95 protein-coding genes and 2 tRNA genes (1 of these 97 only partly in view) are annotated in these 92,914 nt (G+C 65.5%); 53 read left to right on the top strand and 44 right to left on the bottom strand.

Translation table 11 applies throughout. The features are described 5' to 3' along the window. On the top strand, nucleotides 1-284 hold a 284-nt coding region (locus L284_RS47385), incomplete at its 5' end, for an Arm DNA-binding domain-containing protein (RefSeq protein WP_235054358.1). A gap of 658 nt (nucleotides 285-942) precedes the next feature. Here the strand turns inward: L284_RS47385 and glf are convergent. Further along, a complete protein-coding gene (glf, locus tag L284_RS35340; protein WP_235054357.1) occupies nucleotides 943-3,333 on the bottom strand; it encodes a UDP-galactopyranose mutase in 2,391 nt (796 codons plus the stop codon). A gap of 148 nt (nucleotides 3,334-3,481) precedes the next feature. Here glf and L284_RS35335 point away from each other — a divergent pair, with 148 nt between their 5' ends. Then, nucleotides 3,482-5,650, top strand: coding sequence for a family 1 glycosylhydrolase (locus tag L284_RS35335; protein ID WP_021234037.1), 2,169 nt, complete (start codon nucleotides 3,482-3,484; stop codon nucleotides 5,648-5,650). Nucleotides 5,651-5,837: 187 nt separating this feature from the next. On the opposite strand, the gene L284_RS35330 is transcribed toward L284_RS35335, so the two are convergent. The 4 genes from L284_RS35330 to L284_RS46865 form a co-directional block, all read right to left on the bottom strand. Continuing rightward, complete coding sequence (locus L284_RS35330; protein ID WP_021234036.1) at nucleotides 5,838-6,710, bottom strand: DUF3618 domain-containing protein; 873 nt, start codon at nucleotides 6,708-6,710, stop codon at nucleotides 5,838-5,840. A gap of 3 nt (nucleotides 6,711-6,713) precedes the next feature. Further along, complete coding sequence (locus L284_RS35325) at nucleotides 6,714-7,160, bottom strand: phage holin family protein (RefSeq protein ID WP_021234035.1); 447 nt, start codon at nucleotides 7,158-7,160, stop codon at nucleotides 6,714-6,716. Further along, on the bottom strand, nucleotides 7,157-7,711 hold the full coding sequence (locus tag L284_RS35320; protein ID WP_021234034.1) for a hypothetical protein: 555 nt from the start codon (nucleotides 7,709-7,711) through the stop codon (nucleotides 7,157-7,159). The genes L284_RS35325 and L284_RS35320 overlap by 4 nt, the downstream gene beginning before the upstream one ends. Before the next feature lie 357 nt (nucleotides 7,712-8,068). Next, complete coding sequence (locus L284_RS46865) at nucleotides 8,069-8,263, bottom strand: type 2 periplasmic-binding domain-containing protein (protein ID WP_021234033.1); 195 nt, start codon at nucleotides 8,261-8,263, stop codon at nucleotides 8,069-8,071. 11 nt (nucleotides 8,264-8,274) lie between these two features. Here L284_RS46865 and L284_RS0124145 point away from each other — a divergent pair, with 11 nt between their 5' ends. Both L284_RS0124145 and L284_RS35315 read left to right on the top strand, forming a co-directional pair. Further along, the gene (locus L284_RS0124145; RefSeq protein ID WP_200861647.1) at nucleotides 8,275-8,598 is read left to right on the top strand and encodes an MFS transporter; all 324 of its coding nucleotides are present in this window, start codon (nucleotides 8,275-8,277) and stop codon (nucleotides 8,596-8,598) included. 30 nt (nucleotides 8,599-8,628) lie between these two features. After that, a complete protein-coding gene (locus L284_RS35315; RefSeq protein ID WP_235054356.1) occupies nucleotides 8,629-9,747 on the top strand; it encodes a nitrogen regulation protein NR(II) in 1,119 nt (372 codons plus the stop codon). Between the two features lie 70 nt (nucleotides 9,748-9,817). On the opposite strand, the gene L284_RS35310 is transcribed toward L284_RS35315, so the two are convergent. Continuing rightward, complete coding sequence (locus tag L284_RS35310; protein WP_021234030.1) at nucleotides 9,818-10,276, bottom strand: Lrp/AsnC family transcriptional regulator; 459 nt, start codon at nucleotides 10,274-10,276, stop codon at nucleotides 9,818-9,820. Nucleotides 10,277-10,400: 124 nt separating this feature from the next. On the opposite strand from L284_RS35310, the gene L284_RS35305 reads away from it, so the two are divergent. Further along, complete coding sequence (locus L284_RS35305; protein ID WP_021234029.1) at nucleotides 10,401-11,144, top strand: AzlC family ABC transporter permease; 744 nt, start codon at nucleotides 10,401-10,403, stop codon at nucleotides 11,142-11,144. Next, on the top strand, nucleotides 11,141-11,452 hold the full coding sequence (locus L284_RS35300) for an AzlD family protein (protein ID WP_021234028.1): 312 nt from the start codon (nucleotides 11,141-11,143) through the stop codon (nucleotides 11,450-11,452). Before L284_RS35305 ends, L284_RS35300 begins: the two co-directional genes overlap by 4 nt. Before the next feature lie 9 nt (nucleotides 11,453-11,461). Here L284_RS35300 and L284_RS35295 read toward each other — a convergent pair whose 3' ends face one another. The 3 genes from L284_RS35295 to L284_RS35285 form a co-directional block, all read right to left on the bottom strand. Next, nucleotides 11,462-12,070 (bottom strand): protein-methionine-sulfoxide reductase heme-binding subunit MsrQ, encoded by a 609-nt coding sequence (locus L284_RS35295; RefSeq protein ID WP_200861646.1) that lies wholly within the window; start codon nucleotides 12,068-12,070, stop codon nucleotides 11,462-11,464. Between the two features lie 8 nt (nucleotides 12,071-12,078). Continuing rightward, complete coding sequence (gene msrP / locus L284_RS35290) at nucleotides 12,079-13,008, bottom strand: protein-methionine-sulfoxide reductase catalytic subunit MsrP (protein ID WP_021234026.1); 930 nt, start codon at nucleotides 13,006-13,008, stop codon at nucleotides 12,079-12,081. Between the two features lie 76 nt (nucleotides 13,009-13,084). Continuing rightward, nucleotides 13,085-14,383, bottom strand: a complete 1,299-nt coding sequence (locus L284_RS35285; RefSeq protein ID WP_031342105.1) for a chloride channel protein — start codon at nucleotides 14,381-14,383, stop codon at nucleotides 13,085-13,087. 441 nt (nucleotides 14,384-14,824) lie between these two features. Between L284_RS35285 and L284_RS47940 the strand changes: the two genes are divergently transcribed. Beyond that, entirely contained in the window at nucleotides 14,825-15,100 is a 276-nt protein-coding gene (locus L284_RS47940; protein WP_152524654.1) for a hypothetical protein, read from the top strand. Between the two features lie 158 nt (nucleotides 15,101-15,258). On the opposite strand, the gene L284_RS35275 is transcribed toward L284_RS47940, so the two are convergent. Both L284_RS35275 and L284_RS35270 read right to left on the bottom strand, forming a co-directional pair. After that, entirely contained in the window at nucleotides 15,259-16,044 is a 786-nt protein-coding gene (locus tag L284_RS35275; RefSeq protein ID WP_031342104.1) for an aspartyl/asparaginyl beta-hydroxylase domain-containing protein, read from the bottom strand. 91 nt (nucleotides 16,045-16,135) lie between these two features. After that, nucleotides 16,136-16,711 carry a sterol desaturase family protein gene (locus L284_RS35270; protein WP_021234021.1) on the bottom strand — a complete coding sequence of 192 codons (576 nt, stop codon included), beginning with the start codon at nucleotides 16,709-16,711 and terminating at the stop codon, nucleotides 16,136-16,138. A gap of 137 nt (nucleotides 16,712-16,848) precedes the next feature. Here L284_RS35270 and L284_RS0124140 point away from each other — a divergent pair, with 137 nt between their 5' ends. Continuing rightward, nucleotides 16,849-17,625 (top strand): SDR family NAD(P)-dependent oxidoreductase, encoded by a 777-nt coding sequence (locus L284_RS0124140; protein WP_031342101.1) that lies wholly within the window; start codon nucleotides 16,849-16,851, stop codon nucleotides 17,623-17,625. Here L284_RS0124140 and L284_RS35265 read toward each other — a convergent pair. The 3 genes from L284_RS35265 to L284_RS35255 all read right to left on the bottom strand — a co-directional run bounded on the left by L284_RS35265 (nucleotide 17,582) and on the right by L284_RS35255 (nucleotide 22,334). Next, nucleotides 17,582-19,135: an LTA synthase family protein gene (locus L284_RS35265; RefSeq protein ID WP_235054355.1), complete on the bottom strand. Its 1,554-nt coding sequence runs from the start codon at nucleotides 19,133-19,135 to the stop codon at nucleotides 17,582-17,584. The genes L284_RS0124140 and L284_RS35265 overlap by 44 nt on opposite strands. 92 nt (nucleotides 19,136-19,227) lie before the next feature. Then, entirely contained in the window at nucleotides 19,228-20,904 is a 1,677-nt protein-coding gene (locus L284_RS35260; protein WP_021234018.1) for an amino acid ABC transporter ATP-binding/permease protein, read from the bottom strand. Then, nucleotides 20,901-22,334, bottom strand: coding sequence for an ATP-binding cassette domain-containing protein (locus L284_RS35255; protein ID WP_327194210.1), 1,434 nt, complete (start codon nucleotides 22,332-22,334; stop codon nucleotides 20,901-20,903). Before L284_RS35255 ends, L284_RS35260 begins: the two co-directional genes overlap by 4 nt. Nucleotides 22,335-22,591: 257 nt before the next feature. On the opposite strand from L284_RS35255, the gene L284_RS35250 reads away from it, so the two are divergent. The 3 genes from L284_RS35250 to cydX are packed head-to-tail and all read left to right on the top strand — an operon-like array spanning nucleotide 22,592 to nucleotide 25,464. After that, nucleotides 22,592-24,175: a cytochrome ubiquinol oxidase subunit I gene (locus L284_RS35250; RefSeq protein ID WP_200861648.1), complete on the top strand. Its 1,584-nt coding sequence runs from the start codon at nucleotides 22,592-22,594 to the stop codon at nucleotides 24,173-24,175. A gap of 13 nt (nucleotides 24,176-24,188) precedes the next feature. Beyond that, the gene (gene cydB, locus L284_RS35245) at nucleotides 24,189-25,337 is read left to right on the top strand and encodes a cytochrome d ubiquinol oxidase subunit II (protein WP_021234015.1); all 1,149 of its coding nucleotides are present in this window, start codon (nucleotides 24,189-24,191) and stop codon (nucleotides 25,335-25,337) included. A 10-nt stretch (nucleotides 25,338-25,347) separates the two neighbouring features. Further along, entirely contained in the window at nucleotides 25,348-25,464 is a 117-nt protein-coding gene (cydX, locus tag L284_RS47380; RefSeq protein WP_021234014.1) for a cytochrome bd-I oxidase subunit CydX, read from the top strand. Nucleotides 25,465-25,536: 72 nt separating this feature from the next. On the opposite strand, the gene L284_RS35235 is transcribed toward cydX, so the two are convergent. The 4 genes from L284_RS35235 to L284_RS35220 form a co-directional block, all read right to left on the bottom strand. Continuing rightward, a complete protein-coding gene (locus L284_RS35235) occupies nucleotides 25,537-26,988 on the bottom strand; it encodes an NAD-dependent succinate-semialdehyde dehydrogenase (RefSeq protein ID WP_021234013.1) in 1,452 nt (483 codons plus the stop codon). A 137-nt stretch (nucleotides 26,989-27,125) separates the two neighbouring features. Then, nucleotides 27,126-27,578, bottom strand: a complete 453-nt coding sequence (locus L284_RS35230; protein ID WP_021234012.1) for a MaoC family dehydratase — start codon at nucleotides 27,576-27,578, stop codon at nucleotides 27,126-27,128. Further along, a complete protein-coding gene (locus L284_RS35225; protein ID WP_021234011.1) occupies nucleotides 27,578-29,419 on the bottom strand; it encodes an acetyl/propionyl/methylcrotonyl-CoA carboxylase subunit alpha in 1,842 nt (613 codons plus the stop codon). Before L284_RS35225 ends, L284_RS35230 begins: the two co-directional genes overlap by 1 nt. 22 nt (nucleotides 29,420-29,441) lie before the next feature. After that, complete coding sequence (locus L284_RS35220) at nucleotides 29,442-31,043, bottom strand: carboxyl transferase domain-containing protein (protein WP_021234010.1); 1,602 nt, start codon at nucleotides 31,041-31,043, stop codon at nucleotides 29,442-29,444. Between the two features lie 125 nt (nucleotides 31,044-31,168). Between L284_RS35220 and L284_RS35215 the strand changes: the two genes are divergently transcribed. Next, nucleotides 31,169-32,038, top strand: coding sequence for a LysR family transcriptional regulator (locus L284_RS35215; protein ID WP_021234009.1), 870 nt, complete (start codon nucleotides 31,169-31,171; stop codon nucleotides 32,036-32,038). 128 nt (nucleotides 32,039-32,166) lie between these two features. Here L284_RS35215 and L284_RS35210 read toward each other — a convergent pair whose 3' ends face one another. The 4 genes from L284_RS35210 to dcd form a co-directional block, all read right to left on the bottom strand. Then, nucleotides 32,167-35,088 carry a TonB-dependent receptor domain-containing protein gene (locus L284_RS35210; protein WP_021234008.1) on the bottom strand — a complete coding sequence of 974 codons (2,922 nt, stop codon included), beginning with the start codon at nucleotides 35,086-35,088 and terminating at the stop codon, nucleotides 32,167-32,169. A gap of 273 nt (nucleotides 35,089-35,361) precedes the next feature. After that, nucleotides 35,362-35,437, bottom strand: a tRNA-Val gene (locus tag L284_RS35205). Between the two features lie 189 nt (nucleotides 35,438-35,626). Further along, on the bottom strand, nucleotides 35,627-36,214 hold the full coding sequence (locus L284_RS35200) for a DoxX family protein (protein ID WP_021234007.1): 588 nt from the start codon (nucleotides 36,212-36,214) through the stop codon (nucleotides 35,627-35,629). A 71-nt stretch (nucleotides 36,215-36,285) separates the two neighbouring features. Next, a complete protein-coding gene (gene dcd / locus L284_RS35195; RefSeq protein WP_021234006.1) occupies nucleotides 36,286-36,840 on the bottom strand; it encodes a dCTP deaminase in 555 nt (184 codons plus the stop codon). Nucleotides 36,841-37,013: 173 nt separating this feature from the next. Here dcd and wecB point away from each other — a divergent pair, with 173 nt between their 5' ends. Then, the gene (gene wecB, locus L284_RS35190; protein ID WP_031342096.1) at nucleotides 37,014-38,168 is read left to right on the top strand and encodes a non-hydrolyzing UDP-N-acetylglucosamine 2-epimerase; all 1,155 of its coding nucleotides are present in this window, start codon (nucleotides 37,014-37,016) and stop codon (nucleotides 38,166-38,168) included. Then, the gene (gene wecC, locus L284_RS35185) at nucleotides 38,146-39,447 is read left to right on the top strand and encodes a UDP-N-acetyl-D-mannosamine dehydrogenase (RefSeq protein ID WP_021234004.1); all 1,302 of its coding nucleotides are present in this window, start codon (nucleotides 38,146-38,148) and stop codon (nucleotides 39,445-39,447) included. The genes wecB and wecC overlap by 23 nt, the downstream gene beginning before the upstream one ends. 63 nt (nucleotides 39,448-39,510) lie before the next feature. On the opposite strand, the gene L284_RS0124135 is transcribed toward wecC, so the two are convergent. The 3 genes from L284_RS0124135 to L284_RS35175 all read right to left on the bottom strand — a co-directional run bounded on the left by L284_RS0124135 (nucleotide 39,511) and on the right by L284_RS35175 (nucleotide 41,918). Then, entirely contained in the window at nucleotides 39,511-39,846 is a 336-nt protein-coding gene (locus L284_RS0124135) for a hypothetical protein (protein WP_021234003.1), read from the bottom strand. A 119-nt stretch (nucleotides 39,847-39,965) separates the two neighbouring features. Next, the gene (locus L284_RS35180) at nucleotides 39,966-41,345 is read right to left on the bottom strand and encodes an L-serine ammonia-lyase (RefSeq protein ID WP_021234002.1); all 1,380 of its coding nucleotides are present in this window, start codon (nucleotides 41,343-41,345) and stop codon (nucleotides 39,966-39,968) included. Between the two features lie 156 nt (nucleotides 41,346-41,501). Next, complete coding sequence (locus tag L284_RS35175) at nucleotides 41,502-41,918, bottom strand: secondary thiamine-phosphate synthase enzyme YjbQ (RefSeq protein ID WP_021234001.1); 417 nt, start codon at nucleotides 41,916-41,918, stop codon at nucleotides 41,502-41,504. A gap of 441 nt (nucleotides 41,919-42,359) precedes the next feature. Here L284_RS35175 and accD point away from each other — a divergent pair, with 441 nt between their 5' ends. From accD to L284_RS35145, 6 genes are all read left to right on the top strand, one after another. After that, entirely contained in the window at nucleotides 42,360-43,208 is an 849-nt protein-coding gene (accD, locus tag L284_RS35170; RefSeq protein WP_021234000.1) for an acetyl-CoA carboxylase, carboxyltransferase subunit beta, read from the top strand. After that, nucleotides 43,205-43,657, top strand: a complete 453-nt coding sequence (gene accB / locus L284_RS35165; RefSeq protein WP_021233999.1) for an acetyl-CoA carboxylase biotin carboxyl carrier protein — start codon at nucleotides 43,205-43,207, stop codon at nucleotides 43,655-43,657. The genes accD and accB overlap by 4 nt, the downstream gene beginning before the upstream one ends. A gap of 13 nt (nucleotides 43,658-43,670) precedes the next feature. Then, on the top strand, nucleotides 43,671-45,020 hold the full coding sequence (gene accC / locus L284_RS35160) for an acetyl-CoA carboxylase biotin carboxylase subunit (protein ID WP_021233998.1): 1,350 nt from the start codon (nucleotides 43,671-43,673) through the stop codon (nucleotides 45,018-45,020). A 34-nt stretch (nucleotides 45,021-45,054) separates the two neighbouring features. Continuing rightward, nucleotides 45,055-46,002, top strand: a complete 948-nt coding sequence (locus tag L284_RS35155; protein WP_021233997.1) for an acetyl-CoA carboxylase carboxyltransferase subunit alpha — start codon at nucleotides 45,055-45,057, stop codon at nucleotides 46,000-46,002. 139 nt (nucleotides 46,003-46,141) lie between these two features. Further along, a tRNA-Gly gene (locus L284_RS35150) sits at nucleotides 46,142-46,215 on the top strand. Between the two features lie 97 nt (nucleotides 46,216-46,312). Further along, the gene (locus L284_RS35145; protein WP_021233996.1) at nucleotides 46,313-46,579 is read left to right on the top strand and encodes a hypothetical protein; all 267 of its coding nucleotides are present in this window, start codon (nucleotides 46,313-46,315) and stop codon (nucleotides 46,577-46,579) included. A gap of 65 nt (nucleotides 46,580-46,644) precedes the next feature. Here the strand turns inward: L284_RS35145 and L284_RS35140 are convergent, their stop codons facing one another. Further along, nucleotides 46,645-49,605, bottom strand: a complete 2,961-nt coding sequence (locus L284_RS35140) for a TonB-dependent receptor plug domain-containing protein (protein ID WP_021233995.1) — start codon at nucleotides 49,603-49,605, stop codon at nucleotides 46,645-46,647. A 292-nt stretch (nucleotides 49,606-49,897) separates the two neighbouring features. Between L284_RS35140 and L284_RS35135 the strand changes: the two genes are divergently transcribed. Continuing rightward, on the top strand, nucleotides 49,898-50,803 hold the full coding sequence (locus tag L284_RS35135) for an HpcH/HpaI aldolase/citrate lyase family protein (RefSeq protein WP_268745344.1): 906 nt from the start codon (nucleotides 49,898-49,900) through the stop codon (nucleotides 50,801-50,803). 46 nt (nucleotides 50,804-50,849) lie between these two features. On the opposite strand, the gene L284_RS35130 is transcribed toward L284_RS35135, so the two are convergent. Further along, complete coding sequence (locus L284_RS35130) at nucleotides 50,850-51,440, bottom strand: TlpA family protein disulfide reductase (RefSeq protein ID WP_031342092.1); 591 nt, start codon at nucleotides 51,438-51,440, stop codon at nucleotides 50,850-50,852. Between the two features lie 19 nt (nucleotides 51,441-51,459). Here L284_RS35130 and argH point away from each other — a divergent pair, with 19 nt between their 5' ends. Genes argH through L284_RS35110 form a run of 4 tightly spaced genes read left to right on the top strand, consistent with a single transcriptional unit; the run spans nucleotide 51,460 to nucleotide 55,192 of the window. Further along, nucleotides 51,460-52,833, top strand: a complete 1,374-nt coding sequence (gene argH, locus L284_RS35125) for an argininosuccinate lyase (protein WP_031342091.1) — start codon at nucleotides 51,460-51,462, stop codon at nucleotides 52,831-52,833. A 5-nt stretch (nucleotides 52,834-52,838) separates the two neighbouring features. Next, entirely contained in the window at nucleotides 52,839-53,078 is a 240-nt protein-coding gene (locus L284_RS35120) for a hypothetical protein (protein WP_021233991.1), read from the top strand. A 40-nt stretch (nucleotides 53,079-53,118) separates the two neighbouring features. Continuing rightward, nucleotides 53,119-54,378 (top strand): diaminopimelate decarboxylase, encoded by a 1,260-nt coding sequence (gene lysA / locus L284_RS35115; protein ID WP_021233990.1) that lies wholly within the window; start codon nucleotides 53,119-53,121, stop codon nucleotides 54,376-54,378. A gap of 19 nt (nucleotides 54,379-54,397) precedes the next feature. Further along, the gene (locus L284_RS35110) at nucleotides 54,398-55,192 is read left to right on the top strand and encodes a precorrin-2 dehydrogenase/sirohydrochlorin ferrochelatase family protein (RefSeq protein ID WP_021233989.1); all 795 of its coding nucleotides are present in this window, start codon (nucleotides 54,398-54,400) and stop codon (nucleotides 55,190-55,192) included. A gap of 24 nt (nucleotides 55,193-55,216) precedes the next feature. On the opposite strand, the gene L284_RS35105 is transcribed toward L284_RS35110, so the two are convergent. The 10 genes from L284_RS35105 to pyrE form a co-directional block, all read right to left on the bottom strand. Then, nucleotides 55,217-55,387 carry a DUF1289 domain-containing protein gene (locus L284_RS35105; protein WP_021233988.1) on the bottom strand — a complete coding sequence of 57 codons (171 nt, stop codon included), beginning with the start codon at nucleotides 55,385-55,387 and terminating at the stop codon, nucleotides 55,217-55,219. After that, nucleotides 55,384-56,349: a CDF family Co(II)/Ni(II) efflux transporter DmeF gene (gene dmeF, locus L284_RS35100; RefSeq protein ID WP_031342089.1), complete on the bottom strand. Its 966-nt coding sequence runs from the start codon at nucleotides 56,347-56,349 to the stop codon at nucleotides 55,384-55,386. Before dmeF ends, L284_RS35105 begins: the two co-directional genes overlap by 4 nt. Nucleotides 56,350-56,356: 7 nt before the next feature. Then, complete coding sequence (locus L284_RS35095; protein ID WP_021233986.1) at nucleotides 56,357-56,629, bottom strand: metal/formaldehyde-sensitive transcriptional repressor; 273 nt, start codon at nucleotides 56,627-56,629, stop codon at nucleotides 56,357-56,359. 95 nt (nucleotides 56,630-56,724) lie between these two features. Next, nucleotides 56,725-57,207 carry a Holliday junction resolvase RuvX gene (gene ruvX, locus L284_RS35090; protein ID WP_021233985.1) on the bottom strand — a complete coding sequence of 161 codons (483 nt, stop codon included), beginning with the start codon at nucleotides 57,205-57,207 and terminating at the stop codon, nucleotides 56,725-56,727. After that, complete coding sequence (locus tag L284_RS35085; protein ID WP_021233984.1) at nucleotides 57,189-58,316, bottom strand: DUF3089 domain-containing protein; 1,128 nt, start codon at nucleotides 58,314-58,316, stop codon at nucleotides 57,189-57,191. The genes ruvX and L284_RS35085 overlap by 19 nt, the downstream gene beginning before the upstream one ends. 33 nt (nucleotides 58,317-58,349) lie before the next feature. Further along, complete coding sequence (locus L284_RS35080; protein WP_021233983.1) at nucleotides 58,350-59,465, bottom strand: AI-2E family transporter; 1,116 nt, start codon at nucleotides 59,463-59,465, stop codon at nucleotides 58,350-58,352. After that, nucleotides 59,465-60,391 (bottom strand): signal peptidase I, encoded by a 927-nt coding sequence (lepB, locus tag L284_RS35075; protein WP_021233982.1) that lies wholly within the window; start codon nucleotides 60,389-60,391, stop codon nucleotides 59,465-59,467. Before lepB ends, L284_RS35080 begins: the two co-directional genes overlap by 1 nt. A gap of 19 nt (nucleotides 60,392-60,410) precedes the next feature. Then, entirely contained in the window at nucleotides 60,411-60,821 is a 411-nt protein-coding gene (gene acpS / locus L284_RS35070; RefSeq protein WP_021233981.1) for a holo-ACP synthase, read from the bottom strand. Between the two features lie 163 nt (nucleotides 60,822-60,984). Next, nucleotides 60,985-61,728, bottom strand: a complete 744-nt coding sequence (locus tag L284_RS35065; RefSeq protein ID WP_021233980.1) for a pyridoxine 5'-phosphate synthase — start codon at nucleotides 61,726-61,728, stop codon at nucleotides 60,985-60,987. Nucleotides 61,729-61,756: 28 nt separating this feature from the next. Further along, nucleotides 61,757-62,341: an orotate phosphoribosyltransferase gene (pyrE, locus tag L284_RS35060; RefSeq protein WP_021233979.1), complete on the bottom strand. Its 585-nt coding sequence runs from the start codon at nucleotides 62,339-62,341 to the stop codon at nucleotides 61,757-61,759. A 206-nt stretch (nucleotides 62,342-62,547) separates the two neighbouring features. Between pyrE and coxB the strand changes: the two genes are divergently transcribed. The 14 genes from coxB to L284_RS34995 all read left to right on the top strand — a co-directional run bounded on the left by coxB (nucleotide 62,548) and on the right by L284_RS34995 (nucleotide 73,497). Beyond that, a complete protein-coding gene (gene coxB / locus L284_RS35055; RefSeq protein WP_040713183.1) occupies nucleotides 62,548-63,627 on the top strand; it encodes a cytochrome c oxidase subunit II in 1,080 nt (359 codons plus the stop codon). 27 nt (nucleotides 63,628-63,654) lie between these two features. After that, nucleotides 63,655-65,343, top strand: a complete 1,689-nt coding sequence (gene ctaD, locus L284_RS35050) for a cytochrome c oxidase subunit I (RefSeq protein ID WP_021233977.1) — start codon at nucleotides 63,655-63,657, stop codon at nucleotides 65,341-65,343. 103 nt (nucleotides 65,344-65,446) lie between these two features. After that, nucleotides 65,447-66,361, top strand: coding sequence for a heme o synthase (locus tag L284_RS35045; protein ID WP_021233976.1), 915 nt, complete (start codon nucleotides 65,447-65,449; stop codon nucleotides 66,359-66,361). 11 nt (nucleotides 66,362-66,372) lie between these two features. After that, nucleotides 66,373-66,504: a hypothetical protein gene (locus tag L284_RS48930; RefSeq protein WP_268745343.1), complete on the top strand. Its 132-nt coding sequence runs from the start codon at nucleotides 66,373-66,375 to the stop codon at nucleotides 66,502-66,504. Further along, the gene (locus L284_RS35040; RefSeq protein ID WP_021233974.1) at nucleotides 66,504-67,103 is read left to right on the top strand and encodes a cytochrome c oxidase assembly protein; all 600 of its coding nucleotides are present in this window, start codon (nucleotides 66,504-66,506) and stop codon (nucleotides 67,101-67,103) included. Before L284_RS48930 ends, L284_RS35040 begins: the two co-directional genes overlap by 1 nt. Nucleotides 67,104-67,190: 87 nt before the next feature. Next, a complete protein-coding gene (locus L284_RS35035; protein WP_021233973.1) occupies nucleotides 67,191-68,012 on the top strand; it encodes a cytochrome c oxidase subunit 3 in 822 nt (273 codons plus the stop codon). A gap of 94 nt (nucleotides 68,013-68,106) precedes the next feature. Next, nucleotides 68,107-68,673, top strand: a complete 567-nt coding sequence (locus L284_RS35030; RefSeq protein WP_021233972.1) for an SURF1 family protein — start codon at nucleotides 68,107-68,109, stop codon at nucleotides 68,671-68,673. 103 nt (nucleotides 68,674-68,776) lie between these two features. Beyond that, the gene (gene thrC, locus L284_RS35025; RefSeq protein WP_021233971.1) at nucleotides 68,777-70,177 is read left to right on the top strand and encodes a threonine synthase; all 1,401 of its coding nucleotides are present in this window, start codon (nucleotides 68,777-68,779) and stop codon (nucleotides 70,175-70,177) included. After that, nucleotides 70,177-71,064 carry a class I SAM-dependent methyltransferase gene (locus L284_RS35020; protein ID WP_021233970.1) on the top strand — a complete coding sequence of 296 codons (888 nt, stop codon included), beginning with the start codon at nucleotides 70,177-70,179 and terminating at the stop codon, nucleotides 71,062-71,064. The genes thrC and L284_RS35020 overlap by 1 nt, the downstream gene beginning before the upstream one ends. A gap of 10 nt (nucleotides 71,065-71,074) precedes the next feature. After that, nucleotides 71,075-71,455, top strand: coding sequence for a dihydroneopterin aldolase (locus L284_RS35015; protein WP_021233969.1), 381 nt, complete (start codon nucleotides 71,075-71,077; stop codon nucleotides 71,453-71,455). A 3-nt stretch (nucleotides 71,456-71,458) separates the two neighbouring features. Continuing rightward, entirely contained in the window at nucleotides 71,459-71,797 is a 339-nt protein-coding gene (locus tag L284_RS35010; protein ID WP_021233968.1) for a Rossmann fold domain-containing protein, read from the top strand. Beyond that, complete coding sequence (gene moaA / locus L284_RS35005; RefSeq protein WP_021233967.1) at nucleotides 71,794-72,798, top strand: GTP 3',8-cyclase MoaA; 1,005 nt, start codon at nucleotides 71,794-71,796, stop codon at nucleotides 72,796-72,798. The genes L284_RS35010 and moaA overlap by 4 nt, the downstream gene beginning before the upstream one ends. Before the next feature lie 2 nt (nucleotides 72,799-72,800). Next, nucleotides 72,801-73,037 (top strand): MoaD/ThiS family protein, encoded by a 237-nt coding sequence (locus L284_RS35000; protein WP_031342085.1) that lies wholly within the window; start codon nucleotides 72,801-72,803, stop codon nucleotides 73,035-73,037. A gap of 4 nt (nucleotides 73,038-73,041) precedes the next feature. After that, the gene (locus tag L284_RS34995) at nucleotides 73,042-73,497 is read left to right on the top strand and encodes a molybdenum cofactor biosynthesis protein MoaE (RefSeq protein ID WP_031342084.1); all 456 of its coding nucleotides are present in this window, start codon (nucleotides 73,042-73,044) and stop codon (nucleotides 73,495-73,497) included. A 357-nt stretch (nucleotides 73,498-73,854) separates the two neighbouring features. On the opposite strand, the gene L284_RS34990 is transcribed toward L284_RS34995, so the two are convergent. Further along, nucleotides 73,855-74,421 carry a hypothetical protein gene (locus tag L284_RS34990; protein ID WP_021233964.1) on the bottom strand — a complete coding sequence of 189 codons (567 nt, stop codon included), beginning with the start codon at nucleotides 74,419-74,421 and terminating at the stop codon, nucleotides 73,855-73,857. 268 nt (nucleotides 74,422-74,689) lie between these two features. On the opposite strand from L284_RS34990, the gene rplU reads away from it, so the two are divergent. The 4 genes from rplU to L284_RS34970 all read left to right on the top strand — a co-directional run bounded on the left by rplU (nucleotide 74,690) and on the right by L284_RS34970 (nucleotide 76,896). Beyond that, entirely contained in the window at nucleotides 74,690-74,986 is a 297-nt protein-coding gene (rplU, locus tag L284_RS34985; RefSeq protein WP_021233963.1) for a 50S ribosomal protein L21, read from the top strand. A gap of 24 nt (nucleotides 74,987-75,010) precedes the next feature. Further along, a complete protein-coding gene (gene rpmA, locus L284_RS34980; RefSeq protein WP_021233962.1) occupies nucleotides 75,011-75,280 on the top strand; it encodes a 50S ribosomal protein L27 in 270 nt (89 codons plus the stop codon). Between the two features lie 262 nt (nucleotides 75,281-75,542). Further along, complete coding sequence (locus L284_RS34975) at nucleotides 75,543-76,121, top strand: GNAT family N-acetyltransferase (RefSeq protein ID WP_021233961.1); 579 nt, start codon at nucleotides 75,543-75,545, stop codon at nucleotides 76,119-76,121. Nucleotides 76,122-76,341: 220 nt separating this feature from the next. Beyond that, a complete protein-coding gene (locus L284_RS34970) occupies nucleotides 76,342-76,896 on the top strand; it encodes a GNAT family N-acetyltransferase (protein WP_021233960.1) in 555 nt (184 codons plus the stop codon). Between the two features lie 7 nt (nucleotides 76,897-76,903). On the opposite strand, the gene ygfZ is transcribed toward L284_RS34970, so the two are convergent. Both ygfZ and L284_RS34960 read right to left on the bottom strand, forming a co-directional pair. Next, a complete protein-coding gene (ygfZ, locus tag L284_RS34965; protein ID WP_021233959.1) occupies nucleotides 76,904-77,662 on the bottom strand; it encodes a CAF17-like 4Fe-4S cluster assembly/insertion protein YgfZ in 759 nt (252 codons plus the stop codon). Between the two features lie 58 nt (nucleotides 77,663-77,720). Further along, on the bottom strand, nucleotides 77,721-78,626 hold the full coding sequence (locus L284_RS34960) for a LysR family transcriptional regulator (protein ID WP_021233958.1): 906 nt from the start codon (nucleotides 78,624-78,626) through the stop codon (nucleotides 77,721-77,723). A 127-nt stretch (nucleotides 78,627-78,753) separates the two neighbouring features. Here L284_RS34960 and L284_RS34955 point away from each other — a divergent pair, with 127 nt between their 5' ends. Both L284_RS34955 and L284_RS34950 read left to right on the top strand, forming a co-directional pair. Next, the gene (locus tag L284_RS34955) at nucleotides 78,754-79,452 is read left to right on the top strand and encodes a pirin family protein (protein ID WP_021233957.1); all 699 of its coding nucleotides are present in this window, start codon (nucleotides 78,754-78,756) and stop codon (nucleotides 79,450-79,452) included. A 37-nt stretch (nucleotides 79,453-79,489) separates the two neighbouring features. After that, the gene (locus L284_RS34950; protein WP_021233956.1) at nucleotides 79,490-80,068 is read left to right on the top strand and encodes a nitroreductase family protein; all 579 of its coding nucleotides are present in this window, start codon (nucleotides 79,490-79,492) and stop codon (nucleotides 80,066-80,068) included. Between the two features lie 98 nt (nucleotides 80,069-80,166). On the opposite strand, the gene L284_RS34945 is transcribed toward L284_RS34950, so the two are convergent. Beyond that, nucleotides 80,167-80,508, bottom strand: a complete 342-nt coding sequence (locus L284_RS34945) for a hypothetical protein (RefSeq protein ID WP_021233955.1) — start codon at nucleotides 80,506-80,508, stop codon at nucleotides 80,167-80,169. A gap of 196 nt (nucleotides 80,509-80,704) precedes the next feature. Here L284_RS34945 and L284_RS34940 point away from each other — a divergent pair, with 196 nt between their 5' ends. After that, nucleotides 80,705-81,388: an HPP family protein gene (locus L284_RS34940; RefSeq protein ID WP_052018379.1), complete on the top strand. Its 684-nt coding sequence runs from the start codon at nucleotides 80,705-80,707 to the stop codon at nucleotides 81,386-81,388. A 28-nt stretch (nucleotides 81,389-81,416) separates the two neighbouring features. Here the strand turns inward: L284_RS34940 and rarD are convergent, their stop codons facing one another. Further along, on the bottom strand, nucleotides 81,417-82,310 hold the full coding sequence (rarD, locus tag L284_RS34935) for an EamA family transporter RarD (RefSeq protein ID WP_031342081.1): 894 nt from the start codon (nucleotides 82,308-82,310) through the stop codon (nucleotides 81,417-81,419). Nucleotides 82,311-82,517: 207 nt separating this feature from the next. Between rarD and L284_RS34930 the strand changes: the two genes are divergently transcribed. Both L284_RS34930 and L284_RS34925 read left to right on the top strand, forming a co-directional pair. Further along, complete coding sequence (locus L284_RS34930; RefSeq protein ID WP_021233952.1) at nucleotides 82,518-82,928, top strand: glycine zipper 2TM domain-containing protein; 411 nt, start codon at nucleotides 82,518-82,520, stop codon at nucleotides 82,926-82,928. A gap of 346 nt (nucleotides 82,929-83,274) precedes the next feature. After that, nucleotides 83,275-84,018, top strand: coding sequence for a hypothetical protein (locus tag L284_RS34925; RefSeq protein ID WP_052018378.1), 744 nt, complete (start codon nucleotides 83,275-83,277; stop codon nucleotides 84,016-84,018). A gap of 84 nt (nucleotides 84,019-84,102) precedes the next feature. On the opposite strand, the gene L284_RS34920 is transcribed toward L284_RS34925, so the two are convergent. Both L284_RS34920 and L284_RS34915 read right to left on the bottom strand, forming a co-directional pair. Next, nucleotides 84,103-85,575, bottom strand: coding sequence for a succinylglutamate-semialdehyde dehydrogenase (locus L284_RS34920; RefSeq protein WP_021233950.1), 1,473 nt, complete (start codon nucleotides 85,573-85,575; stop codon nucleotides 84,103-84,105). 114 nt (nucleotides 85,576-85,689) lie between these two features. Continuing rightward, complete coding sequence (locus tag L284_RS34915) at nucleotides 85,690-87,105, bottom strand: protein adenylyltransferase SelO family protein (protein WP_021233949.1); 1,416 nt, start codon at nucleotides 87,103-87,105, stop codon at nucleotides 85,690-85,692. Between the two features lie 68 nt (nucleotides 87,106-87,173). On the opposite strand from L284_RS34915, the gene L284_RS34910 reads away from it, so the two are divergent. The 5 genes from L284_RS34910 to L284_RS34890 all read left to right on the top strand — a co-directional run. Continuing rightward, nucleotides 87,174-88,046 (top strand): alpha/beta fold hydrolase, encoded by an 873-nt coding sequence (locus L284_RS34910; RefSeq protein WP_031342078.1) that lies wholly within the window; start codon nucleotides 87,174-87,176, stop codon nucleotides 88,044-88,046. Between the two features lie 11 nt (nucleotides 88,047-88,057). Next, nucleotides 88,058-89,185: a glycosyltransferase family 4 protein gene (locus tag L284_RS34905; RefSeq protein WP_021233947.1), complete on the top strand. Its 1,128-nt coding sequence runs from the start codon at nucleotides 88,058-88,060 to the stop codon at nucleotides 89,183-89,185. Nucleotides 89,186-89,311: 126 nt separating this feature from the next. Further along, complete coding sequence (locus L284_RS34900) at nucleotides 89,312-90,112, top strand: tetratricopeptide repeat protein (protein WP_021233946.1); 801 nt, start codon at nucleotides 89,312-89,314, stop codon at nucleotides 90,110-90,112. Nucleotides 90,113-90,114: 2 nt separating this feature from the next. Then, the gene (locus L284_RS34895; RefSeq protein WP_031342077.1) at nucleotides 90,115-91,461 is read left to right on the top strand and encodes an outer membrane protein assembly factor BamB family protein; all 1,347 of its coding nucleotides are present in this window, start codon (nucleotides 90,115-90,117) and stop codon (nucleotides 91,459-91,461) included. A gap of 165 nt (nucleotides 91,462-91,626) precedes the next feature. Beyond that, nucleotides 91,627-92,914 carry the 5' portion of a methyltransferase family protein gene (locus L284_RS34890; protein ID WP_021233944.1) on the top strand. 65 nt of this gene lie beyond the right edge of the window, so the window shows 1,288 of its 1,353 coding nt (coding positions 1-1,288); its start codon is at nucleotides 91,627-91,629; its stop codon lies beyond the right edge, outside the window.

The following is a 92,914-nucleotide window of genomic DNA, read 5'->3' as shown; positions in this document are numbered from 1 at the left end:
AATCCGGTCTCTCCGCAACGGCGGTCGATCGGGCCCGGCCACGCGAAAACGCGTACAAGCTGTCTGATCGCGATGGGCTCTATCTGCTCGTGAAGCCGTCCGGCGCTCGTTACTGGCGCATGAATTTCAAATTGCACCAGCTGCAGCGCACTGCCTCCTTTGGTCTTTATCCCGAAGTCATCCTCGCAGAAGCCCGGCAGCGCCTGCTTGAAGCGAGGCGCCTGCCAAGCAGGGCATCGACCCGGTCCATCAGGCTAAGCTGGACAAGGTCACCGCGTCTATAGTGGCAGAAAATACCTTTTAGTGAATTGCGGAAGAGTGGCTGGAAGCTACGCTCGAAAAGCCACCAGCCAAGTCGATGCGTAAATGCAGTTAGCAATTCAGCCTGGCCATGCCCGGCACCGGTAGACGTTGGCGGCGGCCCGTCCGGCTGCGGCCCGATGATTGTCGCGGTTGTAGCGGTGAGCGGCTGGTGCGAGCCCGGCGATGGAGCCTCCTGTCGCACCCTTGACGTTGGGCGCGTCCGATGGACGGACGCTTGAGTGGGCCGATACAAGCATGATCAAGGTGGACGATGCGAGATATTGATCCGCGACTTTGCGTATCTTGTCCCCGCCGTCGTTCACTAACTCACATCGCGACGACGGGCTTCGCTCTCGGTGGGCATGGATCGCCTACAAGCATCGGGCTGTTTTCGTGCCTAGCTGGCGCAAGAGCGACTACGTTCGGTTCTGGGTTGATCACCAGCCCTCTGTCGACGATTGGCGAAGATGCTCGAAGCCGGCCGCCCGCGTTGTCAACCCCCGCCGAACTCCGCCAGACCCAAGGTGCAGTAAACCCGTCTCAGCCCTTTGCAGTCACTGCGGATCGCGAGAAGGGTCTTTGGAAAACTGCAGGCGGCCTTCAAGATCGGATCTTCGCGGCACCTTGTACGGCTTCGCTTCAAGCGACAGAAGCGACGTTGCCGCTCGTCGTGCCCTCTTTCTGCGAGCTGGAGGCTATCGCCCTGTCGGCCGGTGCCCTTTCCGCGTGAAGGAAGGTGCGCCGGAAGCTGGCAAGCGCCTGACCGACGATCTGGTCCATGTTGTAGTACCGATACGTTGCCAGCCGACCGACGAAGGTGACGTTCTCCTCTGACCTTGCCAGCGCTTCGTACCGCTTGAACAGCGCCTGGTTCTCTTCGCGCGGAATGGGATAGTAGGCATCTCCCTCTGCCTGCGGATACTCGCGCGTGATGCTGGTCCTGTCGTTTTCCTGACCTGTAAGATGCTTGTATTCCGTGATCCGCGTGTAAGGCGTCTCGAGATCCGGATAGTTGACCACGGCGACCGGCTGGAACCACGGGGTGTCGATCGTCTCGTGCTCGAAGCGCAGCGAGCGGTATGGGAGCTTGCCGAAACGGTACCCGAAATATTCGTCGATCGGCCCGGTAAAAACGAGCTGCGTATGCAGGTAGGCACTTCGTACTTGCGCGTAGTCGGTGCCGAGCAGCAGATCTATGTTCGGGTGGTCGAGCATGCGCTCGAACATTTTCGTGTAGCCCTCAGCGGGCATCGCCTGGAACCGATCATTGAAATAGCGGTCGTCGGTGTTGGTGCGGGTGGGCACGCGTGACGTAACCGTTCGGTCGAGCTGCGAAGGATCCAGACCCCATTGTTTTCGGGTGTAATCGCGAAAGAACTTATCATAAAGCTCGCGTCCGACAGCGGCGATCACGACATCTTCCGACGTCTCGATCAGGGGAACCGGCTCCGCCCGCGAGGCCAGGAACGCTTCCGCTTCGGCTTCGCTCCTCAGGTCGAGGCCATAGAGGATGTTGATGGTCGTCCGATTGATCGGGATCGGCACCAGCAAGCCGTCCACCTTGGCGAGCACCCGATGTTCATAGGCTCGCCATTCGGTGAACTGCGACAGGTACTCGAAGATTTCGGTGCTGTTGGTATGGAAGATGTGTGGTCCGTACTGGTGGATCAGCAGCCCGGCATCGTCGAGCCTGTCGTAGGCGTTGCCCGCGATATGTGGACGGCGATCGACGACCAGCACTGTCTTGCCAATGGAGGCGAGCCGTTCGGCCATGACCGAACCGGCAAAACCCGCACCCACTACCATGACGTCGTATTTGGGCGCGGCAGGAGGCCAGATGGTGGGTGAGACGATGGGATGCAGCGCCTGGCCGGCCATCAACACCGTATCGATCAACCCACGCATCCGCGTGACGGTATCGTCCCAGTTGGTCTGGAGCAGAAGCGCGTCGGCTTCCTCCAGCCATTTGCCGTCCCCCCGTGCCAGCGCGAGCGCTTCGTCGCAGGCCGCCACGAAGGCATCGGCGCCCTCGGCGATGCTTACGCCCTGCAGGCCGCCGTAGTGCCGCACCACGTCGGCGATCGGCGTGGATACCACCGGCTTTCCCGCGGACAGATACTCCGGCGTCTTGGTAGGACTGATGAATCTGGTTGCTTCGTTGATCGCAAAAGGCATCAGCGCCACGTCCCAGCCCGCCAGATGGGCCGGGAGTTCGACATACGACTTTCCGCCCAGGTAATGGAGGTTGGGGCGCGCCGGCAGGTCGGCAGGGTCGATCTTCACGACCGGGCCGACGATCAAGATGGACCATTCCGGCCGCGCATCGGCCAGGTGGGCCAACAGCTCCAGATCCATGCGTTCGTCGACCACGCCATAGAAGCCGAACCGCGGCCGCTGAAGCGAGCGCTGTTCGGGAGGTTCCTCCATCGTTTCGCGCGCTACGACGAAGTGCTCACGCTCGACGCTGGAGGGAAAGGCATGTACGCTCGGGTGCCGGTCGCGCTTGGCTTCATAAAGCGAGTAGCCCCCGGTGAAGACCAGGTCCGCGGTTCGCAGCAGCTGAGCTTCGCGCGCGAGAAGATCGGATGGCGCGAACTTGAAATTGGCAAGTTCGTCCATGCAGTCATAGACGATGCAATCGGCTTGGAGATGCTGGGAAAACGACAGCATCATCGGGGTGTAATACCAAAGCAGGAGCTTACCCTCGCGGTTGGCCTCTACGCCTGCGAGCAGCACCCGCAGGGCGGCGTCCATCCCTTGTTGATCCAAACCTTCGGGCAGCTCCGGGCAGGCGACCGTCACGCCGCTTGCCGGGCATGGCCGCAGCGACAGGCGAGGCTTTTCCAGTCCGGCGATCTGCATCGGCTCTTCCCAGAACACCACCTGGGACGAAGCGGCCAAGCGCGTCATCAAGTGCTGCGGTCGTTGGAACACGAAATCCCACCGCAAATGGCTGAAGCAGATAATCAGCAAATCGCCGACACCCATCCTCGCAATTTTACCGGATCCGGCGCAAGCATTATAAGCCATGTTAATTCTCCGCTTGAGCCGATATTTACTGGAACACTACAGGTTAAACATCGTTCCCTGAGTAAATTTGCAATATACTCGACCAACAGTCGCTGTACTGAGAACGCCTAAATTCGCAGGCTACTATTGCAGTTCCGAAAGCTCGCTCATGATTGATCTTGAACTTTGGGCCGGTGCAGAATGCACGGTCAATCGCGTCGGGGACGAGTTCCGGGATCAACTGATCCTGACGGGGCATGATCGCCGTCCGAGCGACATCGAGCTGCTGCCCGACCTCGGCGTGAAGGCGCTGCGCTTTCCGGTGCTCTGGGAAAGGGTCTCGCCGGACCAGCACTCGGCTCCCGACTGGGACTGGAGCGATCGCGGCCTGAACCTGCTCAGAGCTTTGCAGCTACGCCCGATCATCGGATTGGTCCATCACGGCAGCGGGCCGCGGCATACCTCGCTTCTGGACGACAGCTTCGTGGATGGCCTTGCGGCCCACGCGCTTGCCACGGCGCGGCGCTATCCGTGGGTGACGGACTGGACACCTGTCAATGAACCGCTGACCACCGCGCGCTTCTCGGCACTTTACGGTTACTGGTATCCCCATGCGCGCGATGAGGCGGCATTCTGGACGGCGTTACTCACGCAAGTCGAGGCAACGCGCGCCGCGATGGAAGCAATCCGCAGCGTAAATCCATCCGCCCGGCTCATCCAGACCGATGACCTGGGTCGTACTTATGCGACTTCGGCACTTGCCGATCAGGCGGGCTTCGACAATGCGCGCCGCTGGATGGGATGGGACTTGCTGTGTGGCCGAGTCGATCCCGGGCACGATCTGTGGAAACGGCTGTGCGACCATGGCCTTGAGGCACGCCTGCGATCGCTAGCAGACCAGCCGTGTGTACCGGACATGCTGGGGATCAACCACTATCTCACCAGTGACCGCTTCCTGGACCACCGGCTACAGCGCTATCCTCCACGGACTCACGGCAGCAATGCAACGCGCGCTTTTGCCGACGTGGAAGCGGTGCGAGTGCTGGACCCACCCGCGGCAGGCCTGCGCGGTGCCCTTCAGGAAGCATGGCATCGCTACGGCCTGCCTCTGGCCGTTACCGAAGTCCACAACGGCTGCTCACGCGAAGAACAACTGCGCTGGTTTACCGAAGCGTGGTCTACGGCGGACGAGCTGCGCAGCCAGGGAACCGACGTGCGCGCGGTCACGGCCTGGGCCTTGTACGGCAGCAGCGGCTGGAACACACTGCTGACGGCGCCCGGCCTCTACGAATCCGGTGCATACGACGTGCGCAGCGGTGCGCCTCGCCCCACCGCCATGGCGCAGCTGATGCGGGCACTCACCACGAACAGCGCTCTGCCTCCGGCGGCCGAAGGGCTTGGCTGGTGGCACAGGCCTTCTCGGCTGCACCACCCCGTCGTCAACCGGCCGGCGCCGATGAGTGCCCATTCTCCTCCCGCCAGGCCCGGAGCCCGGCTCGTCCTGATCCTAGGAGCAACCGGGACGCTCGGGCAGGCACTCGCCCGCGCATGCGCACGGCGCGGTCTGGCCTATCATCTCAGCGGCCGCGCAGAACTCGATCTGCTCGATCCAGCGAGCATCGCGGCAACACTCGACCGGCATCGACCCTGGGCCGTTATGAACGCTGCCGGATGGGTACGCGTTGACGAGGCCGAGGACAACGACACCGCGTGCATGCGCATCAATGCGGGCGGTGCCCTAGCGGTGGCTCATGCCTGTACCACCCGTGCCATCCCAACCGTCAATTTCTCGACCGACCTGGTATTCGGCGACGCCGGCCTCTCGGTCTACCGCGAGAGCGATGTACCGGCTCCACTGAACGTCTACGGCAAAAGCAAATGGCGCATGGAGCAGGCTGTCGCCAATCTGTCTGGACAGCACCTGATCGTACGCACGGCGGCATTCTTCTCGCCATGGGATCGCTACAACTTCGCGGTTGCGGTGGTAGATCGCTTGCGCCGCAAAGAACGCTTCGCTGCAGCGAAGGATAGCTTCGTTTCTCCAACCTACGTCCCCCACTTGTGCGAGGCTACTCTGGACTTGTTGATCGACGAGGCCGCCGGCCTCTGGCACCTCAGCAACGAAGAGGCGGTAAGCTGGGCACAATTCGCAGTGCGGATCTCCCGCGCTTGCGGTCTGGACGAGAGCCTGATCGACTTCGTCTGCAGCGGCGATCTCGGTTGGAAAGCGTCCAGACCTCGAGCAAGTCCTCTGGCGAGCGAAAAGGGCGCGCTCATGCCCTCGCTCTCACAGGCAGTCCAGCAGTTCGCGCGGGAACTCGAAGGTTTTGTTCGATGATGGTTGCAAGCTGCCCGGAACACACGACGGTTCAAACTGGGTGCCAGAACCGCGCTCCAGGCTGTCCGGGATGATTGGTGATGACCGCCACGTTCGCGTAAAACCCGTTCGCTGCCCACGGACTTCGACGTGACAAGCCGCCGCCTGAGTGACCTCAGGCGGCGGCAAACATCGCAGGCCTTCCTGCTTAGATCGGCAGTGTTGGCTGCGGCCTCGTCTCGGCGCCCTGCCGTTCGTTGGACTCTGAAGAAGCGACACTTTCTTGTGCGGCGGCGACGAGGTCGTCCTTCTTCTCTCGCGCGGTGCTCATCAATTGATTGGTCTGCTCGGATGCTATGCCGCGTGCCCTTTCGCCTATGCTGCCCAAGGCTTGCTGCTCCGCTTCGCTCTCCGGCAGGAGGCTGCCAAGAAACGCACCTGCCGCCGCGGCCACAAGGCCACCGATCAGCGGGTTGCTGCTGTATAGTTGCTGGCCCTTCGCGGCCGCCGCTTCCACGGCCGTGCGGCTGCCGCCGGCAACGGCCTTGCCAGCCTGGGCGGCACTGTCCGACCATGCATGGCGGCGGTTGCGGAACGCCTCGGCAGCCTTGTCGAGCTTGTCGCGAAAGCTGTGATCATCATCGTCGTGCGACCGCTCTACCATGAAGTAGTTCGCGCGCGCGGCATCGCGGCGGCGCTGGTAGCTGGCGGCGTCCTCCCCATCGCGCGCTTCCACTCGTTCCATATGCGAGATGTAGTCGCGGTGATGAGGATCGACGCCCGGGCCGGACGACGGCTCGTGCTTGTGTCTCTCGATTTTAGGCAACTTGGCGTCGTTCTCGCTGACAAGCCAAATCGCGCCGCCCGCTATCATCGCTATTGCAAGAGGATTGCGACGGGCCCCGTCGAGCAGCATGCGCGCATCGACATTGTTGCTTTCCGCCTTGTCCAGCAAGGCATTGAGCAAGTTGCGAGGTGTGAGCTGGTCGCCGATGGCATCCACGGTACGGCTCATCTGTTCCTGTGTCCGCCGGATGTCGCGTTCGATCTCTGCAGGATCCTGGTGGGTCTGATCGGTCATGGTCTATGCTCCGGGAGTGAGATCGCCGCGAACGGCGCCAGGCGTACGCTCAAGTGTTCTGCGGCTTCGCTCCGGCGAGAGATGGGTAGCGCTCATTTTCTTGCGTGCGCTCGCGTAGAGGATCGCCGCGACGACAAGTGTCACCACACCAACAATCAGCGTGGCCAGCCCGAGGTTCTCGATGGCGTCGCCGAGCAGGTAGGCGATGCCCATCAGCACCACGCCGAGGCCGGCGATTCCCACCACGGCGGCTCCGAGCATACCGGCGACGGCGGCCTTCAAGTCGTCGGTGGCCTCGCGAACTTCGGCCAGGATCAACTGAAGCTGCTGCTCAGCGAGGTGAGATCCCTGGCTGGTGAGCTGGCGAACCAAATCGACTATGTTGTCCTGCCCTTGGCCGGATCCTGGCCGGGATGCGCTGCCAGGGAACGGCGTGGTCTCATCGTTCATAGCGAGGTCCCCACGTTTTGTGGAAGAACCGGGCTTGCAGCTCCGCCGCCGTCGGTGAAGCTCATCATCGGTGTTGCCGTGGCGGAGCCTTCGGATGCATGGCTGGGATAGGGTTGGGATTCGCGGGATACCGGCGTGGCTGGCGTCGATGGCGCCTGGCTGGTCTGCGAACCGCCCGCTTTGAAGACGCGCGAGGCCGCAAACCCGAGCAACGCACAACCGGTCAGGAAACTTCCCGGACGCTGGCGCGCGAACTGCTGAACATCGCCTACGAGCTGCCGGGAATCCTTCCCCTCGATAGCCTGCGCAAGCTGTTCAATCGACTTGGCCCCTTGTTCAAGAGCCGATTTGACCCAGCTCGGAGTGTCGCTTCCAAGTCCGTCGGCCGCGCTGCCGAGGGCGGACGATACGGCATGAGCCTGTTCGGCGACCTGGCCTTTACGATCATTGGCTTCCGACTGCAGACGTTCTGCCGCGGCACCAGCCACTCGGCCCGCGTCGCCGCGCAGTTCGTTTCGCAAGCCGCCGCCTTCGTTGTCCGGATTATGCATGGTTCGACCTCTCCGCAATTGTGACGAGACAAAGCGGGGACATACATATGGTTCCGGTAGTAATCGGCTGCGGCGTGCTGCGGATAGCCGCGGTAATGTCCAGTTCAAAGCAAACTTCGTCGCTTTTCGAGGACATGAAACAGGTTGTATGTTCAGCCATGCGGCACGCTCAGAGCCGCGATGTTCTTGTTGCAACTTAACCTGAGACATAACCGATTGAACTGCGGCGACTCCGATTTGTCTCAGCGCGCTGGCTAGGCGCCGCACTGACAGGCAGATCGTGCCCATCTCTGGGTCGAGGGGAGGAAGCCTCCTGCTTTCTGGTGCAGTCTCGGCGGTCGAGACTCCGGGCGCTGCTCACCCGAGGGACACGGATTCGCAAAGCACTCCGTCCGAACGATATCGATCCCGATGCCGCAGTGCATCGACCGTGATCTTGAAGGCAGGCAAGTTCGGGCGGCGATTCGGATAGTAGAGGAAATGGCCGTGGAACAGTGGGGACCAGTCATCGAGGGCCTGCACCAGCAGGCCTGATGCGAGGTGCCGTTCCACGATGCTTTCCGGTGATGGGAGGTTGCACGCTGGGCCAGGTCTTCTTCTGCAGGTCCGGCGCTGCGGCGGCGCTGTTCATGGCGCTCTGGGGCGTGATGAACACCGCCATGTCCGTGATCTGGATGACATGGATGTCGCGGAATGTAGACGATGCTCCGGAGGCTGCCGGCAGTTTGATGGTGGCCGCGATTCAGCTGTCGATCCTCATGCGCGGTGTCTTCGGCGGGCTGCTGCTCGACGGGTTCTCGATCCTCGCGACCTTCATCGGCAGCGTCATCCTGGCCGCTGTCGCACTCCCGCTCATCGGCAACGGCCCCCGGCTGTCGAGGTCGTAGAATATTCCGGTCCGCCCTCATGCAGTCATGATGGCGCGCTCGGCTCGACCTGCCCTAATCCATCCAGAAGCTATTGCCGACGCGGTTCTGGATGACGAAGCCTTTTCCGACGTTCTCAAGACGCTTGCGCACCAGACAGGCGCGCGAAGCTACATCGCAGGCTGGGCAAGCTATGGAATGACCCGGGTCGATGCCTTCAGCATGCAATGGACCGCGGAAAATATCGCGGAATACGAAACTCGCTTCGCCGCCGCGGACGTATGGAGCAACGCGATTCTCAGGACCTGGAGGCCGGGCAGGGCGCTCGATCTATCCGATCTGGTTTCCGATCGGGAGTTCGAGATGAGCTACCTTCACAACGAGTTCTTTCGGGTGATCGGCGACGATACGTACCGAACGCTGGCGCTGCCTTCGCAGGCGCGCTGGGGCAAAGGCAATATCGGTTTCCATCGCGGCAAGTCCAGTAAGGGTTTTGATGCCGATATAGTCAAGCGCCTCGATTTTCATGCCGGCCACCTCGGCTGCCTGTTGGCCGCCCGTGCCAGATTGGCAGCGGCGGACGGCGCGAATGCGACGTACAAGGAAATGTTCGACAGATTGGGTCAGGCGGTCCTCCTCGTGAGGGGCGATTGCAAGATCCTGCACGGCAATGCTGTGGCAGAACATATGCTGGCTGCGGGTGTGGCCGTCCGCCCATCGCAAGGGAAACTGCTCGCCATGGCTTCAGAGGCCGAGCGCCCGCTGATCGAGGCCGTGGCCCGCGTCAGCGTTGCCCGCGGTTTTCCGGCCGAGAGCATTCTGCTCCCGTTGCGCGGTGGCAAAGCCATCCAGGCGACGCTGGTTCCGGTGCAGAATGGCCCGTTTTCCAGACATGTGATGATCATCATACCGATCGCGGAGTCAGGCGATCGGAGCATCGAGCCGAGACTGCGTAAGCTCTATGGCCTTTCAGGAGCCGAAGCTGCGATCGCGGCGGGTCTGGCGGAAGGATCCACCATCCGCGAACTGGCGGATCTGCGCGGGACCAGCATCCATACCGTAAGGTTGCAGGCCAAGCGGGTGCTGGAAAAGCTGGGTTGCCGGCGGCAGAGCGAAGTCGTGCGGCTGATCAAGCAGATCGCGCCAGTCCACCCGCCGAGCAGCGGCTAACCGCCCGATGATGTGATGGTCTCGTGGGCCTCGGCGGAGCACCGGTGATCTCACATCCGTCAGGGAGAATTCAAAGAGGCAGGGCGGTCTTCATTTTCACCGACTGCATCGGAATATCTGTCTTCAAGCTGCGCACGCCCTCGATGCGCGCCAGATGCTCGGCTTGGAACCGGCGATAGGCTTCCAGATCGGGAGCGACGACGCGCAGCAGGAAGTCGCAGTCCCCTGCCATGAGGTGGCATTCGACGACATGATCGAGAGGGCGGACGCTGTCGATGAACCGCTGGACCGTATCCTGGTCCTGCCGGTCCAGCCACACGCGGACGAATACGCTCATTCCGAAACCAAGCTTTTCCGGGTTGAGAAGGGCGACATAGCCGTCGATCAAGCCGGCCTCTTCGAGCAGCTTGACGCGCCGCAGGCACGGAGAGGGTGATAAGCCGACCTTCCGCGCGAGGTCGATATTGCTGAGGCGGCCCTCCGCCTGCAGGGCGGCCAGGATACGGCGATCGATCGGGTCCGGTTGCATGGGCACGGCATGCCACGAAATTGCCAGAAGAGGCAAATTCGTTTCAGAAATTCAGCCATTCTCTGGTGTAATCGCAACCACATGATGCCCCAAATCGGCTAGATCACCCCCAGGAAGGTGAGACATGATGGACATGCAGCAGACCGCACTCGCAACAGTGCCCCAGCGGGAATTCGGCAGAGGTTTGCGCGCTTCGCTGCCGGTGATGATCGGCTTCGTGCCTTTCGCGCTCGTGCTGGGTGCGCAGGCGAGCGGCAAGGGGTTCGGCAAGGTCGAGGTTCCGTTGCTGACGGGCCTCAATTTCGGCGGCGGCTCCGAATTCGCGGCCGTGGGGCTGTGGACTTCGCCTCCCAACATTCTGCTTATCGTCGGCATCACCCTGCTCGTGAACAGCCGCCATCTCCTCATGGGGGCGGCTTTGGCGCCCTGGCTGCGCCACCTGCCGCCGCGCAAGGCGCTGCCGAGCCTGTTCTTCATGTGCGATGAAAGTTGGGCGATGGCGCTTGCCGACGCCAAGCGCCGGGCAGCGGAGGGCGGCGGCGCGGAAGGCCACGAGGCCGCCTTCAGCTTGCGCTATTTCCTCGGACTGTCCGCCGGACTTTATGGAACCTGGGTCGTCTTCACCGCGCTCGGTGCCTGGCTTGGCCCGGTCCTGGGCGACGTGTCGCGTTGGGGGTTCGACATGGCCTTTCCGGCCGTGTTCCTCGTGCTTCTCCGCGGCATGTGGAAGACGGCGCGCGAGGCGCTCCCATGGGCGATCAGTCTGGCAGCGGCCGCCGCGGCCTATCTGTGCCTGCCGGGCGCGTGGTACGTTCCGGCCGGCGCCCTTGCGGGTATCGCAGCCGCCTGGATCGGCGCCCGGCGATGATCGACCTCACGACCGTCCTGGCCATCGTCCTCATGGCCGTCACCACTTACGCCACCCGGATCGGCGGCTACCTGCTGCTCGGTGACCGGGAGCTGTCGCCGCGCTTCCTGACCGTGATGGACGCCGCGCCGGGATGCGTCCTCATCTCGGTCATCGCGCCCCACTTCGTCTCCGACAGGCGCGCCGATCTCGCCGCCCTGGCATTGACCCTCCTGGCCGCCTCGCGCCTCCCCTTGTTGCCCACCGTGCTGATCGGCGTGGCCAGCGCGGGCCTGCTGCGGCAGTTTCTACCGGGAACGGCGCTTTGAAACGCGCGCTCAGCGCGCAGGCCGTGCTCGCGCACCCGTCCATGACGGTATCCGCGCCGCCAGCAGGGCGGTCACGATCGCGCCGTAGAGCAGCGGACTGCGGGTATCCGCCTTCACCAGCAGGAAGTAATGCACCACGCCCAGGGCGGCGATCAAATAGACCAGGCGGTGCAGTCGCCGCCATGATCGCGGCTTCAGCTTTCGCCGCACCGCATCTGCGGAGGTTACAGCCAGGGGCACCAGCAGGGCGAAAGCGCCCATGCCGATGGTGATGTAGGGGCGCTTGGCGATGTCGGTGGCGATTTCCGCCCAGTCGAACTCATGGGCGACCCCGAGGTAGGTCAGCAGATGAAGGGTCACATAGGCGAAGGCCCATAGCCCGATGCGCCGCCGAAACCGCATCAGGCGGGGCATCCCGGAATATCTGGCCAGCAGAGTGACGGCCAAGGTCAGGCACAGGAAGCGCAGGCCCCAAAGCCCCAGTTCCCGCAAGACGAACTCGACCGGATTGGCAGTGAGACCGCCCGTGAAGCCCCACCACAGGATCAGCAGCAGCGGCGCTGCGCACAGGAGCCAGACGAGCGCGGATTCCAGCGCCGGCCGGACCGGCCGCTTCACCGCCGCCATCAGTAGAGCTGGCGCGGATCGAGCCCGCGATAGAGCCCCGCCACCTGCTCGCCGTAACCGTTGAACGGCAGCGTCTTGCGGCGGAAGAACTCGCCGATGCGTCGCTCCTTGGCCTGCGACCAGCGCGGGTGGTCCACGGCCGGGTTCACATTGCCGTAGAACCCGTATTCGCGAGGAGCCAGCATCTGCCAGCTGGTCTGCGGACGCCGGTCGGTGAAGCGGATGCGCACGATCGACTTGATCCCCTTGAACCCGTACTTCCAGGGGACCACCAGGCGGATCGGCGCGCCGTTCTGGTTGGGCAGCGTCTGCCCATAAAGCCCTACCGCCAGCAGCGTAAGCGGATGGAGCGCTTCGTCCAGTCGCAGGCCTTCGCGGTAGGGCCACTGGATCACGGAGCTTCGCTGGCCCGGCATCTGCCGGGGATCGCGCAGAGTTTCGAAGGCGACGAACTTCGCCCCGCTCCGGGGGCCGACCGCCTTGATCAGGCTGGCGAGCGGAAAGCCCACCCATGGGATCACCATCGACCATGCCTCCACGCAGCGCATGCGATAGATCCGTTCTTCCAGGGGAAAGCGCTTGATGAGATCGTCGATCGCATAGCGGCCCGGCCGGTCGCACAGTCCGTCGACGACGATCGTCCAGGGCCGGGTGCGCATCATGCCCGCGTATTTAGCGGGATCTTCCTTCCCGGTGCCGAACTCGTAGAAGTTGTTGTAGCCGGTCACGTCGTCCAGGGGCGTCCGGGCTTCATCGATGGGCATCCGGTTTGGGCGGAACCTGAGCGCGGTGGCCGAGGCGGGGCTGCTGCCGCTGCATGCGGCAAGACCCAGCCCGGCGACTCCGGCCATGAACTGCCGGCGTTTCAGATAGAGGCCGTGATCCGTGACATCGCGGTCGCGGAGGTCAGGCGCGTTGACGATCAGCATGGGAGGGTCCTTCGCCGAAACGCAACCACATTGACAGGTCCTGATGAACGGCGCCTGATCGGTGCCGCTCCCGCGACTATCCCGCTTTCGTCAGGAAGCGCTGCGACAGGCCGTGGTAGAGCTTTTCCTTGCACACGAACTGGGCGGCGAAATCGCCGATCAGCGCGGAGGCGAGAAGGGGCATCATCAGGCCTCGGCTCGCGGTCGTCTCCGAAATGATGATGACTGCCGTCAAAGGCGCGCGCACGACGCCGGTGAAATAGGCGACCATGCCCAGGAGCACGATGGCTCCGGAAGGATAGCCGGGAAATATCCCGCGCAGAAGATCGCCGATCCCGGCGCCGATCGAGAGCGACGGGGCGAAGATGCCGCCGGGGATGCCGGAAACCGCCGTCGCCAGGGTCGTCACGAACTTGGCCGCGCCGAACCAGATCGGCGCCTCCTTGCCAGCGATGATGCCATGGGCGGTGTCGTATCCGGTCCCCCAGGTCAGGCCGGTCGAGACCCCGAGCACGGCGACGATCGCGCCGCAGAGCATGGCGAACAGCACCGGATGGGCGCGAAGCCAGGCCATCGGCCGGGTCGGCGCGGTGCCGGCCGCCAGCATGAGGCGCGAGAACGCTCCGCCGGCAATGCCGCCGAGAATTCCGGCGACCGGCGCGGCGATCAGGGCCTGCTGGATTCCCAGGGTCTGGCGCATGGCGCCGAAGTAGATGTAGTCGCCGGCAATCCCCAGGCTGACCATGCCGGCTATCAGCACGGCGGCCATGACGAGCAGCGTCATGCGCTGTTCATAGGCGGCCGCCAGTTCCTCGATGGCGAAGGCGACCCCGGCCAGCGGCGTGTTGAAGGCGGCGGCGACGCCGGCCGCACCGCCCGCGATGTAGACCGAGGACCGCAGGCGGACGCGCAGCACGCGGTGCATGCGGCCCATGATGGCGGCGGCGATCTGGACCGTCGGCCCCTCGCGTCCGACCGACCCGCCGACGAGCAGGCCGCCGATCGTCAGGACGAACTTCGCGACCGCCGCGCGGACGGATACCAGAGTCGACAGCGAGCCTTCCGGATTCTTGGTCGCGGCCATCACCTGGGGAATGCCGGAGCCCTTCGCGAGAGGCGCAAAGCGCAAGGTAAGCCAGGCGATGGCGGCAAAGCCAAGCGGCGTGGCGATCAGCGGCGCCCACCACAAGCGCCCCGCCAAAACGTGGAACACGGCATTCGCCCGGTCCGCCAGCTCGGCGAACACCAGGGCCACGAGGCCGACCAGGACGGCCCCGCCCACGATCGCAACCCGCCGTCGCCAGACCAGTGCTTCGGGACCATGACGGCGCAGCGCCACGCGGACGCGTCGTGGCAACAGACGGTTCGGGATCATCACGGTGACTGGACTCTCTATGGGCAGGGGGAGAGTTTTCGGAACCCGGCCCTATTGCAGAGCTTCCCGAGCCCTGTCCACCCGCCCTTGGCTGAACCGAGGAACAGCCTGTTCCGCGTCGTGAGAGAGGCGTTTGATCTTCTCGGCGTTCCCTCGCGCGACGCCCGGTGTCCAGCAACTGGGTTTAAGGATTTCGCCGGGTCTTGCAGCCGGACGATCCACGATCTCGAGCGGTCCGCAAACCGATGATGCCGCCTCAGCCTGTCGCGCCCCCGGCACGGCGCACCTGCTCACCAGTGATCGTACATCTGCGATACAGAGGCACGACACTCTTAGAAAAACACGACGCGGCAAGGCCTTGGTAGCCTCGCGCATAAACGAAATGCCGACCGGCGGAGCGAAACGCACAGGTCGGAGCTCGTATTCTCACAGGAGACAGAAATGAAACTGCTGAAAATCGCCGTCGCCGTCGCCATGATGGCAGGCAGCATCGGGATCACGGCGCCTGCCAGTGCGCAGTGGCGCGATGGCAGGCATCACCGCGCCGAACGATCGGAACGTCATCACGACGTCCGCCGTCGACATTACTATAGTCGGCACGATCGCCGGTACGTCCCCCGGCATCGTTATGAAAAGCGCCGCCATTATCGGGCCCGTCATGCACCGCGATGCTGGACGGAATGGCGTCACCACCACCGCGTCCGGGTCTGCCGCTGATGGCGGGGGGCCTCTACCGTGCCGGTGTCCCGGCGGACCGTAGGGGCCCCCAGCGATTCGCGGGGACAGGAGCCTTGCTTCTGGCGCTGACCGCATCCACCCGGCAGCGCGTCGCCGCCGGGTTGGAACCTTCCCGAAAGCGGCAGAGTCAGGCGGCTTCAGGCCGCTCCGGTGCGCGGCGCCGGATTGTTCCCCGCGGCTTCGATCGCTTTGGTGATGTCCTTCACGAATCGCGAGTGGCGCACGCCGAACAGGAAAGTGTTTTGGATCATGCTGCCCAGCCAGCGGCACGGACGCTTGATCTGGATGAGCAGGATGTAGCGGTCTTCTTCCGTTTCGTTCCAGACTTCATGGTTGAACATATCGTCGAACAGGAAGGACTGGCCCGGCTCCCAGGTCAGGATGTGGAGTTTGTCATCACCTTCGACGTGCATGCGGCACTTGTCGCGATCGGCGGGTGCCTTGAGGGCGAGGTGATAGGTCAGCATGCCCTTGGTCATGCCCCAGTGCCGGGGAATGTGGCCGCCGGCTTCCAGCACGGAAAAATTGGCGGTCACCAGTCCGGGGATCTTTTCGATAGCTGCGGCGGTCACCGGCGCGCGGGCAGCGTTCTTCTTCAGGCGGTAGCCGTAGCCTTTGAGAAAGAAGGCGCGCCAGCGGCGGTCGGCGGCGATTCGGCCGTGGTCGAACGAAAGGTCGCCCAGCGAGGGGATGTCCTCGGCCCGGATCCGCACGGCTTCGTCGCGAATGGTTTCCCATTGCCGTTCAAGCTCGGCGATCCAGGGAAAGAAGCACTTGTCCTGGACGGCGGCATCGGGAATGCGCGAATTGCGCATGATGATGGCGTCGATCTTCGGCCGCAGTTCCTTGCCGATCTGGAAGAGCGACTTGTTGACGAAGGGAACCTTCCACCCGCGCGAGTTGAGGGTCTGCTGCCAATTCAAGAACTGCTCCTTCCATTCCTTCAACGACAGGACCGCCGTTCCCGAAGCGCGCATTATCGCTTCCGGTGAGGCTTTCCCGTCATTTCGATCATTACCGCTTGAGCGAGCGGATCTTGCTGCCGAACACCCGATCCCAGAAAATCGCGGAGATCGAGTAGTTGCCATCCTCATCGACGTAGTGATGGCGCATGTGATGGCGCTTCAGCACCGAACCCAGCTTCCCCTTCATCGACCAGTGATGGCAGGCGTAATGGACCACGTCGTAGATGACGTATCCGATCATGAAGCCCAGGAACAGCCAGGTTCCCGGCGTCCCGAGCAGCAGTGCGAAGACGCCCCAGATCACCGCCGCGATCGGCACGCTGGCCGACAGCGGCATGAGGCTGCGCAGGGGATCGTTCGGCGCGTCATGGTGATTTCCGTGCATCAGGAACACGAACCATTTCAGCACCGGCACGTCCGTATCCAGATGGAACATGTAGCGGTGCATGACATATTCGAAGAGCGTCCATACGCCCAGGCCCGCCAGCACCAGGCCCAGTCCACCGGCCGGATCCACCGCGCCCCAGCCCGCCCAGGCGATCGCCGGAAGCAGCACGGCCCAGGCCGCCGCGAAAGTGCGCGGCGAGATCAACGTGAACCGCTCGAGCCTTTCGCTCTTGAACAATCGAATACGTTGCGGACTAGGATTCAGCGAAGGCATTGCGTCGATCTCGAACAACAGGCGTGGTTGAGTGTCAAGGCAATAGTACCTCAAACGGCTGAGATGTTGACAATACCGGTCAGTTTCATGGAAGCAGCACCATGAACTCGGGTTCCCCACAGCTAAAAATTCTTGTGACCGGCGCCTCGGGAGGACTGGGCGGCGCGCTGGCGCGCCACTATGCCGCTTCCGGCGTCCATCTCGCTCTCTGGGGCCGTAATCTGCGGCGTCTTACGGAGTTGGCGGAGACCTGTCGAACCCGGGGGGCGACCGTAACCTTGCGGTCATTGGACATCGCCGACATCCCGGCGGCGGTCGCTGCCCTGATCGAGGAGGACGAAGCCCGATCGGTGGATCTGGCCCTTTTCGCCTCCGGCCTGGGGGATATCCGGGCCGCGACGGACAAAGTGGAGGATCCAGGGCTCGTGGCCCGATTGAGCGTGATCAACTTCGCCGCGCCGGCGGCCATGGCCGCGGCGATGGCCGCACGCATGGTGGACCGGAAATCAGGCCGGATCGTGCTGATCGGTTCGGCGGCGGCGTTCCACGCGTTACCCTTCGCTGCGGCCTATTCCGGTTCGAAAGCAGGGCTAACGCGGTTTTCCGAGGCTCTGCGTCTCGGAGTGCGGGAGCATGGTGTCGGCGTGACGCTGGTTTCCCCCGGTTTCATAGATACTGCCGCAGGACGACAGGTTCCCGGACCCAAGCCGCTCATGCTGCAGCCGGAGGAGGTTGCCGCGCGCATTGCCCAGGCCGTGGAGCGCGGCAAGGCCCATGCCGTCATGCCCTGGCCGTTCGCGGTCCTGCGGCTGTTCGACCGGCTCCTGCCGCGCCCTATGCGTGACCGGCTGCTTCTGTCGCTGGCGCCGCCGGGGTAGGCCGCGCGGCGGCATCTCCCTGGGGCAGGGCATCGCCCAGCACGGCGCCGAGGATCGCATGGTGCAATCCGGCCGGGGTAAGGTCCTGCCGGCAATACCCGCCGGGTGCGAGCTTGCCCGCGTCGTCCAGACGAACCATGACGTAAGGCGTGTGCCGGTCCCCGCCCGGCGCCGTCGCACCGGGAATGCTGGGGCGATGATCGCCGAAGAAGACCAGGAGCGCCGGGCGCCGCAGAGCGCCGAGTCGTTCGATCAGGTCCGAAAGCATCGCATCGCTTCTTCGCACGAGCCGGAGGTAGCTTTGCTTGAGATCGCCGCTGGGGTGGCCGTCGGGCGCCCAGGGACCGTGATTCTCGATGGTGACCGCATAGATCATGGTCGGCGCGGTGGCAGCGGCGGCGATCGCGACGATCTCGTCGGCCATCGCGGCATCGGTGACATAGCGGCCTTCGCCGGGCGCAGGCGCGGCGAAGCGATCTTCGCCCACCAGTTCGGCGAAACCAGCGGCCGGCATGATCCTGTCGCGGCCGTAGAAGCGCATGTCGTGAGGGTGCGCGAAGACGCTACGCCAGCCCGAGGCTTTCAGGCGAGCGGGAAGGGCATAGGAGGAATCGCCCAGCGCCGTCAGGAACGGATCGTAGCGCCGGAATCCCAGGTCCTCTTCTTCAAGGCCGAACAGGACTCCGTATTCGGTGCGCATGGTATAGGCGCCGAAGCCGCTGACCTCGAGCCTGCCCGATCGCCACGCGCCTTCGTGCGCGGCGGCCAGGCCGGGCAGCGCCAGATTCGGGTTCGAGAAAAGTTCGGCCGGGTCCGCGAAACTCTCGCACTGGATGACGACCACGAGTTCCGGCGATTGAAGGGCGGGGGCGCGGGGCGCCTCGGCGCAAGTCTCCGGATCGCGGCTGTCCCGCCAACGAAGCCAGTAGAGCAGCAGGGTCGCCATCAGCCCATGACGAAGCACGTCGGCGTGGGCGGCCGGAACTTTCGCCAGGGCACGCATGGGCGGCGATTGTAGAGAAAGCCAAAGCACCGCCAGGCTCACGGCGAGCGTCGCGGCTCCGATCAGGTGCGGCTGCACGTCAGGGACGAAGAGCCAAGCGAGCAGCGCGAAAAGCACGAGCGCGATGAGGCCGGCGACGATGCGCTGCCAGATGGCGACTGCCGACAGGTAGAACTGCGGATGACGGAATATCGCCCCGATAAGCGCAAGGTCGGAAAACAGCAGGGGCTCGCCCAGCATCGCATGCTTGGCGTTAGAGGCCACCGTCAGCAGAGCGAGCAGGCCGAGCGCGAGGCTGACCGCCACGGGAAGATTGCCGCAGGCGAAGAGGAAGAGGCCCGTCAGGCTTGCCATCATCCAGGCCAGCAACCATGTGCCGGCAAGGCTGCGACCCACGGAAACCGGGTATCTGCCGCCTCGCGGGCGGACCAGCCCATCGAGCAGGATGGCGCCGACCGGCAGCGCCGCGAGTGTAAGTCCGTTGATCGTCACTGTCCTGCCGCGCAACTCAGATTCATGCCCAGCCCTGTTGGAGCCCAGCCCCGTTCCAGCATCTTCAGCGGGGCGGGACGGCCTGATAGCGGGCACGATCAAGGCTGTCATCCGGTGTCTGCGTCCTTCCGGGCGCCAGAGTCCTTTCGGGTGCCAGCGTTAGCCACGTGAGAGGATGCCTGGCTCAACCCCGCTACTTCCACTTCCTCCTCGCACAAGGCCAGAGGCACCTTGCGGTGGGACACGAGGATCAGGCCGTTGCCGGTGCGATCGAGCCAGCCCCGCAAGCTCTCCACCAGTGCGGCTTCCGTTGCGGCATCGAGCCCCTCGCTCGGCTCATCCAGCATCAGCCAGGGGCGGCCGGCCAGGAGGGCGCGGGCGATGGACAGTCGCTTGCGCTCGCCGCCGGAAAGAAGGCCGCCGCCCTCGTCGACAGGCGTATCGAGACCGGCCTCGCTGCGGGCGATCCGCCGGTCGAGCTGCGCGACCTTCAGGGCTGCCCACATGTCCGATTCGGTCACGCCGGGGCGGGCGAGACGCAAGTTGTCGGCCACGGTGCCGATCAGCATCGGAGCGTCCTGGGGAGAGAGTGCGAAGCGACTCTTCAGATGCTCGGGGGACAACCCCTCGAGCGGCGCCTCGCCGATACGCAATGGCGCGGAGGATGGCTGCATCCCCGCGAGCGAGAGCAGGATGCGCGTCTTGCCCGAGCCGGATGGGCCGGTGAGGGCGACCCGCGCGCCGGCGGAAAACCTGCGGGTGCCGAGCGTCAGGGGCGAGGGCGCGGCTATCACGGGCTCGTGAAGGCAGCCATCGAGCGCATTGAGCGCAGCGATCCGTCGCAGCCCGGCATCCAGCGACGCGCGGCGCAGGAGGCTGCGCGAGAGACCGCCCATGGCTTCGACGGCAGAGACCGTCGCCAGCATGGCCAGGGCTACCATCGGCGCCGATTCGCGGGCCAGCAGCAGAATTCCGGCCACGGCGGCGCCGCCATAGATGGAGAGCAGCGCACCTTGCAGCGCTTCGGCCCGGAACAGGTCCGCGCGTGCCTTGTCGAGGCGCAGAGCAATGGGTTCGAGTTCGACAAGGGCCTCGTCGGCCAGGCCATAGGCCGCGATCTCGGCGCGGCAGCCCGCCAGTTCGACGTAGCGGATGCGCAAGTGTCCCAGCGCGGCGGCGGCCTCTTCCGCAGGGCCGCGCGTGAGGCGCTCGGATATGCGGCGAAACAGGACAGGGAGGGCGGCCATCACGACCGAGAGGAAAACCAGTGCTCGCCCGCCCCCGAAGGCGACGAGCGCCAGACTGACCAGGGCCGATACGATCGCGGCCTGGCGGGCGGGCTGGCGGATCACGAGGTCCTCCAGTGCCTCGACATCGTCGATCAGCCGGGTGCTGGCCTCGCCGGGGGAAGTGTCGGGCGCGTGACGGCTGTCCTGCGCGGCGAGCTTGTCGAACAGCGATCCGCGCAGCTGCGCCATGCCTTCCAGGGCAACTTTGTGGGAAAGCAGGCGCTCGCCATAGCGGGACAGGGTGCGGACGATCGCCAAGAGGCGGATGGCGGCGCTCGGGACGAGGTAGTTGAAGGCCGCAGCAGCAGCGAGGCCGGCCGAGCCAGCGAGCGCGGCCGAAGTCAGGAACCAGCCCGAGACCGCCAGCAGGCCGATGGCGGCGATCGCGGCGAAGCTGCTGCAGAGGCTCGCCAGGAACAGCTGGCGGCGGGCGACACCGGCCGCGGCCAGCAGATCGGGCAGGGGCTCGGCGCCAGTCGGGAGGTGAGCACTCACAGGGCGATCTCCATACGGGATGCGCGGATCAGGGCGGGATCGTGCGTGGCGACCAAGATGCAGCGCTCGGCCGACAGTTCTTTGAGCAGGGCGATCACGGCGGCAGCAGACTCCGCGTCGAGATCGGCCGTGGGTTCGTCGCAGAGAATCAGGGGGCGACCCGACAGGATGGCGCGGGCCAGGCCGATGCGCCGGCGCTCGCCTCCGGAGAGGCCGGAACCGGCATGATCGATGGGCATGGCGAGGCCCCCGCGCCGAGCCAGGACATCGCCCAGTCCGACTCGCCGGGCGACGGCAAGGATATCCGCTTCGCTTGCGCAAGGCGCGGCCAGGGCGAGATTGCGGGCCAGCGTCCCTGCGATCAGGAGGGGGCGCTGGGCGGCCCAGGCGACGCCGCCATGCGGCAGCGCTTCGCCTGAAAGCGAACCGATGCAGCCCGATGCAGGCACGAGCTGTCCGGCGATGGCGGCAAGCGTGCTGGTCTTGCCGCTGCCGGTCGCGCCGGACAGGGCGGCCAGGTCGCATCGCTCGAGCGCGAAGTCGAGCGGGCCGACAGAGAGGCCGGGGAAGGACAGCACCAGGTGCTGTACGCGCAGGCCGTCGAAGGCCGCCGCCGCTTGGGGATCAGGGGCGGGCGTGCTCGCGAAAGGCGCGAGAGCCTGTTCGGCGGCTTCGCCAAGCTGCTTCTCGTGATAGGCCGCTGCGAGGCGGCGCATCGGCAGGTAGAATTCCGGGGCCATGGCGAGCACGAAGAAGGCCGGAACCAGGGTGAGCTTCTCCGGCGCGGGAAATGGCAGCAGGCCCAGAAGCGAAAAGCCGCAGTAGACGGCGACCAGCGCGATCGAGAGGGCGGAGAAGAATTCCAGCACCGCATTCGACAGGAAGGCCGTGCGCAGGACCGATATCGTCCGGCGCGCCACTTCGCCCGTCGCGGTGCGGACCTGTCGGCCGATTCGTGCTTCCGCGCCGAAGTGGCGGATCAGCGGCAGATGCGTCACACGGTCCACGAACAGCCCGGACAAGGCGGCGAGGGCAGCGAGTTGGCGCTCGGCCGCCCGCCGGGAGGCGGTGCCGGCCAGGATCATCCCCAGGGTGAAGGGCAGCAGCGTTCCCAGCATGATGGCGGATGCGACCCAGCTTGCCGGAGCGACGATCAGCGCCACGACGAGCGGGCCGATCACCGCGCTCGTCTTGACGGGGGCGAACCGCACGTCGCGGTTCTCGATCGCCATGGTGTGATCCAGCGCCAGGCTGGCGCTCTCGCCGCTGGAAACCGGTCGTGGAAGTCTGCCGCCCAGCAATTGACGCCAGAGTGCGGCACGCCGGCCATGGATTGCCGATCGCGCCGCCGAAACCGCGATGTGGTTCACCGCGCAAGTCGCCGCCGCGCGCAGCAGCACGCCTCCGACTATCGATGCGGCCGACGGCAACAGAGTCCCGCCTCGCTCAACGGCATCCACGCCGCTCGCCACGCCCCATGCAAAGAGCGCCGCGCCGGCAATATCGAAGATCCAGGCGCTTGGTATCAAGAACCGGGCAATTTTGACATAGATCAAAATAAGTAACCACGTAAGTAAAGTTTGACAGCTTTCGGAAGCAAGCCTAACGCGCCCCTACGAAACCAACCCGCTTGAGGCAATTGCTTTCTCTATACCTCAGGCTGCTAAAATCAGCGGGATTCGACATGATCGACATGGCAGTGGTTGAACTATCGCGCCTGCAGTTTGCCTTAACGGCACTGTATCATTTTCTTTTCGTACCTTTGACTCTTGGACTTTCATTCATTCTCGTCATTACCGAGAGTGTCTATGTCATAACCGACCGTCCTATCTGGAGAGACGTCACCCGGTTCTGGGGCAAGCTCTTCGGCATCAACTTCGTGCTCGGCGTGGCCACCGGCCTCACCATGGAGTTCGAGTTCGGGACCAACTGGGCCTATTACTCGCACTATGTCGGGGACATCTTCGGGGCTCCGCTGGCGATCGAGGGGCTCATGGCCTTCTTCCTCGAAGCCACGTTCGTGGGTCTGATGTTCTTCGGCTGGGACCGCCTGTCCAAGCGCGGCCACCTGCTGACGACGATCATGGTCGCGGTCGGCTCGAACCTCTCGGCATTATGGATCCTCATCGCCAACGGCTGGATGCAGCACCCCGTAGGGGCCGTCTTCAATCCCGAAACGATGCGCATGGAGGTGTCCAACTTCAAGGACGTCCTCTTCAATCCGGTGGCCCAAGCCAAGTTCGTCCACACCGTCAGCGCGGGCTATGTCTGCGCCGCCGTCTTCGTGCTGGGCGTTTCCTGCTACTACCTCCTGCGCGGGCGCCATATCGAAATGGCCAAGCGCAGCTTCACCGTGGCGGCGGCGTTCGGCCTTGCCTCTTCGCTCTCGGTCGTCGTGCTGGGTGACGAGAGCGGTTACGCGCTTACCGACAACCAGCAGATGAAGCTGGCGGCGATGGAAGGCATGTGGGAAACCGAGAAGGCGCCGGCAGGCCTGACGCTCTTCGGCATCCCTTCGAACACCGCGCATGAGACGGCTTACGAGATCAAGGTGCCCTATGTGCTTGGCCTGATCGCCACGCGCAGCCTCTCGGGCGAGGTGGCCGGTATCGTGCCGCTGGTGGAGCGGGCAGACTATCGCATTCGTCAGGGCGTGATCGCCTATGACGCGGTGGAGAAGCTCAAGGTCAACCGGGGCGACCTGACCGCGCGCGAAGCCTGGGAGCGTCACAAGAACGACCTCGGCTATGCCCTCCTGCTCAAGCGCTTCGTGGCCGACCCCCGCCAGGCGGACGACGCGACGATCGCCAGGGCAGCCTGGAGCACCGTACCCAACGTACCGGCGCTGTTCTTCATGTTCCGCGTCATGGCGGGGCTGGGCTTCTTCTTCATCGTGTTCTTTGCGACCGCCTTCGCCTTCTCGGTCCGTCGCCGGTTCGATCGCAAGTGGTTCCTGCGGCTGGCGGTGATCGCCATGCCCGCGCCGTGGATCGCGATCGAGGTGGGCTGGGCTGTCGCCGAATTCGGCCGCCAGCCCTGGGCGGTGGACGGGGTGCTGCCGACCTTCCTCGGCGCATCGAGCCTGACGACGACCCAGATCTGGGCCACGATCTTCGGCTTCACGGCGCTCTACAGCGTACTGGCGGTGATCGAGGTCAAGCTCATGCTGGCGACGATCCGGAAGGGACCCGAAATCTACGAGAGCTATGACGGCGAGCCTGCACCCAAGCGGGCGCCCGCCAACACGTTCACCGCCATCCCGGCCGAATGAGACGGAGGCCATAATGTCCATACCCTTCGACTACGAAACGATGCGGCTGATCTGGTGGGCGCTGATGGGCATCCTGCTCATCGGCTTCGCCCTGACCGACGGCTTCGACCTCGGCTCGGCATCGCTCCTGCCCTTCGTGGGCCGCACCGACGCCGAGCGCCGCATGGTGATCAACGCCATCGGGCCCACCTGGGAAGGCAACCAGGTGTGGTTCATCCTCGGCGGAGGCGCGATCTTCGCGGCCTGGCCCTTCGTCTATGCGGTGAGCTTCTCGGGCTTCTATCTGGCGATGTTCCTGGTGCTCGCCGCCTTCATCCTGCGCCCGGTGGGCTTCAAGTACCGTTCGAAGAGGCCGGATGCCGCGTGGCGCGAACGCTGGGACTGGGCGCTGTTCGTCGGCGGCTTCGTGCCGGCGCTGGTCTTCGGCGTGGCGGTGGGCAACGTCCTCCAGGGCGTCCCCTTCCGGCTCGATAGCGATCTGCGCAGCTTCTACGAAGGATCGCTGCTGGGACTGTTCAGCCCCTTCGCTCTGCTCGCCGGTCTTGTCTCCGTGGCGATGCTGGTGCTGCACGGCGCGGGCTGGCTGACGCTGAAGCTGGAAGACGGCCCGGTGCGCGATCGTGCGCAGCGCTTCGGCCAGATCGCGGCGCTGGCAGCCTTCGTGCTCTACGCCCTGGGCGGCGTCTGGCTGGCGACGGGCGACATCGGTTACAGGATTGCCGGAGTTGCCGAGGCAGCAGGACCGTCCAATCCGCGCATGACCGAAACGGTCCATGCTGCCGGAGCCTGGCTCGCCAACTACGGTGCGCATCCCTGGATGATCCTGGCGCCGCTGCTCGGCCTCGCCGGACCGCTGGTGGCTCTTATGGGCATCCGCGGGCGCAAGGACACGCTGGTCTTCGCCGGATCATCGATGGCGAACCTGGGCATCATCGCCTCGGTGGGCCTGTCGATGTTCCCCTTCATCCTGCCCAGTTCGATCGATCCGCGTTCGAGCCTGCTGGTGTGGAATGCCTCGTCCAGCCACACGACGCTGTTCATCATGCTGCTGGTGACCGTGGTGCTGCTGCCGATCGTGCTGGCCTACACGGCCTGGGCCTACAAGATCATGTTCGGCCGCGTGACGACGCGGGACGTAAACCTCAACCCCGATTTCTACTGAGGAAACGACGATGTGGTACTTCACCTGGATCCTGGGCGTCAGCCTTGCCGTCGGCTTCGGCATCATCAACGGCGTGTGGCACGAGTTTCACACCGACCCGGCGGATGAGCATACCGTGCTCGACTGATCTGACAGTCGGCGCATGAAAAAGGGCAGGGGGCCGACGGCCTCCTGCCCTTTTTTCGTTCTCGCGCCGGTGTCAGGCCGGCTTGATTCCCATGCAGAGGTACTTGACCTCCATGTAGTCATCGAGCCCGTAGTGCGATCCCTCGCGGCCGAGGCCCGACTGCTTGACCCCGCCGAAGGGAGCCACTTCGGTGGAGATCAGCCCGGTGTTGATGCCGACCATGCCTGCTTCCAGCGCCTCGGCCACGCGCCAGACGCGGCTGATGTCCGATGCATAGAAGTAGCTGGCGAGGCCGAATTCGGTGTCGTTGGCCATGCGGATGGCCTCGGCCTCGTCGGTGAAGCGGATCACGCCTGCCAGCGGGCCGAACGTCTCCTCGCGCGCGAGCTTCATGTCGGGCTTCACGCCCGCGACCACGGTGGGGTTGAAGAACGAACCGCCGCGTTCGTTGCGCTGGCCGCCTGCAAGGACTTTGGCGCCGCCGTCGACGGCGTCCTTGAGGTGCTCCTCCACCTTCTCGACCGCCTTCTCGTCGATCAGCGGGCCGACTTCGGTGCCATCGTCCAGCCCGTAACCCACCTTCATGCCAGAGACGCGCTTCGCCAGCTTCTCGACGAACTCGTCGTAGACGCCGTCCTGCACGTAGAAGCGATTGGTGCAGACGCAGGTCTGGCCGCCATTGCGGAACTTGGAGATCATCGCGCCGTCGATGGCGGCATCCACGTCGGCATCGTCGAACACCAGGAACGGCGCATTGCCGCCCAGTTCCATCGAGGTCTTCTTGATCGTTTCCGCGCATTCGCGCAGCAGGTCGCGGCCGATCTCGGTGGAGCCGGTGAAGGTCAGCTTGGCAACCTTGGGGCTGGCGGTGAGCGTGCCGCCGATCTGTCCGGCGCTGCCGGTGACGACATTGACGACGCCCGCCGGAATGCCCGCCATCTCGCACAGCCGGGCGATTGCCAGCGCCGAATAGGGCGTGGCCGAGGCAGGCTTGATGACGATGGTGCAGCCCGCCGCCAGCGCCGGGCCGAGCTTGCGGGTGATCATCGCATTGGGGAAGTTCCAGGGGGTGATCGCGGCCACCACGCCGACGCCCTGCTTGATGCAGACGATGCGGCGATCCGGCGCATGGCCGGGGATCACGTCGCCATAGGCGCGCTTGCCCTCTTCGGCGAACCACTCGATGAAGCTGGCGCCATAGGCGATCTCGCCGCGCCCTTCGGCCAGCGGCTTGCCCTGCTCGCGGGTGAGCAACTCGCCCAGGTCGTCCTGATGCTGGAGCATCAGTTCGAACAGCTTGCGCATCAGCTTCGCGCGCTCGCCCGCGGTCTTGGCGCGCCAGGCGGGCAGGGCCTTCTCGGCGGCATCGATGGCGCGGGCGGTCTCGTCGGCGCCCATCTTCGGCACGGTGCCGAGCGTCTTGCCGGTGCCGGGATCGATGACGTCCAGAGTCGCGCCGGAATCGGCATCGCACCACTGGCCGTCGATGTAGCATTGCTGACGGAGGAAATCGGTGAAGGCCATTGCGTGCTGATCCTCGCTGGTTGGGCGATGCCGGGCGCACCGCCTTGCATGGGAGATAGGGGAGTTAGGTATCGCACCCGTGCCAGGCAACTATGACAAGCGCTGCCGCTGCCCGGCCGCCTCCTACAAAGGCTCGCTCAACCTTCCTTCTTCTTGAGCAATGTGGAGCGCAGACAGGATAGCACCACTTCGCCGCGCTGGTTGGTCAGTTCGTGGCGGAACATCACGATGCCCTGCGAAGGCCGGGATTTGCTCTCGCGCTTTTCGACCACTTCGGTCGTGCAGGTCAGCGTATCGCCGATGAAGGTCGGCTTGGGCGTCACCACTTTGTCGAAGCCGAGATTGGCGACCAGCGTGCCGACGGTGGTGTCCGCGATCGACAATCCGATGGCCAGGCTGAACGTGAAGGTGGAATTGACCAGAATCTGCCCGAATTCGCTGTTCTTCGCGAATTCGGCATCCAGATGAAGTGGCTGCATGTTGTGCGTCATGGCCGAGAACATCAGGTTGTCGGTCTCGGTGACGGTGCGGCTCGGCTGATGGGTGATGCGGTCGCCCACGGTCCATTCGTCGAAAAAGCGGCCGGGCATCAGGCAGTCTCCTCTATGCGGGCGAGCAGGGCTTCGACCTGCACTTGCGCCCCGGCACTGGCGTTGAGTTCGGCCACGGTGCCGTCGAACGGTGCGATCAGCGTGTGCTCCATCTTCATCGCTTCCAGTGTCAGCAGCTTCTGCCCCTTGGTGACGGATTGGCCCGGGGTGACCTCCACCGCGATGACCTTGCCGGGCATCGGCGCGAGGATCGCACCCGACGCACTCGCGCCGCCGTGGACGCCGTCGCGGCGCCAGGGGGTGAGCAGCCAGGCCTGGCCCTGTTCGGTGACGAGCACGGCCTCGTCCGGCTCCTCGCTGCCCTCGCCCGTCAAGGCGATCTCGACTTTCTCGCCATCGAGCGAGAACCATGCCGATCGTGCGGGCGGGGCATTGAGGCGAAAGCCGGGAAGCGCACGGGCAGCCACCAGCGAATCGGCGGCGGCCTCCAGCACCTCGTCCGATGGCACAGGCGCTTCGGCCATGGCCTCGCCGTCGCGGCCGATCAGGCCGGTGTCGACTTTGCCCGCCGCGAAGTCGGGGTGCTGCAACGCCTTGACGAGGAACGAGGCATTGGTGCGGACCGGCCAGACGGCGCTGTCCTCCAGCATCTCGCCCAGGCGCTCGCGCGCTTCGTCGCGATCTTCGCCCCAGGCGATGACCTTGGCGATCATCGGATCGTAGAAAGGAGAGACTTCCGCGCCCTGGCAGACGCCGGTGTCGATGCGGCCTCCTTCTGCCTCCCCGAATTCGAGCAGTTCGAGCTTGCCGATGCTGGGGAGGAAGCCCTTGGCGGGATCCTCGGCATAGAGGCGCGCTTCCATCGCCCAGCCATCTATGGTGAGGTCTTCCTGCGACTTCGGCAAAGGCTCCCCGCTCGCCACTAGCAGTTGCCATTCGACCAGATCGACGCCGGTGATCTCCTCGGTAACCGGGTGCTCGACCTGGAGGCGCGTGTTCATTTCCATGAACCAGATGCGATCGGCGGAAAGCTTGCCCGAACCGTCGGCGATGAACTCGATCGTGCCGGCGCCGACATAGTCGACCGCCTTGGCCGCCCGCACCGCCGCCCCGCAGAGTGCCTCGCGCGTGGCCGCGTCCATGCCGGGTGCCGGCGCTTCCTCGATGACTTTCTGGTGGCGACGCTGGAGCGAGCAGTCGCGCTCGAACAAGTGGACCACATTGCCATGGCTGTCGCCGAACACCTGCACTTCGATATGGCGGGGGCTGGCGATATATTTCTCGATCAGCACGTGGTCGTTGCCGAACGAAGAGGCCGCCTCGCGCTTGCACGAAGCCAGCGCGTCCACGAAGGCTTCCGGCGCCTCGACCAGCCGCATACCCTTGCCGCCGCCGCCGGCGACGGCCTTGATCAGCACGGGATAGCCGATCTTCCCGGCCTCATCGGCAAGGAACGCGGGATCCTGATTGGCGCCCATGTATCCGGGCGTCACCGGCACGCCGGCTTCGGCCATCAGCGTCTTCGCCGCGTCCTTGAGGCCCATCGCAGTGATCGAGGCGGGGTTCGGCCCGACCCAGACCAGCCCTGCGTCCTTCACGGCCTGCGCGAATTCGGCATTCTCGGACAGGAAGCCGTAGCCGGGATGGATCGCCTCGGCGCCGGTCTGCCTGGCGGCGGCAAGGATCTTCTCGCCCACGAGATAGCTTTCGCGCGCGGGGGAGGGGCCGATGTGCACCGCTTCGTCCGCCTCGCGAACATGCAGAGCATCGGCGTCGGCGTCGGAATAGACCGCCACGGTGCGAATGCCCATCCGGCGGGCCGTGCGGATGACCCGGCAGGCGATTTCGCCGCGATTGGCGATGAGCAGCGATCGAATCATGTCTTGTCTCCCGTTCCGCCGGTCACATCCGGAACACCCCGAAGCGGGGCGCCTCCGGAATCGGAGCTTCGAGGCAGGCTGCGAGCGCAAGGCCGAGCACGTCACGCGTCTGCGCCGGATCGATCACGCCGTCGTCCCACAGACGCGCGGTGGCGTAGTAGGGGTTGCCTTCGTCCTCGTACTTCTGGCGGATCGGCGCCTTGAAGGCCTCGGCTTCCTCGGGCGACCATGTGGCGGCGTCGCGGTGGACGGTGGCCAGCACCGAGGCCGCCTGCTCGCCGCCCATCACCGAAATCCGGGCGTTGGGCCAGGTGAACAGGAAGCGCGGGTCGTAGGCGCGCCCGCACATGCCGTAGTTGCCCGCGCCGAACGAGCCGCCGATCAGCACGGTGATCTTGGGCACCGTGGCGGTGGCGACGGCGGTGACGAGCTTGGCGCCGTGCTTGGCGATGCCCTCCGCCTCGTACTTGCCGCCGACCATGAAGCCCGAGATGTTCTGGAGGAACAGCAGCGGAATACGGCGCTGGCAGGCAAGTTCGATGAAGTGCGCGCCTTTTTGCGCGGATTCGGAGAACAGCACCCCGTTGTTGGCGAGGATCGCCACCGGCTGCCCATGGATATGCGCAAAACCGCAGACGAGCGTGCTGCCATAGAGCGCCTTGAACTCGTGAAATTCGCTGGCGTCGACGATGCGGGCGATCACTTCATGCACATCGTAGGGCGCCCGCACGTCCTCCGGCACGATGGCGTAGAGTTCTTCGGGATCGTACTTGGGCGGACGCGGGACGCGCAGCGGCTGATCGTGGTGATGCAGCGGGCCGAGATGGCTGACGATATCGCGCACGATGGTCAGCGCGTGCTCGTCGTTGTCGGCGAGATGGTCGGTGACGCCGGACTTGCGGCTGTGGAGATCGCCGCCGCCAAGGTCTTCGGCCGAGATCACTTCGCCGGTCGCGGCCTGCACCAGCGGGGGACCGGCGAGGAAGATCGTGCCCTGTTCCTTCACGATCACCGATTCGTCGCTCATCGCCGGAACATAGGCGCCGCCCGCCGTGCAGCTTCCCATCACGCAGGCGACTTGCGGAATGCCCTTCGCGGACATCTGCGCCTGGTTGAAGAAGATGCGGCCGAAATGGTCACGGTCCGGGAAGACTTCCGCCTGGTGCGGCAGGTTGGCGCCGCCGCTGTCGACCAGGTAGATGCACGGCAGGTTGTTTTCCTGGGCGATCTCCTGGGCGCGGACGTGCTTCTTCACGGTGATCGGGTAATAGGTGCCGCCTTTCACGGTCGCGTCGTTGCAGACGATCATGCACTGGCGGCCGGAAACAGTGCCGATGGCCGTGATCAGCCCCGCGCCGGGAATGTCGTCCTCGTAGAGTCCCTCGGCGGCGAGCTGTCCCAGTTCGAGCAGCGCCGAACCCGGATCGAGCAGCCGCTCGACGCGCTCGCGCGGCAGCAGCTTGCCGCGCGCGACATGGCGTTCGCGCGCCTTCTCGTTTCCGCCGAGGGCGGCCCGCGCGACTTTTTCGCGGAGTTCGGCCACGAGCGCGCGATTGTGGGACGCGCGCGCCTGCGCCTCGGCGCTGTCGAGATTAAGGCTGGTCTGGAGCACCGGTGCGCTCATGCTTGTTTCTCCGGTCCGGCCGCTTCGGCCTCTTCCCAAGGTCCAATGGCTTGTGGTTCATATCTAGATGAGCTGCAACAGTGGTGGAAATTGAAAGTTTCCGCGCTTCGTAATAGACAGCATCTATGATCGACCAGTATCTGCTGCGCTACTTCCTCGCGGTTGCCGAAACCGGCAATTTCAGCCGTGCGGCGCGCAGCGTGGCGGTTACCCAGCCGACCCTGTCGGCGGGGATTGCCAGGCTGGAACGCGAACTCGGTGCGCGGCTATTCGACAGGAATCGCCAACGCGTTGCGCTGACGCCGGCGGGGAGCCGCTTCCTCGTCCGCGCCCGCCGCATCGCCGCCGAGTACGAACATGCGCTCGTCGAACTGGCCGCGCCGGCCGAGCCGAGCCTGCTGCGCGTGGGCGTGCTCAACACGATCCCCACGGGCACGATCGGCCGCGTCCTGGCCGAGCATCGCGCGCAAAGCTCGGAGGAAGCGGTCGAACTGCTCGACGGCAGCGAGCGGGATCTGGTGGAGCGTCTCGAACGCGGACGGATCGACGTGGCGCTAACGGTCGTTCGGCCGCATCATGCCCGCTATCGGCCTGAAGTACTCGCGCGCGAACGCTACATGATGGTCCTGCCGCCGGACCACCCTCTGGCGGCGGAGCGCGAGGTTCTGGCCGAACAGCTTGCGCAGGACCGCATGGCGCTGCGTCGCCACTGCGAGGCGCTGCCCGAGATCAACCGCTTCTTCACCCAGCGCGGCGTGCGCCCCCGCTTCGTGCTCAAGACCACCAGCGACGAGCGCGTGCTTTCGGTGGTCCGCAGCGGCGCAGGGATCGGCATGATGCCGGAAGGCTTCGCGGACGGCTCGGTACGCTTCGTTCCCGTTCGGGACTTCGAACTGGTGCGGGAAATCGGCCTGTTGCAGAGCGGGCGCGCGCCGGGCAGCGCCTTTCTGGACATCGTGCGGCGGCAGTTTGGGCAGGCTGATCGCGCCCCGTAGAAAAGCCCGCCCGGTCTGCGACCGGACGGGCTTTCCTGGCTGACGACTCCTGGGAGGGTGGAAGGAGCCGCCGGAAAAGGCGGTAGGAAGGAAACGAGCGTCTTCGCCCGATGCGAAGACGCTCCTGATCAGAAGTTGGCGGTGAAGCCGACGAAGATCGTGCGGCCCAGCGCGTCGTAGACGCCGGGATACGTGTTGCCGTTGCCGAACGACTGGAGCAGGCCCGAATCGAGGATCGGCGGATCCTTGTCGAACATGTTGTTCACGCCGGCGCGCAGGGTGAAGCGCTTGTCGATCGCCTGGGTCAGCGACAGATCGAAGTAGTTGTAGGCGCCGATCTTCCGATTGACGGTGGTCTGGTCCGCCGAGAGCAGCGGATTGTCGGTCAGGCTCGACAGGGTGGTGCCGCCGAGGTGGCGCCAGGAAAGCGAGACGGTGGTGTCGGTCGGGGTCATCCACGAAAGACGTGCGACATGGCGCCATTCGGGGGTCGGCTGGCCGCAGGTGTAGCCGAACAGGCCCTTGCAGTCGTAGGAGCCGCCGCCCGGAACCGGCTGCGAGACCTGCTCGATCAGGTAGGTTCCGACGACGCCCAGGTTGATGCTGCCGAGGTTGCCGATGTCGAAGGTGTAGTCGGCATTGACGTCGAGGCCCGAGGTCTTGAGGTAGCCGGTGTTCATCGTCGTCGAGATGATGTAGCCCGAGTTCTGGCCGAAGACCTGACCGGAACGCGGATCGCGGACGAACAGGTTGCAGAAGTAGGGATCACCCGTCTCGGCACACTGGCCCATGATCAGCGACGGTGCGATCGAGCCGATGTAGTCCTTCACCTTGATGTTGTAGTAATCCACCGAAAGCGAGAAGCGACGCAGCGCCTTCGGCGTGATCACCACACCAAGCGTGTAGGTATCGGCCGTTTCGGGCTTCAGCGCGACATTGCCGCCGCCCAGGCCGGAGCACTGGTCGGACGGGCATCCGGGGATGCTGCCGTACATCGCCTGGGTCACGCCGGTAAGCTGGCAGATCTCGAACGGAGCGCTGGGATTGGCGCCGGCGCAGGGATCGGTGCCGTTGACGTTGCCCACCGACTGCGAGGCGAAGAGTTCCTGCACGTTGGGTGCGCGAATGGCGCGGTTGTAGCTGGCGCGGACGCGCAGGTCGTCGACCGGGGCCCACGACAGTTCGCCCTTGTAGGTCCAGACGTTGTAGCCGGACTTGATGCCGCTGGAGTTCTGCTTGTTGTCGTAGGACGAGTAGCGCAGGCCGCCGTTGATGGTCAGCGACTTGAAGAACGGCTTGTCCTCGATCAGCGGGATCTCGATCTCGCCGAAGGCCTCGGTCACCGCGATGATGCCGTCGGAGGGCAGGGTGCCGTTCTGCTGGGCCACTTCGTCAGCCGTGAAGTTCAGCGTCTCGCGGCGGCGTTCGAGGCCGAGCGCGATACCGACGCCGTTTTCGGCCCAGGGCAGAGTCACGCCCATCTGACCGAGATCGCCGCTCAGCGAGCCGGAGATCACGCCCAGCGAGTTGCGCGAGGCCGTGTTGCTTTCGCCGAACAGGTAGGCGGCCTGGTCCGCCGTCACGCCGCCGGGCGTGAAGACGTTGATCGGGATACAGCTGGGATCGGTGCCGTCGATCACCGAGCGGCAGGTCGGCACGCCATTGACGTTCACCGCATTGAGTGCGCGTCCGGCTTTCGCCTGGTTCACGTCGTTCAGGTAGGTTTCCTTGAACTTGACCAGCGAATACATGTAGTTGACATCGTAGCTGAAGCCGCTGCCGAGGTCGCCCCGCACGCCTGCCGAATAGCGATAGTCGTTGAAGCGCAAGTTGTCGCGGCGCGGCGCGCCGATCACGCGGTAGCCGACGTTCGTGGGCGCCGTGGTGTCTGTTCCCGCTGCCGAACCGCAGATGGCGCTGAGCTGCGCGGCGCTGGCGTAGGGATTGTTGCACGAGACCGGGAACGCCGTCCCGAACCAGACCGCCGACGGCGCGACCTGCGAGAACGTCTGGTCGTTCATGTACATGAAGCTGCCGTAGAGCTCGGCTGCCTTGCTGAGTTCGAATCGTGCGAAGCCGCCGGCCGTGATGCGCTCGTCGGAGCGCTGGAAGTAGTTGTCGGGGGCGGTGTTGTACGAATAGGAGGGGTTGTAGGGCACCAGCGTGCCGCTGCCGTCACGATTGTTGATCAGCGTCTGCCCCTTGAAGGGGCTGAGGTCCGAAAGCGGGATGAACGAGCCGAACGGTGTGTTGCTCGAACCGCCGCAGAACAGCTGGTCGAAATTGCCGGAGCCTGCCACCGATTCGCGGTCCTGCAGGGCGCAGGCGGAGACGTCGCGGCTCGACTGGCGCACCGGGCTGAACTTGCGGTAGCCGCCGTAGACGGTGATGTTGCCGCGGCCGTCGGCGAAGTTCTTGCCCGCCGCGATGGTGACGTCCTGTTTGCCGCCGTCGATCACCGAGGACGGTGCCGGATCGTAGCCGGAAGCGCGCTGCAGCGCGCGCAGCGAGCCATTGTTGTTGTTATGCTGGCTGAAGCCCGTCTGCGCATCGATGCGGACGCCGTCGAGGTCCTTCTTCAACACGAAGTTCACCACGCCGGAGAGGGCGTCCGAGCCGTAGACCGCCGAAGCGCCGCCCGACAGCACGTCCACGCGCTCCACAAGGGCGCTGGGGATGAAGGAGAGGTTGATCGCCTGCGAAGGCATCAGGCGCTGGCCGTCGAGCAGCGTCAGCACGCGGTTGGAGCCGAGGTTGCGCAAGTTGATCTTGGACGTACCGTCAGAACCGTTCGAGACGTTCTCGTTGGCATCGGCGGTGAACTGCGGAAGGCGGTTCAGCACTTGCTCGACGGTGGTGGCGCCCTGGTAGCGGAATTCGTCGGATCCGACGACGGTCTGCGGGCTGTTGCTTTCGAGATCCGGGCGTTTGATGCGGGTGCCGGTAACGACGATGTCACCGCCCGGCGCGGCTTCCTGGGCCTGGGCCGTTCCCGCGATGATCGCGGTAAGGGCGGCTGCGCAATAAAGTTTCTTCCTTTGACCCCTCATGGTCTTCACTCCCTGATAATGGAGCGGACCTTGCGTCACATTTCCTTCATTGTCAAATATAGTATACGAAATATCGTATTGTGATGAAAATGTTGTAAATTGGCGGATAAGAGCATTTTGAGGGGTGGTGTCAGCGGCAGGCGCGAATCTTCCAGCCCGTAGATGCGATTGAGGCACAGGCAGAACCTGCCTGCGCCGTATCGCCCAAGCGAATCGGCCAGATGAGAGACCCCCACGCCGAAGCCCGGCTTGCGCAAAAGGATGTGATGGGAATGGTGGGCGGTGAGGGGCTCGAACCCCCGACCCTCTCGGTGTAAACGAGATGCTCTACCAACTGAGCTAACCGCCCGAAGCCACTTTCGAAGGGTGGCTCGATGCAGGTCGCTTTACGTCAAAACGCGCCCGGGTCAACCGGGGGGTGGCGGTTTTTGGCTGGCTTGTCGACAATTCAGGCAAACGCGGCGCAACCTACCGGATTCGCATCATGCCGTCCCGACCGCGCCATCGATGGGAGCGGCTGGGACGGAGCCAGGCGCGTTTACCAGTCGAACCAGCGGCGATGACGGGAGCGGACGTCCGGCACGCCGTCATGGTTGTAGTTGGTGACGACGGCGCGCGGCCGGGTTTCCACGTAAGTCGGCGCCGTCTGGTTCTCGGCGATGGCGTCGGCGCGGGCCTCGGCGCGGGCGGCGCGCAGTTCGGCGTCGCGAATGCGTTCATCGGCATTGCGCGCTTCCAGCTCGCCCCGGCGCTCGCGGGTGATGGCGTAGTAGTGGCTCCACATCTGGCTGTGCGCGAAGGCCATGCACAGACCGCCGATCATCGCCAGGTTCTTGAGCGCCGCGATCTGCTGCGCGGGATCGGTAAACTTGTTGTGGAAGAACAGGATCGTAGCTGCGACGAACAGGATCAACAGCGCGGAAACCAGCCGCACCATGAACCCCGCCGCCAGGCAGAGGCCGGCGATCAGCTCGAACAGACCCACCGGGATCGCCAGCCCGCCGGGCAGGCCGGAGGAAACGATCAGGGTTTCGGTGGAGGCGACGTCCATCAGCTTGGAAGCGCCGGAAATCACGAAGATCAGGGCGATCAGGAAGCGCCCGACAATGGCTGCGATCTTGGACATGCCTTCTCTCCCGACATGGCTATCATGCCGGGAAAAGCGGACATGGCGGGGGTTTGTTCCCCGGCGGCTCGTTATAGCCGGGGAAGGGTCACCCCGCGCTGGCCCATGTACTTGCCGGCGCGATCGGCATAGCTCGTCTCACAGGGCTCGTTGCCTTTGAGGAACAGGAACTGGCAGGCGCCTTCGTTGGCGTAGATCTTGGCGGGCAGCGGCGTCGTATTGGAGAATTCCAGAGTGACGTGGCCTTCCCAGCCAGGCTCTAGCGGCGTGACGTTCACGATGATGCCGCAGCGCGCATAGGTGCTCTTGCCCAGGCAGATCACCAGAACGTCGCGGGGCACGCGGAAGTATTCCACTGTGCGGGCCAGCGCGAAGGAGTTGGGCGGGATCACGCAGACCTCGGTTTCGCGGTCCACGAAGGAGTTGCTGTCGAAGTCCTTGGGATCGACCACGGCCGAATCGACATTGGTGAAGATCTTGAACTCCGGCGCGACACGGGCGTCGTAGCCGTAGGACGAGAGGCCGTAGGAGATGCATCCGTCGCGGCGCTGCGCCTCGACGAAAGGCTCGATCATGCCGTGTTCGAGCGCCTGCTCGCGGATCCATTTGTCGCTGAGAATAGACATGGCGAGGGTGATTGCCGATGGACGAAGCGGGGGCAAGGTCGCAGCGCGGTTTTGTCCACCATGGATCACGGGCTTGGCGAGCGGCGTAGCCAGGCCCGGAGTATGTTCGAGAGGCCAGGCTGCATAACGGCTTTTAATTTGGGCATTAACAACTCGCTGCTATGCCCTGCGGCATGACCGCTCCGTCCCGCACTCTTCCGGCCCGTATCCTCGTCGTCTTCGGCACGCGCCCCGAGGCGATCAAGCTTTTTCCCGTCATCCATGCGCTCAAGGCCGATCCGCGCTTCGAATGCGTGGTCTGCGTTTCCGCGCAGCATCGCCAGATGCTCGACCAGGTGCTGGAGATCGCGGGGATCGTGCCCGATCACGATCTCGACGTGATGCAGCCGGACCAGACGCTCGATGCGCTTACCGCCAATCTGCTCACGGGTCTTGGCAAAGTGATGGATACGGCCAGGCCCGACCGGGTGATCGTGCAGGGCGACACCGCCACGGCCATGGCCGGCGCGCTCGCGGCCTATTATCGCAAACTGCCGGTCGATCATGTCGAGGCGGGGCTGCGTTCCGGCAATATCCATCACCCATGGCCCGAGGAAGTGAATCGCAAGATCATCGGCGGCATGGCCAGCCTGCACTTCGCGCCGACCGAAACCGCGCGCAATGCGCTGGTGAAGGAGAACGTCGATCCCGCGCGCGTCCACGTCACCGGCAACACCGTGATCGATGCGCTGCACTGGGTCACCGCCGAAATCGGGCACGAGCCTTCGCTCGCCGCCGGGCTGGCCGAGCTTGAGGCGCGTTTCGCGGGCAAGCGGATCATCGGCGTTACCAGTCACCGGCGCGAGAACTTCGGAGAGGGGATGGAGCAGATCGCCACGGCCATCCGCAGGATCGCGGAGCGGAGCGATACGGCGGTGATCTTCCCGGTTCATCTCAACCCCAACGTCCGCAAGGTGATGAACGAGCGCCTGTCCGGGCTCGACAACGTCGCGTTGATTGAGCCGCTGGACTACCCGCATTTCGCGCGTCTGCTCGCCATCGCCGAGATCATGCTGACCGATTCGGGCGGCGTGCAGGAAGAGGCGCCCGCGCTCGGCAAGCCGGTGCTGGTCATGCGCGAGACGACGGAGCGCCCCGAGGGCGTGGCGGCCGGAACCGCGAAGCTGGTCGGCACCTCGGCCAAGACGATCGTTTCCGAAATATCAACTTTGCTGGACGATAAAGAAGCCTACGAGGCTATGGCGCGCGCCCACAATCCGTTCGGAGACGGGCAGACATCTCGCCGAATCGTGGAGTTGCTTGCCGATGAAGTCCGACACCAAGCCTGACGTCTGCGTTGTAGGGCTGGGCTATATCGGCCTGCCCACCGCCGCCGTGATCGCCCGCGCCGGCTGCCAGGTACTGGGGCTGGATGTCTCGCAAACGGTGGTCGACACCATCAACCGGGGCGAAATCCATATCGAGGAAGTCGACCTCGACGGCCTGGTACAGGGCGTCGTCTCACGCGGACTGCTGTCTGCCTCGACCGAGATCGCGCCGGCCGACGTCTTCGTGATCGCGGTGCCGACGCCGTTCGACAAGAATCATGCGCCGGACATCTCCTATGTGCTGGCAGCGGGCCGCTCCGTGGCCGCCGTGCTCAAGGCCGGCGATGTTGTCATCCTCGAATCGACCTCGCCGGTCGGCACTACCGATAAACTCCGCGACCTGATTGCCGAACTGCGCCCGGACCTGAAGATCCCCGGGCTCACCCGCGACACGCCGGACGTCTCGATCGCCTATTGTCCAGAGCGCGTGCTGCCGGGCCGCATCCTTGAGGAACTCACCAACAACGATCGCTCGATCGGCGGCATCACTCCGCGCTGCGCGCGCAAGGCGCTGGCCTTCTACAAGCGCTTCGTACGCGGCGAATGCGTCACCACCGATGCCCGCTCGGCCGAGATGACCAAGCTGGTCGAGAATGCCTATCGCGACGTCAACATCGCCTTCGCCAACGAACTGTCCATGGTGGCGGACCGCATGGGGCTGGACGTGTGGGAAGTGATCCGCCTCGCCAACCGCCATCCGCGCGTCAACATCCTGACGCCGGGGCCGGGCGTGGGCGGACACTGCATCGCCGTCGATCCCTGGTTCATCGTCCACGGCGCGCCCGAGGAAACGCCGCTGATCCGCACCGCACGCGGCGTCAACGACCACAAGATGAGCCATGTCATCGCCAAGGCCGAAGCCCTGGTGGAAGCCCATCCGGAAGCGAAAGTCGCTTGCCTGGGGCTCGCCTTCAAGGCCAATATCGACGACTTCCGCGAGAGCCCCGCGCGTTTCGTCACCAGCCGCCTCGCGCGCAAGTTCGGCAGCCGCATCCACATCGTGGAGCCTTACGCGGCGCAGCTGCCGATCGAGTTCACCGATACCGGCGCGGTCCAGATCGACATCGACGATGCGCTGGAAACTTGCGAGATCCTGATCGTGCTGGTCGATCACGACGTGTTCCGGGTGGTGCCGCTGGCGGAACGCTCGGAAAAGCTGGTCTACGATACGCGGGGGATCTGGCCGGACCAACCGCGCGTCGTGCGCGAGGCAGCGGCCCGGCTGGCACTTACCGCCTGAGGCGGGCCTGCTGGTAGACACCTCGAAGGCGCGGGATGGCATGCCTCCCGCGCCACAGCCTTGTCAGGCTTCGCTCTTCAGGCCGACGCACTGCTTCCAGATACCGCCGATCGTGCCGAACTGTTTGCGGTACTCGACCCGGCTGCCATCCGCTTCCTTGAACACCGAGAAGGCGAGTGAAACGCCGCCATAGCCATTCTTGAGCAGGACAACTTTCGATCCGTCGTCACGATCCATGGGCGTGGTGTTGTTCTTGTTGGCGAGGCAGAAAGCGACCTCGTTCTGGCTTTTTTCGGAATGGAAAACCTCGGTAGGTGCCTTGCTCAGCACTTTTTGCGTCGAGGCGCAGCCCGCGAGCGAAAAGGCCGCCAGAATGACGGTCAGACTTATGGATTTCATGTATCCCCCCTGTGTTCAGCAGCCGGCACCCCCGCGTTGGCCGGAGACGCTTGGCGGGCAAGCATCCCGGAGACAAATGAAATTCCGGCAAGATCCGCAATGGAGCGAAGCGCTGATATTCAACAAGCCACTACGTTGATGGCGAGGCCGCCCTGGCTGGTTTCCTTATACTTGCTGGACATATCGAGCCCGGTCTGGCGCATGGTCTCGATCACCTGATCGAGCGAGACCCGCGGCGTTTCGCCCGCGTGGAGCGCCAGCTTGGCGGCATTGACGGCCTTCACCGAGGCGATCGCATTGCGCTCGATGCAGGGGATCTGCACCAGCCCGCCAACGGGATCGCAGGTAAGGCCCAGGTTGTGCTCCATGCCGATCTCCGCCGCCGCGCAGACCTGCTCCGGCGTGCCCCCCCAGACCGCGGCGAGCCCCGCCGCCGCCATGGAGCAGGCGACGCCCACTTCGCCCTGGCAGCCCATTTCGGCGCCGGAGATCGAGGCTCTCTGCTTATACAGCAGGCCGATCCCGGCGGCGGTCAGCAGGTAGCGCCGCGCCTTGGAGGGCACTGCCTTGCGTCCCTCGCTGCAATATTGCCGCAGCAGGGAGGGAATGATGCCGGCCGCGCCGTTGGTGGGGGCCGTGACAACCCTGCCGCCGCTGGCGTTCTCCTCATTCACCGCCATGGCGTACAGATTGAGCCAATCCATCAGCGTCTCGGCCTGATTGTCCTGCGGTCGCGAGATGAGGTTCTGGTGGATCGCGCGGGCACGCCGGCGAACCTTGAGCGCGCCGGGCAGCAGGCCCTCTCGTTCCAGTCCTGCGTCGATGCACTGGTTCATGGCGTCCGCGATCGCGTCGAGCCCGGCCAGCGTCTCTTCCTCAGGCCGCCGCGCGGCTTCGTTGGCGAGCATGACGGAGGCGATGTCCAGCCCGCTGGCGGCGCAGACTTCCAGCAGTTGCGCGCCCGATCCAAAGGGATAGGCCACGGGCGGGCCATGGCTCACGCGATCGTCCGGAGCAGGCTGTTCAAGCTGTTGCCGGCTGGAGAAAAATCCGCCGCCCGTGGAGAAATACTCGTGCCGTGCGATCTCGGTGCCGTCGGCGTCGAAAGCAGTCAGAGCCATGCCGTTGGGGTGCAGGTCGGGAACATGATCAAAATCCAGCACGAGGTCGGTCGCGGGATCAAAGGCGATTTCCCGGCGGCCGAGCAGCGCAATCCTTTGCCGTTCGCGGACCTCCAGGGCGGCGGCATGCGCCTCGTCGGGGTCGGCGGTTTCGGGCTGAAAGCCGATCAGCCCCATGAGGCAGGCATCCGGCGTGCCATGGCCTTCGCCCGTGAAGGCCAGAGAGCCTTGCAGTTCCACCAGCACGCGCTCCACCGCCTCGAACCGGCCGGTGTCTTCCAGGACCTGGAGAAACCGGCCGGCGATTCGCATCGGGCCGACGGTGTGCGAGCTGGAAGGACCCAGGCCGATGCGAAAGAGGTCGAGCGCCGAAATCAAGAGGCGGACTCACGCGCGGCAAAGCGGAAGGGCACGACGAACTCTCCAGAAAAACGATTCTGCAGTGTGGATTAGGCCTCGCCCGGGCGGATGCAATGGGCGCGGCAACAAACACGACAGGAAAAAGCCGGGGTAGGAGAGTGCATTGGCCCGTCTTCACAGGCCCGCCAGATGCAGCGCGACTTGGCGACGGTGCGGCAGGCGTCGATGCTCGACCAGGTAGATGCCCTGCCACGTGCCCAGAGCCATGCGGCCGCCGATCACCGGAATCGAGAGGTTCACGCCCGTCAGCACGGCCTTGAGGTGGGCGGGCATGTCGTCCGGCCCTTCGTCGTCGTGGGCATAGCCCGGCCCTTCGGGCGCGATGCGGTCGAGCCAGTCCAGCAGGTCGCTGCGTACTTCCCGCGCCGCATTCTCCTGAATCAGCAGGGAGGCCGAGGTGTGGCGGCAGAGCAGGGTAAGAAGCCCCTCGGTGAAGCCGATGTCCTCCTGCCAGGCGGCGATCGTGCGGGTGATATCGGTGAGACCCCGACCAAGGGTGTCGAACGCGAGGATGGTGGCGGCCTGTTTCATCGTCGCGCCACTCTGGACGCGGTCGACGCCGCCATCAACCGGTGCAGCTCGGAGCCGAAGCGTGGTAGAAACGTCACGAATCCCGCTTCCATGGAGGCTTGAGCGGCGGAAAAGGCGCCTTTTGCCGCCAGTGAGGTTCTTTTGAAAAGCCATGAAGCGATAGCTGGGAATCGCGGATTTTCGCGGCTTTGAAGGGCATCCGTGACGCTTCGATGGCACTTTTTGCGCATGGCGGAGCGTTCTGGCGATTGATCAACCCATTGCTCACGCGTATTGCCCCGCACTGCGGCGGGCCCGACAGGCCAGCGCGGAGCACGTCGCATACAGAGATCGTTCGGTCGCAAGGAGCGCAGGTATACCGGCTCCGGGTGCCGCGTCCGGGCGATCCAACAGGCGAGCCCGGAGTCACCGGGCCGCACGAGATTCACGCAAGGGTTCGTCATGAGTTGGCTTAGCAAGGTACGCAATTCCCTCGGGGGACTGACGAAGCGGGACACGCCCGACAACCTGTGGACCAAGTGTCCCGGTTGCGGCGAGATGCTCTTCACCAGGGAGTTCGAGGACAATCTGTCGGTCTGCCCGCGCTGCCAGTTCCATGGCCGCATCGGCGCGCAGGCACGCTTCGACCAGCTGCTCGACGCAGGATATGCCGTGCTGCCCGCCGCCCGGGTGCCGGAAAATCCGCTGAACTTCCGCGACAGCAAGAAGTATTCCGATCGCCTGAAGATCGCCCGCGCCGCCAACCCGTTCCCCGATGCGCTGACCAATGCGCTCGGCACGGTCGAGGGCCGCAAGGTGGTGCTCGGCGTGCAGGACTTCGCCTTCATGGGCGGATCGATGGGCATGGCCGTGGGCGAGGCCTTCGTCGAGGCGGTCGAACGCGCCATTGCCGAGGATTGCGGCTACGTGATCTGCACGGCTGCTGGCGGCGCCCGCATGCAGGAGGGTATCCTCTCGCTCATGCAGATGCCCAAGGCCACCGTCGCCATCCGCCGCCTGGCGCGCGCGGGGCTTCCCTATATCGTCGTCCTGACCGATCCCACCACCGGCGGCGTCACCGCCAGCTATGCGATGCTGGGCGACGTCCAGATCGCCGAGCCGGGCGCGCTCATCGGCTTTGCCGGCCAGCGCGTGATCCAGGACACCATCCGCGAAAAACTCCCCGACGGCTTCCAGCGCGCCGAGTACCTCCATGCCCACGGCATGGTCGACATGGTGGTCCACCGCAAGGACCTCAAAGGCACGCTGGCCTCGCTGCTCGAATATCTTGAACGAAAGGAAGTTGCGTGAACATCGACAGCGCGCTGGTACGCGAGCTCGCCGAGCTCCTCGCTGAAACCGGCCTCACCGAAATCGAGGTCGAGGACGGCGAACGCAAGATCAAGGTCACCCGTCAGGTTGCGCAGCAGATCGTTGCGGCTGCCGCTCCGGCTTATGCCGCTGCTCCGGCCGCTGCGCCCGTCGCGGCTGCTCCGGCTGCCGAGGCTGCGCCCGCCGCCGCACCGGTGGACGCGGTGAAGTCGCCGATGGTCGGCACCGTCTACCTCGCGCCCGAGCCCAGCGCCCCGAACTTCATCAGCGTCGGCCAGCAGGTCAAGGCGGGTGACGTGCTGCTCATCGTCGAGGCCATGAAGGTCATGAACCAGATCGTCGCTCCCAAGGCCGGCACGATCACGTCCATCCTCGTCGACAACCAGCAGCCGGTCGAGTTCGACCAGCCGCTCGTCGTGATCGCCTGAGGACCATAGCTTCATGGCCATCAAGCGCCTTCTGATTGCCAACCGCGGCGAAATCGCGCTGCGCATCCATCGCGCCGCGCGCGAGATGGGCATCGAGACCGTCGCGGTGCATTCCACCGCCGACGCCGACGCCATGCATGTGCGCCTTGCCGACCACGCGGTGTGCATCGGCCCGCCGGCGGCCAAGGATTCGTACCTCAACGTCGCGGCCATCATCGCCGCGGCCGAGATCACCCATGCCGACGCGATCCACCCCGGCTACGGCTTCCTTTCCGAGAACGCCCAGTTCGCGGAGATCGTCGAGGCGCATGGCCTGGTCTGGGTCGGCCCCAAGCCCGAGCACATCCGCACGATGGGCGACAAGGTGGAAGCCAAGCGCACCGCCGGTGCGCTCGGCCTGCCGCTGGTTCCGGGCTCGGACGGCGCGATCGAGGACTTCGGTGAAGCACGCGCCCTGGCCGAGACGATCGGCTACCCCGTGATCATCAAGGCCGCTTCGGGCGGCGGTGGCCGCGGCATGAAGGTCGTGAACACGGCCGAGGAACTCGAAAGCCAGATGGGCCAGGCCCGTTCGGAGGCGAAGGCGGCCTTCGGCGACGCCACCGTCTACATGGAAAAGTACCTCGGCAACCCGCGCCATATCGAATTCCAGATCTTCGGCGACGGCAAGGGCGAAGCGGTTCATCTCGGCGAGCGCGACTGCTCGCTGCAGCGCCGCCACCAGAAGGTGCTGGAAGAAGCGCCTTCGCCGGTCATCACCCCCGAAGAGCGCGACCGCATGGGCGGCATCGTCTCGAAGGCCATGGCCGACATGGGCTATCGCGGCGCCGGCACGATCGAGTTCCTCTGGGAAAACGGCGAGTTCTACTTCATCGAGATGAACACCCGCCTGCAGGTGGAGCATCCGGTGACGGAGGCCATCACCGGCGTCGATCTCGTGCGCGAGCAGATCCGCATCGCCGACGGCCAGCCCCTCGCCTTCCGCCAGGAAGAGATCGAGTTCAAGGGCCACGCGATCGAATGCCGCATCAACGCGGAAGACCCGTGGAACTTCACGCCCTCGCCGGGGCAGGTGACGAACTACCACGCGGCGGGCGGCATGAACGTGCGCGTCGATTCGGGGCTCTACTCGGGCTATCGCATCCCGCCGTACTACGATTCGATGATCGGCAAGCTCATCGTCTCGGGCCGCACGCGGAACGGCGCGATCATGCGTCTGAAGCGCGCGCTGGAGGAAATGGTGATCGACGGGGTGAAGACCTCGATCCCGCTGCACCAGGCCCTGCTGGAAGATCCCGAGTTCCAGAGCGGCGAATATACCATCAAGTGGCTGGAAGAATGGCTGGCCAAGCGCGCCTCCTGAGGCGCGCTGATACCGGCAGGTAAACGGAAAGAGCATGATCTCGTTTCTTGAATTCGAAAAGCCCATCGCCGCGCTCGAAGCCCGCATCGCGGAGCTGCGCACGACCGCCAGCGACAGCGATCTCGACATCGCGGGCGAGATCTCGCGCCTGGAGAAGAAGAGCGCAGGCATGCTGGCGGCGACCTATGCCAAACTGACGCCCTGGCAGAAGACGCAGGTGGCGCGCCATCCCCAGCGCCCGCACTTCGTCGACTACCTGCGCATGGGCTTCACCGACTTCATCCCGCTCGGCGGCGATCGTCTCTACGGTGAAGATGCCGCGATCATCGGCGGCTTCGCGCGCCTGAACGGCCGCCGGGTCATGGTGATGGGCCACGAGAAGGGCCATGACACCGCCACGCGCATCAAGCACAATTTCGGCATGGCCAAGCCCGAAGGCTACCGCAAGGCGATCCGCCTGATGGAGATGGCGGGCAAGTTCGGCCTGCCGGTCGTCACCCTGGTCGACACCGCCGGCGCCTTCCCCGGCGTCGAGGCCGAGGAACGCGGCCAGGCCGAGGCGATCGCCCGTTCGATCGAGGCGTGCCTTGCCGTGCCGGTGCCGATCGTCTCCGCCATCGTGGGCGAGGGCGGATCCGGCGGCGCCGTGGCGCTGGCCGCGGCCGACCGCGTGCTTATGCTGGAGCACTCGATCTACTCGGTGATCTCGCCCGAAGGCGCGTCGTCGATCCTGTGGCGCACCCCGGACAAGGCGCCGGACGCGGCCGAGGCGATGAAGGTGACGGCGCAGGACCTGCTCTCGCTGAACGTCATCGAGCGCGTCGTGCCGGAACCGGCCGGCGGCGCGCACCGCGATGCGCCGGCGGCGGCCCAGGCGCTGTTCGGCGCGATCGAACAGGAACTCGACGCCTTGTCCGCGCTTCCGGCCGGCGACCTGCTCGCTCGCCGCGAGGAACGCTTCCTGGCCATAGGCCGCGCGTGATCAAGACAGGGCGCCGGCTTCGGTGGGCGCCCTTTCTCGCAGTGGCGCAAGTCCGCCCGCGAACCATTGACCGCCTTCCCCCACTGTGCCAGAGCACAGGCTTACCGATCGCGCCGGGGCACCCTCAGGCCGCCGATCTGCGGGTGTAGCTCAATGGTAGAGCAGCAGCTTCCCAAGCTGAATACGGGGGTTCGATTCCCCTCACCCGCTCCATTTCCCTGAGATTTGCGGATTGCCTCGCTCCGTACTGGACAATGCCGCGTCCTTCGTGTGTCCTGGCCGGGTTTCCGTTTAGGCTTAGGGGGATGCGATGACGCCGATCGAACGTGGGATGCAGGCATTGGCGGCTTCGCTCGGCAGCGGAAATCCGGACGCGCTGGACGGCGCCGCGCGGGAGAAGCTCGCGGCAGCGGCGCGGGCAGTTCTCGAGGCGCTTCGCGAACCGGACGAACTGATGATGGAATCCGGGGCAGAGATCGTCCGGCACGTCGGAAACGGCGAAAGCGAGGAAGCCTATCGCAACGATGCCGCCAACACCTGGCGGTTCATGATCGCGGCCGCTCTGGCGCAGGACTGACGGAGCCGAGGCAAGAAAAAGGGGCCGTGGCGAGACGGCCCCTTTCTCGTTCCGAAGGCCAGTGTTTATCGCGCGCCGCCGAACAGGTCGGCCAGCTTGACCCGGGCGCCGACGAAGACGTAGCGGCCCACTGCGCTGATCGGCGTGTTCAGGCTGCCGAGATCGGGCTTCTGGTTGAACAGGTTGTTCACGCCGCCGTAGAGCGTGAACTGATCACCCACGTCGTAGGTAAGGCTCAGGTCGTGCGAGAAGCGTTCCTTGAGCTTCAGGTACTCCGGCGCGACGATGTCCGGGTTGCCGGCGATCGTCTGGCGGTCGTAGCGGTAGACGGCCGAAGCGTAGTTGATCTGCCAGTCGAGGCCGAAGCCGCCGCTCTGCCAGGTGAGATCGGCCGTGATCTGGTACTTGGGCGCCCCTGCGACGTAAGCGTTGTTCACCGTGGCAGCGCCGGGGATCGGCACGGCGGTCAGGCGGTGGAGGTAGTTCGCCATGACGCGCGCGCCGAAGGTTCCCGCGCTTGCGGTCGGCACCGAGTAGGCCAAAGCGAAGTCCAGCCCGGACGTGCGGATCTGCGCGACATTGAAAGGCGTCAGCTGGAAGCTGGTGATGTTGCCGGCACCGGTTCCGCCGTTCTGGCGGGTGATCGCGCCGCAATAGGGATTGTCGAGGCTGGCCTGGTCCACGCAGAGGTTGGCGAGGGCCTGGGGCGCGACGACGCTGACCGCGTTGCGGATGCGGATGTCGTACCAGTCGGCCGAAAGCGTCAGGCGCGGCAGGAAGCCGGGCTGGAGAACCGCGCCGGCGGTCCAGGTCTTGGCGGTTTCCTCTTCCAGGTTCGGATTGCCGACGCCGAAGCCTGCGATCCCCTGGCCGACGACACCGTTGAAGGTTGCCGGATCGGCGCCGAGGCCGGAGAGCAGGGCGCTGCAGTTCGCGGCGCGGTACGGGGTGCCGTTCTGGACATTGGCCACGCCGCAGGGATCGTTGATCAGCTGCGCCGTCTGCGACGCGCCGGTGTAGAGCTCGCTGATGTTCGGGGCGCGCACGGACTTCGAGTAAGAGCCGCGGAAAGTCACGTCGCGGACCGGAGCCCACTCCCCGCCCAGCTTCCAGGCACTGGTCGAACCGACGCTCGAATAGTCGGAATAGCGCACGGCGCCGTTGACCGAGAGCCGGTGCGCGAATGCCATGTCCGCCAGGATCGGCACGTTCACTTCGCCGAACAGTTCCCAGACGTCGAAGGAACCCTTCGAATCGCCCAGCGCGCTGGTGAAGGTCAGTCCCTGCGAGACCAGCGGGTCGGCCACGAAGCTGCTCTTCTCGCTGCGGTACTCGCCGCCGAGCGCGAAGGAGATGGGGCCGCCGGGAAGCTCGAGCATGCCGTGCGTGTCGCCGGTCAGGGCGCCGCTGACGACATGCTGGGTCAGCGTCGTGCGGTCGGTGGTGTCGGCCATGATCCAGTCCAAAGCGGCCCGGTTCGATGCTTTGTTCTCACCGAAAAGGTTGAGCGGCTGGCAGTCTCCGGCCGTGAAGGTCACCGGAGGGATCGGCGCGCGGTTGCGGTTGTAGGGCTGGAAGGGCGTCCAGCCGGACTGGGTGTTGACGCGGCAGGTCACGCCGCCGTTTCCGTCGCTTACGGCATCGATCGCGGCGAGGTAGCGGTCGGTCAGCATGTTGTTGACGTAGCGCGATTTCACCTTGGTCTGGCCGAAGACATAGGACAGATCGTAGCGCAAGTTCGGGCTGATCTCTCCGCGTGCTCCGACGACGCTGCGAAGGGTTTCGCGCGTGATGTCCTCGCCCCGGCGGCCGAAGTCGAAGTTGTCACGGTTCACCAGCACGCCGCCGATCGCCGGATCGATGGCGGCCTGCACCGCCGCCGGCAGGTACGGATTGTCCTGCGGGATGAACAGGTAATAGTCGAAAGTCGGCTGCCCCAGGGTAAAAGAGCGGCTGTGGGCGTACTTGCCCTCGGCGTAGAGGGTCAGCGCATCGCTGACGTCGAAGTGCGCCGAGGCGCTCACCACGTCGCGCTTGATCCGGGGCAGGAGGTCGTTGCCGTAATCGGACACGAGCGTGCCCGATCCGCCCTGCTGGTAGCCGGGGGCGATGATCGTGCCGTGATCGAAAAGCTGGCCGTCACCGCCTACGAAGTCGGGCACGCCGTCGAAGTTGACGTCGATCCCGCCCGCGCGCGAAGTGTCGAAATAGCGGATGTTGCGCAGCGGCACATTGTCGGGGATGCCGTCGTTGCCGACGAGCCCGGCTTCGGTGTCGGCGGGGTTGTGGTAGAAGTCGACCTTGTTCTCGCCGGTTAGGTAGCTGCGCGAATGGGCGCTCAGGCGGTCTTCCTCGCCATGTTCCCAGGCTACGGCGACATTGCCGCGGCCGCCTGCGAAGTTGTGCCCTGCCGTCAGCGCGATCAGGCGCTGGCCGGCGTCGCCCTTGCCGGAAATGCCGGTCTGGATGCGGGCGGTCACCCCTTCGAAGTCCTGCTTCTGAATGAAATTGACAACGCCCGAAACGCCGTCCGCGCCGTAGACTGCCGAGGCGCCGCCGGTGAGCACCTCGACGCGCTCCACAAGGTCGAGCGGGATCGTGTTGATATCGACCGACTGCGTCCCGGCGACCGAGGCGACCTGACGGCGGCCGTCGATCAGCACCAGCGTGCGCTGCGTGCCGAGGTTGCGCAAGTTGAGGAGGTTGAGACCGGTCATGCCGATCCCGGCGCGATTGCCGCTGGTCTCGAAGGAATCGGCCGGATGGTGGAGCGCGGGAACGATCGTGAGGAAGTCGGTCAGGTTCGTCGTGCCCGAATCCGCGATGTCCCTCGCTGTCACGACAGTTACGGGATTGGGCGCGTCGGCGGACACCTGAGCGATGCGCGAGCCGGTGACGACGATCGCTTCACCCGCCTCGGCTTCCGCTGCAGCGGTGCCCTGCGCCAGGCCATGCTGCGGGAACAGGAGGGCGAGAGCCGGCACAAGGGCTCCGCCGAGAAGGACCATGTCCTTGCGGGTCATCATTTTCGCGTTCCTTAGACAATCGCATCGTTCTGACCGGTAGGGGGATCGGCCGGGAGAGTTCCTGGCAGCGGTACGCGAAGAGATTTACGCAGCTCTTAACAACAAATGTAATGTTGTCCTGCGCGAGGACTTGGTGGCAAGGCGTTGTAGTCTTGCAACAGGTCTGTCGTGCGGATGGCGGGACCCGCTCTCGCGCGTGGTGCCGACGAAGCGGGCAATGGCGGGTTCGCTATTCAAACCCACTTCAAGCCCGGATAGGTCAAGAAGGCAGGACGAGGGAAAGGAAATGAGAGTGTCGTTACAGCATGGGGCTTCGCAACGGGACCTGGCCGCCGCCCGCTCCTGGCTTTTCGTGCCGGGCGACAGCGAGAGGAAGATGGCCAAGGCCGCGGCGGGCGAAGCGGATATCGTCCTCATCGACCTGGAAGATGCCGTCGCACCGGGAGCCAAGGCTGCCGCGCGGCCCTTGGTCCATGACTTCATCAAGGCCCATCCCGCAGAGCGCCACCGCCTCTGGGTGCGGGTCAACCCGCTCGACGGTCCTCATACGCTGGACGACCTGGTGGCGGTGATGCCCGCGCGTCCGGGCGGGATCATGCTGCCCAAAGTTCATGGACGGCAGGACGTCGAGCGGCTGGACCGCTACCTCGAGGCGCTGGAAGTGGCGAACGGCATCGGGCAGGGGGCGACGCCGGTGATCGTGCTCGTCACGGAGACCGCCGAATCGATGTTCCATACCGGTGACTACAAGGGCGCGCCGCGTGTCGTGGCCCTGACCTGGGGAGCGGAAGACCTAGCCGATTCGATTGGCGCGGCGTCCAACCGGAACCCGGACGGCGCCTATTCCTTCACTTACGAGCTCGCGCGGAGCCTTACAGTATTGGGCGCGGCGGCGGCAGGCGTGGCGGCGGTCGAGACGATATCGGCGGATTTCCACGACCTCGAAGCGCTGAAATCGCGGGCGGAGAAAGTCCGCCGCGACGGCTTTCGCGGCATGCTGGCGATCCACCCGGCGCAAGTTCCAGTCATCAACGCGGCGTTCACTCCCAGCGAGGCCGAAGTGGCGGAAGCGCGGGAGATCGTCGACCTCTTCGCGGCGAATCCGGGGCAGGGCGCCATCGGCTGGAGGGGCGGCATGCTGGACCGCCCCTATCTCGCCCGCGCCGAGCGGCTGCTGCGCCAAGCCGGAATGCCCTAGAATTGTTCCACGGGAAACTTTCCTCCCCGAGCGAGGCCGGAAGGACCTACTTCGCTTCGGCCAGCAGCTTGGCGGCTTCCGGCGAGGACCAGTCGTTCCCGCCGGTATAGCGCCAGACTTCCCGGCCCTGGCTGTCGAACAGCACGGTGACCGGCAGGTTCCCGCCATACTGGAAGCCGAGGTCGCCGTTCTCGTCCACCCAGGGCTGGATGTTGTCGAGCTTGCGGCGGCGCAGGATCTCGACGACCTTGTAGGTGTCGCCGGTGTCCTGCGAGATCGGCAGGATCTGGACTTTGCCGTTGGGATCCTTGGCCAGCGCCTCCAGCGTCGGCATCTCGGCGATGCAGGGTGCGCACCAGGTCGCCCAGAGGTTGATCAGCAGCGGCTTGCCCTTCAGCGACATGAGGTCGAGGCTCTCGCCGGTGTTGTCCACCAGGGTCACGTCGGGCATCGGGTCGCCCTTGTGCGAACGGTCGACCTTGCCGGTGACGGCAGGCTGCGTTGCCGGAGCCGCGCTTTCGGAAGCCTTTTGTTGCGCGTCCTTGCCGCTTTGCCTATCGCAGCCCGCGATCAGGAGGGCGCCGGCCCCCGCGACGGAATACAGGACGAGCGACTTGAGCGATTTCGAAGACAGCAAGGCGGCGGGCTCCAACCAGATGTGGGGTGGACGGTTCGAAGGTGGACCGTCTGCGATCATGCGCGAGATAAATGCCTCGATCCCCTTCGACAAGGCATTGTGGCGGCAGGACATCGCCGCCAGCAAGGCGCACGTCGCGATGCTGGGCGCTTGCGGCGTGGTTTCGGGCGAGGATGCGATCACGATCCGCGACGGTCTGGACCAGGTTGCGGCGGAGTACGAAGTCTCCGGCGTCCCGGAAAACTGGGATCTCGAAGACATCCACATGACCACCGAGGGCCGCCTGGCCGAGCTGATCGGCCCGGTCGCCGGGCGTCTGCACACCGCCCGTTCGCGCAACGACCAGGTCGCCACCGATTTTCGCCTCTGGGTTCGCGATGCCGTCGATCAGGCCGATGCGGGACTGGAAGCGCTCCAGCAGGCGCTCGTCGCCCGCGCCGGGGAACATGCCGATTCGATCATGCCCGGCTTCACCCATCTGCAAACCGCGCAGCCGGTGACGCTGGGCCATCATTTGATGGCCTATTACGAGATGATCGGCCGCGACCGTTCGCGCTTTGCCGATGCGCGCAAGCGCATGAACCGCAGCCCGCTGGGCGCGGCGGCGCTGGCCGGCACCGGCTTCCCGATCGACCGCGTGATGACGGCGCAGGCGCTCGGCTTCGACGGGCCGACCGACAACAGCCTCGATTCGGTTTCCGACCGCGATTTCGCGCTCGACTACCTGATGGCTGCGGCGCAGTGCTCGCTGCACCTTTCGCGACTGGCGGAAGAGTTCATCATCTGGGCCAGCCAGCCGTTCGGCTTCGTGGCGCTGCCCGATTCGCTGTCGACCGGCAGCTCGATCATGCCGCAGAAGAAGAATCCCGATGCGGCCGAATTGGTGCGCGGCCACTCGGGCCGGATCGTCGGCTGCCTCACCAGCCTGATGATCACCATGAAGGGCCTGCCGCTGGCCTATTCGAAGGACATGCAGGACGACAAGCCGCCGGTCTTCGAGGCCGCCGGCCTGCTGGCGCTGTCGATCGCGGCGATGACCGGCATGGTCGCCGAAACGCGCTTCCGCACCGACCGCATGCGCGGCGCCGCCGAACTGGGCTTCGCCACCGCCACCGATCTTGCCGATTGGCTGGTGCGCGAAGGCAACATTCCCTTCCGCGAGGCGCACCACATCACCGGTTCCGCCGTGAAGCTGGCCGAGCAGCGCGGCGTCGCGCTCGATCAATTGCCGCTGGACGATCTCAAGGCCATCGACAGCCGCATCGACGAGCGCGTATTCAAGGCGCTCTCGGTCGAGGCTTCGGTCGCCGCGCGTGGTTCGCATGGCGGCACCGCGCCTGAGCAAGTACGCCTGCGCGTGGCCGAAGCCCGGCTCGCGCTCGGTCTGGAGTAATCTCGATGCGCAAGACTGCCGCCCTGATCCTGCTTCTCGCGCTTTCGGCCTGCGGCCAGCGGGCGGCGCTGGCGTTGAAACCGGGGCAGCAGCTTCCGTCCGCACCCTACGGCCGCGCGCAGAAACCGGGCAGCGCCGAGCTGCTCCAGACGCCGACGCTGGCCATTCCCGAACGCAGCGTCGAACTGCGCACCCGCTCGGAACCTCGGGACGACGATCCTTTCGATCTCCCGCCGCCAGAATAAGCCTCAAGGCCGGACCGGCCTTCCAGATACCGAGACATCCATGGACCATTTTGCCCTGAACGACGGCGAACTTTTCGCCGAGAACGTACCGCTGGCCGCGATCGCCCGCGAAGTCGGTACGCCCGTCTACGTCTATTCCCGCGCGACGCTCAGCCGCCACGCCCGCGTATTCCGCGAGGCCTTGGCAGGCCTGCCCAGCGTCCACATCGCTTTCGCGGTGAAGTCCAACCCGAACCTTGCCGTTCTGCGCCTGCTGGCGAGCGAGGGCTACGGCGCCGACGTCGTCTCCGAAGGCGAGATGAACCGGGCGCTGGCCGCCGGTATTCCGGCCGCCGACATCGTCTTCTCGGGCGTCGGCAAGACTCGCCGCGAACTGACTGCCGCGGTCAAGGCGGGGATCGGCCAGTTCAACCTCGAAAGCGAGGAAGAGGGCATGGAACTGGCGGAAATCGCCGCCTCGCTGGGCCAGCGCGCACCTTGTGCCTTGCGGGTCAATCCCGACGTGGACGCGCGCACCCACGCCAAGATTTCCACCGGCAAGGCGGACAACAAGTTCGGCGTTGCCTACGACCGCGCGGCCGCGATCTACGCCCGGCTCTCGGCGCTGCCGGGGCTCGACATGAAGGGCCTCGCCGTCCACATCGGCAGCCAGATTTCCGACCTCGAACCCTCGCGCCTCGCCTTCCTCAAGATGGGCGAGCTGATGGAGGCGATCCGCTCCGAGGGCCATTCGGTGACGCACATGGATCTCGGCGGCGGCCTCGGCGTGCCCTACAAGGCGAGCGATTCGCTGCCGACCCCGCAGGACTACGGCGCGATGGTGGCTTCGGTGGCGAAGGACTGGGGTGTCACCCTGATGTTCGAGCCGGGCCGGGTGATCACCGGCAACTCCGGCGTGCTCGTCACCGAAGTCGTGCGCGTGAAGGAGGGGGTGGTGAATCCCTTCGTCGTCGTCGATGCGGCGATGAACGACCTCGCCCGTCCCGCGATGTACGATGCCTGGCACGACTTCGCGGCGGTGAAGCCCAACGGCCGGACGATGACCGCCAACATCGTCGGTCCGATCTGTGAAAGCTCGGATACGTTCGCGATGGGGCGCGAGATCGATGAAGTCGCCGCCGGTGACCTCGCGATCTTCCGCACGGCCGGGGCTTACGGCGCGACGATGGCGAACACCTACAACAGCCGCGCGCTGGTGCCGGAAGTCATGGTGGACGGCAGCAAGTGGGCGGTGGTCGCTGCCCGCATCGAGCCCGCGACCATCCTGGCCGCCGAAGCCGTGCCCGAGTGGCTGGCCTGAGCCGGGAAAGCACCCCCTCATGATCGAGAGCCTGCCCCTCTTCCATCGCATGGCCGGACGTCCGGTCGTGGTCACGGGAAGCGGGGAGGCTGCCGATGCCAAGCGCCGCCTCGTCGAACGGGCCGGGGCAAGGCCGACAGCCGATCTGGCGGAAGGGATTGCGCTCGGCGCCCGCATCGCCTTCATCGCCGAGGAGGACGAGGCGCGCGCCCAGGCCGCCGTGTCCCAGGCCCGGGCGGCGGGCCTGCTGGTGAATGCGCCTGATCGGCCCGCCCTTTGCGACTTCACCGTACCGTCCATCCTCGATCGCACGCCGGTACTGGTTGCCATCGGCACCGGCGGCGCTTCAGCGGGGCTTGCCAAGCAACTGCGCCTGCGTCTGGAGGCGCTGCTGCCGCAATCGCTGGGCGAACTGGCCCGCGCGCTGCTGGCGGCACGACCGGCGCTGCGGTCGCGGTTTCCCGATGCCGGCGAAAGACGGCAGGCGCTCGATGCCGCGCTGGCGCAAGGCGGCCCGCTCGACCCGCTGACCGAGGCCGGGGAGGCACGTCTTTCTCTCTGGCTTTCCGAAGCTGCCGAGCCGGCAAGCGACACCGTGGAGATCGTCCTGCGCAGTGACGATCCCGATGATCTTACCTTGCGCCAGGCACGCCAGCTTGGCTCGGCGGACCTCATCCTGCACGAGCCGGAGGTGCCCCCCGCGATCCTCGACCGCGCCCGCGCCGACGCCCCGCGTCTTGTGATCGGCCCGGGCGAGATGGAAGTCCCGGCGGTTCGAGGCCTGGTGCTTATGCTACGGGTGAGGGCGCGCTAGGCCACCGAAAGGGAATTGCCGCGATCACGTCCGCTCGAGCTTCGCCAGGCGGCGCGGCAGTTCTGCGGAAATCTTGCGAAGCTGGTGGGGCTGGGCCTTTCGCCAGCCTCTCACTTCCTGAACCGTGCGGCCGCAGCCCTTGCACCATCCGGTCCGGCGGTCGAAGCCGCATTCGTCGATGCAGGGCGACTTCATATCGGTCGTTCCTGCAAAGCCCGGCACTCGATGGTGACATGCTGCAATTCGTGAACCGGCGATAGCCGTCTGCGCAGAACGCTTGCATCGATATGAGGCGCTGCCACCGCTGCGCTGACGATCGCGGCATGGGCTTCGGGACCGAGCTTCCAGACGTGCAGGTCGAGGATGCGGGCGTCACCGGGCGCTTCGACGGCCTCCTTCACTTCCTGCGCCAAATGCGCGTCGGTCCGGTCCAGCAGGACGGCGGCGGTGTCCTTCATAAGCGACCAGGACCACCGCGCGATCACGATCCCGCCGACGATCCCCATTGCCGGGTCGAGCCAGATCCACCCGAGATAACGCCCCGCGACCAGCGCCGCGATCGCCAGGACGGATGTCAGGGCGTCGGCAAGGACATGCAGGTAGGCGGAGCGCAAGTTGTTGTCGGCGTGGCCGTGAGCATGATGGTCATGAGCGTGATGGTCATGAGCGTGATGTCCGTGGTCATGGTGGCCATGCCCGTGATGCCCGCCGAGCAGAGCCGCGCTGACGAGGTTGACTACAAGACCCAGGATCGCGATGACGATCGCCTCCTCGAACGCGACGGTCATCGGTTCGAACAGCCGCAAGGTCGATTCCGCGGCGATGGCGATGGCGATGACGGCCAGCACGAGTGCGGAGGCAAAACCCGCCAGATCGCCGACCTTGCCGGTGCCGAAGCTATAGGCGGGATTATCGGCCTGACGTTTCGCAAAGGCGTAGGCTCCCGCCGCTACGCTCAGGGCGCCGGCATGGGTAGCCATGTGGAAGCCGTCGGCGAGCAGCGCCATGGATCCGGTGAGATGCCCGACGATGATCTCGGCCACCATCATCAGGGTGGTCAGCGCCACGACCCACAAGGTCCGCCGCGCATTTCGCTCGTGCGATCGGCCCAGGAAATAGTGGCGATGAAGCGGCGCGGCGGGGAGGGGGGAGTCCACGAAACTTCTACTTCGCGTAGCGGCGAATGGCCGCGATCAGCTCTTCGGCGCCTTGCTCCCGCTCGGCCTGGGGTAGATCGGGGGCCGCGACGTGGGTTCTCACATGGGCTTCGATCAGTTCATCGATCAGCCCGTTCACGGCGCCGCGAACCGCCGCCGCAAGGTGCAGGGTCTTCGCACAGTCCTGACCGTCGGTCAGCCCGCGTTCCACGGCCTGAAGCTGTCCGATGATGCGCCTGACCCGCGCGACCAGGGCGGGACTGTCATGAAGATGTGCCATATAGGGTACCCCCCTAGGCTATATGGCGATCAGCCGCAAGGCGACGTTCCCGCGTTTGCAGTCTCCGATGTCGGACTGGAACGAGTAGCGCCGCCTCAGAACATCCCGCCCGCCAGGGCATCCGCAGCGCCCTGCAGGATCACCGCGGCGGCGGCGGAGTCTATGCGGGTAGCCCGCTTGGCGCGGCTCATATCCTGGTCGAGCAGGCCGCGCTCGGCCCCGGTGGTGGACCAGCGCTCGTCCCACAGCAGGATCGGCAGGCCCAGCACGCCGAGGTTGCGCGCATAAGCCCGGCTAGACTGCGCGCGCGGGCCTTCGGAGCCGTCCATGTTGAGCGGCAGCCCTATGACGATGCCCTTGATCGAACGCTCGCGGATGAGTTCGAGCAGCAGTTCCCGGTCGGCGCCGAACTTGCCGCGCTTCAGTGTCTTGCCGGGCGAGGCGATGCGCCATCCGGCATCGCAAAAGGCGGTGCCGATGGTTTGGGTGCCGAGGTCCAGCCCCAGCAGTCCACCGCGATCGGGAAGCGCGCCGCGATAATCCAGCGCGCTGGTGGTGATCACTGTGCCTTCTGCCATGTCGCAACCCGTTTTTCGAAATCCGCGCGAAGGTTCGCCCAGAACAGGGTCACGTCATAGAGATGGTAGTTGTTTCCGGGAAGGACGTAAGGTCCCATGTCCAGCGCGGGCGGCGGTCCGATGTGGAGAAAGTGATCGGGCCCGCAACTCGCCGGAACGGTGGCCTTGGCCAGGGTGCCGCTGGCGGAGCGGGAGTCGGGCTTATGATCGGGGACGAGAGTGCCGAGGTTGGTCGCCGCATCGGCGCTGCCGCCCTCGGTTCCGGTAAGCGGATTGGTGCAGAGGAACGGACTGCCCGCAACGCCCTGACCGTCGAGCCCGGTGCGGCGGCCGTAAGCGGTCAGCAGCATCTTGGTGTCGGCGGGGTCGGCGACGGATAGCCAACTGACGACGCAGCCGGTCTGCTCCGCACCGGTGCAGGCCGGAAGCCCCATCTTCGGGAGATCGTGCGCCAGCGAGACGGGCCAGCCGATCACATAGGCGGCGACGATGCGCTGGCCCAGCGGTTTGCCTGCCGCACGGTCGCGCAGCACGCGGCGCAGCAGGAAAGCGCCCTGGCTATGTCCGGCCACGACGATCGGACGACGTTTCGGGATGGTCTTCACGAACTGGTCGAAGGCGGCCAGAACGTCGGAATAGGCAAGGTCGATGGCGCGGTTGGCTTCCGGTGCAGCGGTCAGGAAGGCGCCCACCGCTGCCTGGCGATAGCGCGGCGCCCAGACTTCCGCGCGGTTGAAAGGGCTGGCCATGCCCTTGACGAAAAGTGCGGCGCGATCCTGCGACAGTGCGTCGGCAAGGTCGCCGTTCCAGGCGCTGCGCGCGACGAGGCTGGTGGGATGTACGAAGAACACTGCCACCGGCAGCGGCTTTTCGGGCTTCTCCACCCCTGGCGGCAGCCAGCGCGAAGGATCGTCCTGCATGTCCGGCCGCGCGATCCACATCGCCGGATCTCGCCAGGCTTCCGGCCCGAGCGCATCCTTCTGCGCGTATTCGACGGTGGGCACGAAGGCCAGTTCGGTCAGATCCTCCGACCAGAGCCGCAGCGCCGCGAACAGGGCGATGACGAGGATGACGATAATCGCAATGACGTAGAGGAACTTGCGGGCCATGACTCTAAGGTCTCGCCTGCGGGAAACCCTCGGTCAAGCGCTGCCGGGCGCGATAGCGGCGCTTCCCTGTAAAAGGTCCGTTTCCGCCCCGCCGTTGCGATCGGCCTCCCGCTCCAGCCAGATCTTGATCATCGCCACCAGCGGATCGGCCAACGCCAGCCCGAGCAGGCCGAACAGCACGCCCATGATCAGCTGTGCCGCCAGCACCAGCGCGGGCGGCAGGTCCACGGTCTTGCGGGCGATCATCGGCACGATCAGGTAGCCGTCGATCAAGTGGATCAGCAGGTAGACGAAGATGGTGTAGAGCCCCATCTCGTACCCGCCCGAGAAGCCGACCAGGATCATGATCATGCCGGAAATGGGCGCGCCGATGTTCGGCAGGAACGCCAGAAGCCCGGTGATCAGGCCGAGGAGGGCGGCCATCGGCACGCCGTAGAACTGGAGCATGGCCCAGGTGAACAGGCCCTCCACGATCATGCCGATCAGGCGGCCGAACAGCAGGCGGCGCAGGGCCTGCCCCATGATCGCCGCCGTGCTTTCGAAATTATCGCGCCGATCGATCGGCAGCATCCAGCCGACGCCGCGCCGATAGAGGCGCGGCTCCAGCGCGAAGTAGATGCCGAGCACGAGGATCAGGAACAGGGTGGTGACGACACCGATGAGGCCGCCGACCACACGGGTCACTTGCCCGATGCCGCCAAGCGCTTCCTGCGCCATGCCCCGCAGCTCCGTGATCCGGGGCTGGATGCCGTGGGCGCGAAGCCAGGACAGTCCGTGACGGAACTGGTTTTCGATGGTTGTTGGCAATTCGGCAGCCTGCGACGCGATCTGGCTGCCGGCGAACCGGCCGACCCAGAGCAGGAACAGCAGGGCGAACAACAGCACCAGCCCCACTCGCAACCCCCGCGGGATCTTCAGGACCTTGCCGACCATGCGGGCGCCACCGTCGATCAGGGCGCCGAACACGATCCCGCCGAATATGACCAGCAGCGATTGCGAGAGAAACACGGTCAGCGCCAGCAGCGCGACCATGCCGATCCAGACGAAGGCCTTGCGCGCCTCGGTGCGGATCAGCGGATCGGAAATATCGGTGGGACCGGCACGTTCGGAAAGGTCGGCTTCAACCTCCTGTTGCGGCCCCGAGGCCATCAGTTCCAGGCCTTGGCGGTATCGACCGGCGGACGCAGGCTGGTGAAGGCGCGGCCCGACCGCAAGGCGGTCCACCAGGTCACCGGGTTCCAGCTCTGGGTGCCGTCCAGCGAGAACGTGATGAACTCGGCGCGGCCGCCCACGTCGGAGAGCGGCACCGGCCCGCCGAGCCCGCCGCCGGGCCGACCGAACATGTCGGTTTCGAACGGCGCCCGGCTGTCCGCCGAGCGATCGCGATCGTCGCCCATCACGAAGACGTGGCCTTCTGGCACTTTGACCTCCGCGTAATTGTCCAGTTCCTGGTTGAGGTAGTCGATCACCTCATAACTGGCGCCGTTGGGCAATGTTTCGCGGTAGGTCGGCATTTCGTAGACATCCCTGCCGCTGGGCAGCCGGGTGCGAAACTGTTCGAACCCGTCGTAGCAGTGGCCGGGCTCGGCATCGCCTTCACACGTCAGCGAATCGTCGGCGGCGATGCGGACCGGCGGCACCATCTCGCGCGGGACGAACCGGCCGTTCAGGCGAATGCGTCCGTCGATCACCGCGATGCGGTCTCCCGGCAGGGCGACGACGCGCTTGATGAGATCCGCCTTGCGATTGCCGGGCACGACGATCACGATGTCGCCATACTCCGGCGTGCGGCCCATCAGCCGCCAGGTGCTGCGGGGCAGCAGGTGGAAGCTGATCGAAGACCAGTTCCAGCCGTAAGGATACTTCGAGACGACCAGCCGGTCGCCCACCAAGAGGCCCGGCATCATCGAGATCGACGGGATGTAGAACGGCTTGGCGATGAAGGAATGAAACGCCAGCACCCCCAGCAGCATCAGGGCGAGCCCGCGCAGTTCCTGGAACCAGTTGACCTTTTCCGCAGCCGGCGAGGCCTGAACGGACGCCTGGCTGAGAGTCGGCTTGGGCTGTTGGATCATGTCCCGGAAATACTCGGCGTCAGGATGGAGAGAGGGGGCGTGCTTCGATGACCACGAAGGCCTGGGCCCATGGATGATCGTCCGTGAGCGTAAGGTGAACCACGGCCTCGTGCCCGTCCGGAGTCAGGGTGTCCAGCCGCGCTTTCGCGCCGCCGGTCAGCGCCAGGGTCGGCGCGCCGGAGGGCGCGTTGACCACGCCGATGTCCTTCATGAACACGCCGGCCTTGAATCCGGTGCCCACTGCCTTGGAAAAGGCCTCCTTGGCCGCGAAGCGCTTGGCCAGGGTCCCGGCAACGGTGTGCGGGCGGCGCGCGGCCTTGGCCTGCTCCACTTCGGTGAAGACCCGCTGGAGAAACCGGTCTCCGAAACGATCGAGCGAATTCTGGATTCGCTGGATGTTGCAGAGGTCGGAGCCAAGGCCGATTATCATGGATTTCCCCCCCGACGCGGGGAGGAGGACCGTCGCGGAGCGATGGTGGACGGACGCCGGCGCGTTGCATGACACCGAGAAGCCGCGCCTCGCCGCGCCGGCCCCACCGCCATGCTGCGCATGGCGCCCCTCTCCGGATCGGGGAGGAACTGGGTGTCGTTCATCAGCGGACCTCGTCCATCAGCTGGCGCATTCTCCGCACGCTCGTCTCCAGCCCGCAGAATATCGCCTCACCGATAAGGTAGTGGCCGATGTTGAGTTCCGCCAGTTGGGGAATGGCGGCGATCGGCTGCACGTTCTCGTAAGTGAGGCCATGGCCGGCATGGGGCTCGATGCCGTTCTTCGCGGCGAGCGCGGCCATGTCGACGATGCGGCGCAGTTCCACCGCGACCTGCTCGCCCTCGGCATGGGCATATTCGCCCGTGTGGAACTCCACCACCGGAGCGCTCAGCTTGATCGCCGCTTCGATCTGGCGCGGCTCCGGCGCGATGAACAGGCTGACCCGGATGCCCGCATCGGAGAGGCGCGCGACGATGGGTGCGAGGCGGTTGTGCTGCCCGGCGGCGTCCAGCCCGCCCTCGGTCGTGCGCTCCTCGCGCCGCTCGGGCACGATGCAGGCGGCATGCGGGCGATGGCGAAGCGCGATGTCGAGCATCTCTTCGGTCGCCGCCATTTCCAGGTTGATCGGCAGGCCCGTGGCCGAAGCCACGCGCTCCAGGTCCTCGTCGCGAATGTGGCGGCGATCCTCGCGCAGATGCACGGTGATCCCGTCACCCCCGGCCTGTGCCACGATCTGCGCCGCGCGGGCCGGATCGGGATGCTCGCCGCCGCGCGCGTTGCGGATGGTGGCGACGTGGTCGATGTTGACGCCGAGACGCAGGCGCGCAGGGGTGAGGACGTTGGCCAATTCGTGAAATCCTAGCTTGGGAAATACCTCAGGGCTGAGCGCGGCTGCCGGGCTTGACGGCGGGCGTGGCGGCCAGTTCGGGCGGCAGTTCTTCGGGCGCGTAAGTCGGGAAATTGAGCGCCACCAGCGGGAAGAACGGCACGCCGAGGTCGACCGCACCGGCCGAACGGTCGATCAGCGAGGCGGCCGCGATCACTTCGCCGCCGGCTTCCTCGATCGCCTTGATCGCCTCGCGGCTGGAGAGGCCGGTGGTCACCACGTCCTCGACCATCAGCACTTTGTCGCCGGGTTCGAGGCTGAAGCCGCGGCGCAGTTCGAACGTGCCCGTGGGGCGCTCCACGAACATCGCGTCGACCTGGAGCGCGCGGCCCATTTCCTGGCCGATGATCACGCCGCCCATGGCCGGCGACACGACCTTGGTGATGGCCTTGCGAATATCGTGGGGGAGTTTCGCCGCGACTGCGACGGCGAGTCGCGCGGCCCGGGCGGGGTTCATCAGAACCCGCGCGCACTGCAGGTAGTAAGCGCTGTGCCGACCCGAGGAAAGCAGGAAATGCCCTTCAAGCAAGGCCTTGCTGGCGCGGAACTCGGCGAGGACTTCTTCTTCCTGCATCGGGAGGTATTCCTTTGGTGCAATTTGCATGTGTTCTGGCAGGCGACATGGCCCGCTGCGTCAAAAATCCCCTAGAGGCGCTTGAGACAGGCGGCAAGGCCGCGTATAGCCCCTTGTCAACGGGGGCAAAAAGCCTCCGCAATAGGGGTGCGCGCTTGGGAGGCGACTCACTTGCGCGAGCATAAGAAAACGGAAGCGCTGTAACCATGATATTGGGCAAAACCGTTCCTACTTTGGGCGAGGCTGCGAAGGCTCTCGATCTCTCTTCCGTCGCCGCTCGGTCTCTTTTGGCCCGTTCGCTTGTGGTAGCGGCGTTTTCGTCAACTCTTGCCGTCTCTTCCGCCATCGCGGCGCCAGCCGCCGAAGCCACCTCGGCCGGCAGCTACACGCCGATGAAGCCGACGCCGGGCATCGGCATGCCGGTGGAGGGCGGAATCGGCCTCCAGCAGCAATATTCCAAGCTCGGCGAATATGGCGAGTGGATCCATGACGGCGTGCTGATGCCGATCATCACGGTGATCACGCTCTTCGTGCTGCTGCTGCTGGTGATCATCGCGGTGCGCTACAACCGCCGCGCCAATCCGGTCGCCTCGAAGACCAGCCATAACACCATTCTCGAAGTGGTGTGGACGCTGGTCCCGGTGCTGATCCTGATCGGTATCGCGGTCCCCTCGATCGATCTCATCGCCAAGCAGTACAAGCCCGCTCCCAAGGGCGCGCTGACCATCAAGGTGACCGGAAACCAGTGGTTCTGGACCTACGGCTATCCGGATAACGGCGATTTCGAAGTCGTCTCGAACATGCTCAACCTGCCAGGGCAGCCGACCATCAACAACGGCGTGCGCGAAGTGGGCTCCCAGCCCTGGGACGGCCCCTCCCACCTTGAGGTGGACAACCGCATGGTCGTGCCGGTGGGCGAGCCGATCCGGCTGCAGATCACTGCCGCCGACGTGATCCACTCGTTCGCCGTGCCCTCGCTGTGGTTCAAGCTCGACGCCGTGCCGGGCCGCATCAACGAAAAGGTGCTCCTGGTAGAGAAGCCGGGCGTCTACTACGGCCAGTGCTCGGAGCTGTGCGGCGCCAAGCACGGCTACATGCCGATCGCGGTGGAGGCGCTGCCCCGCCCGCAGTACGATGCCTGGGTCCTGACCCACGCCGGCGGCGTGATCGACGGTCAAAAGCCCGCCGCTGCTGCGGCAGCCCCGGCGGCTCCTGCAGCCGTCGCCACGGAAGCGGCCTCGGAGGCTCCGGCCGCCGATTCCACCGCTGCCGCTACCGCCGAATAAGCGCGAATCCTAGGACAGGGCCCTACCATGGCAACCACCGTTCCCGACCATTTCCAGGGCAATGTGGATCACCACGCCCACGCCGATCACGACCATAAGCCGAGCTTCTTCGCGCGCTGGTTCATGTCCACCAACCACAAGGACATCGGCACGATGTACCTGATCTTCGCGATCTTCGCGGGGATCATCGGCGGCCTGTTCTCCGGCATGATGCGCGTCGAGCTGGCCGAGCCGGGCATCCAGTACCTCGACATCTTCGCCCGCTGGTTCGGTGCGACCAATCCCGATTTCAACTCGACGCTCCATGTCTGGAACGTGCTGATCACCGCCCACGGCCTGATCATGGTGTTCTTCATGGTCATGCCGGCGATGATCGGCGGCTTCGGCAACTGGTTCGTGCCGCTGATGATCGGCGCGCCGGACATGGCCTTCCCGCGCATGAACAACATCTCGTTCTGGCTGACCGTGGCGGGCTTCATCTCGCTGCTGTGCTCTGCTTTTGTGCCCGGCGGCACCGGGCTCGGCGCCGGCACCGGCTGGACGGTCTATGCCCCGCTCTCGACCAGCGGCTCGCCCGGACCCGCGGTGGACTTCGGTATCTTCGCGCTGCACCTTGCCGGTGCCGGCTCGATCATGGGCGCGATCAACTTCATCACCACCATCTTCAACATGCGTGCTCCCGGCATGACCATGCACAAGATGCCGCTGTTCGTGTGGTCGGTGCTGGTCACGGCCTTCCTGCTGCTGCTCTCGCTGCCGGTCCTGGCCGCCGCAATCACCATGCTGCTGACCGACCGCAACTTCGGCACCACCTTCTTCGACCCCTCGGGCGGTGGCGATCCGGTGCTCTACCAGCACCTGTTCTGGTTCTTCGGCCACCCCGAAGTCTACATCATGATCCTGCCGGGCTTCGGCATCATCTCGCAGATCGTCTCGACTTTCTCGAAGAAGCCGGTGTTCGGCTACCTCGGCATGGCCTACGCCATGGTCGCGATCGGCGTGGTCGGCTTCATCGTCTGGGCGCACCACATGTACGCCACCGGCATGTCGGTGAACACGAAGATGTACTTCACCGCTGCCACCATGGTCATCGCGGTGCCGACCGGCATCAAGATCTTCTCATGGATCGCAACGATGTGGGGCGGTTCGGTGGAGTTCAAGAGCCCGATGGTCTGGGCGATCGGCTTCATCTTCCTGTTCACCGTCGGCGGGGTGACCGGCGTGGTCCTGGCCAATGGCGGCGTGGACGACGTGCTGCACGACACGTACTACGTCGTGGCGCACTTCCACTACGTGCTCTCGCTGGGTGCAGTCACCGCGCTTTTCGCAGGCTTCTACTACTGGTTCCCGAAGATGAGCGGGCGGATGCATTCCGAGTTCCTCGCCCACGTCCATTTCTGGATCTTCTTCATCGGCGTGAACATGATCTTCTTCCCGATGCACTTCCTCGGGTTGCAGGGCATGCCGCGCCGCTATCCGGACTATGCCGAAGCGTACCAGCACTGGAACCACGTCGCGACGATCGGCTACATGGTCATGGCGACCAGTCTCGTGGTCTGGCTCATCAACATGATCTACGCCTTCTCGGCGGGCCGCAAGGCGGAAGACAGCTACTGGGGCGAAGGCGCGACCACGCTCGAATGGACACTGTCGAGCCCGCCGCCGTTCCACCAGTTCGAGACGCTTCCCGTGATCGAGGAAGCGGCGCATCACTGATCCAGCGCCGTCCCGGACGAGCTCCGGGGCGGCGCCCGGTTCGCCAGCGCCTGACTTTGGCACCTCGCTTTTTGGCGCCTTGCGGGTGTATGGGGCCCCCATCATGACCACGACGAGTCCCTCTTCCGCCGCATCGCTCCCCGCCGACTGGCGCGACCTTCTCGCGCTCACCAAGCCGCGGGTGATGAGCCTGGTGATCTTCACCGGCCTCTGCGGGCTGTTGGCCGCGCCCGAGCGCATTCATCCCGTCATCGCCTTCACGGCCATCCTCTGCATCGCCATGGGCGCCGGCGGCGCCGCCGCGCTCAACCAGTGGTGGGAAGCCGATCTCGACGCGGGGATGAAGCGCACCGCAAACCGCCCCTTGCCGCAAGGCCGGCTCGACCGCACCACCGCGCGCGATTTCGCCGGCGTGCTCTGCGCCGTCTCGGTGTTCCTGATGGGCTTCGCGGTCGGCTGGCTGCCCGCCGCGATCCTGGCGATCTCGATCATCTATTACGCGGTGATCTATACGATCTGGCTCAAGCCGCGCACGCCGCAGAACATCGTCATCGGCGGCGGTGCCGGCGCCTTCCCGCCGCTGATCGGCTGGGTGGCGGCAACCGGCCATGTCACGCTCATGCCGGTCGTGCTCTTCGCGATCATCTTCTTCTGGACCCCGCCGCACTTCTGGGCGCTCGCGCTCTTCGTGAAGAGCGATTACGCCAAGGTCGGCATTCCGATGATGCCGGTGGTCGCGGGCGAGAAGGCGACGCGCCAGCAGATCCTGACCTACGCCGTCCTGCTGCTGCCGCTTTCGGTGCTGCCGTGGTGGATCGGCGGAACCGGCGCGATCTACGGCATTTCGGCGATCGTGCTTTCGACGCTGTTCCTGGCGCTCTCCGTCCGTGTCGGCCTGCGCGAGCGCAGCGGCCCGGACGACACGATGAAGCCGGAAAAGCAGCTTTTCGGTTATTCCGTACTCTACCTCTTCGCGCTTTTCGCGATGCTGGTGGTGGACCGCTTCATCGTCCTTTGAAAGATCGCAGCATGAAAGACGTCCAGCAGCCCGACTCCAGAACGCCCGAGCAGATCCGCCGCAGCCGCAACCGGGTGCTGGCGCTAAGCCTGGCGGCTTTCGTGGTGCTGGTGTTCCTCATTTCGATGGCGAAGATGGGCTGATGGCTGCTGCCGGCGCTCCCATGATCAGTCGGCGCAGCAACCGGCGTGTCGCGTTCATCGCCCTGTCGATGGCTCTGCTGATGCTGGGGCTGGGCTATGCCTCGGTCCCGCTCTATCGCATTTTCTGCCAGGTGACCGGCTATGGCGGCACCACCCAGCGCGCGGACGAGGCGAAGGCGGCCGGAATCCAGGTGACCGACAAGACGATGTCGATCCGCTTCGACGCCAATGTCGAACGTGACATGCCCTGGGAGTTCAAGCCGCTCCAGCGCACCGATACGGTGACCATCGGCGAGCGGGACATGGCGCTTTTCTGGGCCAAGAACGATTCCGACAAGGTGATCACCGGAACCGCCAGCTTCAATGTCGAGCCGGAGCAGGCCGCACGCTACTTCAACAAGATCCAGTGCTTCTGCTTCACCGAACAGACCCTCCAGCCGGGCGAAGCGGTGAAGATGCCGGTGATCTATTACGTGGATCCTGCCATCCTGGACGATCCCGACAACAAGGATGTCGAGCAGATTACGCTCAGCTACACCTTCCACGTCACCGACGTCTCGGATGCAAAGACGCTGGACCATAGCCCAGCGGGCGGTTAAGTCCCGGTACGGGAAACAAATCACGGGGGGAGCATTACCCCACCGGAAGAATCGAACACGGAAGTCGAGAACGGGGACGAAGGCACCATGGCCGGTACAAAGAATCACGATTATCACATTCTTCCGCCGGACATCGCGCCGCTGGCGACCACGATCGGGGCGCTGACCTTCACTTCGGGCTTGGTCCTGTTCATGCATGACATGGCGGGCGGCAAGTTCGTGCCGTGGCTGGGTCTTGCGATCCTGCTGGCCTCGATGTTCATGTGGTTCTCGAAGATCATCAAGGAGGCGCATGCCGGCGATCACACGCCGGTGGTGCAGCTTCACCAGCGCTATGGCATGATCCTGTTCATCGCTTCGGAAGTGATGTTCTTCGTCGGCTGGTTCTGGGCCTTCTTCGACTTTTCACTGTTCCCCTCGACCCTGGCCGAGGTGGTCGGCGGGCAATGGCCGCCCAAGGCGATCGAGGCGGTGATGGATCCGTTCGACCTGCCGCTGCTCAACACGCTGATCCTGCTTTGCTCGGGCACCACGGTCACCTGGGCGCACCACTCGCTGATCCACGGCGACCGTGACGGGCTGAAGAAGGGCCTCTGGGCAACGATCCTGCTCGGCGTGCTGTTCTCGTGCATCCAGGCCTACGAATACGTTCACGCGCCGTTCCCCTTCGGCCAGAACACCTATGGTTCGGCGTTCTACATGGCGACCGGCTTCCACGGCTTCCACGTCATCGTCGGCACCATCATGCTGATCGTCTGCCTCAAGCGCGCCTACAACGGCGACTTTACGCCGCGTCAGCACTTCGGGTTCGAGGCGGCAGCCTGGTACTGGCACTTCGTCGACGTGGTCTGGTTGTTCCTGTTCGTCGCCATCTACGTCTGGGGCGGCTGGGGCTATCCGACGCACTGAGCGACAGATAGACGTCGCTATTAGCCAAAGCTCGAGAAGAGGGCAGACGCGGGCGACGCGGCTGCCCTCTTTCGTTTTCCTGTCCGAGGAAGCCATGCGCCGAATTCCCGCCCTCGCCACGCTGCTCGTCCTCGTCGCCGTAGGCTTCATGATCGCGCTCGGCTTCTGGCAACTTGGCCGCCTTCGCGAAAAGGAAGCGCTGCTTGCGCATTATGCCGATGCCCGGCGCCAGGCAGAGGAAGTCGATTGGCCGCACGATGACAAGGGGCAGGCCGATCTGCTCTACCGCCATGCCCGGCTCGATTGCGTTGCGGTCACCGACCATTCCAGCATTGCCGGGCGCAATGCAAAAGGTGAATCGGGGGCAGCGCAAACCGCCGACTGCACGCTGGCTGACGGCACAAAGGCGCTCGTCGTGCTCGGCTGGTCGCGGTTGCCGATGGCCGCGGGCGGCTGGTCCGGCGGCGAAGTCCGCGGCGTGATCGCACCCGGGCCGAGGCTGGTGGCATCCCCGCCACTTGCCGGGCTGGAGGCCAATGCCATGCCCGATCCTGCCGATATTCCCAACAACCACTTCGCTTACGCCGTGCAGTGGTTCGTCTTCGCGGCGACTGCGCTGGTGATCTATGGGTTGGCACTGAGAAAGCGGCGCACACCCTGAGCCGTGCTTAAAGCATTTCGCTTCGCGGCGCTTTAGGAATTGTTCTCGCCAAACCCCAACGACAGGCTTTTCATTTCGCGCCCCTGCGGCTAACCGCGCCGTCATGGACTACATCAGCACCCGCGGCAGCGCACCGGCGCTCGACTTCGAAGGCGCCACGCTCGCCGGCCTCGCTTCGGACGGCGGGCTCTACGTGCCGCGCGAGTGGCCGCGTTTCTCGGCCGACGAGATCGCCGCCCTGGCGGGCCTGCCTTATGCCGAACTCGCGGCGAAGATCATGTTCCCCTTCGTCGAGGGAAGCCTGACCTATGACCGCCTGCTGGAGCTGACCAGACAGGCTTACGGTCGCTTCGCGCACAAGGCAGTGACGCCGCTGAAGCAGCTCGACGAGCAGCAGTGGGTGCTGGAACTGTTCCACGGCCCCACGCTGGCTTTCAAGGACGTGGCGCTGCAACTGCTGGGCCTGCTGTTCGAGGAGTTCCTCGGCCGCTCGGACCGGAACCTGACGATCGTCGGCGCGACTTCCGGCGATACCGGCTCGGCCGCGATCGACGCGGTAGCCGGGCGTGCCAAGGTCGATATCTTCATGCTGCACCCCAAGGGCCGCGTGTCCGACGTGCAGCGCCGCCAGATGACCACGGTGCTGGCGCCCAACGTCCATAACATCGCCATCGAAGGCTCGTTCGACGACGCGCAGGCCACCGTGAAGCGCATGTTCAACGACAAGGCGATGACCGATCGCTTCGCTATCGGCGCCGTGAACTCGATCAACTGGGCGCGCCTGATGGCCCAGGTGGTCTATTACTCCGCCGCCGGGCTCCAGCTGGGCGCGCCGCACCGCAAGGTCGCCTTCTCGGTGCCGACCGGCAACTTCGGCGATGTCTTCGCCGGCTATGTCGCCGCGCAGATGGGCCTTCCGATCGAGAAGCTGATCGTGGCCACCAATGTGAACGACATCCTTCACCGCGCGCTGGCCGATGGCGATTACTCGCAGGGCACCGTCACGCCAACTGCCGCGCCGTCGATGGACATCCAGGTCTCGTCGAATTTCGAGCGCCTGCTGTTCGACCTGAACGGCCGCGACGGCAAGGCGCTGGCCGAGCAGATGGCCGGGTTCGAAGCGACCAAGGCCATGCAGCTCACCAATGCGCAGCGTGAAGGCGCTTCCGCACTGTTCACCTCGGCCCGCACCGATGCTGACGAGATGGCACAGGCCATCCGCTGGGCCTGGGAAAATTGCGGCGAGCTGATCGATCCGCACACTGCCTGCGGCCTCTTCGCCGCGCGCACTTCGGGCATCGACGCCGGTATCCCCATCGTGACGCTGGCGACGGCGCACCCCGCCAAGTTCCCCGACGCGGTCGAGCGCGCCACCGGTCAGCGTTCGGGCCTGCCTGCGCGCGTGGGTGATTTGTTCGAGCGCGAGGAAAAATGCGTCGACCTGCCCGGCGACTACGATTCGATCGCCGCGTTCGTGGCCGAGCACGCGGCCCCGAAGATCTGATGGCACACCTGGAAACCCAACCCGTCATCCTCGCCGGAGAGGGCTGGGACGATTATGGCCTCGTCGATTCGGGTCACGGCCGCAAGCTGGAGCGTTACGGCGACTACCGCTTCGTGCGCCCCGAACCGCAGGCGATGTGGACGCCGCGCCTCGAAAACTGGGACGCGCACGGTGAATTCGTGCCCGGCTCGGACGAGGACGGCGGCGGCCGGTGGCTGTTCGACAAGCCGGTGCCGCGCGAAGGCTGGCCGCTGGCGTGGAACGAGGTCAGCTTCACCGCCCAGTGCACGCCGTTCCGCCATCTCGGCTTCTTCCCGGACATGGCACCGGTGTGGGACTGGATGCGCGAGATGCTCGCGGACAAGAGCGATGCCAATACGCTGAATCTGTTCGGCTATACCGGCGTCGGCACGCTGGCGCTTTCCGCGCATGGTCCGGTCACGCATGTCGATGCCTCGAAGAAGTCGGTCGGGCAGGCGCGTGAGAATGCGGCGCTGGCCGGACTGGAGGATCGCCCGGTGCGCTGGCTGATCGACGATGCCGCCAAGTTCGCCGCGCGCGAAGTGCGCCGGGGCAAGCGCTATGACGGCATTATCCTCGATCCGCCGAAATTCGGGCGCGGCCCCACCGGCGAGACGTGGCGTCTGGAGGAAAACCTTCCCGGCCTGCTCGCCGATTGCCGCCAGCTTCTGGACAGCGAAAGCAAGTTCCTGTTCCTGACCGTTTATGCCGTGCGCATGTCGTCGCTGGCGCTGGCGGGGCTGATGGAGGAACTGTTCCGCGACCTGCCCGGCACCATCGAGCACGGCGATCTCTCCGTCCGCGAGGATCAGGAAGGCCGCCTGCTGCCGACGGCAATCTTCGCACGCTGGCGCAATAACGGCTAAAGGCGCGCCCATGAACACGCCCACCGATTCGCTTACTCTCGAAGTCGCCGATTTCGAACACGACGTTCTTACCGGGATCTACTCGGAAGAGACCGGCAAGCCGCAGCCGCTGCGCTTCACCATCCAGGTGTCGATGCAGCCGATCGAGCGCTACACGCCCGATACGCCGCTGACCGAGAGCAAGAACTACATGGACCTCAAGTTCGCGGCCAGCGAAGCGCTGCCGCAGGGGGTCCACTTCAAGCTGATCGAGGCCGTGGCCGATCACGTCTGCGAAACGCTGTTCCTTCAGGACGCGCGGATCACGGCCGTCACTGTGAAGATCGTCAAGCTCGCCATTGCCGAGGCGGGCGAGAAGATCGGCATCACCCTGACCCGGCAGCGCCGCTAAGCGATGATCCTGCACGTCGGTCCCCTTGCGGAAAACCCGCTGGACGCCGCCGCGCAGTTTCATGCCGAAGTCCTTCCCCGGGCGCGCGCGGTTTTGGCCGAGCATAAGAACCTCCTCCTCGTCTTCGCGCCGGCAGGGCACGACCACCGCGCATGGCGACTCGCAGCCGTGCAGGGACTTGCGCGCAGCCATGCTCCGCTGCGCGTGAATGCGCTGGCAGCGGCGAGCGACGATGCCATCGATGCGGCGAGCCGCTGGTTGACCGAATCCGAAAGTATAACCGGACAATACCTCCCCCTTGATGGGAATGCCGCAGGGCGCGTACTATATCGTCAGCAATGAGCATCGCATCGCCTCTCGTGGACCAGTTCCAGCGCCGCATCACCTACCTGCGGCTCTCGGTGACGGACCGCTGCGACCTGCGCTGCGCCTACTGCATGCCGGAGCGCATGACGTTCCTGCCCAGAAAAGAGGTGCTCACCCTCGACGAACTGCATGAGCTGTCGCTGGGTTTCATCGCGCGGGGCGTGACCAAACTGCGCCTCACCGGCGGAGAGCCGCTCGTTCGGCGGGACATGGTCGAACTGGTCCGCGCGCTCGGCCGCAAATTGGGCGACGGCCTGGAAGAACTGACCCTGACCACCAACGGCACGCGTCTGGCCGAGTTCGCGGAAGATCTCTTCGCTGCCGGCGTGCGGCGAATCAACGTCTCGCTCGACACGCTGGACCGCGCGACGTTCCATCGGCTTTCCCGCCGCGATTCCCTGCCGCAAGTGCTGGAAGGCTTGGCGGCGGCAAAGGCTGCGGGGCTTCGGGTGAAGCTCAACACCGTGGCCCTGAAAGGCGTGAACGAGGGCGAGATTCCGCAGATCATCGCCTGGGCGCATGGACAAGGCTTCGAGACCACCTTGATCGAAGTCATGCCGCTGGGCGATGTCGAGGAAGACCGCTTCGACCATTACCTGCCCCTCTCGGTCGTTCGCGACGATCTCGAAAGCCGCTGGACACTGCGGCCCAGCACGCATCGCAGCGGCGGTCCGGCGCGCTACTTCGACGTGGCGGAAACCGGCGGCCGGCTCGGTCTGATCACCCCGCTCACCCAGAACTTCTGCGAGGGCTGCAATCGCATTCGGGTTACCGCGACCGGGCAACTCTACGCCTGCCTGGGCGGCAACGAACAGGTCGATCTGCGCGCGGCTTTGCGCAGCGAGGATCCGCAGGCGGCGCTGGACGCCGCGCTCGACACCGCGATGCGGATCAAGCCCGAGCGGCATCATTTCGCCATCGACAAACGTGGTGCCGCTCCGGCGCTGGCGCGTCACATGTCGATGACGGGCGGCTGACCGTGGCGATTACTCTCGTGTTTCTCGGGCGCCTGGAAGACGCCGCCGGTAGCGGTTCCCGTGAAGTGCCCGCTGCGGCCTCGCTGGGCCAGGCGATCGGCGCGCTGGACCCAGACCTTGCCGATGTCCTGCGCGGACCGCGCATCCGGTGCGCCGTGAACGGCACGCTCGTCCAGGGTGACGTGCCCTTGCGCAATGGCGACGAGGTTGCCTTTCTCCCTCCCGTTTCCGGTGGCTGACATGATCGGCGACGTTCGCTTGCTGACCCTGCCTTTCGACGCGGCCGAGGAGCTTGGCACTTTTACACAGCGGCTCCCGCAGGCAGGGGGGATCGTCAGTTTCCTAGGGCAAGTTCGCGCAGGCGGGCCGGAGGGCGCTGAGGTGGAGGCGTTGGAACTGCGCCATTACGATCCGCTGACCCTGCCGGCGATGACGGCGCTTGCCGCGCGTGTCGCTGGCCGCTGGACGCTGGATGGATTGCTGATCCTGCATCGCAGCGGAACGATGGGCCCGGGTGAGCCGATCGTGCTCGTCGCCGCAGCGGCCCGTCATCGCCGCGATGCCTTTGCCGCAGCCGACTTCGCCATGGACCACCTAAAGAGCGAGTCGTGGTTTTGGAAACGGGAAAAAGTCGCAGGCGCATGGCGCTGGATCGAACCGCGAGACCAGGACATTGAGGATCTCGCCCGCTGGGGCTAACGAAATTTCGGCGGTTCCGACAATTTTGACCTGGATCAATGTCATCACTCCCTGGAGGAAGCAGGGGAGCGCCGCGAACGATCGTCGTCGCGACATCGACGCGATGTTGCAGTGCCCGAACTGGGGGCAGTTCGTGGCCGCCGCGACATCGGCGTTCCGAGCGGCGCCGTTTGCGGCAAGGCAACCCGTCACCGCCATTGCGTTTCCTGCTGATCCGGGGAGCGCAAGGCCGGTTGTGCTTGCTCGCCGACGGTGAGACACCGTCTCCCGATTACGACCGAAGCCGGGGGGCTTCGGTCGGGCCGGGTCTTCTTGGACTACCCCTCCCTCGCAAGGGGGAGGGGTTTTTCCGTTATTTCAGGTCATCAGCCTGGTATCGAGCGCTGTGATCGCGGCGTTCTGGCTATCGACGAGTGCCTGCACCTGGCCGCGCGCGGTGTCGATCGCCTGGGCACTCGGCGAATCGCCCACGGGCTCAGCCTGCCGCGCATCGGCATAGAGCGAATCGAGATCGGCGAGAGAAGCCACGGCGGTATCGCGGCTGGCCTGGAGCGCGGATACCGCGACTTGCGCCGAGACCCAAGCGTCGCTGGTTCGCGAAGATCGCGCCGCTGCCGAGACGGCGCGTTCGGCGGCCGGACGCTTGGCGGCGAATTGCTTGTCCGCTTCGCGCGCGGCGGCGACCAGGCCGCCGATTCGCGTGGTCAGATCGGCAGTGGGCGGAGGAAGCTGCACCGGCGGCGGCGCGGGTGCAGCCGCGGCGGGCATGGCCGTGCGCTCCACCGCGCGATAGGCCAGTGAGGGATAGCTGCCTGCCGTCGAGCAGGCCGTCAGGCTCAGCGCCGCGGCAAGCGTCAAAAGGCAGGCCGGAGCCGGCGAACGAGACGAGAACGGCGGCAGCAAAGGGTCGGTTGCGCGGGTCATGGCCTTGCCATAGCATGGTCATGGCCGAGCGCGAGCGTCAATCCACGGTAGGATCGCGATGGAATCGCGTTTCGCATCCGTCACGGACCTAGTCCTTGGTTGACACGAATCGGGTGGTGGACTAACGGCACCCTTCTTTCCGGTACCCCGTGAAAACGGGATGCCGGCGCGTCGCCCGCAAGGCTCCACGGTTCCTTCCTGGACCAGAGCGGCCGGGGCAAAGTTGTTTCGGCCTGTTTAGGGCTCATTGATATTAGGTAAGGGCACCATGTTCGCAGTTGTGCGCACGGGCGGCAAGCAGTACCGGGTTGCCGCCGGAGACAAGATCGCGGTTGAAAAGCTGGCTGGTGAAGCCGGTGAGACCATCACGCTGGGCGACGTTCTGCTCGCCGGCAACGAAGGCGAAGTCGCCGACGCCTCGAAGATCACGGTTTCGGCCGAGATCATCGCCCAGGCCAAGAGCGAAAAGGTCGTGGTGTTCAAGAAGCGCCGCCGCCACAACTATCGTCGCAAGAACGGCCACCGCCAGCAGATGACTCTGCTGCGCATCGTGTCGGTCGCCTGAGCCAAAGATCGGAAGGACTGAGCAATGGCACATAAGAAAGCAGGCGGTTCGTCGCGCAACGGTCGCGACTCTGCGGGCCGCCGCCTTGGCGTCAAGAAGTTCGGCGGTCAGGAAGTGATCGGCGGCAACATCATCATCCGTCAGCGCGGCACCCGCGTGTATCCGGGCGTGAACGTCGGCATGGGCAAGGATCACACCCTGTTCGCGCTTGCCGAAGGTCGCGTGCGTTTCCACGATGGCAAACTCGGCCGTAAGTACGTGTCGGTAGATGCCATGGCAGAAGCCGCCGAATAATCGGATGGTCGATAAAAGGGCCATCCTTACGGGATGGCCCCGCCGATCTTCTTGAGATCGGCTGAACGAGGGAGAGGGGCCAGCCCGTCTCCCTCTTTTCGTGTCTCCCTCACGCACGGCGCAACTGTCTCGCAGAGCGACTAACCCGTACATTTTCTTACGAAAATTCGCGGATATATAGCGCTTTCCGGACGTTGTGCGTAATCGCAATGTCACGCGCGAACCTTATGGAAGGCGCGGGGCGGATGAGTGGAGATACTCTATGTTCGTTCGCAGCGAGCGGCTGTTCCTGCGGCCCGGCTGGCCGGAAGATCAGGATGAATTTCTGGCCCTGATCGACGACGAAAGCGTCGTGCGCAACCTGACGCGTGCGCCTTGGCCCTATTCTTCGAACGATGCCAGGCGGTTCCTGGAAGCACCGCAGGACATGCTGCTGCCGCGCTTCCTCATCACCGATCCCGGAGAGCACGGAACGCGCATCGTGGGCTGTATCGGCTTCTCGCGGGTCGATGGAGAGGTGAACCTCGGCTATTGGATCGGCCGGGAGCATTGGGGCCGAGGTTTCGCCAGCGAGGCCGTTCGCGCCGTTCTCCCGTTGGCGCGCCTTCTGGGGCACAAGCGGATCGTCGGCAGCCACTTCATCGACAACCCGGCCTCTGGCCGCGTGTTGGAGAAGGCCGGCTTTCTGCCGACCGGCGCCGTCGCCGAAAAGCATAGCGAAGGACGGGGTGGAAGCTGCCTCGCGCGGGAGTATGCTCTGGACCTCGACTCGCCTGATGCATGCCTGAACGATAGCGAAGATCTTGCGCTGCCCTGCCTGACGGCCCAGCGCGCAGCCTGACCGGATCTCGTCCCCGACGCGCGTGACGTCGGCGACGAGATCGGCAATTATCTCAAAAGAAACACGATACCGGCACCAGTTCGGACAGCCAAAAATGCCGGTCGGGGCGCTGCGCGCAATCGCACTAGGGCCGTGACAGGTTCCGCAGCAAAACTCGTGCAAAGCAACTGGCTTTGTGCATAGTGTAACGCGCGGAAAAAAATAATCGGAGAACCGTCACATGTTCGTCCGCACGGAGAGACTGTTTCTAAGGCCCGGCTGGCCGGAAGACGTCGACGATCTCGTCGATGCGATTTCCGACGAAGCCGTACAGCGTCATCTCGGCGTGGGCGAATTGCCGCGCTCGAGCCGCGCGATGCGGGACTACTTGTCCGAGCCCCGCGATCCGCGCCTGCCGCATTTCTTCATGTACCTGCGTTCCCCCGGAGGCCCTCAACTGGTGGGCGGCATCGGTCTTGAGCGCATCGAGGAGGACGTGGAACTCGGCTACTGGATCGCGCGCCCTCATCGCGGTCGAGGGTTCGCCCGCGAAGCGGTGCGCGCGGTTCTCGCGCAGGCCACGACCCTGGGGCACCGGCGGGTGGTGGCGAGCCACTTCGACGACAATCCCGCTACACTGGGTGTGCTGGAGGACGCCGGCTTCGCCGACAGCGGGACCGAGCGCGAACGGTTCAGTCACGGTCGAGGCAAGCCGGTCCGGGCGCGGATCTATGTAGCGGAACTGAGCGAGCAGCCTTTCCTCCGCACTCCGGCTCAGGCTGCCCTTTCGGCCTGACTTGCGCTCATTCCTGCGATGTCAGCCATTTCGGCGCAAGTTGCGGATCGATGTCCTCGACGCGCAAGTGGTCCACCGCCAGTCCAAGGTCTGGATAGGCGGCGCGGCGCCGCTTCTCGTCGGAACGGGCGAGCGGCACCACCACCAGGCGGCGGTTCACCTTCTGCCGCCAGTTCATGCGCGCGGTGTTCTCCTGCCCGACGTAGCAGCCCTTGGTGAAGCTGACGCCGTTCAGTTCGACCGCGTTGCATTCCAGCCAGAGCGTCTCGCCGTCGCCCAGTTCGGCGCGGCCCTCGGGCACGCCCATGGCAAGCCGGTGGGCGCGCCAGGCGGCATCGGCGCCTTCGGCTTCCGCCGGGTCGGCCGGATCCACGGGTGCTATCCAGCGCTCACCGAGCCCATGATGGCGCGGATCGGGGGCGGCGCCGTCGCCGGTATGAGGACGCCAATGCACCGCCAGCGAATCGTCGCGGGCGATGTCTATGGCGCGGCGCAGACGGTACATCGACAGGCGCTTCACCAGCGCCTCGGCTGCTTCGGCCTCGCAGTCGATCAGCAAGCCCTGTCCGGCCTTGTTGGCGCCCGGCCAGACGATGAAGTCGAACAACGCTTTGCCTTGCGGAGAAAGCAGCGCGGCCCAGGCAGGCAGCACTTTCTGGACGTCTGCGGTGACGAGTCCCTGCAGGAACGCGGCGACGTCTTCCTTGGAATCGGGGCGGGGAGAAAGCCGGATCACGGCGCGGTCGAACAAGCGGCTGGCGGTCATGGCCGATAAGTGGGGCACGGTGCCGAACTGCGCAAGTGCGGCTGTTGGGTGAGGAACGTCAAGGACAGTGCGCCAGACGCTCGCGGATCTCGTCGAGAACCCAAACCGCGGCAGGGCCGGGCGGGCTGTCCTTGCGCCAGAGTGCGACAAGGGCGTAGCCGATCGTCGGACGTTCCGGCAGGCGTAGTTCGATCAGCTCCCCACTGGCGAGATCGGCGGCGATGCGGTGGCGCGGCATCGAGCCCCAGCCGATGCCTTCCTTGAGCAGGGCATGCTTGGCGCCGAGATCGGCCAGCCGCCACGAGCGCGGACTGAAGACGGAAAAGTCGCGCCCTTCGGTGAGGGGCGAGCGGTCGGTCAGCACCAGTTGCAAGTGCCTGCGGGCCTCGCCGGGAGCAATGGGACCGGGGACCGCGAGAGGATGTCCGGGGGCAGCCACCGGCACCATTTCCACCGCGCCGACCGTCTCGCGCTGGATCTCGGGTAAATCGAGGATGTCCGGGCCGGCGATGGCGAGCGTGGCGCGGCGATCGAGCACCAGCGCGGCCACCGCGCCGAGCGCCTCGACATGGAGGCGCAGCGGCACGCTGGGGAACATGACCTGGAAGTCGCGCAGCAGTTTTGCCAGCACATTGCCCGGCACCATCACGTCCACCGCCAACGAGAGTTCGGCTTCCAGCCCCTGCCGCAGGCTGCGCACCTTTGCGAGCAAGGCATCGACATCGTCGGCAATGGCGTGGGCTTCGCTCAGGAGGGCGCGGCCCTGCTCCGTCAGACGGGGCTTGCGGGAGCCTTCGCGCTCGAAAAGACGCACGTCGAGCTGGGTTTCGAGCTGCGCGATGGCGTAGCTGATCACGGAAACGGCACGGCCGAGCCGGCGCGCCGCTCCGCCGAAGCTGCCTTCCTCGACCACGGTGAGGAACGTGCGCACATGATCGAGGCTGGGAGGAACGATGTCAGCCATCAGGAAAGCCTTCAGCTTACTTGAACATTTGGGATGATTTTATCTCAATTATCCGGTGGCTCTGCAAGCGCTACATCACGGGCAAGCAAGTCGCACACCGCGACGGACCACCTTCCAGGAGGGCCATATGATCGAAGTTCGTCCCTTCAACAGCCTGGGAGCCGCCGACCACGGCTGGCTCGATGCGCATCATCACTTCTCCTTCGCCGACTACCATGACCCGGCGCGGACCAACTGGGGCCGCCTGAGAGTCTGGAACGACGACGTCATCGCCCCGCGTTCCGGCTTTCCGCCGCATCCGCACCGCGACATGGAGATCATCACTTACGTCCGCACCGGCGCGATCACGCACAAGGACAGCCTCGGCAACGAAGGCCGCACCGGAGCCGGGGACGTGCAGGTGATGAGCGCGGGCACCGGGATCGTCCATTCCGAATTCAATCTGGAGGACGAGGCCACTACCCTGTTCCAGATCTGGATCCTGCCCGACCATCGCGGCGAGGCTCCCGGATGGGGCGCCCGACCGTTTCCCCGAGACGACCGCGCAGGCCGTTTCGTCACTCTGGCCAGCGGCGTGGCCGGCGACGAGGACGCCCTGCCGATCCGCGCCGACGCCCGCGTGCTGGGCGCCTCCGTGAAGGCCGGAAACAGCGTCACTTACGAGACTGGGCGCGGGCGGCATGTCTATCTGGTGTCCGCCAAAGGCCGGATCCGCGTGGACGACGTCGAAGCGCAGCCGCGCGACGGCGTGGCGATCACCGGACTGGACAGCTTCACCGTCACCGCGATCGAGGACGCCGAACTGGTCCTCGTGGACGCTGCCTGAATCTCCCTCTCCCAACATCTCATCCAAGGAAATCGATATGACCGGACGCATTGCCCATCCCAAAGTCGAAAACCTGATCGTCGATCGCTGGTCGCCGCGGGCTTTCGATGGCAGCGAAATGCCGCAAGAGGACCTCGACGTGATCTTCGAAGCCGCCGGGTGGGCGCCTTCGGCCTACAACGTGCAGCCCTGGACGTTCCTTTACGCGAAAAAGGGCGACGCCAACTGGGATCTGCTGCTGTCCCAACTGATCGAGTTCAACCAGGGCTGGGCCAAGGACGCTTCCGCGCTCGTCTATGTCGTGTCGGACAGCCAGATGCGTTCGGAAAAGGGCAATTCGGCCAACCACAGCCACAGCTTCGATGCCGGTGCGGCGTGGGCGCTGGCCGCGCTGCAGGCGCAGGCTCTGGGCTATCACACTCACGGCATGACCGGCCTGAAGTTCGGTGAAGCCGAAGCGGCTCTGGGCATCCCCGCCGACCACCGCCTGGAAGCGGCCTTCGCGATCGGCCGCATGGGCGACAAGAGCCGGCTTCCCGAATTCCTTCAGGAACGCGAAGTGGCATCGAGCCGCAAGCCGGTGGCCGAGATCGCCAAGCCCGGCAAGTTCGCCTGATCATCCGGAGCGCTTCCGGCATTCCTCCTCCATTGCCGGAGCGCTCCCGAGCCCGGTTCGCCTTTGTCCCTGAGGCGAATCGGGCTTTTTCCTTGGCGTCAGAACTTGCGCTTCACCCCCACCATCACGCGGTTGCTGACCGTACCGTTGGGGAAGGCCTCGGCTTGCAGGTGCAAGTCGGCAGTGGTGTTCTCGTCCAGCTTCATCTCGAGACGAGGGACGGCGCTGGGCATCTCGAACTCCTGAGGCAGCGGCAGGACGCGTTCCCTGTCCGGGTCCGGCGCGCAGACGACGATCTCGCCCGGGCGACTCTCCGGGCATCGCGGGCGGACGACGCTGAAGCGCATGCCGGGCGCGCTGCGCATCTGGCGCAGATCGAAAGCATCGACGATTTGCTCGGAAGCGGCAGGCGCGGCGGGTGTGGTATCGATCGCGGGCATGGCATCGGCTCCATCGGGAGCGCGCAGGCAAGCACGCGATCGTGGCCCATTTGCGGCAGCGCGGCTCCGGCCTGCGATTACAATTTGGCTATCGAGAGGCGAAGCACGACTCGGCTCGTCAAGGCGGGAAGACTGGTCCATAGGCGCGCCATCGTTTTGCAGGTCAAGGAGGTGAGGCCCGGTGGCGGCTGGATGGTTGAGTAATCGGGGCAGCGCCGTTGCGGCGCGCTTTGGCGCTACGGGGCACCTGGGATGGATTCGCGGTGCTTTCGGCGGCCTGCTGGGCATTGCGCTTGCCGGCGGCGTGACGATGCTGCTCGAGATGAAGGGCGTGGAAATGGGGGGGATGTCCACGCTTCCCTTCCTCGTCGCACCGCTCGGTGCTTCCGCCGTGCTGGTGTTCTGCGTGCCGGCCAGCCCGCTGGCGCAGCCCTGGTCGGTCATCGGCGGCAACATGATTTCGGCCATCGTCGGCCTGTCCATGGGGCACTTGCTGGGCGACCCCTGGCTGGCCGCTTCCATGGGCGTGGGACTGGCGATCGCGGCCATGTCGCTCACCCGCAGCCTCCATCCGCCGGGCGGCGCCTGCGCGCTGCTCTATGCGCTGGGCGCCACGGGCGAGCAGCACTGGGGCATCGGCTACCTCGTGCCGCTGGCGCTCAACCTGATGTTCCTGTTCCAGGTCGGCTGGCTCTATAACAACCTGACCGGGCACCCCTGGCCTCACCATGCCCCCAAAGTGCAGCACAAGGCGCCCGATCCCTACACGCGCGCTGATATCGAGGCGCTGCTGGCGGAGTGGGATGAAGTTCTCGACGTCGATGTCGACGATCTCGATGCTTTCGTGCAGGCGCTCCTGCGCAAGGGCGCGAAGGCGTGAACGGCCGTCCTTGGCGAATTTTCGCGCATCAGGCCGGCTTGCGCCTGCGGGAGAGCAGGTCCCAGCAGAACACCGCGATGGCCGTCCAGATGAACAGGAAGCAGAAGATCTGCACCGGCCGCAGCGGCTCGCCGAAGACGAACAGGCCCATCAGGAATACGCCGGTGGGCGTCACGAACTGGATGAAGCCCAGGACCGAGAAGTCCAGCTTGCGCGCCGCTCCCGCGAAAAGCAGCAGAGGAATGCCGGTGACGACGCCGGCGCAGGCGAGCAGCAGGCTGGTAGCGAGCGACTCGCCCATGGCGAGGCCGGCGGTGCTCGTCGCCTGCCAGCCGAGCAGGCCGAGCGCGGGAACCAGCAGGACCAGCGTCTCGACCGTCAGGCCGGGCAGCGACTCCACCGGTGCCAGCTTGCGAACCAGGCCGTAGCCGGCGAAGCTGAACGCAAGCCCCAGGCTGATCCAAAGGGTATCGAAGGCCCCCCAGGCCAGCATGGCGACGCCAATCGCGGCGAGCGCCACCGCGATCCACTGCAAACGCGAAAGCCGCTCGCGCAGGAAAATGGTTCCGGCCAGCACGTTGACCAGCGGATTGATATAGTAGCCGAGACTTGCAGCCAGCACATGACCTTCCATGACCGCGATGACGTAGACCAGCCAGTTCGTGCCGATCAGCAGACCGCTCAGGGCCAGAGCGCCTAGCAGGCGCCGATTGCCGACCGCGGCGCGCAGCTGCGCACCCTGGCGCAGCACGGCGACCATGACGAGGCAGAAAGGCAAGGTGAACAGCAATCGCCACGCCACCACCTCGAACGGAGAAACCGCATGAAGCGCCGCGAAGTAAAGCGGAAACAGGCACCAGATGAAGTAGGCGCCGAACGCCTGTGCAAGGCCGCCGGTTCGGCGAGGGGTAAGGTGCTGCATCGGCTGATCCTGTTGCTGGACCGTCGCGATAAGTGCAGGCCACCGCCGCCGCAAGCGGTTCGTCGGGCCTGGAGCTTCGTCTCGCCGATAAATCCTTTCCTGACAGGCGTGTTGCGCACCGTTCAGGTTCATTGCTCTAAAGCTGAATGCGTACCGCGGATCGAGCCTCAGAGGGCCCCCTCCCCGGCAATGACGAGGAGATTTGAGATGAACGCATTTTTCAAGGCAACCGCACTCGCTGCCGCCATGGCGAGCCTGACGACCGCCCTTCCGGCTACGGCCGCTGTCAGCGTCGCCCCGATCGCGTATTCGCAGGGCACTTTCGAAGCACCCGGCGTTCAGGACAACGACCACTGGCGCGAGCGCTACTCCCGCGAGGACCGTCGCCGTGGCTACGGCAACCGCGACCGCTACTATCGCGGTGACCGTGGCTACCGCCGCTACGACTGCCGCCGGGGCAGCGGCACCACCGGCCTGCTGCTCGGCGGTGCGGCCGGCGCCCTGGCCGGTCGCGCCATCGACACCCGCGGCGAGCGGACCACCGGCACCGTGCTCGGCGCTGCCGCCGGCGCTCTGCTGGGCCGCGAAGTCGACCGTGGCGGTTCGCGCTGCCGCTAAGAGGTCCGGCGGAAATCCGCTGAACCCGGATTTCCCCCCTCCGCCAAACCGATCTGAACAGTTATCGGCTTCCCCGCGAGGACGGCGACTTGCGGGGGGGACCTCCCGATCTCCCTTGGGGAACGGGCGGGAGAGGGCGTCTGCGGTTTCGGCCGCAGGCGCCTTCGACATGTCTGAGCGGGCCGTTTCCAAAGCTCACACACGCGCTTGCTGTCCATCCCGAAACGGGACGCGGGCGAGTTTCATCCCGCTGACCGCTTGAAATCGCGTCGTTCCGGGGAGAGGTTCGCCCTCTACTCCGATGTCGCGGCGTCACAGCGCGTCATGGCAAGACAAGGATGCAATGATGACGGGTATCGACCGGACAGGCACTGCTGGCAGGCATCATCTTCTGCTGCTCGGGCTGACCGGCTCGCTCGCTCTTGCAGGGTGCAGCGCGGAAAAGAAGCCCGATGCCTCTGCGAGCGATGCAGTCCAGACCGATCCGGCACTGACCGGTCCGCTTGGCGACCGGATCGTGGTCGACCCGGAGAAGGTCCAGGACCGGGCTTCCCCGGCGGGTGATGCGCCCTTGGCACTGTCTGCCGCCGATCGTTCGGCAGAGGCCGTGGCGGCGGCGAAGAAAGCGGCGGCCGATGCGGTCGGCGGGAAGCTGCTACCCGCGCCGGTAGCGGGCAAGGGAAGCGTCTCGGCGCTCGCCCAAAGCGCCGCGACGGCGGCGCAAATCAGCGAGAGCACGCGCGCCGCCAAGACCGACTGTTCGGCCAAAGTGCAGTATTCGAAGGCCTGGGCCGCAAAGCTGCCCGCCGCCATTCCGCTCTATCCGCGCGGCACCGTGCAGGAGGCGGCCGGGACTGACGACGGGGGCTGCTCCTTGCGCGTCGTCAACTTCGGCACCGCGGTTTCACCGGAAGATGTCGTGCGCTTCTACCATTCGTCGGCGCAGCTGGGCGGCTACACGGCGGATTACCGGATCGATGGCGGCGACCATGTGATCGGCGGACGCAAGGGCGGGCAGGCCTACGTCGTCTATGCCCGCAAGCTTGGAAACGGAGTGACCGAGGTGGATCTGGTCACCAGCGGGAAGTAAGCGGGCTGCAGTTTGCCCCTCGTCCCGGATCAAGTCCGGGACAACGAGGCTACTCCGAGATTCCGACGGGTTCACCAGGATCTTCTAGCGAAGTCCCACGCCGATCGCCGCGCGGGGCTGTTCCAGTTCGCCGGAGGCGACCGGATAGGCGCAGTAGTCCGCCGCGTAGTAGCCGCTGGGACGGTGGTTTCCCGAAAGCCCCACCCCGCCCATCGGCGCGGCGTGGCTGGGACCTGTGGTGGCGCGGTTCCAGTTCACGATCCCGGCGCGGACGTTCGCCCAGAAACGATTGTAGTCCTGCGGCGAACCACCGACCAGCGAGGCGGCCAGCCCGAACCGGGTGCGATTGGCCTCGGCGATCGCCTGGTCGAAGTCGTCCACCCGGATGACCTGGAGGATCGGGCCGAACAGTTCGACGTCGGGTCGCTCCTTCATCGCCGTCGTGTCGATGATCGCCGGGCTGAGGAAGGGCAGCGACTCGTCTCCGCGCACGAGGTGCTTGATTGCCCGTCCGCCGTTGCTGAGCAGGTAGAGAAAGCTCTCGGTCAACCCGTCCGCGGCCGAGGCATCGATCACCGGCCCCATGAACGGCGCCGGATCGTCGAAGGGGGCACCCACGATCACGCGGTCCGCGAGGGCTTTCACTTCCGCGATTGCCGCGTCGTAGAGCGTGCCTTTCACGATCAACCTGCGCGCCGCCGTGCAGCGCTGCCCGGCGGAAGCGAAGGCGGACTGGACGATCAGGGCGGCAGCGTCGGTCAGCTTGGGCGTGTCCCACAGGACGATGGGGTTGTTGCCGCCCATTTCCAGCGCCACCAGCTTGTCCGGCCGAGCGGCCAGGCGGCGATTGATCGAGATGCCGGTGCTCGCTGAACCGGTGAACAGTACGCCGTCGATACCCTCGTGGGCCACGAAGCCCTGTCCCTCCAGCGGGCCGCCGAGGGCCAGTTGCAGGACGGAGGCGGAAATGCCGGCCCGGTGGAAACAGCGGGCGAGCCTCTCGCCGCTGGCAGGCGCCTTCTCGCTCGGCTTGAAGATCACGGCGTTTCCTGCGAGCAGGGCAGGCACGATGTGGGCGCTCGGCAAGTGCGCGGGGAAGTTGAAAGGGCCGAGCACCACCAGCACGCCGTGCGGCTTGTGCCGTACCGCCATCGTGCCCTGGAGCGCCGAATCGAGTTTCCGCTGACTGGTGCGTTCCGCATAAGCGCGAATCGAGGTTTCGACTTTGGCGATCACGCCATCGACTTCGGCGCGCGCCTCCCAGAGCGGCTTGCCGACCTCGCGAGCGATCATGACGGCCAGCGGCTCGGCGTCCTGGCGCACTTCGTTGGCGAAGCGGCGCAGCAGTTCGATGCGGGTCGCCAGCGGCTGCGCCGCCCAGGCCGGCCATGCGCGCCGCGCGCGGCTTACCGCTTCGTCGACATCGCAGGGCCTGCCGCGCCAGATCTCGGCGCCGGTGGCGGGTTCGTAGGAAACGATCTCGGGCGTGCTCACGGGCTCGGCCAGGTCCCGATCTTCGGTAGCGGCCCGTGCCTGCTCGGTGGCTGTACCGCCCATGCCATGTCTTGATCCGCTGATGGGTTGACGCGTTGCAGCTACCGCTCTCGCACGATTATCCTACCGGGAAGCTAACGGCGCGACATCCCGTGCCGGGCAGGAGCGCTTCTTCTCTCATCCGAGGCGTTCCGCGTGGCCTGCCGGGGCTGGCGCCGACCCGAGTTGACGCCCGAGTTCGCGAATTTCCGCCACCCGCGCATGGAGTGCGGACCAGTCGTCATTCCGGTCGATGTCGGCCCAGATGCGCTCCACTTCGTCGATCAGGACGCTCGGCGGGCCGGGCTGCTGCCAGAACGGATCGGCGGTTTCGGCCGTCGAGGCATAATCGGCGAGGAGCTCGCCGAAGCGATTTTCATCGACATTCCGTCCTCCGCGATGGCGGAAGAAGAACTGCTCGGGCGCCTCCTCGCTGGCCAGCATGGCCTGCTCGGCGGCCTGGATCAGGAGGCTGTCCTGTTCGACACCCTTGGGCGCCACGCCCAGGCGCCAGGCGAACCGGCGGCTCATCGCCTGCTGATAGAGCGGCGCGAACCGGTCGAGCGCGGCGACCAGCGGCTCCGTAGTGGTCAACATGCTGAGCGCGATGGCGAGCTGGCCGCAGTTCCACAGCACCGCTTCCGGCTGGCGGCCAAACGCATAGAGGCCCGAGTGATCGAAGTAGGCGGCCGTGAAACGCGGATCCCACTTCGGCAGCCAGCGCCAGGGACCGTAGTCGAAGCTCTCGCCCGAAATGTTCATGTTATCGGTATTGAGCACGCCGTGAACGAAGCCGGCGACCATCCAGCTCGCGGCCAGGTCGGCAAGGCGCTCGACCACCTGATGCAGCAGGATCACCGCAGGTTCGTCGCGGCCCGGCGCGTCTTCGGGAGGCGGGTTGCCGGGGAAGGTATCGAGGCAATAGGCTACCAGCGCTTCCATGTGATCGCGCTCTTCCAGGGCGAGCAGGCGCTGGAAAGTGCCGATGCGGATATGGCCGTGGCTCAGCCGCACCATTGCCGCCGAGCGCGTGGGCGAGGGCTCGTCACCGCGCCAGAGCGCTTCTCCGGTCTCGACCACGGAGAAGGTCTTGCTGGTATAGACGCCCAGCGCCTCCAGCATCTCGGTCGCCAGGATCTCGCGGACGGCGCCCTTCAGTGTCAGCCTGCCGTCGCCGTCGCGGCTGTAAGGCGTCTGGCCGGAACCCTTGGTGCCGAGGTCCAGCACCCGGTCCTCGCCGTCCAGCATCTGCGCGTGGAGAAAGCCGCGTCCGTCGCCGATATTGGGGTTGTAAACGCGGAACTGGTGGCCGTGATAACGTAGCGCAAGCGGGCGGGGCAGGTTGTCCGGCAGGGGGTCGAAACGTCCGAAATGGGCGATCCACGCCTGCTCGTCGAGCGCGTCCAGGCCCACCGCAGCCGCCCAGCGATCGTTGCGGAAGCGCAGGATATGGCTGGGGAATTCAGCCGGGGATACGGGGCTGGCGATCCAGTCGGCGATGCCCGCGATGCGCGGGGCGGGACGATAGGCACTTGCTTGCGGTTCGCTTGGCATCAGGCGATAGTGGTGATCCCATGCCCGTCGATCAAGCCGGGCGGCAAGATAGAGGTCGCGGCTTCGGCATGACGGTATTCGAGGATCGGTTCTGGTCGAGCCGGGATGGATTGAAGCTGCATTTTCGGGATTATCATGTCCAGAAGCACGACGGTTCCGGCGCCCGCCCACCAATCGTCTGCCTCCATGGCCTGACGCGCAACGCCCGCGATTTCGAAGCTCTGGCCGAGCGCCTCTCGCCGCGCTGGCGGGTGATCTGCCCCGACATGCGGGGCCGGGGCGACAGCGAATATGCTCGGGATTCGGCCAGCTACAACCCGGTGCAGTACGGGGAAGACCTGCTGGAACTGCTTGCGCAGGAGCAGATCGACCGCTTCGTCGCCATCGGCACCTCGCTGGGCGGATTGATGACGATGGGACTGGCGACGCTGATCCCGGAACGGATCGTGGCCGCCGTGATCAACGATGTCGGGCCGTTCCTGGAGCCGCAAGGGGTTGAGCGGATCAAGGACTATGTCGGGCAGGGCCGCAGCTATCCCACCTGGGTCCACGCCGCCCGCGCGCTGGAGGACAACCAGGGCCATGCCCATCCCGGTCAGCCGCTCGATTTCTGGATCGGCCGTGCCAAGCGCCTGATGACGGTTTCCAGCGCCGGCCGCGTGGTCTTCGACTACGACATGAAGATCGCGGAGCCGTTCCTGGGCTATGACGTGGACGACCAGCCCGATCTCTGGCCGGCCTGGGAAGCGCTGGCCGGGCGCCCGGTGCTGGTGCTGCGCGGGGCGCTCTCCGACCTGCTTTCCGCTGCGACCCTTGAGAAGATGCTGCGCCGCCTGCCCGGCGCAGAAGCGATCACGCTGGAGAATGTCGGGCACGCGCCGACGCTCGACGAGCCGGAAGCCATAGCCGCGATCGATCGGCTGCTGGCGCAGAGCGCCTGATCGGACCGGCCTTGCGCATTCTTCACCTGCATTCGAGCTTCTCCGCGGGCGGCAAGGAACTGCGCGCGGTAAGGCTGATGAACCTGTTCGGTCCGGGTGTCGCGCATAGCATCGTCTCCGCCGAGCCCGGCGCGCATGGCGCGGCCGCGCGGCTCGATCCGGCGGTGCCCGTCGTGTTTCCGGCGGATTTCCCGAGCCTGCAAGGTCGCCCCGCGCCAGGGAGGCTGTGGCGCATCGCCCAGGCCATGGCGCTCTTCGACCTCGTGCTTACCTACAATTGGGGGGCGATGGACGCGGTCATGGCGCATGGCCTGTTCGGCGGGCTGCTCGGCCTGCCGCCGCTCGTTCATCACGAGGACGGCTTCAACGAGGACGAAGCCCAGGGCCTCAAGCCCGCGCGCAACCGCTATCGCCGCCTGGCGCTGCGGCGATCCTCGGCGCTGGTCGTACCTTCGCGGCGGTTGGAAGAGATCGCGCTGACGGCCTGGCGGCAGCCGCGCGAGCGGGTGCGGCTGATCACCAACGGCATCGATTGCTCCGCCTATCTCGATCGCCCCCGTCCCGACATGCTGCCCGGCCTGGTCAAGCAGCCCGGCGAGCGCTGGGTCGGCACGCTGGCGGGCTTGCGCGCGGTCAAGAATCTGCCTCGGCTCGTGCGGGCTTTCGCGCCGCTTCCTGCACCCTGGCGACTGGTGATCCTCGGAGACGGGCCCGAGCGCGAAGCGATCGCAGCCGAAGCCGCCCGCTGCGGCGTGGCGGACCGGGTGCACTTGCCCGGCTTCGTGGCCGAACCCAGCCACGCGGTCGGCCTGTTCGACATTTTCGCGCTTTCCTCCGACAGCGAGCAATTTCCGATCTCGGTGGTCGAGGCTATGGCGGCGGCATTGCCGGTCGCGGCTCCGGCGGTGGGGGACGTGGCACGGATGGTTTCCACAGAGAATCGGGCGCTGGTCACGCCTCCTGGCGATGAAGCCGCCCTGGCGGCGACGCTGGCCCGGTTAGCGGCGGATGACGCCTTGCGCGCGCGGGTGGGTGCGGCAAACAGGGCGCATGCCCGCCGTCACTACGACGAAGCCGCCATGCTGGCAGCCTACAGCCGGACTTACGGCGAAGCACTGGGCCTGGAGCGGCTGATTTGACAGGCTGACATCATTCAGCAAGGCTTCACTGCCAGGGGTGCAGCGATCATCCCCGTTGAAAAGCCGTGGCCATCCGCTAAACAGCCCGGCAACCATCCTGATTTTTCCGCAGAAAGCGCCCGAAACTTGGCTCTGCCTCCTTCCAACAGCACTCCGACCAATCCCAAGTCTGCCGAGCGACTCGCCGCGCAGCAGGATGTTTTCCTGCGCGAGGTGGACGACGCCCTGCGGCAGGACCAGATGGAAGGCTTCTTCACCCGCTATGGCAAGCCGCTGATCGCGGCGATCGTCCTGGCACTCGTGGCCTTCGGCGGCTGGCTCTACTGGAACCATCGCCAGAACCAGCAGCGTGACGCCGATGCCGAAGCTTACGTCCAGGCGATCGACAGCATGAAGTCCGGCAACCTCGATGCCGCCAAGGGCAAGCTCGAGGCTATTGCAAAGGGTTCGGGGGGCAAGGGATCGGCCGCTTCCGCGAAGCTCATGCTGGCCGGCATCGCCGCCGAGCAGAAGCGCCTGCAGGACGCGGTGAAGCTCTACGACGAAGTGGCCAATGACGCCAAGGCGCCGCAGCCGCTGCGCGACCTGGCCGCCGTGCGCGGGGTCGCCGCCAACTTCGACGGCATGAAGCCCGAAGATGTCGTCGCCCGCCTCAAGCCCTATGCCGCGCCGGGCAACCCCTGGTTCGGCGTAGCGGGCGAGATGGTCGGCATGGCCTACATCAAGATGAACAAGCAGGACCAGGCCGGTCCGCTGTTTGCCGCCATCGCCAAGGACGAGCAGGTGGAATCCGGCCTGCGCAGCCGCGCGCGCCAGCTTGCCGCCGTCCTCGGCGTCGATGCGATCGACGACGTGGTGGACGAACGCGGCGAACCCCTCGGCAAGACCCAGGCCAGCGCGCAGCCCGCGCCCGTCGCCGGAGAATGAACATGGTTGAGACTAAGCGTACCTTCGGCCGGGCGGGCGCCGTTTCGCTGATCGCACTGGCACTCGTCGCGGGCCTTTCCGGCTGCAAGTCGAACAGCAAGGGCCCCAAGACCCCCACCGTGGGCGAACGCGTGCCGATCCTCTCGCGCATCGAAAGCGGCGCCAAGGTCGATCCATCGCTGGAAGCCGTGTCGGTGATCCTGCCGCCGCAGCAGGCCAACGATTCCTGGACCCAGGCCGGTGGCAATGCCGCCAAGTCCTACGGACACCTGGCGCTCGCCGACAACCCGACCCGGGTCTGGACCGCGCAGATCGCCGGTTCCACCAACCGCGCCCGCCTTGCCGCCGCGCCGGTCGTGGCAGACGGCAAGCTCTTCGTGATGGACACGGAAGGCGTCGTCCATGCGCTCGACGCCAAGACCGGCGGCCGGCTCTGGACCAAGAACTTCTCGGTCTCGGGCAAGAACGAAAGCTCCATCTTCGGCGGCGGCGTCAGCTATGACGGCGGCAACCTCTACGTCACCACCGGCCTCGGGGAAGTGGCGGCGCTCAAGGCGTCCGACGGCAGCCAGCTCTGGTCCAAGAAGCCCGGCGGCCCGCTGCGTGGATCGCCGACGATCGGCTTCAACTCGGTCTACGTGATGACGCAGGACAACCAGATCTTCGCGCTCAACGCCGCCGACGGCAACGTGCTGTGGAACGAGTCGGCCTCCCTGTCGCAGGCGGGCGTCTTCGGCGTGGCCGCTCCGGCCGCCGGCCAGGGCACCGTGATCGCAGGCTATTCGTCCGGCGAACTCGTGGCCTATCGCTACGAGAACGGCCGCCAGGTCTGGTCGGACGCACTGGCGCGCACCTCGATCTCGACCGAAGTGGGCAGCCTCACCGACGTCGATGCCGATCCGATCATCGACCAGGGCCGCGTCTACGCGCTCGGTCAGGGCGGCCGCATGGCGGCTTATGAGCTGGTCACCGGCCAGCGCATCTGGGAACTCAACCTCGCCGGCATTTCCACGCCGATGGTGGTGGGCGACTGGGTGTTCACCCTGGACGACCATGCAGAGATCCTTGCCATCGCGCGGAGCACCGGCAAGGTCCGCTGGCTGACGCAGCTGGCTCGCTACGAGAATGAAAAGAAGCGCAAGGGCCCAATCTTCTGGGTGGGGCCGGTGCTCGCCGGAGGCAAGCTCTGGGTCGGCAACTCGCTGGGCGAACTCGGCACGGTCGATCCCGCGACCGGCAAGCTGACGCCTTTCGCCGCGTTGAAGGAGCCGGTGTCGCTTGCACCCGTCGTGGCCGATCAGACGCTCTATCTGCTCGACGATTCGGGCCGCATCACCGCCTATCGCTAAGAACGTCCTCGTCGTCCCGGACATGATCCGGGACCGCTGGCAATTCTCGAGGTGCTTCCTCGCGAGCAAGGCGAGGCTCGGCCAGCGGTTCCGGATCGCGTCCGGGACGACGGCAGGGCCGTGCCATTTCGCACCTCTTAACCAATTGCCGCTAGCCCCGGCGGCATGAGCAGCGCCTCGACTCCCGCGAAACACCTGCCGGCCAGCGACGTCTCCGCAGGCGTCGGCTGGACGGGGCTGGCGGCGCTGCTGGTCTGGCTCATGGTCTGCCGCAACTGGGCCTTGGTGGCGGATCACCTTGCGCTCCCCGGCCCTCATGCGCCGATGAGCGGGCCCTATGCCGCGGTGGCGACGCTCTTCGTTACCGGCACCGCGATGGCGCTCTGGTCGATCTTCGTGGACAAGGTTCACCTTCGTCCCTCCACTGGGATCGATTGGAAACTCGGCCGCTCTTCTGCCGAATCGCTCGACCTGTCGATCACCAAGCTCGCGGGGCTATGGACGACATGGGCGCTGATCGGTGCGTTCTACTGCATCGGCCGCTGGTATTGGGACGGCCAGTACCTTTTCGCCATGGAAATTCTGGGCTCGGCGGCCTTACCCCTGTTCCTGCTCTCGATCCCCTATGTGCTCTGGCTGGACCGCAAGCTGATCGAGCCGCGCGACCAGGCATGGCACTTCGGCGCGCTGCTGATGGGCCGCGAGGCCTGGGATGCGGAGGCGGTGAAGAAGCATGGCCGCGCCTGGGCGATCAAGGCGTTCTTCGGCGCCTTCATGATCTCGATCCTGCCGGGCGGCTTTGCCCAGGTGGTGGAAGCCGACTTTGCCGCCTCCCTGCACGATCCCGTGGCGCTCGGCTCGATCCTGATCGCCCTGCTGTTCCTGATCGACGTGCAGATCGGTACCGTGGGCTACATCTTCACGTTCCGCCCGCTCGACGCGCATATCCGCAGCGGCAATCCCCTGCTGGCGGGCTGGGTGGCGGCGCTGATGTGCTATCCGCCTTTCGTCTGGGGCACGATGGGCCGCGCCGACGTCCTGGGCTACGAAGTCAACACGGCGGGATGGGCCTACTGGCTGAGCGGATATCCTGCCCTGCTGTGGGTCTGGGCGGGTCTCATGGTGTTCCTCACCGCGGTCTATGCCTGGGCGACTTTCGCCTTCGGCCTGCGCTTTTCCAACCTCACATATCGCGGCGTGCTGACGAACGGTCCCTACCGCTTCACCCGCCATCCGGCCTACCTGTCGAAGAACCTGTTCTGGTGGACCTCGACGCTGCCCTTCCTCGTCACCAGCCATGCGCTGACCGACATGGTGCGGAACACCGTGCTCCTCGGCGTGGTGAGCGGCATCTACTACTGGCGCGCCCGTACCGAGGAAGCGCATCTTCTGGCCGAGGACGCGAAGTACCGTGCCTATCACGCCTGGATGGCGCAGAACGCGCCGATCACAC

Origin of the sequence: Novosphingobium lindaniclasticum LE124, from assembly GCF_000445125.1 — a bacterium.
GTDB classification, from domain to species: domain Bacteria; phylum Pseudomonadota; class Alphaproteobacteria; order Sphingomonadales; family Sphingomonadaceae; genus Novosphingobium; species Novosphingobium lindaniclasticum.
This window is presented reverse-complemented; position numbering and strand designations above follow the sequence as displayed.

Bases quoted from the DNA above. Each gene is read 5' to 3' on its own strand.
- glf (WP_235054357.1), bottom strand. From the start codon at position 3,333: ATGGCTTATAATGCTTGCGCCGGATCCGGTAAAATTGCGAGGATGGGT.
- L284_RS35335 (WP_021234037.1), top strand. From the start codon at position 3,482: ATGATTGATCTTGAACTTTGGGCCGGTGCAGAATGCACGGTCAATCGC.
- L284_RS35330 (WP_021234036.1), bottom strand. From the start codon at position 6,710: ATGACCGATCAGACCCACCAGGATCCTGCAGAGATCGAACGCGACATC.
- L284_RS35325 (WP_021234035.1), bottom strand. From the start codon at position 7,160: ATGAACGATGAGACCACGCCGTTCCCTGGCAGCGCATCCCGGCCAGGA.
- L284_RS35320 (WP_021234034.1), bottom strand. From the start codon at position 7,711: ATGCATAATCCGGACAACGAAGGCGGCGGCTTGCGAAACGAACTGCGC.
- L284_RS35315 (WP_235054356.1), top strand. From the start codon at position 8,629: ATGGCGCGCTCGGCTCGACCTGCCCTAATCCATCCAGAAGCTATTGCC.
- L284_RS35310 (WP_021234030.1), bottom strand. From the start codon at position 10,276: ATGCAACCGGACCCGATCGATCGCCGTATCCTGGCCGCCCTGCAGGCG.
- L284_RS35305 (WP_021234029.1), top strand. From the start codon at position 10,401: ATGATGGACATGCAGCAGACCGCACTCGCAACAGTGCCCCAGCGGGAA.
- L284_RS35300 (WP_021234028.1), top strand. From the start codon at position 11,141: ATGATCGACCTCACGACCGTCCTGGCCATCGTCCTCATGGCCGTCACC.
- msrP (WP_021234026.1), bottom strand. From the start codon at position 13,008: ATGCTGATCGTCAACGCGCCTGACCTCCGCGACCGCGATGTCACGGAT.
- L284_RS35285 (WP_031342105.1), bottom strand. From the start codon at position 14,383: ATGATCCCGAACCGTCTGTTGCCACGACGCGTCCGCGTGGCGCTGCGC.
- L284_RS47940 (WP_152524654.1), top strand. From the start codon at position 14,825: ATGAAACTGCTGAAAATCGCCGTCGCCGTCGCCATGATGGCAGGCAGC.
- L284_RS0124140 (WP_031342101.1), top strand. From the start codon at position 16,849: ATGAACTCGGGTTCCCCACAGCTAAAAATTCTTGTGACCGGCGCCTCG.
- cydB (WP_021234015.1), top strand. From the start codon at position 24,189: ATGTCCATACCCTTCGACTACGAAACGATGCGGCTGATCTGGTGGGCG.
- cydX (WP_021234014.1), top strand. From the start codon at position 25,348: ATGTGGTACTTCACCTGGATCCTGGGCGTCAGCCTTGCCGTCGGCTTC.
- L284_RS35235 (WP_021234013.1), bottom strand. From the start codon at position 26,988: ATGGCCTTCACCGATTTCCTCCGTCAGCAATGCTACATCGACGGCCAG.
- L284_RS35230 (WP_021234012.1), bottom strand. From the start codon at position 27,578: ATGCCCGGCCGCTTTTTCGACGAATGGACCGTGGGCGACCGCATCACC.
- L284_RS35225 (WP_021234011.1), bottom strand. From the start codon at position 29,419: ATGATTCGATCGCTGCTCATCGCCAATCGCGGCGAAATCGCCTGCCGG.
- L284_RS35220 (WP_021234010.1), bottom strand. From the start codon at position 31,043: ATGAGCGCACCGGTGCTCCAGACCAGCCTTAATCTCGACAGCGCCGAG.
- L284_RS35215 (WP_021234009.1), top strand. From the start codon at position 31,169: ATGATCGACCAGTATCTGCTGCGCTACTTCCTCGCGGTTGCCGAAACC.
- L284_RS35210 (WP_021234008.1), bottom strand. From the start codon at position 35,088: ATGAGGGGTCAAAGGAAGAAACTTTATTGCGCAGCCGCCCTTACCGCG.
- L284_RS35200 (WP_021234007.1), bottom strand. From the start codon at position 36,214: ATGTCCAAGATCGCAGCCATTGTCGGGCGCTTCCTGATCGCCCTGATC.
- dcd (WP_021234006.1), bottom strand. From the start codon at position 36,840: ATGTCTATTCTCAGCGACAAATGGATCCGCGAGCAGGCGCTCGAACAC.
- wecB (WP_031342096.1), top strand. From the start codon at position 37,014: ATGACCGCTCCGTCCCGCACTCTTCCGGCCCGTATCCTCGTCGTCTTC.
- wecC (WP_021234004.1), top strand. From the start codon at position 38,146: ATGAAGTCCGACACCAAGCCTGACGTCTGCGTTGTAGGGCTGGGCTAT.
- L284_RS0124135 (WP_021234003.1), bottom strand. From the start codon at position 39,846: ATGAAATCCATAAGTCTGACCGTCATTCTGGCGGCCTTTTCGCTCGCG.
- L284_RS35175 (WP_021234001.1), bottom strand. From the start codon at position 41,918: ATGAAACAGGCCGCCACCATCCTCGCGTTCGACACCCTTGGTCGGGGT.
- accD (WP_021234000.1), top strand. From the start codon at position 42,360: ATGAGTTGGCTTAGCAAGGTACGCAATTCCCTCGGGGGACTGACGAAG.
- accC (WP_021233998.1), top strand. From the start codon at position 43,671: ATGGCCATCAAGCGCCTTCTGATTGCCAACCGCGGCGAAATCGCGCTG.
- L284_RS35155 (WP_021233997.1), top strand. From the start codon at position 45,055: ATGATCTCGTTTCTTGAATTCGAAAAGCCCATCGCCGCGCTCGAAGCC.
- L284_RS35145 (WP_021233996.1), top strand. From the start codon at position 46,313: ATGACGCCGATCGAACGTGGGATGCAGGCATTGGCGGCTTCGCTCGGC.
- L284_RS35140 (WP_021233995.1), bottom strand. From the start codon at position 49,605: ATGATGACCCGCAAGGACATGGTCCTTCTCGGCGGAGCCCTTGTGCCG.
- argH (WP_031342091.1), top strand. From the start codon at position 51,460: ATGTGGGGTGGACGGTTCGAAGGTGGACCGTCTGCGATCATGCGCGAG.
- L284_RS35120 (WP_021233991.1), top strand. From the start codon at position 52,839: ATGCGCAAGACTGCCGCCCTGATCCTGCTTCTCGCGCTTTCGGCCTGC.
- lysA (WP_021233990.1), top strand. From the start codon at position 53,119: ATGGACCATTTTGCCCTGAACGACGGCGAACTTTTCGCCGAGAACGTA.
- L284_RS35110 (WP_021233989.1), top strand. From the start codon at position 54,398: ATGATCGAGAGCCTGCCCCTCTTCCATCGCATGGCCGGACGTCCGGTC.
- L284_RS35105 (WP_021233988.1), bottom strand. From the start codon at position 55,387: ATGAAGTCGCCCTGCATCGACGAATGCGGCTTCGACCGCCGGACCGGA.
- L284_RS35095 (WP_021233986.1), bottom strand. From the start codon at position 56,629: ATGGCACATCTTCATGACAGTCCCGCCCTGGTCGCGCGGGTCAGGCGC.
- ruvX (WP_021233985.1), bottom strand. From the start codon at position 57,207: ATGGCAGAAGGCACAGTGATCACCACCAGCGCGCTGGATTATCGCGGC.
- L284_RS35085 (WP_021233984.1), bottom strand. From the start codon at position 58,316: ATGGCCCGCAAGTTCCTCTACGTCATTGCGATTATCGTCATCCTCGTC.
- L284_RS35080 (WP_021233983.1), bottom strand. From the start codon at position 59,465: ATGGCCTCGGGGCCGCAACAGGAGGTTGAAGCCGACCTTTCCGAACGT.
- lepB (WP_021233982.1), bottom strand. From the start codon at position 60,391: ATGATCCAACAGCCCAAGCCGACTCTCAGCCAGGCGTCCGTTCAGGCC.
- acpS (WP_021233981.1), bottom strand. From the start codon at position 60,821: ATGATAATCGGCCTTGGCTCCGACCTCTGCAACATCCAGCGAATCCAG.
- pyrE (WP_021233979.1), bottom strand. From the start codon at position 62,341: ATGCAGGAAGAAGAAGTCCTCGCCGAGTTCCGCGCCAGCAAGGCCTTG.
- coxB (WP_040713183.1), top strand. From the start codon at position 62,548: ATGATATTGGGCAAAACCGTTCCTACTTTGGGCGAGGCTGCGAAGGCT.
- ctaD (WP_021233977.1), top strand. From the start codon at position 63,655: ATGGCAACCACCGTTCCCGACCATTTCCAGGGCAATGTGGATCACCAC.
- L284_RS35045 (WP_021233976.1), top strand. From the start codon at position 65,447: ATGACCACGACGAGTCCCTCTTCCGCCGCATCGCTCCCCGCCGACTGG.
- L284_RS48930 (WP_268745343.1), top strand. From the start codon at position 66,373: ATGAAAGACGTCCAGCAGCCCGACTCCAGAACGCCCGAGCAGATCCGC.
- L284_RS35040 (WP_021233974.1), top strand. From the start codon at position 66,504: ATGGCTGCTGCCGGCGCTCCCATGATCAGTCGGCGCAGCAACCGGCGT.
- L284_RS35035 (WP_021233973.1), top strand. From the start codon at position 67,191: ATGGCCGGTACAAAGAATCACGATTATCACATTCTTCCGCCGGACATC.
- L284_RS35030 (WP_021233972.1), top strand. From the start codon at position 68,107: ATGCGCCGAATTCCCGCCCTCGCCACGCTGCTCGTCCTCGTCGCCGTA.
- thrC (WP_021233971.1), top strand. From the start codon at position 68,777: ATGGACTACATCAGCACCCGCGGCAGCGCACCGGCGCTCGACTTCGAA.
- L284_RS35020 (WP_021233970.1), top strand. From the start codon at position 70,177: ATGGCACACCTGGAAACCCAACCCGTCATCCTCGCCGGAGAGGGCTGG.
- L284_RS35015 (WP_021233969.1), top strand. From the start codon at position 71,075: ATGAACACGCCCACCGATTCGCTTACTCTCGAAGTCGCCGATTTCGAA.
- L284_RS35010 (WP_021233968.1), top strand. From the start codon at position 71,459: ATGATCCTGCACGTCGGTCCCCTTGCGGAAAACCCGCTGGACGCCGCC.
- moaA (WP_021233967.1), top strand. From the start codon at position 71,794: ATGAGCATCGCATCGCCTCTCGTGGACCAGTTCCAGCGCCGCATCACC.
- L284_RS34990 (WP_021233964.1), bottom strand. From the start codon at position 74,421: ATGACCCGCGCAACCGACCCTTTGCTGCCGCCGTTCTCGTCTCGTTCG.
- rplU (WP_021233963.1), top strand. From the start codon at position 74,690: ATGTTCGCAGTTGTGCGCACGGGCGGCAAGCAGTACCGGGTTGCCGCC.
- rpmA (WP_021233962.1), top strand. From the start codon at position 75,011: ATGGCACATAAGAAAGCAGGCGGTTCGTCGCGCAACGGTCGCGACTCT.
- L284_RS34975 (WP_021233961.1), top strand. From the start codon at position 75,543: ATGTTCGTTCGCAGCGAGCGGCTGTTCCTGCGGCCCGGCTGGCCGGAA.
- L284_RS34970 (WP_021233960.1), top strand. From the start codon at position 76,342: ATGTTCGTCCGCACGGAGAGACTGTTTCTAAGGCCCGGCTGGCCGGAA.
- ygfZ (WP_021233959.1), bottom strand. From the start codon at position 77,662: ATGACCGCCAGCCGCTTGTTCGACCGCGCCGTGATCCGGCTTTCTCCC.
- L284_RS34960 (WP_021233958.1), bottom strand. From the start codon at position 78,626: ATGGCTGACATCGTTCCTCCCAGCCTCGATCATGTGCGCACGTTCCTC.
- L284_RS34955 (WP_021233957.1), top strand. From the start codon at position 78,754: ATGATCGAAGTTCGTCCCTTCAACAGCCTGGGAGCCGCCGACCACGGC.
- L284_RS34950 (WP_021233956.1), top strand. From the start codon at position 79,490: ATGACCGGACGCATTGCCCATCCCAAAGTCGAAAACCTGATCGTCGAT.
- L284_RS34945 (WP_021233955.1), bottom strand. From the start codon at position 80,508: ATGCCCGCGATCGATACCACACCCGCCGCGCCTGCCGCTTCCGAGCAA.
- rarD (WP_031342081.1), bottom strand. From the start codon at position 82,310: ATGCAGCACCTTACCCCTCGCCGAACCGGCGGCCTTGCACAGGCGTTC.
- L284_RS34930 (WP_021233952.1), top strand. From the start codon at position 82,518: ATGAACGCATTTTTCAAGGCAACCGCACTCGCTGCCGCCATGGCGAGC.
- L284_RS34925 (WP_052018378.1), top strand. From the start codon at position 83,275: ATGACGGGTATCGACCGGACAGGCACTGCTGGCAGGCATCATCTTCTG.
- L284_RS34920 (WP_021233950.1), bottom strand. From the start codon at position 85,575: ATGGGCGGTACAGCCACCGAGCAGGCACGGGCCGCTACCGAAGATCGG.
- L284_RS34915 (WP_021233949.1), bottom strand. From the start codon at position 87,105: ATGCCAAGCGAACCGCAAGCAAGTGCCTATCGTCCCGCCCCGCGCATC.
- L284_RS34910 (WP_031342078.1), top strand. From the start codon at position 87,174: ATGACGGTATTCGAGGATCGGTTCTGGTCGAGCCGGGATGGATTGAAG.
- L284_RS34895 (WP_031342077.1), top strand. From the start codon at position 90,115: ATGGTTGAGACTAAGCGTACCTTCGGCCGGGCGGGCGCCGTTTCGCTG.